This window comes from Arthrobacter gallicola, assembly GCF_014836775.1.
GTDB classification, from domain to species: domain Bacteria; phylum Actinomycetota; class Actinomycetes; order Actinomycetales; family Micrococcaceae; genus Arthrobacter_B; species Arthrobacter_B gallicola.
Map to the genome: position 1 here is coordinate 278,346 of NZ_JACSQD010000002.1, position 96,211 is coordinate 374,556.

At 64.6% G+C, this 96,211-nt stretch carries 82 protein-coding genes and 1 pseudogene (1 of these 83 running past the window's edge); 34 read left to right on the forward strand and 49 right to left on the reverse strand.

The genetic code is table 11. The features are described from left to right. On the reverse strand, window positions 1–843 hold the 5' portion of the coding sequence (locus tag H9639_RS05680) for a glycosyltransferase (RefSeq protein WP_318241994.1). The gene continues 168 nt to the left of window position 1, outside the view; the window shows 843 of its 1,011 coding nt (coding positions 1–843); it begins with the start codon at window positions 841–843; the stop codon falls past the left edge of the window. Window positions 844–1,033: 190 nt separating this feature from the next. On the opposite strand from H9639_RS05680, the gene H9639_RS05685 reads away from it, so the two are divergent. Then, window positions 1,034–1,915, forward strand: coding sequence for a manganese catalase family protein (locus H9639_RS05685; protein WP_191807421.1), 882 nt, complete (start codon window positions 1,034–1,036; stop codon window positions 1,913–1,915). A gap of 64 nt (window positions 1,916–1,979) precedes the next feature. Here the strand turns inward: H9639_RS05685 and acnA are convergent, their stop codons facing one another. Continuing rightward, complete coding sequence (gene acnA / locus H9639_RS05690) at window positions 1,980–4,640, reverse strand: aconitate hydratase AcnA (protein WP_225219247.1); 2,661 nt, start codon at window positions 4,638–4,640, stop codon at window positions 1,980–1,982. Window positions 4,641–4,891: 251 nt separating this feature from the next. Between acnA and H9639_RS05695 the strand changes: the two genes are divergently transcribed. The 6 genes from H9639_RS05695 to H9639_RS05720 all read left to right on the forward strand — a co-directional run bounded on the left by H9639_RS05695 (window position 4,892) and on the right by H9639_RS05720 (window position 10,881). Beyond that, complete coding sequence (locus tag H9639_RS05695) at window positions 4,892–5,854, forward strand: tripartite tricarboxylate transporter substrate binding protein (protein WP_191807156.1); 963 nt, start codon at window positions 4,892–4,894, stop codon at window positions 5,852–5,854. A gap of 24 nt (window positions 5,855–5,878) precedes the next feature. After that, on the forward strand, window positions 5,879–6,256 hold the full coding sequence (locus tag H9639_RS05700) for a universal stress protein (protein ID WP_191807157.1): 378 nt from the start codon (window positions 5,879–5,881) through the stop codon (window positions 6,254–6,256). Then, the gene (locus H9639_RS05705; protein ID WP_191807158.1) at window positions 6,246–6,794 is read left to right on the forward strand and encodes a tripartite tricarboxylate transporter TctB family protein; all 549 of its coding nucleotides are present in this window, start codon (window positions 6,246–6,248) and stop codon (window positions 6,792–6,794) included. Before H9639_RS05700 ends, H9639_RS05705 begins: the two co-directional genes overlap by 11 nt. Then, entirely contained in the window at window positions 6,794–8,299 is a 1,506-nt protein-coding gene (locus H9639_RS05710; protein WP_191807159.1) for a tripartite tricarboxylate transporter permease, read from the forward strand. Before H9639_RS05705 ends, H9639_RS05710 begins: the two co-directional genes overlap by 1 nt. Window positions 8,300–8,475: 176 nt before the next feature. Further along, a complete protein-coding gene (locus tag H9639_RS05715) occupies window positions 8,476–9,159 on the forward strand; it encodes a GntR family transcriptional regulator (RefSeq protein WP_191807160.1) in 684 nt (227 codons plus the stop codon). A gap of 108 nt (window positions 9,160–9,267) precedes the next feature. Further along, a complete protein-coding gene (locus tag H9639_RS05720) occupies window positions 9,268–10,881 on the forward strand; it encodes a long-chain-fatty-acid--CoA ligase (protein ID WP_191807161.1) in 1,614 nt (537 codons plus the stop codon). 23 nt (window positions 10,882–10,904) lie between these two features. Here H9639_RS05720 and H9639_RS05725 read toward each other — a convergent pair whose 3' ends face one another. Both H9639_RS05725 and H9639_RS05730 read right to left on the reverse strand, forming a co-directional pair. Further along, window positions 10,905–11,831: a cytochrome b/b6 domain-containing protein gene (locus H9639_RS05725; RefSeq protein WP_191807162.1), complete on the reverse strand. Its 927-nt coding sequence runs from the start codon at window positions 11,829–11,831 to the stop codon at window positions 10,905–10,907. 142 nt (window positions 11,832–11,973) lie between these two features. Further along, on the reverse strand, window positions 11,974–12,987 hold the full coding sequence (locus H9639_RS05730; protein ID WP_191807163.1) for an EamA family transporter: 1,014 nt from the start codon (window positions 12,985–12,987) through the stop codon (window positions 11,974–11,976). Between the two features lie 138 nt (window positions 12,988–13,125). On the opposite strand from H9639_RS05730, the gene H9639_RS05735 reads away from it, so the two are divergent. From H9639_RS05735 to H9639_RS05750, 4 genes are all read left to right on the forward strand, one after another. Then, window positions 13,126–13,683, forward strand: coding sequence for a CGNR zinc finger domain-containing protein (locus H9639_RS05735; RefSeq protein WP_191807164.1), 558 nt, complete (start codon window positions 13,126–13,128; stop codon window positions 13,681–13,683). Between the two features lie 165 nt (window positions 13,684–13,848). Beyond that, window positions 13,849–16,413 (forward strand): S1 family peptidase, encoded by a 2,565-nt coding sequence (locus tag H9639_RS05740; RefSeq protein WP_191807165.1) that lies wholly within the window; start codon window positions 13,849–13,851, stop codon window positions 16,411–16,413. Between the two features lie 134 nt (window positions 16,414–16,547). Next, window positions 16,548–17,249, forward strand: a complete 702-nt coding sequence (locus H9639_RS05745; RefSeq protein WP_191807166.1) for a hypothetical protein — start codon at window positions 16,548–16,550, stop codon at window positions 17,247–17,249. 98 nt (window positions 17,250–17,347) lie between these two features. Continuing rightward, complete coding sequence (locus H9639_RS05750) at window positions 17,348–17,737, forward strand: hypothetical protein (protein WP_191807167.1); 390 nt, start codon at window positions 17,348–17,350, stop codon at window positions 17,735–17,737. A gap of 60 nt (window positions 17,738–17,797) precedes the next feature. Here H9639_RS05750 and H9639_RS05755 read toward each other — a convergent pair whose 3' ends face one another. From H9639_RS05755 to H9639_RS05775, 5 genes are all read right to left on the reverse strand, one after another. Beyond that, window positions 17,798–18,145, reverse strand: a complete 348-nt coding sequence (locus H9639_RS05755; protein ID WP_191807168.1) for a hypothetical protein — start codon at window positions 18,143–18,145, stop codon at window positions 17,798–17,800. A 105-nt stretch (window positions 18,146–18,250) separates the two neighbouring features. Then, entirely contained in the window at window positions 18,251–18,841 is a 591-nt protein-coding gene (locus tag H9639_RS05760; RefSeq protein WP_191807169.1) for a hypothetical protein, read from the reverse strand. Window positions 18,842–18,893: 52 nt separating this feature from the next. Beyond that, window positions 18,894–20,252 carry an MATE family efflux transporter gene (locus tag H9639_RS05765; protein ID WP_318241995.1) on the reverse strand — a complete coding sequence of 453 codons (1,359 nt, stop codon included), beginning with the start codon at window positions 20,250–20,252 and terminating at the stop codon, window positions 18,894–18,896. A gap of 96 nt (window positions 20,253–20,348) precedes the next feature. Next, complete coding sequence (locus H9639_RS05770; RefSeq protein ID WP_191807170.1) at window positions 20,349–21,269, reverse strand: DUF4031 domain-containing protein; 921 nt, start codon at window positions 21,267–21,269, stop codon at window positions 20,349–20,351. A 215-nt stretch (window positions 21,270–21,484) separates the two neighbouring features. Further along, window positions 21,485–22,840: an NAD(P)-binding domain-containing protein gene (locus tag H9639_RS05775; protein WP_404799733.1), complete on the reverse strand. Its 1,356-nt coding sequence runs from the start codon at window positions 22,838–22,840 to the stop codon at window positions 21,485–21,487. Window positions 22,841–23,158: 318 nt separating this feature from the next. Here H9639_RS05775 and H9639_RS05780 point away from each other — a divergent pair, with 318 nt between their 5' ends. Further along, window positions 23,159–24,274 (forward strand): WD40/YVTN/BNR-like repeat-containing protein, encoded by a 1,116-nt coding sequence (locus H9639_RS05780; RefSeq protein ID WP_225219249.1) that lies wholly within the window; start codon window positions 23,159–23,161, stop codon window positions 24,272–24,274. Further along, the gene (locus H9639_RS05785) at window positions 24,271–24,564 is read left to right on the forward strand and encodes a MoaD/ThiS family protein (RefSeq protein WP_191807173.1); all 294 of its coding nucleotides are present in this window, start codon (window positions 24,271–24,273) and stop codon (window positions 24,562–24,564) included. Before H9639_RS05780 ends, H9639_RS05785 begins: the two co-directional genes overlap by 4 nt. 64 nt (window positions 24,565–24,628) lie before the next feature. Here H9639_RS05785 and H9639_RS05790 read toward each other — a convergent pair whose 3' ends face one another. Further along, a complete protein-coding gene (locus H9639_RS05790) occupies window positions 24,629–25,396 on the reverse strand; it encodes a transglycosylase family protein (protein ID WP_191807174.1) in 768 nt (255 codons plus the stop codon). A gap of 421 nt (window positions 25,397–25,817) precedes the next feature. On the opposite strand from H9639_RS05790, the gene H9639_RS05795 reads away from it, so the two are divergent. After that, window positions 25,818–27,794 carry an APC family permease gene (locus H9639_RS05795; RefSeq protein ID WP_191807175.1) on the forward strand — a complete coding sequence of 659 codons (1,977 nt, stop codon included), beginning with the start codon at window positions 25,818–25,820 and terminating at the stop codon, window positions 27,792–27,794. Here H9639_RS05795 and H9639_RS05800 read toward each other — a convergent pair. From H9639_RS05800 to H9639_RS05875, 16 genes are all read right to left on the reverse strand, one after another. Then, a complete protein-coding gene (locus H9639_RS05800) occupies window positions 27,791–29,506 on the reverse strand; it encodes an ABC-F family ATP-binding cassette domain-containing protein (RefSeq protein ID WP_191807176.1) in 1,716 nt (571 codons plus the stop codon). The two genes, H9639_RS05795 and H9639_RS05800, sit on opposite strands and share 4 nt — an antisense overlap. Window positions 29,507–29,691: 185 nt before the next feature. Next, on the reverse strand, window positions 29,692–30,315 hold the full coding sequence (locus H9639_RS05805) for a hypothetical protein (protein ID WP_191807177.1): 624 nt from the start codon (window positions 30,313–30,315) through the stop codon (window positions 29,692–29,694). Between the two features lie 69 nt (window positions 30,316–30,384). Beyond that, the gene (gene dnaB, locus H9639_RS05810; RefSeq protein WP_066300357.1) at window positions 30,385–31,767 is read right to left on the reverse strand and encodes a replicative DNA helicase; all 1,383 of its coding nucleotides are present in this window, start codon (window positions 31,765–31,767) and stop codon (window positions 30,385–30,387) included. Window positions 31,768–32,380: 613 nt separating this feature from the next. After that, complete coding sequence (gene rplI / locus H9639_RS05815) at window positions 32,381–32,830, reverse strand: 50S ribosomal protein L9 (RefSeq protein WP_066300360.1); 450 nt, start codon at window positions 32,828–32,830, stop codon at window positions 32,381–32,383. 18 nt (window positions 32,831–32,848) lie between these two features. Next, window positions 32,849–33,088, reverse strand: coding sequence for a 30S ribosomal protein S18 (gene rpsR / locus H9639_RS05820; protein WP_003800144.1), 240 nt, complete (start codon window positions 33,086–33,088; stop codon window positions 32,849–32,851). 104 nt (window positions 33,089–33,192) lie between these two features. Next, on the reverse strand, window positions 33,193–33,750 hold the full coding sequence (locus H9639_RS05825) for a single-stranded DNA-binding protein (RefSeq protein WP_191745394.1): 558 nt from the start codon (window positions 33,748–33,750) through the stop codon (window positions 33,193–33,195). 66 nt (window positions 33,751–33,816) lie between these two features. Then, window positions 33,817–34,122, reverse strand: coding sequence for a 30S ribosomal protein S6 (gene rpsF, locus H9639_RS05830; RefSeq protein ID WP_066300367.1), 306 nt, complete (start codon window positions 34,120–34,122; stop codon window positions 33,817–33,819). Between the two features lie 228 nt (window positions 34,123–34,350). Further along, the gene (locus H9639_RS05835; RefSeq protein WP_191807178.1) at window positions 34,351–35,634 is read right to left on the reverse strand and encodes a M18 family aminopeptidase; all 1,284 of its coding nucleotides are present in this window, start codon (window positions 35,632–35,634) and stop codon (window positions 34,351–34,353) included. A gap of 146 nt (window positions 35,635–35,780) precedes the next feature. Continuing rightward, a complete protein-coding gene (locus H9639_RS05840; protein WP_191807179.1) occupies window positions 35,781–36,656 on the reverse strand; it encodes an ABC transporter permease in 876 nt (291 codons plus the stop codon). Beyond that, window positions 36,653–37,609, reverse strand: a complete 957-nt coding sequence (locus H9639_RS05845) for an ABC transporter ATP-binding protein (protein WP_191807180.1) — start codon at window positions 37,607–37,609, stop codon at window positions 36,653–36,655. Before H9639_RS05845 ends, H9639_RS05840 begins: the two co-directional genes overlap by 4 nt. Window positions 37,610–37,782: 173 nt before the next feature. Next, window positions 37,783–38,637 carry an ABC transporter permease subunit gene (locus H9639_RS05850; protein ID WP_191807181.1) on the reverse strand — a complete coding sequence of 285 codons (855 nt, stop codon included), beginning with the start codon at window positions 38,635–38,637 and terminating at the stop codon, window positions 37,783–37,785. Beyond that, window positions 38,634–39,581, reverse strand: coding sequence for an ABC transporter ATP-binding protein (locus H9639_RS05855; protein ID WP_191745390.1), 948 nt, complete (start codon window positions 39,579–39,581; stop codon window positions 38,634–38,636). The genes H9639_RS05850 and H9639_RS05855 overlap by 4 nt, the downstream gene beginning before the upstream one ends. A gap of 31 nt (window positions 39,582–39,612) precedes the next feature. Continuing rightward, window positions 39,613–40,455: an ABC transporter permease gene (locus tag H9639_RS05860; RefSeq protein ID WP_191807182.1), complete on the reverse strand. Its 843-nt coding sequence runs from the start codon at window positions 40,453–40,455 to the stop codon at window positions 39,613–39,615. Continuing rightward, the gene (locus tag H9639_RS05865) at window positions 40,452–41,492 is read right to left on the reverse strand and encodes an ATP-binding cassette domain-containing protein (protein WP_191807183.1); all 1,041 of its coding nucleotides are present in this window, start codon (window positions 41,490–41,492) and stop codon (window positions 40,452–40,454) included. The genes H9639_RS05860 and H9639_RS05865 overlap by 4 nt, the downstream gene beginning before the upstream one ends. A 100-nt stretch (window positions 41,493–41,592) precedes the next feature. After that, a complete protein-coding gene (locus H9639_RS05870; RefSeq protein WP_318241996.1) occupies window positions 41,593–42,792 on the reverse strand; it encodes an MFS transporter in 1,200 nt (399 codons plus the stop codon). Between the two features lie 55 nt (window positions 42,793–42,847). Further along, window positions 42,848–44,530 (reverse strand): ABC-F family ATP-binding cassette domain-containing protein, encoded by a 1,683-nt coding sequence (locus tag H9639_RS05875; protein WP_191807185.1) that lies wholly within the window; start codon window positions 44,528–44,530, stop codon window positions 42,848–42,850. 99 nt (window positions 44,531–44,629) lie between these two features. On the opposite strand from H9639_RS05875, the gene H9639_RS05880 reads away from it, so the two are divergent. Then, complete coding sequence (locus H9639_RS05880) at window positions 44,630–44,950, forward strand: putative quinol monooxygenase (protein WP_191807186.1); 321 nt, start codon at window positions 44,630–44,632, stop codon at window positions 44,948–44,950. Window positions 44,951–45,017: 67 nt separating this feature from the next. Here H9639_RS05880 and H9639_RS05885 read toward each other — a convergent pair whose 3' ends face one another. From H9639_RS05885 to H9639_RS05910, 6 genes are all read right to left on the reverse strand, one after another. Then, complete coding sequence (locus H9639_RS05885; protein WP_191807187.1) at window positions 45,018–45,293, reverse strand: hypothetical protein; 276 nt, start codon at window positions 45,291–45,293, stop codon at window positions 45,018–45,020. Window positions 45,294–45,343: 50 nt separating this feature from the next. Beyond that, the gene (locus H9639_RS05890) at window positions 45,344–46,414 is read right to left on the reverse strand and encodes a zinc ribbon domain-containing protein (protein ID WP_191807188.1); all 1,071 of its coding nucleotides are present in this window, start codon (window positions 46,412–46,414) and stop codon (window positions 45,344–45,346) included. A 179-nt stretch (window positions 46,415–46,593) separates the two neighbouring features. Next, window positions 46,594–48,036 carry a phytoene desaturase family protein gene (locus H9639_RS05895; RefSeq protein ID WP_191807189.1) on the reverse strand — a complete coding sequence of 481 codons (1,443 nt, stop codon included), beginning with the start codon at window positions 48,034–48,036 and terminating at the stop codon, window positions 46,594–46,596. Further along, entirely contained in the window at window positions 48,029–49,108 is a 1,080-nt protein-coding gene (locus tag H9639_RS05900; protein WP_191807190.1) for a lipid II:glycine glycyltransferase FemX, read from the reverse strand. The genes H9639_RS05895 and H9639_RS05900 overlap by 8 nt, the downstream gene beginning before the upstream one ends. Further along, on the reverse strand, window positions 49,105–50,550 hold the full coding sequence (locus H9639_RS05905) for a glycosyltransferase family 87 protein (RefSeq protein WP_191807191.1): 1,446 nt from the start codon (window positions 50,548–50,550) through the stop codon (window positions 49,105–49,107). The genes H9639_RS05900 and H9639_RS05905 overlap by 4 nt, the downstream gene beginning before the upstream one ends. 25 nt (window positions 50,551–50,575) lie before the next feature. Next, window positions 50,576–50,995: an Lrp/AsnC family transcriptional regulator gene (locus H9639_RS05910; RefSeq protein ID WP_191807192.1), complete on the reverse strand. Its 420-nt coding sequence runs from the start codon at window positions 50,993–50,995 to the stop codon at window positions 50,576–50,578. Between the two features lie 68 nt (window positions 50,996–51,063). Between H9639_RS05910 and H9639_RS05915 the strand changes: the two genes are divergently transcribed. After that, a complete protein-coding gene (locus tag H9639_RS05915; protein WP_191807193.1) occupies window positions 51,064–51,762 on the forward strand; it encodes a LysE family transporter in 699 nt (232 codons plus the stop codon). Window positions 51,763–51,842: 80 nt separating this feature from the next. After that, window positions 51,843–52,928 (forward strand): inositol-3-phosphate synthase, encoded by a 1,086-nt coding sequence (locus H9639_RS05920; RefSeq protein WP_191807194.1) that lies wholly within the window; start codon window positions 51,843–51,845, stop codon window positions 52,926–52,928. A gap of 99 nt (window positions 52,929–53,027) precedes the next feature. Here H9639_RS05920 and H9639_RS05925 read toward each other — a convergent pair whose 3' ends face one another. From H9639_RS05925 to H9639_RS05940, 5 genes are all read right to left on the reverse strand, one after another. After that, on the reverse strand, window positions 53,028–54,695 hold the full coding sequence (locus H9639_RS05925; RefSeq protein ID WP_191807195.1) for a formate--tetrahydrofolate ligase: 1,668 nt from the start codon (window positions 54,693–54,695) through the stop codon (window positions 53,028–53,030). A 59-nt stretch (window positions 54,696–54,754) separates the two neighbouring features. Further along, a complete protein-coding gene (mshA, locus tag H9639_RS05930) occupies window positions 54,755–56,008 on the reverse strand; it encodes a D-inositol-3-phosphate glycosyltransferase (RefSeq protein ID WP_191807196.1) in 1,254 nt (417 codons plus the stop codon). Window positions 56,009–56,140: 132 nt separating this feature from the next. Beyond that, a complete protein-coding gene (locus H9639_RS17025) occupies window positions 56,141–56,263 on the reverse strand; it encodes a hypothetical protein (RefSeq protein ID WP_263598537.1) in 123 nt (40 codons plus the stop codon). A gap of 894 nt (window positions 56,264–57,157) precedes the next feature. Next, complete coding sequence (locus tag H9639_RS05935) at window positions 57,158–57,811, reverse strand: histidine phosphatase family protein (RefSeq protein ID WP_191807197.1); 654 nt, start codon at window positions 57,809–57,811, stop codon at window positions 57,158–57,160. Next, entirely contained in the window at window positions 57,808–59,286 is a 1,479-nt protein-coding gene (locus H9639_RS05940; protein WP_191807198.1) for a CCA tRNA nucleotidyltransferase, read from the reverse strand. The genes H9639_RS05935 and H9639_RS05940 overlap by 4 nt, the downstream gene beginning before the upstream one ends. Window positions 59,287–59,480: 194 nt before the next feature. Here H9639_RS05940 and H9639_RS05945 point away from each other — a divergent pair, with 194 nt between their 5' ends. The 6 genes from H9639_RS05945 to H9639_RS05970 all read left to right on the forward strand — a co-directional run bounded on the left by H9639_RS05945 (window position 59,481) and on the right by H9639_RS05970 (window position 66,179). After that, window positions 59,481–59,960 carry an NUDIX hydrolase gene (locus tag H9639_RS05945; protein WP_404799734.1) on the forward strand — a complete coding sequence of 160 codons (480 nt, stop codon included), beginning with the start codon at window positions 59,481–59,483 and terminating at the stop codon, window positions 59,958–59,960. Window positions 59,961–60,039: 79 nt separating this feature from the next. Beyond that, on the forward strand, window positions 60,040–61,707 hold the full coding sequence (gene murJ / locus H9639_RS05950; protein WP_191807200.1) for a murein biosynthesis integral membrane protein MurJ: 1,668 nt from the start codon (window positions 60,040–60,042) through the stop codon (window positions 61,705–61,707). A gap of 169 nt (window positions 61,708–61,876) precedes the next feature. Next, window positions 61,877–63,430, forward strand: a complete 1,554-nt coding sequence (locus H9639_RS05955) for an ABC transporter substrate-binding protein (protein ID WP_191807201.1) — start codon at window positions 61,877–61,879, stop codon at window positions 63,428–63,430. Between the two features lie 166 nt (window positions 63,431–63,596). Next, on the forward strand, window positions 63,597–64,631 hold the full coding sequence (gene trxB / locus H9639_RS05960) for a thioredoxin-disulfide reductase (protein ID WP_318241997.1): 1,035 nt from the start codon (window positions 63,597–63,599) through the stop codon (window positions 64,629–64,631). Between the two features lie 22 nt (window positions 64,632–64,653). Beyond that, window positions 64,654–64,980, forward strand: coding sequence for a thioredoxin (gene trxA / locus H9639_RS05965; protein ID WP_191807202.1), 327 nt, complete (start codon window positions 64,654–64,656; stop codon window positions 64,978–64,980). Window positions 64,981–64,985: 5 nt separating this feature from the next. Beyond that, window positions 64,986–66,179, forward strand: coding sequence for a peptidoglycan-binding protein (locus H9639_RS05970; RefSeq protein ID WP_191807203.1), 1,194 nt, complete (start codon window positions 64,986–64,988; stop codon window positions 66,177–66,179). A gap of 35 nt (window positions 66,180–66,214) precedes the next feature. Here the strand turns inward: H9639_RS05970 and H9639_RS05975 are convergent, their stop codons facing one another. The 4 genes from H9639_RS05975 to H9639_RS05990 are packed head-to-tail and all read right to left on the reverse strand — an operon-like array spanning window position 66,215 to window position 72,358. Further along, window positions 66,215–67,036 carry an SDR family NAD(P)-dependent oxidoreductase gene (locus tag H9639_RS05975; RefSeq protein WP_191807204.1) on the reverse strand — a complete coding sequence of 274 codons (822 nt, stop codon included), beginning with the start codon at window positions 67,034–67,036 and terminating at the stop codon, window positions 66,215–66,217. After that, the gene (locus H9639_RS05980; protein ID WP_191807205.1) at window positions 67,033–68,265 is read right to left on the reverse strand and encodes a glycoside hydrolase family 1 protein; all 1,233 of its coding nucleotides are present in this window, start codon (window positions 68,263–68,265) and stop codon (window positions 67,033–67,035) included. Before H9639_RS05980 ends, H9639_RS05975 begins: the two co-directional genes overlap by 4 nt. Before the next feature lie 39 nt (window positions 68,266–68,304). Further along, window positions 68,305–70,974, reverse strand: coding sequence for an alpha-L-rhamnosidase (locus H9639_RS05985; RefSeq protein WP_191807206.1), 2,670 nt, complete (start codon window positions 70,972–70,974; stop codon window positions 68,305–68,307). A 28-nt stretch (window positions 70,975–71,002) separates the two neighbouring features. Beyond that, window positions 71,003–72,358, reverse strand: coding sequence for an MFS transporter (locus tag H9639_RS05990; protein ID WP_318241998.1), 1,356 nt, complete (start codon window positions 72,356–72,358; stop codon window positions 71,003–71,005). A gap of 184 nt (window positions 72,359–72,542) precedes the next feature. Here H9639_RS05990 and H9639_RS05995 point away from each other — a divergent pair, with 184 nt between their 5' ends. The 3 genes and pseudogenes from H9639_RS05995 to H9639_RS06005 all read left to right on the forward strand — a co-directional run bounded on the left by H9639_RS05995 (window position 72,543) and on the right by H9639_RS06005 (window position 76,856). Beyond that, the gene (locus H9639_RS05995; protein ID WP_318241999.1) at window positions 72,543–73,169 is read left to right on the forward strand and encodes a TetR/AcrR family transcriptional regulator; all 627 of its coding nucleotides are present in this window, start codon (window positions 72,543–72,545) and stop codon (window positions 73,167–73,169) included. A 340-nt stretch (window positions 73,170–73,509) separates the two neighbouring features. After that, window positions 73,510–74,251, forward strand: a pseudogene (locus tag H9639_RS16810) (hypothetical protein). A 2,350-nt stretch (window positions 74,252–76,601) separates the two neighbouring features. Next, entirely contained in the window at window positions 76,602–76,856 is a 255-nt protein-coding gene (locus H9639_RS06005; RefSeq protein WP_191807209.1) for a hypothetical protein, read from the forward strand. Between the two features lie 1,419 nt (window positions 76,857–78,275). On the opposite strand, the gene H9639_RS06010 is transcribed toward H9639_RS06005, so the two are convergent. The 8 genes from H9639_RS06010 to rpmH all read right to left on the reverse strand — a co-directional run bounded on the left by H9639_RS06010 (window position 78,276) and on the right by rpmH (window position 84,139). Beyond that, window positions 78,276–79,646, reverse strand: coding sequence for a ParB/RepB/Spo0J family partition protein (locus tag H9639_RS06010; protein ID WP_191807210.1), 1,371 nt, complete (start codon window positions 79,644–79,646; stop codon window positions 78,276–78,278). Window positions 79,647–79,747: 101 nt separating this feature from the next. Beyond that, window positions 79,748–80,884: a ParA family protein gene (locus H9639_RS06015; RefSeq protein WP_318242000.1), complete on the reverse strand. Its 1,137-nt coding sequence runs from the start codon at window positions 80,882–80,884 to the stop codon at window positions 79,748–79,750. Window positions 80,885–80,991: 107 nt separating this feature from the next. Beyond that, window positions 80,992–81,621, reverse strand: a complete 630-nt coding sequence (gene rsmG, locus H9639_RS06020) for a 16S rRNA (guanine(527)-N(7))-methyltransferase RsmG (protein ID WP_191807211.1) — start codon at window positions 81,619–81,621, stop codon at window positions 80,992–80,994. A gap of 51 nt (window positions 81,622–81,672) precedes the next feature. Beyond that, the gene (locus tag H9639_RS06025; protein WP_191807212.1) at window positions 81,673–82,209 is read right to left on the reverse strand and encodes a Jag family protein; all 537 of its coding nucleotides are present in this window, start codon (window positions 82,207–82,209) and stop codon (window positions 81,673–81,675) included. Next, on the reverse strand, window positions 82,206–83,168 hold the full coding sequence (gene yidC / locus H9639_RS06030; RefSeq protein WP_191807213.1) for a membrane protein insertase YidC: 963 nt from the start codon (window positions 83,166–83,168) through the stop codon (window positions 82,206–82,208). The genes H9639_RS06025 and yidC overlap by 4 nt, the downstream gene beginning before the upstream one ends. Window positions 83,169–83,176: 8 nt before the next feature. Then, on the reverse strand, window positions 83,177–83,566 hold the full coding sequence (gene yidD / locus H9639_RS06035; RefSeq protein WP_191807214.1) for a membrane protein insertion efficiency factor YidD: 390 nt from the start codon (window positions 83,564–83,566) through the stop codon (window positions 83,177–83,179). A 26-nt stretch (window positions 83,567–83,592) separates the two neighbouring features. Beyond that, entirely contained in the window at window positions 83,593–83,940 is a 348-nt protein-coding gene (gene rnpA, locus H9639_RS06040; protein WP_191807215.1) for a ribonuclease P protein component, read from the reverse strand. Between the two features lie 61 nt (window positions 83,941–84,001). Beyond that, window positions 84,002–84,139: a 50S ribosomal protein L34 gene (gene rpmH, locus H9639_RS06045; protein WP_022892375.1), complete on the reverse strand. Its 138-nt coding sequence runs from the start codon at window positions 84,137–84,139 to the stop codon at window positions 84,002–84,004. Between the two features lie 461 nt (window positions 84,140–84,600). On the opposite strand from rpmH, the gene dnaA reads away from it, so the two are divergent. The 8 genes from dnaA to H9639_RS06085 all read left to right on the forward strand — a co-directional run bounded on the left by dnaA (window position 84,601) and on the right by H9639_RS06085 (window position 96,146). Further along, entirely contained in the window at window positions 84,601–86,019 is a 1,419-nt protein-coding gene (gene dnaA / locus H9639_RS06050) for a chromosomal replication initiator protein DnaA (protein WP_191807216.1), read from the forward strand. A gap of 565 nt (window positions 86,020–86,584) precedes the next feature. Further along, complete coding sequence (gene dnaN, locus H9639_RS06055) at window positions 86,585–87,709, forward strand: DNA polymerase III subunit beta (RefSeq protein WP_191745355.1); 1,125 nt, start codon at window positions 86,585–86,587, stop codon at window positions 87,707–87,709. 68 nt (window positions 87,710–87,777) lie between these two features. After that, window positions 87,778–88,737 (forward strand): phosphogluconate dehydrogenase (NAD(+)-dependent, decarboxylating), encoded by a 960-nt coding sequence (gene gnd / locus H9639_RS06060; protein ID WP_191807217.1) that lies wholly within the window; start codon window positions 87,778–87,780, stop codon window positions 88,735–88,737. A gap of 99 nt (window positions 88,738–88,836) precedes the next feature. Beyond that, the gene (recF, locus tag H9639_RS06065; protein ID WP_191807218.1) at window positions 88,837–90,021 is read left to right on the forward strand and encodes a DNA replication/repair protein RecF; all 1,185 of its coding nucleotides are present in this window, start codon (window positions 88,837–88,839) and stop codon (window positions 90,019–90,021) included. Then, the gene (locus H9639_RS06070) at window positions 90,008–90,562 is read left to right on the forward strand and encodes a DUF721 domain-containing protein (RefSeq protein WP_404799735.1); all 555 of its coding nucleotides are present in this window, start codon (window positions 90,008–90,010) and stop codon (window positions 90,560–90,562) included. Before recF ends, H9639_RS06070 begins: the two co-directional genes overlap by 14 nt. Window positions 90,563–90,848: 286 nt before the next feature. Further along, window positions 90,849–92,906 carry a DNA topoisomerase (ATP-hydrolyzing) subunit B gene (gene gyrB / locus H9639_RS06075; RefSeq protein WP_191807219.1) on the forward strand — a complete coding sequence of 686 codons (2,058 nt, stop codon included), beginning with the start codon at window positions 90,849–90,851 and terminating at the stop codon, window positions 92,904–92,906. Window positions 92,907–93,012: 106 nt separating this feature from the next. Then, window positions 93,013–95,646, forward strand: a complete 2,634-nt coding sequence (gene gyrA / locus H9639_RS06080) for a DNA gyrase subunit A (RefSeq protein WP_191807220.1) — start codon at window positions 93,013–93,015, stop codon at window positions 95,644–95,646. Further along, complete coding sequence (locus tag H9639_RS06085) at window positions 95,643–96,146, forward strand: DUF3566 domain-containing protein (RefSeq protein WP_191807221.1); 504 nt, start codon at window positions 95,643–95,645, stop codon at window positions 96,144–96,146. Before gyrA ends, H9639_RS06085 begins: the two co-directional genes overlap by 4 nt. Window positions 96,147–96,211 lie beyond the last annotated feature (65 nt).

The window sequence follows — 96,211 nt, forward strand, 5'->3', positions numbered from 1 at the left end:
GGCCACCCACGCGCTCACGGCCCGTTCCAGTACCCAGACCGGCGCCCACAGTGCTGACGACGGCGGAAAGACTGCCCTTCCGCCGCTGCGCCTCCGGCCCAGTTCCGCCAGCCCAATGGCCAGCAGGCCGGCAGCTGCCAGGAGCCGGCGCCGGAGGTGCCAGCCGAGCACGGCTGCGGGCAGCAACGCCAGCTCTGCGGCCAGCCGCCACGGCTGCGCGAACCCGTCGTAAGCCTGCCGGACACGCTGCCCAAGGAAATGCCTGGCGCTGCACGGCAGTCTGGCCACGAACAGCGAAGGTGCCGAAATTTCGGTTCCGCCGGCGGCCCGGACCGTGCGGATCAACTCCAGGTTTTCGAACAATACGTCTCCGTCGTAGCCTCCTGCGGCGAGCAGGGTGGACCGCCGCACTCCCAGGGTGCCGGGAAAGTACGCCCCGAGTGCCCGGTTCAGCAGGGTGCGTGCGGTATCCCAGCGGGCATGCCAGGGCAGGGGTGTGAAGTAGTTCTGGGGCCGCACCACGTCTGCCGTTTCCAACAGGCCCACCATCCGGCGGAAGGAAGCCGCGGTGTAGCGCACGTCGTCGTCGGCAATGACCAGCAGCTCGGTGTGTGCGGCAGCCAAACCGGTCATCACCCCCGCCGCCTTGCCGTTGAGGCAGGCATGCTGCGGCGGCCGGTGGTCCACCCCGGCGGGCCATAACCGGGCATGCTGCTCGAACACGGCGGGCGGGGAGCCGTCCACCACCATGACGGCGGCCCAGTCCAGCACCTCCCCGAGGTAGCGGGGCAGGTTATCGAGTTCCCCCGGCTGCCCGCGGTACAGGGGCAGAATGTAGGTCACAGCATGATTTCCGCAGCTTAACCGTTCCGGCTGGCCAGTCATGGAAAGTAGTGTAAACCAAGACCATAAGCCTGCTTAGCACTTCTCAGTCCGGTTGAACCCGGCTACGTTTTTGCGCAACGGTCCGCCACACCGGCTCGTACCGAGGGCCGGGGACCCTGTGCCGGGCCCCACCGTTGGAGAGTGCAGAATATTCTTTCACAAACAGGAATTGCAGTTCAAATCCACGCCCGATAAGCCGGACGCCGTGTACGCCCGCAAGCTCCAGGAAGTCCTGGGCGGGCAATACGGCGAAATCACCGTCGCCCTGCAGTACAGCTTCCAGGCCTGGAATTCCCATGTCCCCGGAAAGTACCGGGACATGCTCTTCGGTATCGGGTCCGAGGAGTTTGGCCACGTGGAAATGCTCGCAACCATGATTGCCCAGCTGCTGGAGAAGGCGCCGCTGGGGATTACCGACGACGCCGTCCAGTCGGACCCGGCGATCGCCGCCGTTATTGGCGGGACGGACATGCAGCAGGCCATCGTGGCCGGCGCCGGCGCGCGGGCGGTGGACAGCAACGGCAACCCCTGGCAGGGCAGCTGCATCACCGCCAGCGGCAACCTCCTGGCTGACTTCACCGCCAACGCGAACGCGGAAATGCAGGGCCGGGTCCAGGTGGCACGGCTTTATCACATGACCGATGACCACGGGGTGCGGGACCTGCTCTCCTTCCTGCTGGCCCGGGACACCATGCATCAGAACCAGTGGCTGGCCGCTGCCCGGGAACTCCAGGAAGAGGGCGCAGAGAACCTGCCCGTCCCGAGCAACTTCCCAATCAAGAAGGAGGAGCGCTCGGTGTCCTACCAGTACCTGAACTTCTCCGACGGCGCCACGGCCGCAGACGGCTCCTGGGCTTCCGGGCCCACTCCCGACGGCAAGGGCGAGTTCAGCTACCACGACGGCCCGACGACGTCGGCGCCCATGCCGCCGCCCACCCATCCGGATGCGCGGTTCTACGGCACCACCGAACTGCCGAACACCGTGGAAAAAGTCGCCGGATCCGTGCAGGACAAACTGCGGAAGGAATAACGCACGGCGGACCCCGAATGCCGGTGCGGGCCGGGCCGGCTCTCCCGGCCGGCCCCACCGGGCATCAGGGCATGGCCGCCATGGTCTGCCGCAGCAGCGACGGGATGACGCCGCCCGCACGCAGGAGACTCACATCCAGCCCGGTTTCCACGGCTGCCGTGGCGGTGAACTCTTCCCGGTGCCCGTCTGCGGAGTGGAGGATGACGGGGATTCCGGCACGCGGGGCAAGGTCGTCTGCGCCGGCTTGGATCTCCAGGGTGCCACCCGGGCGCAGGGCCCTGAGTTTGGCGCCTGCTTCCGCCGTGACGGTCAGGGGCAGGATGCCCATCCCAATGAGGTTGGAGCGGTGGATCCGCTCAAAACTGCCGGCCAGGACGGCCCGGACACCGAGTAGCCGCTGCGCCTTTGCCGCCCAGTCCCGGGAGGAACCGGTGCCAAAGCGTTCTCCGGCCACGACCACCACGGAGTGCCCGTCCAGGCGGTATTTCTCCGCTGCTTCGAAGAGCGGCAGGATTTCCCCGCTGGGGGCGTGCACGGTATGCCCCACCGGCAGCCCGTCCGGGATGTCCGCCGCCAGGTGGTTCACCACGGTTTTGTTATGGAACGCTCCACGGAGCATCACTTCCCAGTTGCCCCTCCGGGAGGCGAACACATTCAGGTCGTGCCGGTCCTCGCCCCGCTCGGCCAGGAAATCCGCCACGAACCCTGTGGCGGGAATGGCACTGGCCGGTGAGATGTGGTCCGTGGTGATGTCATCGCCCAGGACCAGCAGCGGATGGGCCGTGTATCTGCCCAGCTGACTGCCCTCCGAGACCGAGGCGAATGGCGGCCGGCGCAGGATGGTGGAGTCTTCCGCCCAGGGAAAGAGCGGTCCGTCCGGTGCCTCGAGGCGGGACCACATCGGGTTCCGGACGGCCAGGGAAAAGTCCCGGGCAAAGTCGGCGGGATCCTGTCCGCGTTCCCACACCGCATCGATTTCCGCCTGGTCAGGCAGCAGGTCAGCGAGCCTCACCGGAGCCGGCCCCGTCCCGGCCAGGAAGTCAAAGGAGGTGAGATCCACGTCCGCGCGGCCCGCCAATGCGTAGGCAACCACCAGGGGCGGGGACATAATGAAGCCCAGGTCAAGATCCGGATGCACCCGGCCGGGAAAGTTCCGGTTCCCCGAGAGGACCGCCACCGCTCGAACCCGCCCCGCATCGACGTTTGCCTTGACGGAGTCCTGGAGCGGGCCGGGGTTGCCGATGCAGGTGGTGCACCCGAAGCCGACGATGTCGAATCCGACGGCGCCCAGGTCCTCCAGCAGACCGGAACGCGAAAGGTAGCTCGCAGCGGCCGGTGATCCGGGGGCCAGGGAGGTTTTGACCCAGGGCGCGGGCCGCAGTCCCAGCTGCCGTGCTTTGCGTGCCACCAGGCCGGCAGCAATCAACAGCTTCGGGTCCGTGGTGTTGGTGCAGCTGGTAATCGCGGCAAGCGCGACGGGGAAGCGGGGCAGGTCCGACGCCGGTTCGCCCGTGAGCACTCCCTCAGCAGCCAGTGCATCCGGGATACCGCCCAGGGCCAGCAGGTCCTGGGGGCGGCGCGGCCCGGCGGCGCGCAGCTGGACGGTGCTGAGGTCCACGGTGGTGCTGCGGCTGTACTCGGGGCTGGCCCCGGGATCAAACCAGAAGCCGCATGCCTTGGCGTAGTGCTCCACGAGCGCACGCTGGGACTCGTTGCGCCCGGTCTGGCGCAGATAGTCCAGCACCTGCTGATCCACCGGAAAGAACCCCGTTGTCGCCCCGTACTCCGGGGCCATATTGGCCACCACCGCGCGCTGGCCGACGCTGAGGCCGGAGACTCCCGGTCCGCAGAACTCGATAAACTCCCCCGATACACCCATTGCGCGCAGCCGATGGGTCACCGTGAGTGCCAGGTCGGTCGCCGTCGCTCCGCGGGGCAGGGTGCCCGTCAGCCGGACGCCCACGACGTCGGGGATCCGCAGGGTGGTGGGCATCCCGAACATAACAGTCTGGGCCTCCAGTCCGCCCACACCCCAGCCGAGCACGCCCGCTCCGTTGATCATGGGGGTGTGGCTGTCCGTGCCGATCATCATGTCCGGCACGGCCCACACCGGCCCGCCGCCGCCGTCGTCGACCGTGGTGACCACGGTGGCCAGCTGTTCAAGATTGATCGTGTGCATGATGCCGGTGCCCGGCGGATTAATGCGGACCGTTTCCATGCCCTGCGCAGCCCATTTCAGGAAGCTGTAACGCTCGTTGTTCCGGCGGTACTCGTGGACCAGGTTCCGCCCGGCGGCATCGGGACGCCCGTACTCCTCCACGGCCAGGGAATGGTCAATCGATACATCCACCGGAACCACCGGGTTCAGCACAGAGGGGTCGAGCCCGGCCTCGGCCAGGGAGTTCCGCATTCCCGCGATGTCCACGAGTGCCGGTGTGCTGGTGGTGTCATGCATCAGGATGCGCCCGGGCCAGAATTCCAGCTCCTCCAGGGATGTCCGCGCCTGAAGCCAGCCCCGGAGGTTCTCCACCGTCCGCGCACTTTCCCCGGCGGAGGAATTGCGCAGGGTGTTTTCAGCGAGAAGGCGCAGGACTACCGGCAGGCGGTAAAAGTCCCCGCCCAGGGCCGCGCGGGCGTCAACGGCGCGGAAGTCCTCTCCGTTCACCCGGAATTCCGTGGTCCAGTCCTTCGCTGCGGCACCACTCGCCATTTCGCCCTCTTTCATCGGTTACAGGTTATAAGCTATACCGAATTCACCCAACACCGCCTTCGCCGTCGAAATATTTTCGGGGTGCACACGGACCTTGAACGGCCAGGCCACGTGGCGACACTTATAGTTCACACGTTATAGGGTATTTTTGTGGCCAGCGTCACAGTGTTTGAAATTCTGCTCATCGATAGTTCCACCGGAAGGAATCGGCCGTGAAGCCCAGCGTCGAGCCCACAGTGCGCCCACGCCTAGCCAGACGCACAGCAATGGCTGTTTTCGCCGTCCTCGGCGCTGCCGCCGTGGTTATGGCGTCGGTTGATGCCTCTGCCAGCGGAAGCGGTGACGATGCGCGCAGCCAGTTGACCATCATCGCTCCGGCCGGGGCCGGCGGCGGCTGGGACGGAGCAGCCCGTGAGGCGCAGCAGGCCATGCGCGCCCAAGGCATCGTCAACAACGCCCAGGTGGTGAATATCCCGGGAGCCGGAGGAACCATCGGGCTGACCAAGTTCGCCGGCATGGAGGGTGAGAACACCACCGTCATGATGATGGGCATCACCATGCTCGGAGCCATCAACATCAACGGCTCGGAAACCACACTGGAGGATGTCACCCCGCTGGCCCGCATCACCGAGGACTACGACGTCCTGGTGGTCCCGGCGGATTCCCCCTACAACTCCGTGGATGAACTGGTTTCCGACTGGCAGCAGAACCCCAAATCCTTCGCCTTCGGCGGCGGCTCGCTTGGCAGCGTGGACCAAATGATCATCACGCAGCTGGCGCAGGCCAGCGGGATCGACCCCACCGCGGTGAACTACATTGCCTACTCCGGCGGCGGTGAACTGGCCACCTCCCTCATGTCCGGCACCATCAAGGCATCGGTGAGCGGCTACGTGGACTTCGCGGACCAGATCGAGGCCGGGCGGCTGAAGGCCCTTGCGGTTTCAGCTCCGGAACCGGTCGGGTCCATCGACGTTCCCACTTTGAAGGAGCTGGGCTACGACATTGAGCTCACCAACTGGCGCGGAATTGTCGGACCACCAGGCATCAGCGACGAGCAGAAGCAGGAGCTTCAGGCCATCCTCGCCGAAGTGGTGGAAACGCCGCAGTGGCGCGATGCGATCGAGCGCAACCAGTGGACTGACAGGTTCCTGGCCGGCGAGGAGTTCGAACGTTTTATTGCCGAGGAGACATCGGCCGTCAATGACATCTGGAATGACCTGGGCTACTAAGAGCCCCCTAGCGCTGGAGACACCATGACAATCCTGGTTGGATACACGAACACCATTGAGGGAGAAGCTGCCCTCCGCCACGGCCTTGATGCGGCAGAGTCCACCGGTATGCCGGTGACCATCTTCCCGTTGACGGAGAATCCTCCGGCAGCAGGCAGTGACGCCGCCCTTGAGGAGGCACTGACCGCCGGCGCAAAACTCCTTGAACGCGATCCGCAGGGACGGCACGCGGCGGAGGAGCTGCTTGATACCTCCGCGGAAATCGCGGCGCACCTGATCATCATCGGCGTCCGGAACCGCTCCCGGGTCAGCAAAATCATCCTTGGCTCCGACGCCCAAACCATCATCCTGGGCTCCCAGGTTCCGGTGCTGACCGTGAAGGCAGCATCCGATGACGACTGAGGCACGGGACGGTACAGAAACAGCGGACCCCACACCGGAGGGCACCACCGCGGGCGGTTTCTGGACCGGTCGCAGCGGTTTAGTAGTGGCAGGCATCCTGGCTGCCATCGGCGTTTACCTGGTCGCCGGCATCATCACCATGGATGTGCCGGACGGCGCTAAATCACCGGGCCCCACCTTCTTCCCGATCCTGATTGCCACGGCGGTCTTCGTCCTGGCAGGTCTGTTGGCAATCCAGACATTGCGCAACCCCGATCCGATGCCGGCCGGGCCTGCGGAACACCGCTTCTACACGGACTGGAAGTCACTGGGACTCGTGTTCTTCTCCTTCCTGGCTTTCGCGCTCCTGCTGGTGCCCGTTGGCTGGCTGCTCTCCGCAGCGCTGCTGTTCTGGGGCGTGGCCCGGGCCTTGGGCAGTAAGCGCCCGCTATTCGACATCGGGCTCGCCCTGGTGTTTTCCTCCTGCATCCAGCTGGCCTTCGGCGCCGGACTGGGCCTCAACCTGCCTGGCGGCATCCTGGAAGGAATCTACGGCTGATGGAATCCCTATCCCTGCTTATGGAGGGCTTCTCCCAGGCGCTGACTCCCATGAACCTGCTCTGGGTTTTCGTGGGGGCGTTCCTCGGCACCGCCGTTGGCGTCCTGCCCGGCCTGGGTTCCTCGATGGCCGTTGCACTGCTGCTCCCGGTGACCTTCAGCCTGGATCCGGTCGGAGCCTTCATCATGTTCGCCGGTGTCTACTTCGGCGGCCTGTTCGGCGACTCCACCATGGGCATCCTGATGAATACGCCCGGCGGATCCACGGCAATTGCCACCACTTTCGAAGGCCACCGCATGGCCAAGCTGGGGCGGGCTCCGCAGGCGCTGGCCACCTCAGCCATTGGCGCCTTCATCGGCGGCCTGATCGCGACCACACTGGTGGTTTTCTTCGCACCGAAACTCGCGGACCTCGCCGTGATGTTTGGTCCTGCCGAGTATTTTGCCCTGGCCCTATTCGCGTTCATCGCGACGGCATCGGTCGTGTCCGATTCCGTTATCAAGGGACTGGCCGCTCTGGGCATCGGTTTGGCCCTCGCCGTCGTGGGCATCGACGGCATTTCCGGTGCCTCCCGGTTCACCGCGGATATGCCCCAGCTCTTTGACGGCATCAGCATCATCGTCATCACGGTCGGAGTCCTGGCCCTGGGTGAGGTCCTGCACGTTGCCTCCCGGATCCACCGGGATCCCGCACTGTCCGCGATCGCTGTTTCCGGCCGCCCCTACCTGTCCAAGCGCGAGTTCCGCGAGGCTCTGCCGGCTTGGCTCCGGGGAACCGCCTTCGGCGTTCCCTTCGGCGTCATCCCCGTGGGCGGCGCCGAAGTGCCGACCTTCATGGCGTACGGGACGGAACGGCGGCTGGACCGTAAACGCCGCAACCCGCAGTTCGGCAAGGGAGCCATCCGCGGCGTGGCCGCTCCGGAAGCCGCAGGCAACGCCACCTCCGGCACCGCGATGGGTGCCCTGCTGGCGCTGGGCCTGCCGACCTCCGCCACGGCTGCGATCATGCTGGCTGCTTTCCAGCAGTACGGCCTGCAGCCCGGGCCGCTGCTCTTCGAACGCAACCCGGACCTCGTCTGGGCACTCCTGGCCAGCCTCTTCGTGGGCCTGGTGATGCTGCTGGTCCTTAACCTGCCGTTCGCCCCGCTCTGGGCCAAGCTGCTGCTCATTCCCAAGCACTACCTGTTTGCCGGAATCACGGTCTTTTGCGGCCTGGGCGTCTACGCGACCAGCGCCGCGGTGTCTGACCTGCTGATTGTCCTGGCCATTGGCTTCCTGGGCTTCATTCTGCGCCGCTATGGTTTTCCGCTGGCCCCGATCATGATCGGCGTGGTGCTCGGCCCGCTGGCGGAAACCAGCCTGCGGAACGCAATGATGTCCAGCGGCGGCGAGGTTTCGGTTCTGGTCAGCAGCCCCATCACCTGGGCTCTCTACGGGGTCCTGGCCATCGTCATCATCTACACGCTCTGGCGGAGAATCACCACGCGCGCCCGGGCGGACGTCTAGGCCCTCTTCGGGGCGGACACCGCGTGGCTGCTGCTTAGGCCCCGCGGTGTCCGCCGCCGCAATTCCACCGGGTCCCGGAGCCCAGCGCGCCGGTAGGCTATAAGAAACAGACTATTTCGGCTGTCGTTCCTGCGTCGGTTCCGTAGGAGGGGCCCGCCAGGGACAAGGAGTCAGCCGTGCCAACCCCTCCTGTTGCACTGACCAAGAGTGCCTACGCCTACGAAGAGCTCCGGCGGCGCATCCTCACCGCGGAAATCCAGCACGGATCTGTGCTGAGCCAGGCTCAGATGGCCCACGATCTGGGCGTCAGCACCACCCCGCTCCGGGAAGCCCTGCGGCGGCTGGAAGCTGAGGGCCTGGTCCAGCTGGAATCCCACCGGGATGCACGGGTTGCCGCCCTCACGGCGGAGGAGGCCGGCAATCTCTACGTCATCCGCGAAAACCTCGATCCGCTGGCAGCCGGCCTGGCCGCAGAGAGCAGGAACCAGGCGGACATCAGCGCCATCAAGGAATCCCTCCGCCGGCTGGTCCCGCTGAGTGACGCCAATGACCTGGCGGCGATGACGGCGCACCGGGAGTTCCACCGCAGCATCTACACCGCGTCCCATAACCCGCTCCTCACCGGCATTCTGGAGGGCCTCTGGGACAAGGCGGACCGTTACCGGCAGATCGGGCTGCAGAGCCAAAAGGACTCCCGGACGGATCGGGCCAGGGTCCAGGCCGAGCACAAGGACATCGCGGCAGCTGTCATTGCCGGGGACGCCGAGGCAGCCCGCGCCGCGATGCACCGGCACGTTGTGGGAAGCCTGGGACGCCGTGCCATTGAGGTGCTGTCATCGACGAAACCTGACGCTTCGTAGCTGATGCCGCCCAGCCGGGGACCGCATAAGACGTTCCCAACGGCGGCGGGGCTGTGTAGCCTCGGGTGCACTGCGGCCGCAGCTGGCCCCGATCAAAGGAGATCGTCCATGCCCAACCTCGCCGGAATCCTGACCGAGACTGCCGCCCGTGCTCCCGGGAACACCGCCCTGCAGCTGGACGACACGGTGATCAGTTATCAGGTGCTGAACGCCATGAGCGCCAAGGTGGCCGGCCTGCTCCGCGCCCGCGGCGTGCAGCGCGGCGACCGCGTGGCACTGATGATGCCCAACATCCCTCCCATGGCGTCCGTCTATTACGGGGTTCTGCGCTACGGGGCCGTGGTGGTGCCGATGAATCCCCTGCTAAAGGCCCGCGAGGCCGCCTACACGCTGCAGGATTCCGGTGCCAGCCTGCTCTTCGCCTTCGAACTGATGCTTCCCGAAGCCGCTGCAGGTGCCGAGAAAGCCGGCGGCGTGGACGTGATCCCCGTCAACGCGGACAGCTTCCGGCAGCTGCTGGCCGACACCGAAGCGGACGACACCGTTGCGGAGGTCGACGGCGAGGACATCGCCGTCGTCCTCTACACCTCCGGCACCACCGGCCGGCCGAAGGGAGCCGCGCTGACCCATAACAATCTGCGCAGCAACGCCGAGGTTGCCAGGGACCTGCTGGGCATCACGGAAACGGACGTGATTTTCGGCGGGCTGCCCTTCTTCCACGTCTTCGGACAGACCGCCGCCCTCAATGCGGCCGTACTGGCGGGTGCCGCCATCAGCCTGCTCCCCCGGTTCGACGCCGGCCGGGCGCTGGAAATCATCGAGCGGGACGGGGTAACTCTCTTCGAGGGGGTGCCCACCATGTATATCGGCATGCTGCGCCACCCGGATGTGGCAACCCGGAACATCACTTCCCTGCGCGAGGCGATTACCGGCGGAGCAGCGATGCCGCTGGAAGTCCTGCGGGAGTTCGAAGAGGTGTTTGGCGCGGAGCTGCTGGAAGGCTACGGACTGTCTGAGACCTCCCCGATCGTGTCCTTCAACGTCCCCGGCGGGGAGCGCCGTCCCGGCTCCATCGGCAAACCCGTCTACGGGATGGAGGTGCGGATGCTCGACGACGCGGGCCACGACGTGCCGATCGGAGAGATCGGTGAACTGTCCGTCCGGGGCCTGGGCGTGATGAAGGAGTACTGGAATAATCCGGAGGCCACCGCGGCAGCCATCCCCGACGGCTGGTTCCGCACCGGGGACCTGGCCCGGTTCGATGAGGCCGGCAACATCTACATCGTGGACCGGAAAAAGGACATGATCCTGCGCGGCGGCTACAACGTGTATCCCCGCGAAGTGGAGGAAGTCCTGTACGAACACCCTGCCGTCGCGGAAGCCGCCGTCGTCGGAGTCTCCGATGAACTCAACGGCGAGGAAGTAGCTGCCGTGATCGGGCTCAAGTCCGGGTCCCTACCGGGCGGTGACGCCGCGCGCGAAGCGCTTGCCGCGGACATCCTGGCGTTCGCCAAGGACCGCCTGGCTGCTTATAAATACCCGCGCAGGATTATCTTCACCGATGAACTGCCCAAGGGTCCCACGGGCAAAATCCTCAAGCGCGAAATCCAGATCCAGCCGGTCCAGGGAGCCCAGCCGGTCCAGGGAGCCCAGCCGGTTCAGGGGGTCCAGCCGGTGCAGCCGACCGCCAGTGAAGCGCAGGCCGACCCGCTCGGAGCCTAGGACCGGGACCCGTTCAGCAGGACTCAGCGGCCCACCTTGCCCATGAGTCCTGCGACCGGACGCAGGAAGACCGGCCGGGCTGCCACCCATGCCACCACCATCACCACCAGCGAGGCAGCGAAGAACCAGAACCCGGTCCAACCGGTGCCATCCGTGGCCGCGTACATGTGGTTCAGGTTCCGCAGCGCGCCGGTGGTAAGCACCAGGGTGACGTGCACAATGATGAACAGGACGAAGAAGGCCATCACGGGAAAGTGCACTGCCCGTGCCGTTTCAATGCGGAGGAAACGGTTGATCCGCGCTTTCGCCGGCCAGGACGGGGACATCCGCAGGCCGGAGATGATTGCCAGCGGGGCGGCGATAAATACGACCGCGAAGTAGGAGAGCAGCTGCAGGCTGTTGTAGTTCACCCAGCCGTTTTCCAGGGGCCACTCCAGCGAGGCGTACTGCAGCGCCGTGGAAGCGGCGTTCGGGAAAACATCCCAGCTGGTGGGCACCAGCCGCATCCAGTGCCCGGTGGCGAAGATCAGCACATAGAAGATGAGACCGTTCAGGACCCAGAGCACATCCAGGCTGAGGTGGAACCACAGGTCCAGGCTGATTTTCTTCGGCTGGTTCCTGGTGCGGATCAGTCCCTTGTTGTTCCGGGTCCAGGAACCGATCGGCCGCTGCCGGGTCCGAATGAGCCAGCCGGACCGGATAATCAGCAGGATCAGCAGCGAGTTGAGGAAGTGCTGCCAGCCGACCCACGCCGGAATCCCGACCGGAGCGCCGTCGGGCAGTTCAGAGAACCCCGGGTACCGGGAAAGGAAATCCTGCAGCGCAGGGGTGTCCCGGAGCCAGCGGGCAGCCAGCACAACACCGGCGAGGATCAGCAGCGCCGCGGGCACCATCCAGGCCAGTTTCAGCCAGCGGGACCGTGGCGAGGTTCTGGCGGGGCTGGGACTCATATGGTGCCTGCTGTCGTCTGCACCCCGTTGCCGGAACCGGCGAATTCCGTCCGGACCTCCGGCAGCGCGCAAGGATCAGTCTTCACGGTTTCCCCCGTTGGTCGAGCCGCTTCATTGCCGGTGAGCCTACCGGAGATAGGCACTAGGAGCGCCGTTGTCCGGTTATTTGATCCGCGGCAGGCGCCTCGGCTTCCGCTCCGGTGTCAGGCAGGTCAGTGTGCTTGTCAGACCGGACCAGGACCAGTCCCGTAACGATCAGAACTCCACCCACCAGCTGGATGGTGCGCGGGAGTTCGGAGAGCAGCAGCCAGGCCCACAGCACGGCGAAGAGCACTTCGGTGAGGGAGACGAACGAGGCAATCCGGGGCCCGAGGGCACGTGCGGCGATGATGCCGGTGACGTAGGCCAGCACGGTGGAGAGCAGCACCAGGCCGATCAGCGGAACCCACCAGCGCGTGACCCAGCCGGCAAGTTCAACGTCGGCGGTGCTGAACCCGGTGGGCAGCAGCCCGGTCAGCCCAAGCAGCACCATGGTTCCGGCGCCCACCAGCAGTCCGCCGGTGGTCAGCACAAGCGGCGGCAGCGTGTCGTTTTGCTTGGCGGTGATGAAGAAGTACATCGCCAGGCAGACGGCGGCTGCCAGGCCCCAGGCGATGCCCAGCGGATCAACCCGCAGGTCACCCCCCAAGTCCAAGACCAGGACCAGGCCGACGACGGCGGCCGCGGCACCGAAGATGGTGGCGGTCCCGGGGCGGCGGCGGCTGCGGAACCAGATCCACAGCACCATCAGCACCGGCGCCAGGAATTCCAGCAGGAGGGCCACGCCGACGGAAAGGCGCTCCACGGCATTGAAGTAGAAGAACTGGCATCCAGCCACTCCCACCAGGCCGAAGAGCAGGATGGTTTTCCAGTTCTGCCGGACCTGGTACCAGCGGCCGTGAAGGGCTATGAGCGCCGGGACCAGCAGCACGGCGGCGGCACCGCCCATGCGGAAGCCGACGGCGGTCGCAGGCGTCCAGCCTGCCTCCATCAGCGACTTGGCGAATGATCCGGAGAGCCCGAAAACTGCGGAGGAGAGGAGCGCAATCAAAATGCCGGAGGCTCCCGCTGCCGCAGCGGGCGGCAGCGGGGAACCGGCGGACCTGGATTTTTCCATGACGGACCTTTCGCAGAAGAAAGGCCCGCCCCCATGGACAATCTCACGAGCCAGATGTCACGGGTAAAAACCCGGACTGGTAACGAGCTAAATGGGCCTATGCTAGTGACAGTAAGGTGGTCAATGTCAGGAGTCAAGATGGTATTCACTTATGACACCGAGGTGGCGCTGGCCAGTGCCGCGGCCCTAGTGAACACCGCCTCCGAGGAGCCGGATCCACTCGCCGGCGACGACGGGCTCACGCGCTTTCTGGACCAGGAGGGCTTCTCCGGTTCCCGGACCCATACGTCCGCCGAGCGGAAGGCAGTACTCCGGCTCCGCGGAACCCTGCGGGAGCTCTGGGCATCCGGTGAGGAAGAACTGGTTGAAGGCATCAACAGGCTTCTGCGGAACTCCAGGGCGCTGCCGCAGCTGGTCCGGCACGACGGATGGGACTGGCACCTGCACTGCACTCCCCCAGAGGCGGCCCTCGCGGACCGGATGGCGACGGAGGCAGCCATGGCCCTTGCCGACGTCGTACGTTCGCGGGAACTGGAGCGGCTGCGTGTCTGCGCGGCTTCTGACTGCAGTGATGTCCTCGTTGACCTCTCCCGCAACCGTTCGCGCAGATACTGCGGAACCGGAAACTGCGGCAACCGGGAAAACGTGCGCGCCTACCGCCGCCGGCGCTCTGTGTCCCCGACAGGCCCGCAGTAGCCTTACGAATTGCCAGACGGGAGTTTACCCGCTAGGCTCCGGGGCAGTTCCGGGACACCACTATGTCACCGGAATGCCAATTAAGTCTCGGATTCCCGGTGCGCGTTCTTTCCTGCGAAATGCCCGGGCAGCATGAGCGTGGCTCACGTCTGATGGGGGTATTCAATGAGGAGAACGTCACTAGTCCGGTCCGGCGCAGCGCGCGCCGTGGCCGTTACCGCGGCCCTGGTGGTCGGCGGCGCCTTGATCGGCGTGCCGGCCCAGGCCGCGCCGGGCGCCGGTGAGCCCAAGGAGCCGGCTGCGTCCCAGCCGGCTACGGCGGCCGGAGGAACCGGGGATCTGGCCGGCGCGCTCCCGCCCGGCCTGGCCGAGGCACTGCAGCGCGATCTAGGCATCACCGAGGAAGAGTTCCGGGCAGCCGGCGAGCTGGGCCAGCGCGCCGCCGCCGCCCTGCCGCGCCTCCAGGCCACGGAAGGCTTCGCCGGCCTGGCACTGGAAGACGCCGAAATCGTGATTTACGGATCGGGCACCGCCCTGGAAGCCCTGGCCGAAGAGCTGGACGCCCGGCTCGAGGCACCGGCGGCCAACGACAAGGCAACCGAAGCCGCCGATGACGAGTCATCTGACGACAAGACGGCGACGGACGCCGGCAGCACTCCTGCCGCTCCCGCTCCCTCCGAGACGGCGGCACCTGTTCCTTCGTCCGAGCCCGCAGCCGAAGAGTCCGCCGCAGAAGGAACCCAGGCAGACGCGGCAGCGACCCGCACCGCGACCGACCTCACTTCCCTGGCACGCGACTACATCGCTAACGTGGGCGTCGAGGGACTCCAGTCCATCAGCCTCGGCTCTGACGGCTTCACGATCAATGTCCAGAACCCGGAAGCTCCCGTCACCGCCTCAGCGCGGACGCTGCAGGATTCAGCTGCACCGACCACACCGAAGGAATTCGCCGACGAGTACACCAACGTCAAGGCTGAATCTTCCGGAAGCGGAGCCGGCGTCCCCCTGGAGGACGTCTATGGAGGCCAGGGATATGCCATAGACACCGGACAGGGCTTCTTTGCCTGCTCAGTCGGCTTCAACGGCTGGAACCCGGAGGGTGATCCGGCCGTGATTACGGCAGGACACTGCACCGGCGATGGTTCCCTCAAGGACACCTACCTGGCCCCGACGGATGGCACCAACGTTGTCACAACGGAACTGGGCACCTTCGGCACCTCGGTCTTCGGCGGACCGGGCAACACGCCCTCGAGCGTGGAAAATCCTAACATCGGCACCGACGTTGCCGTGATCGACGGCATCAACAAGGACCTGGACCTGCTGGCGGAAGTTACCCAGTGGGCACCCGGAGGACTGTCAGAGACCACCACGCGGATCACCGGCGTCGGCTCAGCCGTCGCCGGGCTGCCGGTCTGCCGTTCCGGGCTGACCACCGGCTGGAAGTGCGGGACGGTCGACAAGCTGGCGGTGTTCCTTGTCGGCGGTCACAAGATGGCTACCGATCCCAAGGATGTTCGTGCTGTCCTGGGCTTCGAATCCACTTTGAAGGCAATGGAGGGCGACTCCGGCGGACCGGTCATCTCCGGCAATACCGCTCTGGGGCTGGTCAGCAGCGGCATGGGCGCCCCGGATGGCGACGGCTTCTACAACACCGTAGGCGCCGCTGATCTGACATCAGCCCTCTCCGTGACCGGCGGCTACACCGTAGCCCTGCATGTCGAGGCACCGGCACTCAACGTCAAGAACGGCGACACGGTGGAAACCGATCAGGTGCTGACCGGCACCGCTCCGGCCGGCTCCACCGTGAAACTCACGGTCAACGGTGGCACGGCTGAAATCCCCGTAGCCGAAAACGGAACCTGGTCCATGAAGGTTCCGCGCACCGTCGCCGACGGCGCCACTGCCAAGATCACGGCCACAGCCGTCATCGGCTTCAACGAGTCGAAGACCACCACCTACAGCGTCACGGTAAAGCATTCCCCGCTGGCCGCTCCGGTCCTGACCAACCCCGCAGACGGTGCTTCAGTGGTGAACGAGCTCCGGACCCTTGAAGGAACTGCGGATCCCGAGGCGACCGTAACCCTGAAGGTCGCACCCGTGAGCGGAACAGAGGAAGCCGGCGAAGCACAGTCCCTGGCAGCAACCGATCCGCAGGTTGTGACCGCCGAGGTTAACGAGAACGGCACCTTCTCCGTCGAACTGGACGAGGCACTGTCCTTCGGGGCTTACACGGTGTCGGCCAGCCAGGAGGGAACTCCCGGTAAGGCTGCCTCCCCGGTGGCCACCACTTCCTTCAGCGTGATCTACCCGGCGCCGGCCATCACGTCGCTGCGCGACGGCGAGGTCTTCACCGAGGCCACGGCACCGGAGACCATCTCCGGAACCGGCGTCCCCGGAGCAACGCTGACGCTCACCGTCGGTGACGCTGACCCCGTCACCGAGGTGGATGAAGACGGCAACTGGACCGTGGAGCTGGGTACCTGGGCCGCCGGTGAATACCTTGTCACCGCCACCCAGGAACTCAACGGCGTCGGATCCGCAGCGGCAACCGCCACGATCCAGGTCACGGAACTTCAGGTGGCTGGCGTAGCCAACCCGAAGCCGTCCGGCAAGCTTCCCAGCACGGGAGTGAGCGGCACCACCGCACTGCTCTCAGCCGCAGGCATCCTGCTTCTGGGCGGCGCAGCGGGCGTAGGCATCAGCCGCCGCCGCCGCAGCAGCACCCGCTAGCCCGCTAGCGGGCTGACGGAACGGTCCGGGATCCGCCTTAGCGCGGAACCCGGACCGTTTTGGTCTGGCATGATCCCCCGCGGAGACCAATACTGGGAAGGCCCTCCGGGTCAGGACTGAAAGGATGAGGTTCGATGCAGTCAGTACGGTTCGATTCCATAGTCGGTTCACAGTCCACAGCCGGTTCGCAGTCTGCGGTCCGTCCGAATTCCGCAGTCCGCCCACTGTCCACAACGGCACCCCTGGCGCGGGCACTGGCCATGGGCGCCCTCCTGCTGCTGCCGCTGGCCGGCTGCGGTCCTGCACCGGAGCCGGTCTCCACTGAGGCAGGAGCTGACGCCACGTCTTCAGCGCAACCTGCAGCTGTCGGCGAGTCGACCGCCCCGGAACCCGAAACACCTTCCGGCGGGGCACCAGAATCACATACGGAGAACGGCATGCCTGACCTGGCAGAAACCATCACGGCCCTCAGACAGTCCCTCGGCCCGGCTTATACCGATGCCTGGGTCGTAGACGGCACGCTGCACGTGGCGGTCACGGATCCGTCCTTCTTTGAGGCTATCCGAGCCGCCGGAGCCGTCCCGGTGCAGGCAGCATTTTCCGCAGCGGAGCTGCAGGAAGCGGTTCGCCTTGTCCACGACACCGGAGCTGCGGCAGGGACGGAGTTCCACAGCCTGAGTTTTAGCGGTCAAACCGGCATCACCGCCCACGTACCCGCAGATCAGGTGGAGCACCTGCGCGCTGCCCTCGCAGCCGCAGCACTTCCCGGCAATGTGCCGGTAGCGGTAGCGGTGTCCTCCGGAGTGGCAACGCCGCTGGACTCAAACGGCTCCTGACCGCCCGGTTTCATCCGTACCGGGGCGCACCGTGGCACCTGCGCTCCTAGACTGATTGGGTCAAGCAGTCCGGCATCCGCCTGTCTCCAGGAGCTCGTATGGAGCAGAAACTGCGTTCCACCCTGTCCCCACGCACCGCCTGGATCCTGATCGGTGTCTGCGTCATCTTCTGGATCATCTCAGCGTTCGGGCTGCTGCAGCTGCCCACATCTGCTCCGTCGCTGCTGACATTCTTCTGGCTGTACCTGAACGCGCTGGCGGCCCTGACCAGTGCCGTGGCCGTGGCGGCCGCGGTGGCTGCGCTGGTGCTGCACCGCCGGGCAGCGCTGGCCCTGGAACCGGAGCGGCCCGGTGGCGGGCCCTCGTCCGCCCCGGACGACGGCGGGGAAACTGACGGGGAGGAAACTGACCTGTTCCGGCTCCTGGACGAAAACCCGGAACCGGAAAAGACCACCCGGCCAGCGCGAAAAAAGCGCAAGCGGGGCTAGCTGCGCCAGGATTTGGGCCCCGGGAAAGCGGGCCGCTCCAGGCCTGGAAGCGCTGTGAGCCTAGGCCTTGCCGGCTGGGCCTTCGGTGGAATCGGATGCTGCAGGCGGTGCCGCCCGAGTGTTTTCGGGAGCCTTTTTGGCACCGGGCGCTCCGACGCTTCCGGCACCGCCGGGGATTTTTGCGGAGGCGCGGTGGACGCCGGAACCTTCACCGATATGGTCCGGGTTGGGCTTCTCAGTCATCAGCAGCAACGAGGAGATCAGCAGCGAGGCGATAAACGCGATGCCCGCTGCGGTGAGGCCCAGATCGACCCGCAGCTCCTTGGTTGCTCCGCCGGTGGCGAAGATCATGGTGGCGATGCCGGCAATAACGGCCAGAACTGCGGAGAAAACCAGCGGGGCTTTCACGGAATTCCGTTTCTGCGGCCCACCGGGCTGGCTCTTCGCCACTATCTGTCCTCCTGCGTTGTCGATTGGGCGGTCTTCTACCTCAGGTAGAAGCCGCGGTCAGTTCTAGTTTACGGCCTTCGAGGCTTCCATGCTGTCCCGGCTCAGACTCGCGTCATGACGCAGCCCCAGACCGGAGATCGCGAGGATCACTGCGGTAATGACGGCGGCTCCCCCACTGACACCGAGCAGGGCCTGGGCATGGCTGCCATCCGGCAGGGCAAGGAATACCGGCAGCAGCACGCCGGCACCAATGCCAACCACTCCGGTAATCAGCCAGTCACGGGCCGGAACGAACAGCTTCCGGGCGCGGAACCAGAGCACAAGCTCAACGACTCCTCCGAAGACCAGCGCCGCGCCGGCTGCATACGCAAAGACCTGCACCGACTGAACAACAGCCACAAGAACGCCAACCACTGCGTAGACAGCGGCCGCGGCAAGCAGGGCGGCCGGAACCAGTGCAACTCCACACGTCTTCGCCAGGGCGGACATCCGCCAGACGCTGACTCCGGTGAGCACCAGGTAGATTCCGCCTGCAACAGCCAAAACCGCCACGGTGGGTTCCTGCCAGAAAATGGTCACCGCGCCGTAGACCGCCGCTATGGCGGAACGCAGCAGAATAGGGACCCAAGGTGCCTTGGGGTGGGATACGCCCACGGTTGGCCTCCGCTTTCAGGTTGCTTGGCGGCCGGTCTGGCCGATCCTTAGCTTAGTCCTTCCGCTTCCCCGGTGCCGCACCGGTGCGCATCCAGGCGTCACCGCGGGCCCGCCAGGCGAGGGTTATGGCCCGCGCTGACATGTAGCCGAGCCCAAAAGCGGCCCACAGCCAGGCGATTCCTGTCCCGCCTTCGAGTCCGGAAACGTGGACCCACCACAGCAGCGGCAGATAGGCCAGCAGGTTCACGACGCCGGTGAGGGCCAGATATTTCGCGTCCCCGGCCCCGATCAGCACTCCGTCCAGCACAAAGACCAGACCGCAGACCGGCTGTGCAGCGGCCAGGACCCACAACCCGGCCGTGAGCGCCTGCTGCACACCGGCGTCAGGAGTGAAGATCCAGCCCACAAACGGTGCCGCCACGGCCAGCAGCGCTCCGGTGATCACACCGAAGCCAATGCCCCACCGGGACATGGTCCGGGTCAGTTCGCGGACCGTCCGCCGGTTCCCGGCGCCCAGTTCCTTGCCAATCATCGCCTGCGCGGCGATCGCGAGCGCATCCAGCGCGAACGCCAGGAAGGTAAAGAAGGTCATGACCAGCTGATGAGCGGCCAGGGACACCGGGCCCTGGGACGTGGCGACGAAAACGGCGGCAAGCACCGCGATCCGCAGGCTCAGGGTGCGCAGCATCAACCAGGACCCGACGTGCAGACTGGCGAGGATGCCGGAGGCAGCCGGACGCAGCGGCACCCCTTCCCGCCGTGCCATCCGCGCAACCATGATCAGGTAGACCGCCGCCATGCCCCACTGGCTCAGACTGGTTCCCAGCGCCGCGCCGGCGACCGAAAGGTCCAGTCCGTACACCAGGGCGAAGTTCAGGCCAATGTTGACGCTGAAACCTGCCACCGCGACAACCAGCGGCGTCCTGGTGTCCTGGAGTCCGCGCAGCACGCCGGTGGCGGCCAGCACCACCAGCATCGCGGTCAGCCCCGGTGCCGACCAGCGCAGGTAGTCCACGGCGTAACGCTGCACTTCCCCTTCCGCGCCCATCACGCCGGTCAGCCAGGGGGCCAGGAGGATGGCTGCAGCGGAGAGCACGATGCCCAGCAGGACTGCCAGGGCGATGCCGTCGCGGCCGGCTGCCACTGCCTCGCGGTGCCGGTTTCCGCCCAGGTAGCGGGCCACGGTGCCGGTGGTGGAATAGGCCAGGAACACCATCAGCCCGACGGCGGTCTGCAGGACCGTGGAGGCCAGGCCCACACCGGCGAGCTGGTCAACGCCCAGGTGCCCCACGATCGCAGCATCGGCAAGCAGGAACAGCGGTTCGGCGATCAGCGCCCCGAGGGCAGGCAGGGCCAGGGCAAGGATCTGCCGGCCGAGGCCGCGGTTCGCCGCGGGAGTCCTGGTTTTCACTCCTCTAGCGTACGGCGGGTCGGACACGGGCTGCCGGCACACACCGCCGGCCGGTACGGCCGCCTACGTGGGTCAGGAAAGCGTTCCTGACCTCATTTACCTGCCGGCCCCGGCTCCCCGCCCCGAATCCCGGCTCGCCGGATCCACAGAGCCGGCGAGCACAGCGAGTTCGCGCCGCAGGTTTGCCCGCGCCGCTGTTCCCCACAACTCCTCGCCCCGGTCGGTGAAAAACAGCCGGCTGCGGCCCAGCAGTGTGTCGAGGACCGCGCTGCGGCCGGCGCGGAAGGTCTCATCGTCCAGGTGCCGGTATTCCAGCCGCACGTCCGCGGCATACCTGTCATACCCCAGGGCGTCCCGGCCCAGTACGGCCAGGTCCGCGTCGACGAGCAGTGCGCCGCTGATATCCCCGGGCTCCGGGTTGTGCCCGGCCGTCAACCGGACCAGCCGGGCAGCTTCGGCTGTCTCCGCCCGGCCGACGCCGGCAGCCGGCAGCAGCTCCTCCGAGAGGACCGCGGAGGCCTCCTCATCCGCCCCGGGGACGCCGTCGTACACCGCGTCATGGAACCAGGCCGCCAGCAGCACCGTCCGGTCCCCGCAGCCCAGGCGGTGCAGGGCTTCCAGGGCCTGGAGCAGGTGGCGGCGGTCGTGATAGTGGCGGTGCGGCTCGCCCCAGCGGTTCAACAGCTCCGCGCCCAGCTCCGGGGCTCCCGGCAGCGCCGTCTCCCAGCGGCCGCGCAGCGGGTGCACGAGCGACGCTGCGCGCTCACGTGCCGGAATCCGGAGTCCGCCGCGGATCAGGGCCCGGACCAGCGTCCCGCCGTCAACCGCCGCAGCTCCGGCCTGGACCAGGTCCCTGTACCGGTGCGCCGGAACGTCATAGTGGTCCTGGTCAAAAGCCCGGCGGGGAATTCCGGCAGTTTCGGCGAAGGAGTGCAGTTCTTCCAGCGAGGTGTCGGACACCAGGTGGGAAAAATGGGTGTTGTGGGCTGGCCACAGGGGCGGGTCGATGAAGATCACGCGGACTCGGAGGGCCGGGGTGCAGGTGCAGGAACCATTCCTCCATCCTTAGCCCACCCGGTCCGCAATTTCCATCCGGCCGGCTGCCTTCGGGCAATCGTCCGCGGCTCCATTGGGACAAATTCTCCTGCCGAAGGCACCACCCGCAGGAGAATTCCTCCGCGGGACGGGCAGCCCATCCCGCGGAGTGTTCCACTGTCCCTCCCTCTGTCCGGCTAGTGTCCGGCGGACTCCGTTGACGCGCCCCCGTGGACAATCCGCGCGGTCTCATCCTCCGCCGGTTCGGACAGATAGCGCTCGAGTGAGTCGTCAAGCTCGCTCAGCCACGGCGTGTGGTGGACCACGGATTCGGTGCCGGTCATCACCGAGGTGTGGACGCCGTCGCGGTAGGTGAGGATGTTTTCCTTCTTGTCCTGCTTCCAGGCGAGGAACACGTCAACAACACGGTCCAGATCGAACTCCGGATAGTCGGTCGCTCCCACCAGGTCTCTGATGTAGTCCGCCTGGAACCGCACCTCGTCTGCGGAGCTGCCGATGGCCCGGAACCGGGCCTGCCATTCACCCTGGTGCTGCAGGCGCTCCGCCGCGGACGGCAGCTCAGCAGCACCGAGGATGAGGTCCCGGACGTACCAGGCCTGCGCATCGAACATATTAAAGGTGAACCACTGGTCCTGGGCGCCGAGGTAGTAAAGATGCGGGTTCTGCTCCCACACCACACCCCGGTACAGGCGTTCGGGATAGACGTTGTTCGGGGAGTCCAACGCAAGGTCGGCGGGCAGGAACGGATACTTGTGCAGGTAGCCGGTGCACAGGATCACGGCATCGAAGCGGCGCGTCTGGCCGTTGGAGAACCGCACGGTTTCGCCCTCGAAACGCTCCAGCAGCGGCAGTTCCTCCATACCGTCCGGCCAGTCCAAACCCATTGGAGCCGTCCGGTAACTCATCGTGACTGACTTCGCGCCCATCTTGAACGCCTGCACACCGATGTCCTCGGCGGAGTAACTGGCGCCAACCAACAAGACGTCCTTGCCTGCGAGCGCCTCCGCGCCGCGGAAATCGTGGGCGTGGCGCAGCGATCCGGGGAAGGTTTCGATGCCGTCAAAGTCGGGCACGTTCGGGACGGAGAAGTGCCCGGTGGCCACGACAACGCGGTCGAAGCGCTCCGTCGTCGTCGTTTTGGCCCGAAGATCCTCGACCGTGACTTCGAAGCCGCCGTCAACTTCCTTCACCCAGCGCACGGCGTGTGCGAAGCGCACCCACTTGCGGACGTCCGTTTTGCTGACCCGGCCGTTGATGTAGTCCCAGAGGACCGCCCGCGGCGGGTAGGACGAGATGGGGCGGCCGAAGTGCTCGTCAAAGGTGTAATCGGCGAATTCGAGAGCTTCCTTCGGACCGTTGGACCACAGGTTGCGGTACATGCTGGAGTGGACGGGTTCACCGTAGCCATCCATCCCCGTGCGCCAGCTGTAGTTCCACTGGCCTCCCCAGTCATCCTGCTTTTCAAAGCAGACAATTTCGGGTATTTCCAGGCCCCCGCGGGCCGCCGACTCAAATGCTCTGAGCTGGGCCATGCCGCTGGGGCCGGCTCCGATAATGGCAATTCGTGCAGTCAAGGCTGCCTTTCCGGCCTTCCGGCCTCGTGTCACACGGCGCGGAGGCGTCCCGTGGGCCGCCTCAACATGCCGCTTCGTATAACCGGGAGCACCCGCCGCGTGGCAGGTGCTCCCGGGGGCGCCAAAGGGGGCGCCCATCCGGGTCATCTTATCTGTTGGGCTCTTCCGGCCCCCGGGCCAGGACGGATCCTGTACCGTCTGCGGCGCCCCACCGGCACCCTCCGGGCGGTTCCGCTGCCGCCTACCCCTTGTCCGCCAGCCAAGCTGAATGGTCCAATGATGGCCATGACGCAGACAGAGGACACTGTCCTGGCCATCGGAACGCGCAAAGGCCTCTGGCTGGCGCGCAGCACCGACCGTGCGGACTGGACGCTCAGCGGACCGCATTTCCTGATGAACGAGGTTGCCAGCGTTGCCCTGGACACCCGTTCCTCACCGCCGCGGATCCTGGCCGGCCTGCTCTCCTCCCATTGGGGACCCACGGTGGTGATCTCCGATGACCTTGGCGCGAGCTGGTCAGAGCCGGAAGAGGGAGCCATCGCCTTTCCTGCCGCCGCCGGGGAGTCGCTGGGGCGGATTTGGCAGCTGCAGCCGGACTCTGCGGACCGGCCGGGAGTCGTCTGGGCCGGGTGCGAACCGATTTCAGTGTGGAAATCGACCGACGGCGGAAGCCGTTTCGAGCTGAACCAGGGCTTGTGGGACCACCCACACCGTGCGGAGTGGGGCGCGGGCTACGGTGGAGCGGCTGCGCATACGGTGCTGCCGAGTCCCGTGGATGACACGGTGCATGTGGCCATCAGCTCCGGCGGTGTCTACCGGTCCGACGACGGCGGCCAGAGCTGGCAGGCGCGCAACCAGGGCATTTCCGCGTATTTCCTGCCGGATCCGAACCCGGAGTTTGGCCAGTGCGTGCACAAGGTGGCGCGCGACGCCGAACTGCCGGACCGGCTTTACGCGCAGAACCATCACGGCGTATACCGCTCGGATGACTCAGGCGAGACCTGGACCTCGATCGCCGACGGGCTGCCTGCCGACTTCGGGTTCGTGATGCTCTCGCATCCGCGCAGCGGCGGAACCATCTGGACTATTCCGCTGGTGGCAGACGGTGAACGGATACCTCCGGACGGGCGTCTGGCGGTCTACCGCAGCACAGATGCCGGGGACTCCTGGACCCGTCAGGACGCCGGGTTGCCGGAGGCGGAGTACAACGCCATCCTCCGTGATGCAGCGGCCGTGGACACGGGCGACCCGGTGGGTGTCTATTTCGGTACCCGGGCAGGTGACGTCTACGCCAGCTCGGACGAAGGCGGCAGCTTCACCCTGGTGGCCTCCAATCTTCCCGATGTCCTGTGTGTCCGTGCGGCTTCCGTTCCCGGGTCAATGGGCCCATGACTGCGGGTGAAGTCAGGGTCCTGCTGCCGGAGATCCTGGCAGCCACGGCGGACGGCCAGCGCGAGCTCACCCTCCCCGGGTCGGAGGGATTGACCGTTCGATCACTGCTCACCGCCATCGGGGCCCGGTATCCCGTGCTGGAACGGCGGATCCGGGACGAGACCGGGACAGTCCGGCGGTATGTGAATATCTACATCGACGGACAGGACATCCGCGGCCTAAACCGGCAGGACAGCGTGGTTGGCGCCGGTGCCGAGGTGATGGTCCTGCAGTCCATTGCGGGCGGATAGGGGCGTTTAACGCAGGAATGGCTGGACTCCCGAAGGAGTCCAGCCATTCTCAGACAGCGCCGCCTTAGGCGGGGAGCTGCAGGACCTCGCCGGTGAAGATGAGGTCGGGGTGGACGATCGTGCCGGCGTTGGCAGCATAGAGAGCCTGCCAGCCGCCTGCGATGCCGAGCTTCTCGGCAATGGAGGACAGGGTGTCGCCAGCCTGAATGGTGTAGGTTTCACCGCTGACTGCCGGGGCCTGGACGGGTGCTGCCGGAGCCAGTGAGGATGCGGGAACCTCGACAGGTGCTGCAGCAACCGGGGCCGGCTCAGTGTAGACCGGGGCGGGAGCAACTTCCTGCACCGGGGTCTCCGGGACGTAGGTCTCCACCGGAGCGTAGGTCTCTACCGGAGCGTAGGTCTCTACCGGAGCGGTCTCAACGTACTGTTCCTGCGGTGCGACGGTGGTGCTCTGGGTGGTTACCTCGGGGGCGGTCACGCCGGTGGCGCCGCCGGAGAGGCCCAGCTTGGCAGAGCATGCGGGCCATGCACCCCAGCCCTGACCTGCCAGGACGCGCTCAGCAACAGCGATCTGCTGCTCACGGCTTGCGTTTTCGGGGCTGCCGGTTCCACCGTAGGCTGCCCAAGTGGAAGGCGTGAACTGCAGGCCACCGGAGAAACCGTTGCCGGTGTTGATGTTCCAGTTGCCGCCGCTCTCGCACTGTGCCAGGGCGTCCCAAGTACTCGCATCGGCCGCCTGGGCACCGGGCCCAGCAAAGGTGAGGCCTGCGCCGGCCACTACGGCAGCAGCAAGTCCACGGCGAACGTAACGGGTAATCTTAGAGTTCTTCATCAGCTGTATCTGCTCCTGAGGGCCCACCTGCGTTCCGTCCGTCCCCGGACTTCACAACACCGTCGCCGACCCCGCCAATTAGAGGTCTGGTTCAAGTGCTCCCACCGCGGCGACTTATGGTGGCGTGGGGCACCTTGCATTCATTCACGGCCGCACCATCTCGTGTGGGGTGCTGGCCGGCCGGATCAGCCTCAGCGGACTCTCTTGGATCCGACGTCGTCCCGTATCGGGTACATATCCAAGCTAAGGCGAGTTCGAATCGATACCAAATCGAGACCTTCGGAAATGAACCGTTACCATCCCGGTCTTCCGCTTATTCATGCCGATCGAGGCCCCAATTGTGTACTTTGCCACAGGGCGGTTTTAACGCTATTTAGAGCTGTCTGGACTTGGTTCTGTAACCGGTCTAGGGTTTGTCCTCGTGCTCACATTCTTCAATGCGCTCAAGCGCATTCTGGTGGGGCGTCCGTACGGGAATGAACGGCTTTCGCACACACTGCTGCGTAAGCGTGTCGCCCTGCCCGTATATGCCTCGGACGCGCTTTCGTCTGCAGCGTACGCGCCGGACGAAATCCTCCTCACCCTGGCCCTTGCCGGGGTCGCCGCCGTCACCCTCTCCCCCTGGGTGGGCCTGGCTGTCATCGTCGTCCTGCTGACCGTGGTGGCATCCTACCGGCAGAACGTTCACGCCTATCCCTCCGGGGGCGGGGACTATGAGATTGCCAGCGAGAACCTGGGCCGGCGTGCCGGGCTGACCGTCGGGTCCGCCCTGCTGGTGGATTATGTCCTCACCGTTGCCGTCTCCATGTCCTCCGCCTCGCAATACCTGGTAACCGTTGTTCCAGCGCTTCACGGCCGGCAGGGACTGCTCGCCGCGGCCGGGGTCGTCATCCTGATGCTGGTGAACCTGCGCGGTGTGAAGGAAGCCGGCAAGGTCTTCGCCATCCCCACCTATGTGTTCCTTGCTTCCGTCCTGGGCATGTGCGCCGCGGGCCTTTTCCAGGCCGCCACCGGCACCCTCGCCCAGGCGCCGTCGGCCGCCTTTGACCTGGTTCCCGAAGCGGGACTCGACGCCGGTTTGACCGGGCTGGCGGGCGCGTTCCTGCTGCTGCGGGCGTTTTCCTCCGGGGCGGCGGCCCTGACCGGGGTGGAGGCCATCAGCAATGGCGTACCCACCTTCCGGAAACCGAAGAGCACCAACGCCGCTACCACGCTGCTTCTTCTCGGCGGGCTCGCGGCTTTGATGCTGGCCGGGATCCTGACTCTCGCCTCCCTGACCAAAGTCCACTTCGTGCAGAATCCCGCCACGCAGCTGCTCCTCAACGGTGCTCCCGTGCAGGACTACCTTCAGCACCCGGTGATCAGCCAGCTGGCCGAGACCGTTTTTGGTGACGGCTCTCTGCTCTTCTACCTTGTGGTGGTCGCCACCGGACTGATCCTGGTGTTTGCTTCCAACACCGCCTTCAACGGGTTCCCGATTCTGGCTTCGGTGCTGGCCCGCGACGGTTACCTGCCCCGGCAGATGCGCACCCGCGGCGACCGGCTGGCCTTCAGCAACGGCATTATTGCCCTCGGCCTGGCTGCCCTGGTGCTGATCCTGGCGTTTAATGCCGATGTCACCCGCCTGATCCAGCTCTACATCGTGGGGGTTTTCGTCTCCTTTACGGCCAGCCAGCTGGGCATGATCCGGCACTGGACCAGGAAGCTGCGGACCGAACGAAACAAGGAGGCACGACGGCGGATGATGCGTTCGCGGGTCATCAACGCCTGTGGTTTCGGTATGACATCCGTGGTGCTGGTAATTGTGGTCATCACCAAGTTCGAGCACGGAGCCTGGATCGCACTGTTGGCCATGGCATTCCTCTATGTCGTGATGAACAGCATCCGTATCCATTACCAGTCCGTGGCGGAGGAGCTCCGCGTGGAGGACGACCCGGAGGTGCTGGCCCTCCCCAGCCGGGTCAACGCCGTCATCCTGGTGTCCAAGGTCCATAAGCCGGTGCTCCGCGCGCTTGCCTACGCCCGGGCTTCCCGCCCGTCCAGCCTGAACGCCATCATCGTGGATCTGGATCCCGAGGAAACGCAGAAGACGGTGGATGACTGGGAGCGGCTGCGCATTCCGGTGCCGCTGACCATCCTCTCCTCCCCCTACCGCGAAACTGTGTCCCCGGTTCTGGCTTACCTGCGTGAGGCACGCCGCAGTTCACCGCGGGAACTTTTTGTGGTGTACATCCCCGAGTACGTGGTGGGCCGCTGGTGGGAACAGCTGGTGCACAACCAGACGGCGCTGCGGATCAAGACCCGGCTGCACTTCGAGCCGGGAATCATGGTGGCGAGTGTCCCCTGGCAGCTGGCCTCCAGCCGGGATAAGTCCGGTGCGTCCGGCCCCGGCGATTAACCTGCCTGGGAATCCGGCGCCGCAAGGCTGAGCCGGGAGCCGGTCCAGCGCCGCCGCAGCCAGTGGTCATGGCTGGCCAGCACCACGGTGCCCGGATAATCGGCGAGGGCTTGCTCCAGTTCCCCGGCGAGGGCCAGGGAGAGATGATTGGTCGGCTCATCCAGCAGCAGCAGCTGCGGTGGCTCTGCCAGGAGCACCGCCAGCGCCACCCTCCGGCGCTGCCCCGGCGAAAGCTCACCCAGCCGCTGCTCCTCCTCGCCCGGATGCAGCAGGCCCAGCTCCGCCAACGACGGCGCCGGGCCGGGTTCCGCCAGCCGTGACCGGTAGGCTTCCCCGGCGGTGACCGCCAGATCCGGCCAGCGGTCTTCCTGGTGCAGCATGCCCACCGTCAGTCCGGCGGTGCGGACCACCTCTCCGGAGTCCGGGGCCACGGTTCCGGCGAGCAGCCCCAGCAGGGTCGATTTGCCCGCGCCGTTGGCGCCTTCCACCAGCAGGCGCCCGCCGGTCCGGAGCACCAGGGTCTGCGGAGACAGCCGTCCGGACACCCGGGTCTCAGCCAGGCAGAGAATTTCCTCCGGCTCCGAAGACAGGGCACTGCCGGGCCTTCCGTCAAAGGCCGGTATCCCGGCAAAGCGCAGCGGCGGCGGCGGGGCTGGAACCGCGGAGCGCTCCAGCTCGGCCAGGCCACGCCGTGCGGACTGGACCCGGCCGCCCACGGTTTTGGCAGCCTTGTCGCTGTAAAACTTCCGGGCCCCGCGGACTTCGGTTTTCGGCGCCGTGGTGTGGAAGACAGTGCGCCCGTCCACGTCTGCTATCCGCTGCAGCCGCTGCCGCTCCGCCTCCTGTGCCCGCCAGGCCTCATTCCAGCGGCTGCGCGCTCCCGCCCTGGCCCGCAGGTACTCCGAATAGCCGCCCGAATAATGGATGCCCTGAACGGACGGCCCGCTGTAGCTTTCGGGTCCGGAGCCGGAATCCAGGTCCACCAGGCCGGTGGCGGCGGCATCCAGGAACCACCTGTCATGGCTGGTCATCAACACCGGCCCCGGCCACGTGGAAAGTTCGGCGACCAGGAAGCCCACAGCGCCGTCGTCGAGGTGGTTGGTGGGTTCATCCAGAAGGAGGGCGAAGGGGCGTTCGAGCAGCACTGCGGCAAGTGAGAGCCGCCGCCGCTGGCCCCCGGAAAGAGCGCTCACAGGACGGCTTCGCGGCACTGTTCCCAGCCCCAGCCCGTCCATAACGACGGCGATCCGGGCATCCAGTGACCACAGTCCGGAGTGCTCCGCCTCCTGCAGCACCTGGTCATACGCCTCGGCGGCGGTGGAATCGTCCGGCGCGGTGCCCAGCCGCTCCGCCAGGGCGGCCAGGTCCGCTTCGAGTGAGCGGACGGGTGCGACAGCGGCCTCGAGCACCCGGTCCACGGACAGTCCGGGGGCGGATGCCATTTCCTGCTGCAGGAATCCGACGGATTCCGGACGGTATACGGAGCCGCTGTCCGGAGTAAGCCGTCCTGCGGCTATACGCAGGAGGGTGGACTTGCCCGCTCCGTTTTCACCGATCAGACCGGTGCGCTGTCCCGGAGAGACGGTGAGGGACACATCGCTCAGCAGCCGGCGTCCCGGATAGCGAAGGGTCACGGCTGCCAACCGGAGGTAACGGAGATGTCCGGCGGTTACTGACCGGGGATGCGCTGCGGGAAGGTGCTGTTCAGCCAATGAAGGGTCCTGACGTCCATTAGGAGGCCCCGCCGGGCATAATCCACACGGTGTCCGCCGCCGCTATCCGCTCAGTGCGGGTTACAACGGGCGTAACAGTGGAGCCTCGGGCGCGGGGATGGGGTGTCAGGACAAGAGCATGCACCGATCCTAGGTCCGGACCGGGCCGGGTGCAACTGCAGTGCCTAGGGCTGGCGGGCTCCGCGGCCCGCCAGGACCGACTGGTAGGCGTAGTCCGTGAGGCGGCCTTCGCGGGCAGCCTGAACCACAGCCTCGAAGGACCGGGGTCCGTCGTCGGCGCTGTAGGGGAAGTGGATCAGCTCGGCAATGAGTTCCCATTCCTCGGCGATGGTGTCGATCAGTTCTCCGGGGGTTTCGTCCGGGCCTGGACCGCCGCCCAGAACCGTCCAGTCCCCTTCCGGAACCCGGTAGGACTCCAGCCGTTCCAGGTCCGCTGCCAGCTCATCCAGTGAGGCGTATTCCCGCTGCGCCTCAGGCGGGACCGAGCCGTCCGGGGTGGCGAGCTGGCTGACAAAGCCGGTCTGGGTTGGGAACACGGAGGTGGGTACCGGCTCGCCCTCTTCGAGGTAGGCGGGCAGCTGGGACGGCATCCAGTACCAGGCGTCCCCCTGGTCCGGCCCGCCCGGCTGGTTACGCTCGCTGATCCAGCCGCGGGAGGTCAGCAGTTCCTCACCCTCATCGCTGCTGAACGCTTCCGTATCGCCAAGAATCCGATTGGTCTCGTGGGCGCTGCGGCGTGCCTGGGTTTTCTTGGCGGCTGCCTTCTTGCGCGGTTTGGACTTGGGCACTGCGGGCTCCTGGAAGGACGGCGGCGGGTGGGGAAAGGAAAGGAAAGGGGGTGCGAAAGCGGCTCCCGGCTAGAAGCCGGATCCGCCTTCGACCGCCATATTGGAGAATCTGGAGTAGTGGCCCTGGAAGCCCACCACAATGGTTTTTGTGGGGCCGTTTCGGTGCTTGGCGACGATCACGTCGGCTTCACCGGCGCGCGGAGACTCCTTGTCATAAATGTCCTCGCGGTGCAGCAGGATGACCATATCGGCGTCCTGCTCGATCGAGCCCGATTCACGGAGGTCGGAGACCATGGGCTTTTTGTCCGTGCGCTGTTCGGAGCCACGGTTCAGCTGTGAGAGCGCGATAACCGGAACGTCGAGTTCCTTGGCCAGCAGCTTCAGGGCACGGGAGAACTCGGAGACTTCCTGCTGGCGCGATTCAACCTTTTTACCGGAGGACATCAGCTGCAGGTAGTCCAGAACCACCAGTTTGAGGTCGTGCCGCTGCTTGAGCCGGCGGCATTTGGCCCGGATTTCCATCAGGGACATGTTCGGGCTGTCATCGATGAACAGCGGGGCATCGTTCATCCTGCCCATGGTGGTGGCGATCTTGCCCCACTGTTCGTCCTTGATCGTTCCCTTGCGCAGGTCCTGCAGGCCGATGGTCGCCTCGGCCGACAGCAGGCGCATGGCGATCTCGTTGCGGCCCATTTCCAGGGAGAAGAACACAGTGGTCATGTTGTTCTTGATCGCTGCGGACCGGGCAAAGTCCAGCGCGAACGTGGACTTACCCACGGCCGGACGGGCTGCGATAACGATCATCTGGCCCCCGTGCAGGCCCTGGGTAAGTTCGTCTAGTTCGTAGAAACCGGTCGGCACGCCGATCATGCCTTCGCCCCGATGGCCGGCGGACTCGATCTCATCGACGGTGCCTTCGATGATGTCCTTCAGCGGAACATAATCCTCGGCCGTGCGGCGTTCAGCGACGGCGTACACCTCGGCCTGCGCCGCGTTGACGATGTCGTCGACTTCCATCCCGTCGCTGGAGTAGCCCAGCTGGACAATCTTGGTTCCCGCGTCCACCAGCCGGCGGAGGACGGCACGTTCCCGGACGATTTCCGCGTAGAACCCGGCGTTAGCCGCCGTCGGAACGGACTGGATGAGGGTGTGGAGGTAGGCGGGGCCGCCGATCCGGCCGATTTCACCGCGCTTGGTCAGCTCATCCGAGATGGTCACCGCGTCAGCCGGTTCGCCGCGGCCGTAGAGGTCGATGATGGCCTCATAGATGGATTCATGGGCGGGGCGGTAGAAGTCCACACCGCGCAGCACCTCAACGCAGTCGGCGATAGCGTCCTTGGAGAGCATCATGCCGCCAAGAACTGACTGCTCAGCGACCAGGTCCTGCGGCGGGGTGCGGCCGAAATCCGAATTGCGGGTTGATTCCGCGGCATCCGCATGTGCAAGCGACACGATGGCCACCCTTTCCAAAAAACGTTAGATCCATGGCCCCGTCGGGCGGACGGCATGAGGCTGTTGCTGGATATCTGTCTACCCGACGGCACTGACACCGCCGGAGCTGCCGGCAGCGCCGCGCCGCTCCCCGCGCTGGTGCGCCGATGAAGGAGTCCACCGCAACCGTAGTCCCGTAAGGCCCCCTCAACAAACGAGTTATCCACAGGTGCTGTGGATACGCTGTTCATAACTGGGCGTGTCTTGTGCACAGGCTGGGCATAAGGCTGTGGATAACAAATTAGTTTTGCCGCTAATATGCCTCTGACTAGGGCAAACACTCGTCCACACCTGTGCACAGAGATGTAGTTTCCCGAACATTCACCCTCTACCTTCGGGTTGACAGATCGGCGTGAGGCGCGTAGGTCCGGCATTATCCACAGTTGATATCCACATACCTGTGGGCTGCGGAAGACTACTTGGATTTGGCGGCCCGTACGGCCTCCCTCACCGGCAATGGAGGTGCTTGACGCCACGGAAACGGGCGCGGAAGACCCGGGCAGCCGGCACGCAAAAGCGCCCCCCGCCGTGAGGCGGAGGACGCTTTTAGTCACGCAGTGCGCAACGGGCGGTACTAGCTGGCTACGACCTCGAGGTCGATAACAGCAGCAACGTCGTCGTGCAGGCGGACGTTGGCCTGGAAGGAACCAACCGACTTGATGTGAGTCGGCAGTTCAACCTTGCGCTTGTCGATGCTGCCGAGGCCGGCAGCTTCAACGGCAGCGGCAACGTCAGCGGGCTTGACCGTGCCGAAGAGGCGTCCGGACTCGCCGGCCTTGACGGTCAGCTTGACCGGCTTGGCGGAGAGAGCAGCAGCCTGCTTCTGGGCATCTTCCAGCGAAGCGTGCTCGCGGGCAGCGCGGGCAGCCTTGATGGACTCAACCTGCTTCTCGCCACCCTTGGTCCAGGTCAGGGCGAAGCCGCGGGGGATCAGGTAGTTACGTGCGTAACCATCCTTTACCTCAACAACGTCGCCTGCAGCACCGAGACCGGTCACTTCGTGGGTCAGAATGAGCTTTGCCATGAGTTAGGTTCCTTTCCTTTAGCCGCGGCCAGCGCCGGAGTAAGGCAGGAGAGCAACTTCACGGGCGTTCTTGATTGCCTGTGCGATCTTGCGCTGTTCCTGCACGGTTACGCCAGTTACGCGGCGAGCGCGGATCTTTCCGCGGTCGGAAATGAACTTGCGCAGCAATGCTACGTCCTTGTAGTCGATGACAGTGATGTCAGCGGCCTTCAAGGGATTGGACTTTGGTTTGGGCTTGCGAAGTTCAGCCTTAGCCATCGTGGAGCTCCTTATGTCTAGTGGAGCCCGTGGATTGATTCCACGGGATGGGCTCGACGGCGGTTGCCGTCAGAGGTTGTGCCTTGCGGCACAGAGGTGTTGCTTTAGAAGGGCGGATCGTTGGAATCCGGACCGGCTCCCCAGCCGCCTGAGTTGCCGCCCGCAGGCGCTCCCCAGGGGTCGTCCGCAGGTGCGGACTGCTGCTGCTGCTGGCCGCCCCAACCGGAGTTGGAGTTGCCGCCGAAGCCGCCGGAGTTTCCAGCATTGCCGCCAAAGCCGCCGCCACCACCGCCGGAGCGCTGGGTGCGGGTGACCTTTGCGGATGCGTACCGCAGCGAGGGGCCGATTTCGTCGACCTCAAGCTCCATGACGGTGCGCTTTTCGCCTTCTTTGGTCTCGTACGAACGCGACTTCAGTCGGCCCTGGCAGACGACGCGGGTTCCCTTGGTGAGGGATTCGGCGACGTTCTCCGCAGCTTCGCGCCAGACCGATGCACGGAGGAACAGCGTTTCGCCGTCCTTCCACTCATTGGACTGCCGGTCGAAGGTACGCGGCGTCGAGGCAATGGTGAAGTTCGCCACTGCCGAACCGGACGGAGTGAACCGGAGTTCCGGATCGTTCGTCAGGTTGCCGACCACGGTGATCGTTGTCTCGCCTGCCATTTATGCCTCCTGGTGTCTCGGCCCGGGATACGGGCCTTTCATTGACGAGTAAAGGTTGGGCCGAAATTACTCGGCGACGACCTTCTGGTCTTCGGGGCGGATGATCTTGGTGCGCAGGATGGTCTCGTTGAGACCAAGCTGGCGGTCAAGTTCAGCAGCCGCTGCAGGGCTGGCGGTGAAGTTAACCACCGCGTAGATGCCTTCGGCCTTCTTTTTGATTTCGTAGGCCAGGCGGCGACGGCCCCAGATGTCCACCTTGTCGACGGTTCCACCATCGTTGCGGACAACGTTGAGGAACTTGTCGAGCGAAGGCTCCACGGTACGCTCTTCGACCTCGGGGTCGATGATTACCATCAGTTCATAAGCACGCATTTGTGAACCCACCTCCTTTGGGCTATACGGTCACGGTATTTCCGTAACAGGAGGTTCTTTAGCGTTGTCTTTGCTCCGGGTGCGCAGCGGATAGTTCCGCCGCATGCCAAGAGCCTGCCAGCCAAAGGCCGACAGCACAGACTCCACTATCCTATCGGACTTTCACCCCCGGCTTTGACGCCGCGGGGCACCTGTGGACAACTGGGAGGAACCGGACGGCACCCGGGGTCAGCGGTTGAAGAACAGCTCCGCCGCCCGCGAGAGGGAGAAGGGATCCTGCACACCGGCCATTTCGCGGGCGGAATGCATGGACAACAGCGGAATTCCGACGTCGACGGTCCGGATCCCCAGCCGGGTCGCGGTGAGGGGGCCGATCGTGGAGCCGCAGGGAATCGAATTGTTGGAAACGAACTCCTGATAGGGCACTTCAGCCTCGCGGCACAGTCCCGCCCAGTAGGCTGCTCCCGGCGCGTCGGTGGTGTACCGCTGGTTGGCGTTGATTTTCAGCAGCGGCCCGCCGTTGAGGACCGGCTTGTTAGCGGGGTCGTGCCGCTCTGCATAGTTCGGGTGCACGGCATGTCCGGCGTCCGCGGAAATGCAGAACGACGCCGCGGACGCCCGCTGGGCTTCCACGGCACCGGCGCCCAGGCCGGCACTGATCCGGGCCAGCACGTCCTCGAGGAACGGGCCCGCCGCACCGGAGCGGCTGCCGCTGCCGACCTCTTCATGGTCAAAGGCGGCGAGGACCGCGATGGATCCCCCGGACTTGGCAGGAGCTGCGGCGATGAGTGCCTGCAGCCCGGCGTGCACCGAGGACAGATTGTCCAGCCGGCCGGAGGCGAAAAACTCACCCTCCGCACCGAAGACCTGTGCCGGCTGGGTGTCGGCGGCAACGACGTCGTACCCTCCGATCTCCGCCCGGTCCAGGCCAGCCTTGGCGGCGAGCAGTCCCAGCAGGTCCGCGGCGGACGGGTCCCCGAGCCCCCAGACCGGATTCAGGTGCTGCTGCTTGTCCAGCTTGAGGCCTTCGTTGACGGCCCGGTCCAGGTGGATCGCCAGCTGCGGAAAACGCAGCAGCGGCCCGGTCGCAACGAGGTGTTCTTTTCCATCCAGGGTGACCAGCCGGCCGGCCAGTTCCAGTTCGCGGTCCAGCCAGGAGTTCAGCAGCGGCCCGCCGTACACCTCCACGCCGGCCTGCAGCCACCCGAACCGGCCGGTTGTGGGTGAGGGCTTGAGCTTGAACGTGGGTGAGTCCGTGTGGGTGCCGAAGATGTTGAATCCGGTGGCCGGCCCCGCGTCTTCCGGAACGATCCAGGCGATAAACGCTCCGTCGCGGACCACCACGTAGCGCCCGGGCACTGCCGGCCACTCCTGCGCCTCGAACAGCTCGGTGAATCCGGCGGCGGCCAGCCGGTCCGCCGCGGTGCGCGCGGCGTGGAAGCTCGAAGGTGAGGCGCTGACGTATGCGCCGAGGTCGTGGATGTGCCCGTGCGGCTGCCTGGTGGGAGTCATGATCCGATCTAACCAGAAACCGGACACCACCGGACATAGACGCTGCCGGACATAACAGTGGAGGGGAACACGGCCGTTCTTCCGCGTTCCCCTCCACCGGGTTTGTGCAGCCCGGCATGTGGCACCGCGGGCGGGTCTATGGGGGCTTAGACGTCCCGGATCTTGTTCACGACCAGCGCCGCGATCAGCAGCGCCACCGCCCACCCGCCCAAAACAAGCCCGCCCTCGAGCTGGTTCAGCGCACCGTCAGAAATGCTGGTAGCCACAAGCTGGGCACCGGCACTGCTGGGCAGGAAGCGGGCGGCATCGGGAATCCAGTCCGCCAGCCCGGAGATCAACTGAACAATCACCGGCAGGACAAACAGGGCACCAATGATGGTGACGACGCCGCCGGCCGTGCTGCGCAGCAGGGCACCGATGGCAACGCCCATCACCGCGATGGCGGCCAGAAACGTTCCGGTGTTGATAATGCTGGGCAGCACCCAGGGGGCATCCAGCGTGAAGTCCAGGTTCTCCGTCGCCAGCAGGGGCTGGCTGATCAGGAAGCTGGCAAACGCCCCAGCGACCCCGATGACGAAGGCAACCACCGCAGTGATGATGGCCTTGGCGAACAGAGCCGGCGTACGGGTGGGAACGGCCACCATGGTGGAGCGGATCATTCCGGTGCTGTATTCGGACGCAACCAGGACCACGGCAAGGGCAGCGATCAGCAGCTGGCCGAACAGGACGCCCGAAGCGGGGGTGTCATAGACCATGGCCTGCAGGTCCATGCCGGATCCAACACCCATGGCCGGGGCCATTGCGGGATCTTCGGCGAGCAGTTCAGCGGTGGTCGCCCAGCTCCAGGCAACAAGTGCCGCGATTCCCACCATCACCACCAGGGTGGTGGCCAGCAGGATCACTGTGGACGGGACCGTGGTCACCTTGATCCACTCAGAGCGCAGGATCCGGGCGAAGTTCACGCCGCTGCCGTCGGTGCGGGACGTCCGGCGGGACGGCGCTGGTGCGGTAGTGGTGCTCATGCTCGGGTTCCTTCCACAACAGGCTCGGCTGCTGCCGGTTCCTGGCTAAATCCGTGGGACTTGTACTCGACGTCGTCCCGGGTGAGTTCCATGTAGGCGTCTTCGAGCGAAACCTGCAGTGGAGTCAGTTCCGTGAGCAGGATCCGGCGGTCCAGTGCAATTTCCGCGATAGCGCGCGAATCGGTGCCGCTGACTTCGAAGAGGCCTTCCTCGAGGCGGTTGATCTCCGCGCCCTGCCCTTCAAGGACCGGCAGGAGATCAGCAGCATTGTCCGTCCGCACCCGGGTCCGCTGGCGGCCGCCGCCGTCGATAATGTCCTGGATGGGCGCGTCGGCGATGATGCGTCCGCGGCCGATCACAATCAGATGGTCCGCGGTGACGGCCATTTCACTCATCAGGTGGGAGGACAGGAAGACCGTGCGGCCTTCGGCTGCCAGGCCGCGGGCCAGGTTGCGGACCCAGAGCACGCCTTCAGGATCAAGGCCGTTGACAGGCTCATCCAGGATCAGGGTGCTGGGATCCCCCAGCATGGCGACGGCGATGCCGAGCCGCTGGCCCATGCCCAGGGAGAACCCGCCTACGCGCTTTTTCGCCACGGGCTCCAGCCCGGTCAGCTCAATGACTTCGTTGACGCGCTTGTTGGAAATGCCGTGGGTCGCGGCCATGGCGCGCAGGTGGTTGTACGCGGAGCGGCGGGTGTGGACTGCCTTGGCGTCCAGCAGGGCTCCGACTTCATGCAGCGGTGCCTTGTGCCGGGCGTACGGTGCTCCGTTGACGGTGACGGTGCCGGCGCTGGGCCGGTCCAGGCCCACGATCATCCGCATAGTCGTGGATTTGCCGGCGCCGTTCGGGCCCAGGAAGCCGGTGACCTTGCCTGGCTGAACAGTGAAGGAAACATTGTCGACGGCGGTTTTGGCGCCGTAGCGTTTCGAGAGGCCGTGTGCCTCGATCATGGTGATCCTCATGTTGGAACGGACAGATTCTTTGGGGGCTGCCCCCACCCTATGCGAGTGCAGGCGCCGCCGGACCGTTCCAAGGGATGAATCAGGTGTATTCAGGAGTCACCCTTAGGGATGACTCAGGGTCCGCCCTGACGGGTGTTCGGGCATCCGCGGCGCCTTTGAACCTAGACGTCCCGCTTCTTCAGGACAACGACGGCGGCCGCCAGCAGCACCACGGCCCACCCGGCGAGGATCAAGCCGCCCTCCACCTGGTTGAACTGATCCGGCGCGATGCTCGTGGCCACGAGCTGGGAGGCCGCACTGCTGGGCAGGAACCGGGCGGCATCTTCGACCCAGTCAGCCAGTCCCGTGAGCAGGCCCGCAATGATGGGCAGGACAAACAGCGCCCCGACCAGGGTGACCACTCCCCCTGCGGTGCTGCGCAGCAGGGCACCGATGGCCACACCCATAACGGCGATCAGCGCCAGGACAGTGCCGGTGTTGATGATGGCGGGCAGCACCCCTTCTGCGTCCAGCCCGAAATCCAGGTTGGAACCGGCGAGGATCGGCTGGGCCAGCAGGTAGGTGGCGAGGGCGGCGACAACGCCGAGCAGGAAGGAGATGACGGCGATCACCAACGTCTTGGCCAGCAGGGCCGGCGTGCGGGTGGGCACCGCCACCATGGTGCTCCGGATCATGCCGGTGGTGTATTCGGAGCCGATCAGCACCACCGCCAGTGACGCTATCAGCAGCTGGCCGAACGGCAGCCCGGCGGCCGGAATGTCGTACGCCACGTTCTGCAGGGGCTCACCGATTCCCTCCGGAGGTCCCGCCGCGGGGTCACTGGCCAGCTGCACGGTACCCCACGCAACCAGCGCACCCAGGCCCACCATCACCGCGAAACTCACTGCCAGGAGAATAACCGTGGAGGGCACCGTGGCAGTCTTGATCCATTCCGAGCGCAGCACGCGCCCGAACGTCACCGGACGGCCGGCCCAGCTGCGCGGTGACCGGGACACGGGAGCTGCTGCCGTGCTCATGCGCCCTGTCCTTCGCCTGCCGGGAGCGCCTGCTCACCGGGCTGCCCGGACCGGTACTCCACCTCGCCGCCGGTCAGTTCCATGTAGGCGTCCTCCAGCGAAACCTGCTGCGGTATGAGCCCGGTGATCAGGATTCCCCGGGCGAAGGCCGCTTCGGCGATGCTGCGGGCAGGCAGTCCAAGGATTTCGAGTTCGTCCGCCGCCGTCCTGCGCACCTCCACGCCCGGCGACCCGACGGCGGCACCCAGGGCACCGGCGTCGTCCGTGCGCACCAGGACGCGGTCGCGCTTGCCGCCGGTCAGGACGGTTTCGATGGGAGCGTCGGCCAGGATCCGGCCCCGGCCGATCACTATGAGATGGTCCGCGGTCAGCGCCATTTCACTCATCAGGTGGGAGGAGATGAAGATGGTGCGGCCTTCCGCCGCCAGACCCTTGACCAGGAACCGCACCCATTTCACGCCTTCGGGGTCCAACCCGTTCACCGGTTCATCCAGGATCAGGGTCTGCGGATCCCCCAGCAGGGCCGCGGCAATGCCCAGGCGCTGACCCATGCCCAGAGAAAAGCCGCCCACCCGTTTCCTGGCTGCCGGTCCCAGCCCGGTGAGTTCAATAACCTCCCGGACCCGGGAGGCCGGGATGCTTTCGGTTGCGGCCATCGCGCGCAGGTGGTTGTACGCGGTGCGTTTCGGATGGACGGCCTTGGCCTCGAGCAGTGCACCGACCTCATGCAGCGGCATCCGGTGCCGGTCGTAGGGTTTCCCGTTCACGCTCACGTTCCCGGCGGTGGGATGGTCCAGTCCGACGATAAGCCGCATGGTGGTCGATTTCCCGGCGCCGTTGGGCCCGAGGAATCCAGTCACCTTGCCCGGCTGGACCGAAAAGGTGATGCCGTCGACGGCGGTCTTGCCGCCGAAGCGCTTGGTGAGTGCGTGTGCCTCGATCATGGTGGGTCCTTACGTTCGGGAAGAGCGGGACCTAACGGGAACTCACCGCCTCGAACTTGCGCACTGCCAGCGGCACGAACACCACGAGCATGAAGGCCGAGCCGATCAGGACAGTGGCGATCGGATTCTGCATGGGCCAAGTATCCGGCACCGGCGTTGTCCCGAGGTTGCCGAAGAGCTGCCGCACTGCCTGGACCAGAGCCGAGACGGGGTTCCAGTCGGCGATGGTCCGCAGCGGTTCCGGCAGGGTGGAACTCTGCACGAAGGCGTTTGAGATAAAGGTGATGGGAAACAGGATGATGAAGGACGCGTTATTGATCGCTTCCGGGGACCGCACGGACATTCCCAGCAGGGCCATCACCCAGCTGAAGGAATAGGAGAACAGCAACAGCAGTCCAACGCCGCCGAGGAAGCTCCAGAAGTCGGTGTTGACGCGCCAGCCGACCAGCAGTCCGGTCCCCATCATGATCACTATCGAGATGCTGTTCAGCACCAGGTCGGAGTTTGTCCGGCCAATCAGCACGGCTGAGGGACTCATGGGCAGGGTGCGGAAGCGGTCGATAATCCCTTCCTTCAGATCCTGCGCCATGGCCGACCCTGAGAAGGTGGAGCCGAACACCACCGTCTGCGCGAAGATTCCGGCCATCAGGTACTGCGTGTAGTTGGTGCCGGCCACCTGGATGGATCCGCCGTAGACCTGGCTGAACAGCAGCACGAACATGATCGGCTGCAGCACGGCGAACACCACCATGTCCGGTGTCCGGCGGATCTTGATCAGGTTTCGCTTGGTGACGGTCCAGCCGTCGGAGGCCCAGCTGCCGGCGGTTGTGCCCGAACCGGGCCGGAAATCAAGTGTCTGTGTGGCGGTGCTCATCGCGCGGCCTTCGCTTTCCCGGCGTCGTCCTTCTCCTCTTCTGCAGCGTGCCCGGTGAGCTTGAGGAAAACGTCGTCCAAGGTGGGGCGGCGGATCCCGGCGTCGTGCAGCTCGATCCCGGAGGATTCAAGATCGCGCAGCACCTGCTGCAGCGCCGCGGGTCCCTCGGTGACCGCAACCTCGAGAGTCCGTCCGTCACTGGCGGTCTGGACCTCGCCTTCGCCGTACCGGGCCAGCACTTCCCGGGCGGTACCGGCGTCGAATGCGTCCACCAGCGCCACAGCCACCCGGTGCCCGCCGATCCGGGCCTTGAGCTGGTCGGAGGTGCCTTCTGCGATGACCTTGCCGCCGTCGATTACGGCCACGGTGTCCGCAAGCTGGTCTGCTTCCTCCAGATACTGGGTGGTGAGCAGGAGGGTGGTCCCGCCGGCGACCAGGGACTTGATGACCTCCCAGAGCGCCAGCCGGCTGCGGGGATCCAGACCGGTTGTTGGTTCGTCCAAAAACAGGACCCGGGGCTCGTTCACCAGCGCTCCGGCCAGGTCCAGCCGGCGGCGCATACCGCCGGAATACCCCTTGACGGGGCGGTTGCCGGCATCTGAAAGCTCAAACTGGTCAATGAGTTCCGCTGCCCTGGCCCGCGCCTTCTGGGCCGGGAGGTGGTAGAGCTTGCCGACCATCCGCAGGTTCTCAATGCCGGTCAGGTTCTCGTCCACGGCAGCGTACTGGCCGGAGACACCGATGATCCGGCGTACCTCCTTGGGCCGCGCTGCCACGTCGATTCCGTCGATGGAAGCGGTTCCGGCGTTGGGTTTGATCAGCGTGGTCAGGACCTTGACCGCAGTGGTCTTGCCAGCCCCGTTGGGGCCGAGGAGGGCGGTGACGGTGCCTTGGGGAACTCCGATATCGAGTCCGTCGAGGGCATGCACCGGCCCCGATTTTGATCGGTAGATCTTGGTCAGCCCGTGGGCCTGGATCAGGGGATCCCGCCGGCCCACCGGGCGTTCCGGACGTGGGGGATTTTGGGGAAAAGACATGCGAACAGGGTAGGACTGCGCCGCCGCAGCCGAAAGGCCCTTTCCGGACAGCTTTGGTCCGCAAGTCCCAATACCGCGGAAAGTTGTCCGGATTTGGCGGTTAAGCGGCAGGATCCTTCGCTGGGTGCGGGTGCTTTCGGCGCTCGGCTGCCGCGGGCGCGAAGATAATCGAGAGCAGAATCGCGGCACCGACCATCAGCAGGGCATTGCGCAGGCCCCAGAGTTCACCGAGGAAGCCGAGCACCGGCGGTCCGACGAAGAATGCGGTGTAGCCCAGGGTGGAGACCACGGAGACCCGCCCGGCCGCGAGCGCCGGATCGTCCCCGGCAGCCGACATACCCATCGGGAAGCCCAGCGCGGCGCCAATTCCCCAGAGGATGACGCCGATGCCGGCCAGCCACAGTGACGGCGCGGTCACAAACAGGACGAGTCCCACCAGGGAGGCGCTCATGCACAGGCGCAGCGCCCGGACCCGCCCGAGCCGGTCAATCAGCCGGGCGCCAAACCAGCGGGTGGCGGTCATCGCCGCCACGAAAACACCGAACATCACCGCACCGGCTGTTTCCGAGCTGGAAAGCCCGTCCACTGTCGCCTTGGCCACCCAGTCGTTGGCGGCTCCTTCGGTTAAGGCGGCGCCCAGGACGACAACGCCGATCAGCAGGGTGCGCCCTTCCTTCCATGCCGCAAAGCTGGACGGCTTGGCCGCTGCTTCCCCGTGGTCCGGCGCCGGGGTGTCCGGCAGGAACGCCCGGGGAATCAGGAGCACCAGGACAACGGCGATCACGATGATGCCGATCAGGTGCAGCGGCAGGCTCACACCGACGGCGGAGAGCACGGCACCGATCATGGCGCCCACGAAGGCTCCGCCGCTGAACGCCGCATGGAACTGGGGCATGACCGTCCGGTTCAGCCTGTGCTCTACCTCGGTCCCCTCCAGGTTCATGGCTACGTCCCACAAACCGATGCCGGCGCCGAACACCAGCAGGCCGCCGGCAGTCAGCGGAATGGAGGTCCAGGCCAGGCCTGCGGCAATCACCAGGGCGGCGAAAGACGCCAGCAGCCCACCCAGCCGGACGGCGTTGGCCGTGCCGACCCGCTGGGCCACGGCACCGGCCAGCGGCAGGGACGCCACTGATCCGACGGCGGAGAACAGCAGGAGCACGCCGACACCGGCGGATCCTATCCCCAGTGCCTCGGCAGCCGCGGGGATCCGGGCTGCCCAGCTGGCGAAGATCATGCCGTTCAGCCCGAAGATGGCGAAAACCGCCAGTAGTGCCCGATCCAGTGATGTGGTTTGCACGTGCTCATTCTGTGGCACGGGTGCCGTCCAGGGGAAATTCCCCGGCCGGTGAGGCTTAGCGGACCCGCTGCACCCGCTTCTCATCCCAGACGGGTTCCTCGGATTCGTAAACCTTCCCGTCGGAGCCGAAGACCAGGAACCGGTCGAAACTGCGGGCGAACCAGCGGTCGTGCGTTACGGCCAGGACCGTTCCCTCGAAGGCCTCGATGGCTTTCTCGAGTGCCTCGGCCGAGTGCAGGTCCAGGTTGTCGGTGGGCTCATCCAGCAGCAGCAGCGTGGCGCCGGAAAGCTCCAGCAGCAGGATCTGCAGCCGCGCCTGCTGGCCTCCGGACAGCGAGTCGTACTTCTGCTCCCCCTGGGAGGCCAGCCCGTAGCGGTCCAGGGCCCCGGCCGCGGCTTCCCGCCCCAGACCGGAGCGGTGCTCGTCACCGCGGTGCAGGATGTCCAGCAGCGTTTTGCCCAACAGGTCCTGCCGCATCATGGTCTGGGCGAAGAATCCGGGACGGATCCGGGCGCCGAGCTTCACCGACCCAGCGTGGGGAACGGGCGCGATTTCCACTTCGGAAACGGGCTCGTGTTCCTTGTCCGGGTCGCTGCCGCCCAGGGCCAGCAGGCGCAGGAAGTGGGACTTGCCGGAACCATTGGAGCCCAGGACACCTACCCGGTCACCGAACCAGATCTCCGTGCTGAACGGTTTCATCAGCCCGGTGAGTTCCAGCTTCTCTGCCACAACGGCCCGCTTGGCCGTGCGCCCGCCGCGGAGCCGCATCTGCACATTCTGTTCAATCGGCAGGGCTTCGGGCGGACCTGCCTCGAGGAACTTCGCCAGCCGGGTCTGGGCTGCGTGGTACCGGTTGGCCATGTCTGAGCGGAAGGCCGCCTTGTTCTTGTACATGTTGACGAGTTCCTTGAGCTTGAGGTGCTCCTCGTCCCAGCGCCGCCGCAGCTCCTCGAACCGGGCGTTGCGGTCTTCACGGGCCTGGACGTAGCTTTCAAACCCGCCGCCGTGGATCCAGGCGGAGGCTCCGTTGATGCCCGGTTCCAGGGTGACGATCCGGGTGGCGGCGTTGGCCAGCAGTTCCCGGTCGTGGCTGACGAACAGCACCGATTTGTTCGATTCGGCCAGTTTCGCTTCAAGCCAGCGCTTGCCCGGAACATCCAGGTAGTTGTCCGGCTCATCCAGCAGCAGCAGCTGATCCGGACCGGAGAACAGCGCCTCCAGCACCAGGCGTTTCTGCTCTCCGCCGGAGAGCGTGCTGGCCTTGCGGTACTGCGCCCGGTCGAACGGCATCCCCAGGGAGGCCATGGTCACCTCGTCCCAGACGGTCTCCTGCTCGTACCCGCCGACGTCGCCCCAGTCCGCGATTGCCTGGGCGTAGCGCATCTGGGTGGGCTCGTCGTCGTTCTCCATCATGGCCAGTTCCGCGTCATCCACCGCCCGGGCGGCGGCAGCGAGCACCGGCGGAGCGGCGGAAACAAGCAGGTCCCGCACCGTGCTTCCGTCGCGGACCTGGCCGACGAACTGGCGCATGATGCCCATGTTCCCGGAGCGGGAGACAGTGCCCTCATCGGGTTTGATCTCGTCCGAAATGATCCGCAGCAGAGTCGTTTTACCGGTGCCGTTCGGGCCGATCAGGGCTGTCTTGTGACCATCACCGACCTTGAAGCTGACACCGCTGAGCAGCTGCCGTCCGTCGGAGAGGAAGTAATCGATATTGGATACGTCGAGGTGAGCCACGCTTCCATCCTCCCATTACCGGCCGGCAGTGCCCGGCGTGACGGCGACGCCCGGCGAAGCATAGGATTGCTGTCCCGTTCCCTACCGAAAGCAGGAGAGATGATCTTCATTGTCGTTAAGTTCAAGGTCAAGCCGGAGTGGACTGACCGGTGGCCGGAACTCACCGCCAATTTCACTGCCGCCACCCGTTCCGAGCCCGGAAATCTGTGGTTCGACTGGTCCCGCAGCCTGGAAGATCCCAACGAATACGTGCTGGTGGAGGCGTTTAAGGACGACGCCGCTGCGGCTCACGTGAACAGCGACCACTTCCAGCAGGCCATGAAGGACATGGTCCAGGCGCTGGTGGAAACCCCGCGCATCATCAACACCGTCATTGACGGTGAGGACTGGTCCCGGATGGGTGAACTGACCGTCGAGTAGGCCGCCGCGCCTGGACGCTGCCGGTTCCCGGGCAGCGGCCAGATCGGGCGGGAGGCACCCGGAACGTTCAGTTCTCCGGCGTGTATCCTGCCCGCTCCAGCATTTCCCGCAGATCGACCACAGTCTGTTCGTCGATGTCCTTGCCCTTCGGCGGGGTGAGGACATCGGTGCGGCCCGCGAGCGTGACCTCGTATTTGCCGTTATGTTCCCGGGTGGTGTCTGCGACCGCCTCAAGCAGCGAACGCACCCGCTTCCACTCGATGTTGTGGGATACGGGATGGCGCATGATCTGGTTCAGCGTGTCCCGGTGATGGTTGTTCAGGTGCTCAGGTGTCTCCGTCATGGCAACCTCCTTCATCAAGTTCGCCATGCACCGGGCGGCAGTGCAAGAGGCTAGGGCCGGAAGTTGAGCTTCAACGTGTTCCCGGCCAGCTCCAGCTCCGAGGTGAACGGAATATTCACCAGATCGGACCGGGTCTCCCAGCGTCCGTCACCGCCAGCATCCTCCTGGTAGGTGACGCGGGCCTTGCCGCCGGTGGCATAAACAGTCAGGCCGGTGTCCGGGGTGCCGGTGATCCGGTAGACGGGTGCTCTTTCCTCGGTCCACTGAACCGCCCGGTGGCCTGCGGTATCCCCGTCGGAGGTGTACGCCGCGTTCGGACAGGCCACCGGAGCGGTCTCCTCCCGGTCCAGGCAGTCCCGGAGGTAGGCCTCTCCCTGAGCCTGCACCTCGGCAGCCAGTTCTTCCGTCACGGACGCAGCCAGGCGGACGGGATCCGGGTCTCCGGCCATTCCCGGCTCCACCAGGACCGTGTGCGGGCTGCCGAAGGTGAGGTAACGGGTGTCCGGGCCTTCGAGCCGGTACCGGCCCGGGAGCAGCCGCACCTCGACCGTTCCTGCACCGGCAGACGGCAGCTGGAGATCCCGTCCGTTGATCCGGAGAGTCCCGGTGCCGGAGGGAACCGTCACCGCCACCGTGCGCGCGGCCGTGTGCTGGAGCTGCCAGCCGGTGAAGAAAAGCAGCCGCTGCCCGTCGGCCTGGAGTTCGAACTCCACGGTGGAGCGTCCACCGTTCTGTTCCAGCTCAGCACGGACAACGGCTTCGCTGCCGGTGATTTCTTCGCCCAGCACCCTGAAGCCGGTGATCCGGTCCTCCGCCGCGGCGTAAATGCCCGCGTCCTCCGGGGTTATCGCTTCTGAGTGTGGCAGCAGCGCCACCGCCGCGCTTTGATCCCCCGAGGCCAGGGCAGCCAGATATGCGTCCACCTGAGCCTGCGGACCATAAACCTCGTGGCTGAGGAAACGGAACCCGATAATCCCGGCGGTGATGAGCAGCAGCGCCCCTGCAGCGGCCAGTCCGACGGCGGTTCTCTTCCCGCGCCGGGTCCGGCGGCGGGAAGCGCGTGGCCGGAGCTCCGTTGCCGGCCGCGGGATGTCATCAGCGGCGCGGGTGCGGGGGGCCACTGGTGGCGAAACGGTCATCTGATCCCCCGGCTAAACTCTGGCGGCCGCTCTCAGCAGCGGCGGCTTCTCTTCAAGATACAGGCCGCGGACGCAGGTTCCGCGGCACGGCGCGGCCGTTGCCGGGCGGGGCACCATGGCGACGGCGGTTGCCGGGGTGCGGGGGCCGTTTGCCGGCGCCGTCATCCGGTGGGCGCGAGATCCGGGACGGGAAGGTCAAAAACCTGCCGCAGCGCGAGCGAAGCAGCGTGGTAACCGCCCATGCCGTGGACACCCGGTCCCGGCGGCGTGGACGCGGAACACAGATAGACGCCCGGCAGCGGTGTCGCCCAGGGCGTTGGGGAGGCCACGGGGCGGCGGATCATCTGGGCCAGGGTCACCGCCCCGGCACCAAAGTCCCCGCCCACATAGTTCTCGTTGTACGCGGCCAGTCCTGCCGCCGTCGTCGCCTGCGATTGAACAATCAGGTCCCGGAAGCCGGGAGCGAACCGTTCGATCTGAGCCGTCACGGCTTCGGTCATGTCCCGCTCTGAGCCGGCCGGCACGTGGCAGTAGGACCAGAGAATATGCCGGCCCGCGGGCGCACGGGAGGGGTCAAACCCGCTGGGCTGGGAGACCAGGACATACGGGCGTTCGGGGTGCCGGCCGGAGGCGACCTCCGCCTCCGCTGCCGCGGTTTCCGCCCGGGTTCCGCCCAGATGAACCGTTCCCGCGGCAGCGACTTCCGGATTGGTCCAGGGCACCGGACCGGACAGGATGAAGTCCACCTTGCAGGCAGCGTTGCCGTAGCGGAACTTCTCCAGGCGATGCGCGTACCGGCCTGGCAGCCGGTTCCCGGCCAGGCGCAGCAGCCCGGTGGGTGAGGTATCCAGGATCACTGCCCGCGAGGATATTTCCGCCAGCGAATCCACCCGCTGCCCGGTTTCCAGCTCTCCCCCGTGCTGGCGCAGGTCCGCTGCCAGGGCATCGGCGATGGACCGGGACCCGCCTTCGGGAACGGGCCAGCCCACGGTGTGGGCCAGCACGGCCAGGAGCAGCCCGGCCCCGGCCGAGGGCAGGGAGGGCAGCCGGCCCACCGGATGCGCCATCACCCCGGTCAGCAGGGCCGGGGCCGCGTCCCCGGAGAACCGGCGGTTCCAGGCGGGGGTTCCCTGTTCCAGTGCGGCCAGGCCGAACCGCAGGGCGGCGGCGGGATTCCGCGGCAGGCGCAGCAGCGGGTTCATCAGCATGGCGGTGATGGCTTCGGAATGCTGAACCAGCGGACGCATCAGCGCACCGAATGCCTGCCCGTCCGCGCCAAGGCCCAGGATGGTGCGCTCCAGGCTGCGGTAGGCGACGGCAGCACGGCCGCCGTCGAGGGGCTGGGCGTAGGACGCCTCCGGTACGGTGAACCGGATCCGTTCGGCCAAGCCGAAGCGGCGGAAAAACGGTGCTGCCAGCGCCATCGGATGGACAGCCGAACAAACGTCATGAAGGTGCCCGGGCTGCATCAGTTCCCGGGTGCGGGATCCCCCGCCCGCAGTGGGGGCAGCTTCCAGGACACGCACCGAAAGTCCGGCGCGTGCCATGGTCACGGCTGCAGCCAGCCCGTTGGGCCCGGCTCCCACCACGGTTACATCAGTCACGGCGTCCCTTCACGGCGGCGGGCAGGTTCTTGAGCCGGCCCAGGATGCCCGCCACAGCGGACGGGGCTTCGCGGCGGACCCGCAGTGCGCTGGCCAAGACCCGGTAGCGGACCGGCCGCAGCGGAATGTCGTAGGTGGTCGGCACGGTGACGATGGTCTTGGAGAAGTTCCGTTTGAACGTGGTGACGTTCGCCAGCGAGGGATAGTTCTCGCTCTCGATTCCGGTCAGGCCGCAGCCGGTGTTTCCTGCGTCCTTGAGTACCTTGAAGGCCTCCCAGAGGAGCAGGTACGGCGCGTTGGTCTTGCGGGCGTCCCGGGAACTGGCCGCAAAATAGTAGACCGAATAGCCGCGGTACTCGGTGGTGATCAGCCAGGAGACGGGCTTGCCGTCCATGTAGGCGACCATCAGGCGCAGGTAGTCCCCGAGCTCGTCCAGCAGGGTTTCGTAGAACGCCGAGTCAAAACTGGAGAACCCGTCGCGGGCCGCGGTTTCCTGCATGATGGGGAAAAGTTCGGTGCGGAACACCGTGGTCCACTGCGCGCGTTCGATCGTCCGTACTTCAACCCCCAGTTTCTCCGCCTTGCGGATCAGGTTGCGGGCGTTGGGCCGGAAGCCGGCGAAGATCTTTTCGGTGTCCGGGGTCAGGTCTACGACGATCTCACGTTCGTACCAGCCGTGTTCCAGCGGACCGGTGACCGGGGGCTGGGGATGTTCCACCTGCATACGGACGTACAGCGGATCCACGGCGGGGTCGGCGCGGAACTGTTCCTGGATGGTCTGCACCAGCCGGGCTTCGGCCGCAGGTGTGCGCTCGGCGAACCAGGTGGGACCGTTGACGGCCACCAGGGAGGGCCTGAAACGGCGGGAGGAGCGCAGAAAGCTGGCGGTGGCGATCAGCTTCCCGCCGTCGTAGTAGGCCCAGATACCGTAGGGGTCACGGCCCAGGCGGGTTTCGAAATCCGCCCAGTACGGGGTCTGTTCAAGCGGAATCACGACGTCGGCATGCCTGGCGGCAAGAGCCTCGAAGTCCTCGCGGGACAACTGCTGGAAACGGTAGGGAGCGGGTGTCACAATGCTTCTTTCGCTGGGGCTTCGTCCGTTTCCAAGGGTACCTGAGCGCGGCGGCCGGGCCTGAGCCGCCACCGGTCAGGGGCATGGTCGAAGGGCCCGCCCTGCGGATCGTCGATGTCCAGCCGGCGGATCGGATCCGTCCGCGGGTTCAAAATGTCCCCCACCACACGGCCCATCAGGTACAGGGTGGCTCCCATGTGTCCGATGACGGAGGCGACGAACCATCCCGAGTCCAGGTTGTTCTCCGGCGGACCGCCGCCAACCACGGCAGCCAGGTACAGCCAAATGGCCCACCAGTGCATCACCTCGAAGAACTGCCAGATGAGGAAGTCCCGCCAGCGCGGCCGGGCCAGGGCCAGCAGGGGAACCAGCCACAGGACAAACTGCGGGGAATAGACCTTGTTGGTGAGGATGAACGCGGCGACGATCAGGAACGCCAGCTGGGCCAGCCGGGGCCTGCGGGGAGCCGCGAGCGCAAGCAGGGCGATGCCCGCACATGCCAGGGCGAAGAGGAAGTAGGCCCAGAACGTGATGAATGCGGGACTGACCGCCAGCGTGGGAAAGGTAATGTCCCAGGCCTGCCAGACGCTGGAGTTCCCGGACCCGCGGTCCCTGGAGAACTCGTAGAAGTGCCTCCAGCCCGGGTAGTCCCGAAGCATAAAGGGCACGTTGACCACCAGCCAGGTCCCCGCGGTCGCCGCGAAGGCCAGCAGGGCGGCCCGGAACTTCAGGGTCCGCAGCGCCAGCACCAGCACGGCACCGAGGATCAGCACCGGATACAGCTTCAACGCTGTACCCAGTCCCAGGAAGATCCCCGCAGCAACCGGTTTGTTCCGCGCGAATGCCAGCATGCCCAGCGCCGCGAGCATCACGGCCCAGATATCCCAGTTGATATAGATGGACAGGATCACGGCCGGGGCCACGGCAACCATGGCTGCGTCCCAGGGGCGCCGGTTAGCCATCCGCATGGTTGCCACCACGGTCACGATCCAGGCAATCGTGGCAAGAACGGCGTTCAGGTCGAAGTACACCAGTCCGCGGGATTCGGCGCCGGCCGGGACCAGCCAGGCTACAAACCCGGCCAGCAGACCGAGCAGCACGGGGTACTCGAACTCGGAGCCCGCGCTGATAAACGGATAAACCCCGTCCCCCAGACCGCGTGCGCTGAAGAGCGCCGGCCAGTCCGAATAGCAGGCCATGTAGAACTGGTTGGACCAGCCGGTGAGCCGGCAGGGGGTTTTGGCCAGCAGCGCGGTCAGGGCCGCTCCCGTGGTCATGAGAATGAGCACACGCTCCACGGTGAAGAAGCCCGGGGACACGACTCCCGGGGCGGTGAACCGCCCCAACGGCCCGCCAATACCTTCGGTAAAGCGGCGCAGCAGCCGGTCATTTCGGCTGGGGACGACGATGCGCAGCGGCCGCCGGCGGGGCTTGTGATCCATGCCTACCAGTATGCAGGCGCGTGGTTCAGCGCAGAGCCAGCCTGGTCTGGGTCTGGATCGCCCCGGAGTCCGTCTTCAGCCGGTGAAGCAGCTCATCCAGGGCCTTCATGGAGGGCACGCTGACGCGCAGGAGGTAGTCATAGGGACCTGTCACGTGTACGGCGTCCTGCACGGCAGGGTCCGTGCGGGACCATTCCAGGAAGGAACGTGACTCTGTCTCCGGTTTGAGCCGCACATCGATAAACGCCTGCAGCCCGGGGCCCGCCGCTGGGGTCTCCGAGCCGAGGACCGCCCGATACCCCAGGATGACGCCGCTGGTTTCCAGGCGGCGGATGCGCGCTGCGGCGGCGTTGGTGCTTAGGCCGATCCGGCGCCCCAGCTCGGCGTAGCTGATCCGCGCATCGTTGCGCAGAATGCCGAGAATTGCGCTGTCTAAAGCGTCCATGCCGTGATTCTAACCAGCAAACGGCGTAAATCTCAGTCTGCGCCGCCGTCGGGCCGCACAGTGCTGGAATGGACGTACTTACCTCATTGGGCGCCGGGATCCTCGCCGGGCTCGGCGTCGCCGCACCGCTGGGCGCCATCGGGATCCTGCTGCTGCGCGAAGGGCTGACGGCGGGATTCCGGGCGGGGGCACCAGCCGCGTTCGCCGTCGCCGTTGTTGATGCTGCCTACTGCGCGCTGGCCGTCCTGGCTGGCGCCGCTGCCGGACCGCTGCTTGCCGCCTGGGGCGCACTGCCTGCCTTGGCCGGTGGGACGGCGCTGCTGCTTCTGGGTTTGACGGGAGTCTGGCGGACCTGGCGGGCCGCTGCCCGCCCGGTGCCCGGCGGCACCGCTGCACCGCCGTCGTCCAACCGCCGGCGCTTTCTGCTCTTTCTGACCTTGACCGCGGTCAATCCGATGACGCTGCTCTACTTTGCCGCGCTGGCGGCCGGCCTGCGGGATCTTCTTGCCCTGCCTGCCGGGCCGGCGGCATTCACGGCCGGGGTGGCCCTGGGTTCAGCGGGCTGGCAACTGGGACTTGTCTTCGCAGGAGCGTTCCTGCGGGGTCGGATGACCGCCTCGGTCCAGCGCGCCGTCTCCCTGGCAGGACACGCGGCGGTCGCGGTCCTGGGTGCGGCGGCCCTCTCACCTCGGTCACATTCGCTTAATCCACACAGTGATTCCGCTACTGGCGGCAGTCTGCCGGGAGTCTCTCCAGCTTGGACCTGATGTGACCGATTTAACAAAGTAGACTGATGCAGTTGCCTGCGCCGTGTGCGGCGGCACATGAATGTCTTCAAAGGAGAACAGTGGCAAAGAATCCCATCCGGGTGGCAATCGTTGGTGTTGGAAACTGCGCTGCATCGCTGGTGCAGGGCGTCCGTTACTACCGCGATGCTGATCCGACAACAACCGTCCCCGGCCTGATGCACGTCCAGTTCGGCGACTACCACGTCAACGACGTGCACTTCGCGGCCGCTTTCGACGTCGACGCGAAGAAGGTCGGACTGGACCTGGCAGACGCCATCGGTGCCAGCGAAAACAACACGATCAAGATCTGCGACGTTCCGGAGACGGGCGTCAAGGTCCAGCGCGGCCACACCCTCGACGGCCTGGGCAAGTACTACCGGGAAACCATCACCGAGTCCGATGAGGATCCGGTGGATGTTGTGGCGGAACTGAAGGCTGCCGACGTCGACGTGATGGTCTGCTACCTGCCCGTCGGTTCCGAGGAAGCGGCGAAGTTCTACGCCCAGTGCGCCATCGATGCCGGTGTGGCGTTCGTGAACGCACTGCCCGTCTTCATCGCCGGGACCAAGGAATGGGCGGATAAGTTCACCGCCGCCGGCGTGCCGATCGTCGGTGATGACATCAAGAGCCAGATCGGCGCCACCATCACCCACCGCGTTATGGCCAAGCTCTTCGAGGACCGCGGCGTCACCCTGGACCGCACCTACCAGCTCAACGTCGGCGGCAACATGGACTTCAAGAACATGCTGGAGCGTGAGCGGCTGGAGTCCAAGAAGATCTCCAAGACCCAGGCCGTTACGTCCAACGTGGCAGCCGAGCTGTCCGCCAATGACGTGCACATCGGCCCGTCCGACTTCGTGGCCTGGCTCGATGACCGCAAGTGGGCCTTTGTCCGCCTGGAAGGCCGCAACTTCGGTGATGCTCCCGTTTCCCTGGAGTACAAGCTGGAAGTCTGGGACTCCCCCAACTCTGCCGGTGTCATCATCGACGCCGTCCGCGCGGCGAAGATTGCCCTGGACCGCGGTGTGGGCGGTCCGATCCTCTCGGCGTCGAGCTACTTCATGAAGTCCCCGCCGGAGCAGTACAACGACGATGTTGCCCGCGAAAAGGTGGAGCAGTTCATCCGCGGTGAGGTGGAGCGCTAGGCTCCGCTCCGCCTGAACGGCAAGGGCCGCCCTCCCACCGGAAGGGCGGCCTTTGCCGTTCGCTGTTCCGGGAATTCCCCGGCTGTACGCCGTGCGGGGCTAGAAGAGGCCGGAGGGTGTCCCGTCCGGCGCCACACCCATACGCAGTGCCGCCGGCGACTTCGGCAGGCCGGGCATGGTCATCACCGCCCCGGTCAGCGCCACGATGAACCCCGCACCGGTTTTGGGCACCAGGTCCCGGACGTGCACCTTGAAGCCTTCCGGCGCGCCCAGCTTCGAGGCGTCGTCCGAGAAGGAGTACTGGGTTTTGGCCATGCAGACCGGGAAATTCTCCCAGCCGTTGGCTTTGATCTCCTCCAGGCGGCGCAGTGCGGGGACGGAAAACTCGACGTCGTCCGCGCCGTAGATTTCCCGGACCACCGTGCGGATCTTCTCCTCAACGCTCATCTGCAGCGGATAGAGCGGAGCGAAACTGGACGGCTTTTCCAAGGCTCCCAAAACCTTGGCAGCAAGTTCGTCGCCGCCCGGCCCGCCGCCTCCGCCGGCCCAGACATCTGTGACGGCCGCTTCGGCTCCTGCCTCCGAGCACCACTGCAGCAGCCAGTCGAGTTCCTCCGCGGTGTCTGAGGTGAACCGGTTGATCGCCACCACGGGATTCAGTCCGAACTTGGCTATGTTGCGCAGGTGCCGGCGCAGGTTCGCTGTCCCGGCTGCCAAGCCTGCCGGGTTGGATTCATCAAGCCGGTCCCGCGGTACGCCTCCGTGCAGCTTCAGTGCCCGGATGGTGGCCACTACAACAACGGCGTCGGGTGACACCTCCGCTACCCGCGAGGTGATGTCCATGTACTTCTCCGCGCCGAGATCGGCTCCGAAGCCGGCTTCGGTCACCACGACGTCGGCAAGATCCCGTGCCAGCGACGTGGCGATCACCGAGTTGCAGCCATGCGCAATGTTCGCGAACGGTCCGCCGTGCACCAGCGCCGGGGTCCCGGCAATGGTTTGCACCAGGTTAGGTTTCAGCGCGTCCTTCAGCAGCAGCGTCAGGGCGCCCTGCACCCCCAGATCCGCGACGGTGACTGGCCGGCGGTCATAGGTGTAGCCGATCGTGATCCGGGCGAGCCGGGCGGTGAGGTCCTCAATTCCGGTGGCAAGGCAGAAAACGGCCATCACCTCGGACGCCACGGTGATGTCGAACCCGTCCTCGCGCGGCGTTCCCTGGCCGGGCCCGCCGAGCCCGATCACCACGTTGCGCAGCGCGCGGTCATTCATGTCCAGGACGCGGCGGAACGTGATCCGGCGCGGATCGATGCCAAGCTCGTTGCCCTGGAAAATGTGGTTGTCCACCAGAGCGGCCAGTGCGTTGTTGGCGCTGGTGATGGCGTGGAAGTCGCCGGTGAAGTGAAGGTTGATTTCCTCCATCGGAATGACCTGGGAATATCCTCCGCCCGTGGCGCCGCCCTTCATCCCCAGAACCGGACCCAGCGACGGTTCACGCAGTGCGATGACGGTCCTGCGGCCGGCCCGCGCCAGTGCGTCGCCCAGACCGACCGTTACGGTGGATTTCCCTTCCCCGGCCGGGGTCGGGCTCATGGCGGTGACCAGGACAACTTTGCCTTTTTCCGCCCGGGCCGGAACCCGGTGCGGGTCTACCTTGGCCTTGTACCGGCCGTAGAGTTCAAGCGCCTCATCGGGAATACCGGCGGCGGCGGCGATGGAGGTGATGGGCTGCATGGTTGCGGCGCGGGAGATGTCGAGGTCGTTGGCCATAGGTCAACGCTCGCACCAGCCCTGTTATGCGTCAATCCACGCGGTGGCGCGTCGGAGCGTCAGTTCCGCACGGCGTGCGCGGAGGACTGTTCGGCAGCCCGCCGGTAACCCTGGGTGGTGAGCATCGCCGTGCGCTGCCAGCCGAAGGACCGGGCGTGCACGGCGGCGCTCCGGCCCAGTTCGGCACGCCAGGACGCATGGTCATAAAGCGTTTCGAGTTCCGCCGCCCAGCGCGCCGGATCATGCCCCTGGACCAGGATTCCGGTCCGGCCGGAGCTGACGGCCTTGGGCAGGCCACCAACATCAGCCGCGATGACCGGTGTGCCGCAGGCCTGGGCCTCGAGCGCCACCAGCCCAAACGATTCACTGTAGGACGGCACAGCAACGACGTCGGCAGAACGGAACCAGCCCGCAAGTCCACCCGCCGCAACCGGCGGATGCAGCACCACCGTCCCCTCCAGCCCCAGGGAAGCGACGGCGGCCTCCAGGTCCAGGACCTCTGATCCGCTCGGGGCACCGAGGATGCTGATCCGCAGCGGGATGTCCGGGCGCGCAGCCCGAAGCCTGGCAGCCGCTTCAACCAGCACCTGCGGCCCCTTCATCCGCTGGATGCGTCCGGCGAACACCACATGAAACTCATCCCGGCGGATACCGTGCAGCGGTTTGGCCAGCGCGCGCCCCGCCGGGGAGAACACCTCGAGATCAACTCCGGGTGCCACCACGTCGATGGTGGATTCATCAGCCCCGTACCAGGTGGCCAGCTCTGATGCTTCGGTAGTGGTGTTGGCGATCAGGCGTGCCGCGGAGTCCACGATGTCCTGCTCCCCCTGGATGCGGACCTGCGGTTCGGCACGCTCACCAGGCTGCAGCTGGACGTTCTTCACCCGGGCCATGGTGTGCATGGTGTGGACCAGCGGGACGTCCCATTGGCGCGCCAGCGCCAGGCCGGCAATTCCGGAAACCCAGTAGTGGGAATGGAGGACGTCGTAGCGTCCGTGCCCGTTCAGGCCGCGTGCTGCGGCGCTGATGCCTTCCACCAGCTCGTCAGCCAGCCCTGGCAGCGATTCCTTGGGCAGGCGGCGCCGGGGTCCGGCGGTGATATGCCGAACCGTTGCTCCGGGAGCTATCTCCACGGCCGGCGGCTGCTCGGGGGCCGATGCGCGGGTGAAAATGTCCACCTGCACGCCCATTCTCGCCATCTGAACTGCCACGGAACGGACGTAGACGTTCATTCCGCCCGCGTCTCCGGAACCAGGCTGTTCGAGTGGAGAGGTATGCAGCGAGAGCATGGCCACCCGGTTAACCTGGGGCACAGCACTCCCTTCGTCGCTGGCCTGTGTTCCCTACCTATCGACCATACAACGCGAAGGGGTCCCGCTTTGTTTCCTAACCCGGCGGCCGCTATCGGATGACAGCGGCCGCCGCGGCGGAACCGTCAGCCTCTGTCACTGCCTGCTGCGGCTGTTGACGTAGTGGGTGAGGAGGTTGAACTGGCGCTCTTCCTGTTCCCGAAGCGAGTTGTGGCTGGCGCCCAGATGCACAGCCAGGCGGCGCCGGAGGGCACGCACCAGCCTCCGCACCGGCGCGGCCGGCCACACAACGCCTGCGCGCTTTCCGGCTGCAGTCCGGACTTCCTCCTTTCCAGAAGGAGGCGCCGGCGCATTGTGGATCTGTTTCCCGGCATTTAAACCCAAAAAGGGCAGGTTGTGATAAGGCATGGCAATACTCCGAAGAATGGCGCGCTAAAGGCGCGGAAAAGTTCAAAGATAATAAAGAGAGGTCAACGGCCCGTTTTATAACCCAGGTATTGGCGGAAAGCTCCGCGTGCTAATTTGTGCCCGCATTACGCGGACAGGCAGCGGAGCCGAATGCCAATCAGGGACGGCCAGGCAGATGACCCGGCGGCCGGTCAGGGAAGCCGAGGGCCAGTCAGGGCCTTCGAACCGAAACCGTGCGGAAACCCGGAACCCAGGGGGTGAGCTGCTGGAAAGCCGCTGAACCGCAGACCGGTACCCAGCGGGACGCTGGCAGTCTACGCGGCAGTCCGGCGGCGCATGGCCGCTGCGGGAACCAGTCCGGAACCAACCAGCCCGAAACCACCGGGCCGCCTGCCTGTGGCAGGCAGCTGGCTGCGAAACTGCACTCCAACCGGCAGGCCGGACATGGCAGCAGGGAGCTGGGACCGCCGGGATGTGCCCGTAAAATTCTTATCCATTCTCCACCTCCATTGTTTGTCCGGGGCCTCTTCTGAGCTTCGGGACACCGTTTGCCCGGAATGCTGAGAGGCCGCTGCACTGGTTGTTGCATGCCTTGTTGCGTACTTCTGCAGACTCATGCCTGGCATGTACTTCTACAGGTACTTGCTGCGGGTATTACTGCGGCCGGAACCGGCCGCTGAAAAAAATATAGCCGACTTATGCGGGGCTGCCAAGCCCAAAACAAACTTTCTTTAAAAAGTCTTTCTACATATTCCATTTCAGCAGAGCCGGAGTGTGTTTATCCCAGCCAAGAACGCACACGGCAGCAGTCCCCAGCACCAGGTGCCGGCCCTGATCGGGAGCCAGTCCCAGCCAGCGGGCGGCAAGAATGCGCAGGAAGTGTCCATGGGCCACCAACAGGGCCCGCTGCAGCGGAACGGCATCCGGGTCCTGGTCCATCGGCGTTCCGCAGCCGGCCTGCACGGTGGAGATGATCCGGTCGGCGCGGGCTGCCACGGAGTCCAGTGATTCGCCGCCCGGAACGCCGTCGTTCCAGATGATGTAGCCCGGATTCTCTGCCCGCACTTCCGTGCTCTTCCGGCCTTCGTTCTGTCCGTAGTCCCATTCGTGGGCGTGGGGCAGGATCTCCGCGTCAGGGTAACCCAGGAGTTCGGCAGTGCGCCGGGCCCGGACCAGCGGGGAGGTGAAGACCCGGTCGAAGCTGAAGCCGCTGATCTTCTCAGCCGCGGCCGAAGCCTGTGCTTCCCCTTCCGCGGTGAGGGGGATATCCGTCAGACCGGTGTAGTTTCCGTCCCGGGACCATTCCGTCTCCCCATGCCGGACCAGCCAGAGGATGGGCAGCGGAGTTCCGGCGGGTGTCAGGTCCGGAACCGCCGGTCCAAGGTTCTGCACTGTCATGAGTTTTCCTCCGTTTTGTTAAGCTCGGCTTCCCCGGTCTCCTGCCGGCTTTCCGGTTGTTCCTGCCACCAGGCGCGCAGTTTCGCCTCCGCTTCCCCGGGGCTCGCGGGACCGTTTTCCATCCGTTCCTCCAGCAGGTAGCGGTAGGCGCGGCCCACCACGGGTCCCGGCCGGATGCCAAGCAGCTCCATGATCTGGCTGCCGTCCAGGTCCGGCCGGATCGAGGCCAGTTCCTCCTGCTCGGCCAGCTTCGCGATCCGCTCTTCCAGGTCGTCGTACGCGAAGGCCAGCCGTTCGGCCTTGCGCCGGTTCCGGGTGGTGACGTCGGAGCGGGTCAGGCGGTGCAGACGCTCCAGCAGCGGGCCGGCGTCCGTGACGTACCGGCGGACCGCGGAGTCGCTCCAGCCCGCGTCGCCGTAGCCGTAGAAACGCATGTGCAGTTCCACCAGCCGGGACACGGCCTTGATCGTGTCATTATCAAAACGCAGTGCCTTCATCCGTTTTGCCGTGAGCTTGGCGCCAACGACGTCGTGGTGCAGGAAGCTGACCGACCCGGCGGGTTCGAAGCGGCGGGTGGCAGGCTTTCCGACGTCGTGCATCAGTGCGGCGAAGCGCAGAATGAAGTCGGGTCCCGGCACCGGCCCGTCAGGCCCGGTTTCCTGTTCGCAGGCCTGCCGCAGCACGGTCAGTGAATGCTGGTACACGTCCTTGTGCCGGTGGTGCTCGTCCATTTCCAGTTTCAGGGCCGCGACCTCGGGCAGCACATAGCCGGCCAGTCCGCTCTCCACCAGCAGGTCCATGCCCGCGGCCGGTGACCTGCCGTTGATCAGCTTCACCAGTTCGTCACGGACGCGCTCCGCCGAAATGATCTCAATCCGCCCGGCCATATCCTTCATAGCGTCGAAAACCTCCGGCGCCACGGTGACATCGAGCTGGGAGGCAAACCGTGCCGCCCGCATCATGCGCAGCGGGTCATCGGAGAAGGACGACGACGGCGCACCGGGCGTGCGGACCACACCGGCATGCAGGTCACGGACCCCGCCGAAGGGGTCCACCAGCTCGAGCTGCGGCAGGCGCAGTGCCATCGAGTTCATGGTGAAATCCCGGCGGTACAGGTCGTCTTCGAGTTTCTCGCCGAAGGCGACCACCGGCTTGCGCGATTCCGGATCGTAGGCTTCGGCACGGTAGGTGGTGATTTCTATCTGGAAGCCGTCCTTGCGCATTCCGATCGTGCCAAACTCCCGGCCTATCTCCCAGTACGCGTCACACCAGCCGCGGACTACGGAAAGGATGTCGTCCGGGCGGGCGTCCGTGGTGAAATCCAGGTCCGGGGAAACCCGGCCCAGGAACAGGTCCCGCACCGGTCCGCCGACCAGGGAGAGTTCAAACCCTGCTGCCTGGAACATCTCTCCCAGCTGCGGGATTACGCCAGGAAGCGGGGGATGCGGGACAGAGCCGTCAAAAAGGTGCGCCATAGTGCTTTAAGCGTGCCAGATAAACCGGGCGGAGCGGACAACAGAGCCTGCCTGTGACCCGGACACGCCGGGGTTGCCGCGGCCCGGCGGGGGTGGGCTGGGAACAGTCATCATCGCTGGGGAAAGGTAGTTACAGTGGGGGTATGGCCCATCCTGTCCCGAGTGCGCCCAAGCGGACCCCATTGACTGCGTCAATGGGCTCCTCCGGCGCGCATCCGGCGCATGCGGCCCTGCCCACCGTGGAAGAGGTCTCCGCCGGTGGAATTGTGGTGGATACCAGTGATGCCCAGCTGCCGGTGGCCATCATTGCCCGCCTCAACCGCGGCGGACGGCTGGAGTGGTGCCTACCCAAGGGCCATCCGGAGAACGATGAGGACAATCAGCAGGCGGCCATCCGTGAGATCGCCGAGGAGACCGGCATCAGCGGCCGCATCCTGAGTCCGCTGGGCAGTATCGATTACTGGTTCACCGTCAGCGGCCACCGGGTGCATAAAACCGTGCACCACTATCTGCTGGTTGCCGTCGGCGGAGAGCTCACGATCGAAAATGATCCTGACCACGAGGCGGTCGACGTCGCCTGGGTACCGCTTTCGGTCCTGAGCCGGCGCCTGTCCTTCCCCAATGAACGGCGTATTGCGGACCTTGCCCGCGAGATCCTGCCCAAACACCTGTGACCGGCTGCGGTTGCCGGCGGGCCTCCCCACCCCCTGGTTTTGCGTGATTCTCCCGCGAAGGTGAGAGCATAAGGACATCATGGCCGCACAGAAAACCGCTCCCAGCACTGCCCGCTCCAGCGCCGTTATGGCAGCGGGAACCATGGTTTCCCGCGTACTCGGATTGGTCCGGACCGCTTTGCTGGCCGTGGCCATTGGCAATACCGGGCTGGTCACGGACATCTTCAGCTCCGCGAACGTCCTCCCCAACTTCATCTACCTGCTGGTGGCGGGCGGCGTTTTCAACGCCGTGTTGGTCCCGCAGATCATCAAGGCCAGCAAACGCGAGGACCGCGGGGCGGATTACGTTTCACGGATCCTGACCCTGAGTCTGGTCTTCCTCGCCGTCATCGCGGCCCTGGCCACCATCGCCGCGCCGCTGATCCTGCCCCTGGTGACAGCGCTCAACCCGGACCAGCTTCCGCTGGCCACGGTTTTTGCCTACTGGCTCTTCCCCCAGATTTTCTTCTACGGCGCCTACGCCGTGATTGGCCAGATCCTGAACGCGAACGGGCGGTTCGGTGCGTATATGTGGGCGCCGGTGGTCAACAACCTGGTGGCCATCGCGGGCCTGATCGTCTTCATCACCTTCGTGGGCCGGCAGGAGACCGAGCAGTTCTCGCCGGAAACCTGGACCTCCACGGCAACCCTGATCCTTGCCGGCAGCACCACCCTCGGAATCGTGCTGCAGGCCGTGGTCCTGCTGTTCCCTTTGAAGAAGCTGGAACTCGGACTGCGCCCGTCCTTCGGGCTGCGCGGGGTCGGTCTGGGACAGACCGGCAAGGTGGCCAAATGGACCGTCCTCACCATGCTCGTCGGCAACGGCGCGTACCTTGTGTACACCAAGGTTGCGACCATCGCCTCCGCCGCGCGGCCGGAGTACCAGGCCATGACCCCGCCCCAGGAGATCGCCGGTCACCTCAACCTGGAAACCGCCGCGATGCTTTACATCATCCCGCACTCGGTCATCACACTCTCGCTCGCGACCGTCCTCTTTAACCGCATGTCCCACGCGTACGTGGAGAAAGACCTGGACGGGGTCCGGGAGACCATTTCCCGCGGGCTGCGGGCCATTGGGGTGGCAACTGTGTTCTGCGCGGCTGTCCTGGTGGTGCTGGCCGGTCCCATCAGCATGTGGTTCAGCGGCGGATCCAACGCCTCGGCCGTGATTCAGGCGCAGGTGCTGGTCCTGCTGGCGGCCAGTGCCCCGTTCCTCAGTGCAACCTTCCTCATGAACCGTGCCTTTTACGCCAATGAAGACGCCAAAACGCCGCTGATTATGCAGGTGATCCTCTCCATCCTCGGCGTGTCCCTGGCGATTGCTGCGGCCGCGCTTCCAGCGGACCGGATCGTTTTTGGCCTGGCCGTGGCCTACTCGATCGGCAACATCGCGGCTGTGGTGCTCAGCCACATTTTCCTGAACCGCAAACTTGGCCACTACGGTGCGGGCCGCGTGTTCGATCTGCATGTGCGGTTGACCGTCGCAGCCCTCGGGGCTTCCGTCGTGGGAGCCGCAGCTTTGGCGATGCTGGGCGGCTACACCGCGGACGGGTACGCCTGGAGCTCCCTCGCCAGCGCCGTCGTCGTCCTGGTGGTCTGCGGCACCTTGATGGCCCTGTCCTACGCCGCGATGCTGCGGGGCCTGAAGGTCAAGGAACTGGACGAGTTCCTGACACCCCTCCTCGCCCGCCTCAAGCGCAGGGCCTAAAGACACCAAACTCAGGTTTGACCGCCGCCACAGGTAGCATGGAATAAGGCGGTCAGTACGGGAAAGTCCTTCGTGGCGTGCGCGTACTGTGTTAACCGCACCGGCAGCCTTTACGCCCGCCGGTGGCAACATCTCGCAGAAGTTACAGCCGTTTCCACGGGAGGAACACGTGCCACAACCGGTAAACGTTGGTTCAGTGCTGGGCGGCCGATACAAGGTCACCGCTCAGGTTCTGGCCTCGGCAGAGAATGACCTCGTCCTCGATGGCATGGACCAGGTACTGAACCGTGCCGTAAGCATCCTCGTTGCCGCACCGCAGAACGCCAGCCAGGTGAGTGCCAGTGCGCGGGAAATCGCCATTGGGGAACGGCATTCCACCGTCCAGATCCTGGACCTCGGCGTCAGCGACGGCTGCACCTACCTCGTCACCTCCACCGGCAACGCTGCGGACCTTCTGGACCTCGTCATTGAACGTGATGCCCCCTACGTGGAGCCGTTTTTCACCGACACGCTCGGCTCCGAGATCTTTGGCATGCCCCGCTCGCGTGAACCCGAGACGGTCGAAGAAGACCGCTATGTGGAGGAAGCACCGGACCGGGACCGCAAACCGCTGCTTTCCGGCCTCTCCAAGCCCCACCTCCCCCGGTTCGGCCGCGGGGCTGGTGCCGCCGACACAGCCGCAGCCTCCGGCACAGCCGGTGCGGCTGGTGCCGCAGGCGCCGCAGGGGCTGCCGCTGCCGCCAACGCCGAACGCGACCTTGAGTTCGGCGGGTCCCAGGAAGCCCCGGCCGAAGCAGCCACCGGCGCCGGAGCCGTTCCTCCTCCGCCCCGCCAGAGCCCGCGCACAGCCGCCTACTCTGCGGTCCCGCCGGAGACGGCTCCCGTTGCCACCCCCAAGGTGAGCCGCTGGGAAGCTGAAGATGACTTCCCCGCGGAAGGCTACGCTCCCGCCGGCGGAACTGACCGCCCCGCCTCCAGCTTCCCCCGCACAGCCGTGGGCGCCGGTTATGACTCCGGTGCTTATGACGACTACGAGCCGGAGGACGAGGAAGAGCCCCGCCCGTCCGGTGACCGCAGGTACGGCCGCGTGCTGGTCGGAGGTTTCCTCAGCCTGGTACTGATCGTGGCCGTGGTTCTCGCCTTTACGAACCTGGACAAGGTCGGGAATATGTTCGCTTCCGAGGAAGTCACGGCCTCCCCCGAAGCCTCCGCCCCGGCGCCGGAAGAGGGCCCCGCCGAAGAAACCGGTGTCTCTCTGCCTGCCCCGGTGACCGCCGGTGTCTCACGGCTGGTTCCCGGCAACCAGTCCCTGGACTCGGTGAATGACGGCGCGCTCCCGCAGATCATCGACGGCAATACGGCCAGCTACTGGTCCAGCTATGTGTACGCTTCGGAGACCTTCGGCGGACTGGCCCCCAGCCTGGCCCTGGTGGTCGAACTCGAAGAGGAATCAGCCGTCAGCAAGATCGACATCACGCAGCTGAACGGCAGCGGCGGCAGCTTCTCGGTCATGCTCAATGACCAGCCGTCCCTGGAAGGTGCCACCACCGTCGCCCAGAGCGGCTTCACCGGACCAACCACCAGCATCACGGTGCCCAAGGCGGACGGGGAACCGGCGTCGGCCAGCTATGTGATCATCAACTTCACCCAGCTGCCCCGCCTGAGCGGTGTACAGGCCGAATACCCCTGGGGACTGCGCATCGCAGAAATCGCAGTGTCCTGAGTTAAGCCATTTGAGCCGCCGGGAACCGGCCCGGCGGCCCGGCATGTGACGCAGCTGCCATTCGGAATAAGCTGTTCCCTGTCAGTGTTGTGCCGGGTGGTTAGAGTCCCCGAGCGTTTCCATCACCGGATCACGCCCGTTCTCCAAAGAAAGAGGTTCACAGCACGTGAGCAACGAAAATCTCTCCGACGCCACAGCTTCCGCACCCGAAATCCGGGACGTCATCATCGTTGGCTCCGGCCCCTCCGGCTACACCGCCGCCGTCTACACCGCGCGTGCCAACCTGAAGCCGCTGCTGATCGCCAGCTCCGTCACCGCCGGCGGTGAGCTAATGAACACCACTGACGTGGAGAACTTCCCGGGCTTCCCCGAGGGGATTATGGGCCCGGACCTCATGGCGAACCTCGAGAAGCAGGCTGCCCGCTTCGGCACGGAGATCCTCTTCGAGGATGTCACCGACGTGGACCTTGCCGGCGACATCAAGAAGGTCACCATCGGCACCGGGGAAACCTTCCTGGCCCGCGCCGTGATCATCTCCACCGGCTCCGCCTACCGTGAACTGGGCCTGGAGGATGAGAAGCGGCTTTCCGGCCGCGGTGTCAGCTGGTGCGCCACCTGCGACGGTTTCTTCTTCAAGGGTCAGAACATTGCCGTCATCGGCGGCGGAGACTCCGCCCTGGAAGAGGCACTGTTCCTCACCAAGTTCGCCGATTCGGTCACCGTGGTACACCGCCGCAGCACCCTGCGTGCCTCGAAGATCATGCAGGACCGTGCGCTGGCGAATGAGAAGATCCGCTTCGTCTGGGACTCTGAGGTTGTGGGAATCCACGGTGCGGAGAAGGCCACCGGGCTGCGGCTACGCAACACCGTCGACGGCTCTGAGTCGGATCTCGAGGTCACCGGCATCTTCGTGGCGATCGGCAACGATCCGCGCGTTGATCTGGTCCGCGGCCAGCTGGAACTGACCGAAGCCGGCACCATCGCCGTCCAGGGACGCACCTCCAAGACGTCCCTCCCCGGCGTTTTCGCCGCCGGCGACGTCATCGACCCGACCTACCGCCAGGCCATCACAGCGGCGGGATCAGGCTGTGCGGCAGCGCTCGACGTCGAGCACTACCTGGCAGACCTGGGTTCCGCTGCCACTGCGGCCACCGTTCCCACCCCGGCGTCGGAAACTGTTTCCGAAAACGCCGCCGTCTAGAGATCCACAAGGAGTAAAAACCATGAGCAATGCCAAAGACGTATCGGATTCCACGTTCAGCACCGATGTGCTGGCCGCAGACAAGCCGGTCATTGTGGATTTCTGGGCCGAATGGTGCGGTCCGTGCCGGATGCTTTCCCCGATCCTGGACGACATCGCCGCCGAGTACGCGGAGAAGGTTGACGTGGTCAAGGTCAACGTTGACGACAACCCTGCTATCGCCGCCAAGTACGGCATCACCTCCATTCCTGCTGTTTACGTTTTCAAGGGCGGTGAGGTTGCTGCCACGTCTATCGGGGCGAAGCCGAAGCAGGTCCTCGAGCAGGAATTCGCGGCCTTCCTGAAGTAGGTTTTATGACCATGCACTCGGCAGATGAAAGTCTGCGGAGACTGGACTCCAGCCGGCGCGTAGTAACGCTTCGCGAAGCATTGCTGCGCGCCGGCATTTCCATGTCCTATCTCGCCCCGGACGCCGTTAATAATCCCGCCGTCTTCGACGATCACGTCGATGCCGCCGTTCGAGCCTTCCAGCAGAGCCGGGGGCTGATTGTCGACGGCGTCGCCGGACCCGATACCCAGCGCGCCCTGGCAGAGGCCCAGTTCCGTTTCGGCGACCGTACGCTTGCCTATACCGAGGACCAGCGCACTGTGCGCGGGGATGACGTTGCGGAGCTGCAGCGCCACCTGTCCCACCTGGGTTTCTATTACGGGCACATCGACGGCGAGTTCGGGGTCCGCACGCGTTATGCCGTTGCCGAACTGCAGCAGAATCTGGGAATTCCCGGAACCGGCGTGTGTGACATGGAGACCATGACGGCCATGCTGCGCGTGAACCGCGCCCTGTCCCCAAGCCAGGCCTTCGCGCTGCGCGACTACGAGCGGCTGGACCGTTCCACGGCAGCCCTGCGCGGCCGGACCATCACCTTGAACATTGGCCGTTCCGAAACCCCTTCGGCTCACGTCACGGAACGCCTGACCGGCCAGCCCCTCACCGAGCTGCTCGTTGCCTCCGACGTCAGCGCCCGGGTGGAACGCATACTCCACGAATTCGGTGCCGAGGTGGTCCCCTACGATTCCGAAGCCAGCGGCCACGATCCCGTGGACCGGCTGCCGAGCCTGAACGTCAACATTCACTGTGACTGGCTGGACCAGCCGGCCGCCTCCGGCGTCGCCGCCTACTACTGGGGCCTTCCCTCCTCCGGCGAGCCCCGCTCCCCCATCGGACAGCGCGCGGCCATCCTGATGATCAAGGAACTGGCGGCCCGGACGGACATGAACAACCTCGGAACCCATGCCCGCACCTGGGACACGTTGAAGCTGCCCGGTATCCCGTCGGTGGGAATCGATTTGGGCTATCTCAGCAACTTCCACGACGCTCACCGGCTTGCGGATCCGGTGTTCCGGCAGACCGTCGCCGATTCCATTGTCATCGCCATCCAGCGCCTGTACCTGCTGGAAGAAGAAGACCAGCCAACCGGCACTCTGGCCCTCGACGACGTCAGCCGTTTCAATCCGGCAGAGGAACAGCGCCGGGTGTCCGGGCTTTAGGCTGTTTAGCCCCATTGAGGCCGCAGCCTTAGTTATCAGATGGTTTGTCCTGCATCGGCGAGCAGTGTGCTGCCTGTCATGATGGTGGACAGGTCGCTTGCGCAGAAGAGGACGACGCGGGCGATATCGTCCGGGGTGCCCATTCGGCCAATGAGGCTGTTGGTCATTACCGCCATAGCTGCGCCTGAGTCTTCGCGCGGCGTGTGGGCTGCTGCTGCGGCCATATTGCCCTCGGTGGGAACGAAGGTTGGGGCGACGCCAAGGACGCGGATTCCGAGGGGCGCGAATTCGAGGGCCATCTGCTTCGTCATTCCGCGGACAGCGTGTTTAGATCCAACGTAGGCGGAGAGCCCGGGAGCCGTCCCGGTGAATCCCGCAGTGGAGACGATGTTGATGATCACCCCGCCACGGTCGTCACCGGCCATGTGCCGTGCTGCTTCACGGGACCCGTTGAAGACTCCTCGGGCATTCACTGCGAAGACCTGCTCCCAAGTCTCATCCGGTGTTTCCAGGACCGGAAGGCTGGGGAAAATTCCGGCGTTATTCACCCAGATATCGATGTAATCAAACTCTTCGGAAGCTGTTTTAGCAGCGGCGCCGACCGATTGTGAGTCGGTAACGTCCATGGCTGCCCCGAGTGAGCGCACTGGGAAGCGGGCAGCGATATCGGCGGCAGCTGTCCTGGCCCTATCAGCGTTGACGTCGCCAATGAGGATGTTGGCACCCGCCTCTGCAAGCCGGAGCGCGATCGCTTTACCGAGCCCTTGCGCCCCACCGGTGACTACGGCGTTCCGTCCGGCCAACGAAATAAGTTGTGCGAGTGGTGTCGAGGACGCGTCCGCGAAGGCAGTTGTCATGAGCGAACCTCTGCGTCCAGTTTGTTGTGCCGGGCGACTCTGCCGAGCCAGGCGAGGCTTGGCTTGGGGGTGCGGGCGAAAGTAGCCCGGTCGACGGTGATCAGGCCAAAGGTGGGCTCCCAATGTCCCCACTCGAAGTTGTCCAGGAGTGACCAGTGGAGGTAGCCCCTCACATCGATTCCCTCAGCCATGGTTTCTTGAAGGCCGACGAGCGCTTCGGTGGTGTAGCGGATTCGTTGTCCGTCATCGGCGGTCGCGATCCCGTTCTCCGTAACGAGGACAGGAACTCCTTCGGTGATGTCCCAGGCGTGGCGGACAGCCATACTGAGTGCGTCTGGGCGGTATGCCGTGCCGACGAGGGTGTTGTCCGGGTGGGGCGGATGCGGGACGAGGCCGTTGGCGTCAACTTCCTGGCTGGAGTAGGCCTGGACGCCAACGAAATCATCACCGCGGCTGCCTTCCCAGTAAACATCCTCTTTGCCGTATCGGATTTCAAGGAGCTTTTCTTCGCCGCCGGGGGCTGGGGTGAGGGCTCCGGAAGCGATGGTCCATCCTACTTTGGCGTTGGTACGTGCCCGCACGATGTCCCGCGCAGCGTGATGGATGGCGGTGAACGTGCGTCCGATTTCGGGATCCGCGTAAGTGAGGAAGTCGCTGTGTGTCTGCTTCTTCTCCCCTTCACCTTCAACGGTGGGGCTTTGCCACTGGCCGCCCTGGGTCTGCTGCATACGCCGCATGGCCGTCATGATGGCCGCCTGCATGTTGGGTTCGTTCATGGTGACCACCCAATCCACCCCCTCCAGGATGTCCGTGGCCGCCATGACGTAGCGCTGGAACTTTTCGGATGCGTCCTCAGCCAGCCAGGCGCCGTCGTTCGCGAACCACTGCGGAGTAGTGAAGTGCTGCAGAGTGACCACGGGTGTCACATTCCGTTCGAAGCAGTACTCGATCATGCGGCGGTAGTGGGCAAGCTCGGCCCGGGAAAAGTGTCCCTGGACCGGTTCGATCCGGGCCCACTCAAGGCTGAACCGGTAGGCCGTCAGGCCTGCGTCGGCCAGGAGGTCAATGTCCTGCCGGTAGCGGTGGTAACTGTCGCAGGCGTCACCGGAGAGTTCCATACCGGGCATGGTCAGCTCGCGGGCCCACCAGTCGCTGTTGACATTGTTGCCTTCTATCTGGTGGCCAGCAGTTGCGGCGCCCCACAGGAAGCCGTCGGGGAAAGTACTCATGTCATCCTCTGTGTTTTGAATGGTTGGTGGCGCAGGCAATTAGCTGGTGGTGCCGGCGTAGGTCGGGTGGTTGCCGGTGGAAGAAATGGATCGTGCGGCCAGATACCTGCCCGGGCCGGCAGTGTATTCAGTCCCGTCGGGGAAGACGACCCGGGCGGTGGTTTCAGCCGGGATGTCGGCGTCGATCCGCAGTTTCTCACCCTCGAGCTGCCAGTGCACCCTGATTGTCCCGTTGGGAGTCTGGTGCGAACCTTGCGCCCAAGTAAGCCCGTGACCGGGGGTCGGCGCGATGACGATGGACCGCCACGCCACCGATCCGGAATCCTGCCTCAGGCCAAGAGTGTATTCATGAAGGAACCGGAGCACAGTGCCCTTGCTGTAATGGTTCAGGGACTCATGGGCGTTACCCTCGTCGTCGATTCCCTCCCAGGATTCCCAGATAGTGGTGGCACCCTTGTCCACCATGTACAGCCAAGACGGCGAGCTGCGCTGCAGGAGCAGCTCGTACGCGACGTCCTCCCGGCCAGCCTCAACTAGAACCGGCAGGAGGTCTCCCGTGGAGAGGAACCCCGTGCCAAGATGCACGTCCTCGGATCGGATCAGCTCGACGAGCCGGTCGGCGGCAGGTCCGCGTGCTTCGTCGGGCAGGAGACCGAATGAGAGCGCCCGGACATAACTGGCCTGACTGTCCATGGCAGTGTTTCCATCCGCGCGAAGATAGGTGCCCTGCCACGCCTGTCTGACAGACTCCGCGATGTCTGCATACCTTGCGGCGTCTTCCGTCCGGCCCAGGACCTGCGCGGTCCGGGAAAGTGTTGCCGCCGAGCGATAGAGATATGCCGTGCCCACCTCTCCCTTGTCTTCCATGAACCAGGCCATCGGATTGTCCTGGACAGGGTCGATCAGGTTACCGTCGGCGTCGCGTTTTTTAGGTTCAGTCCATTCGCCCCAGTGGAAAGTGCCGTCCCAGAGGAATTCCTCGAAGGGTTCCGGCTCGGGAGCGAGCTGTGCGCGGGCGTGGTGGCGGGTGGTGCGGGCCTTCTCGAGGGCCCATCGGACCCATCGGTCCATGGCCTCCCAGTTCTCGGCCAGAACCGCTTTATCTCCGTACGCTTCGTAGAGCGCCCACGGAACTGCGGCAATCGCGTCGCCCCAGCCTGCGGACCCGGTCATCATCGCGAACTGGTCATCCAAGTTGTTCTTGATGCGGCGGCCGTCGGGGGAAAAGTTAGCTATCCGTCCGTCTTCCAGCTGGTCGTCCCGGACGGACCGCAGCCACTTTCGGCTGAAGCCGAGGACATCCCGCAGCCTGGTGGCTGTGGAGATGAACACCTGGTAATCGCCTGTCCAGGCCAACCGTTCGCGCGTAGGGCAGTCGGTAGGCACGTCCACGGCGTTTCCGAGGAAGCTCCACTCGCCTGCGCTGTGCAGGCGGTTAAGATCCTCGTTGCTGCACGAGAACTCACCGGTCCTGCGAAGGTCACTGTGGACTACCTGCATCGACAGCGCTGAGGGGTCCAGAGCGCCACCTTCACGGCTGATACGCACGTACTGGAAACCGTGGACCGTGTGGCGCGGCTCGAACACTGCGGGAACAGGTCCCGCTGTCACTTCATCACGCTGGGAGAAAATCCTTGCCGGCTCTCCCGGCCGGTGGGAATCGAGGTGGGAGGTTGAGAGGTCCCCGTCCGGGCCAAGGTGTTCGCCGTACTCGATCACCGTGCGGGTTCCCTCGCTTCCGAGGTCCTCGAGCCGGATCCATCCGGACGCGTTCTGGCCGAAATCGACCACCCATACACCCGGTCTGATTTCGTGGGTGTGCTCCGGCAGACGGGAGTCGATAACACGCACGGGCGGAGCCGGAGACCAATCGATCGGCGGTGCGTCGACCACTCCAACAAGGGCTTGCACGGGATGGACTTCGGGCAACGAGAAGTCAACCGTTTGCCCATCCATGAGGTCTGCCCGGACAGTGCACGACGGCGCACTGGTCCAGGTGCCGTCCGTACCGATGACCCGGCGGGTTCCGTCCCTAAGTTCGATGTGCAGTTCGGCACGCGCTCCCAGCGTGGTGCCCCAGCCGGCCGGCAGACGGAAGGCGCCCACCTGGCCCCGGTACCAACCGTCGGACAACTCAAGGTCCAAACGATTACGGCCCGGTATGAGTGATGAGGTCACGTCGAAGGCCTGCGCATAGAGCGTGTGGTCGTAGGACGTCGACCCCGGGGACAGTTCTGCGGTGCCCGCCCGTTCTCCGTTGAGTGCTGCCGTGTAGACGCCGAGTGCCGTGGCGTAGAGCCGTGCAGACTCCACGGCACCTGGCAGGTCGAAGGTAGTGCTGAGAAGGTAGGCGGGCCGTCGGCCGTAGCCCGGGTCCTCCGGCTCAACCGGCGAAATCCAGGCGCCCGTCCAGTCCGGCTCCAGCAGCCCGGTTTCAAAACCGGACCAGCCAGACCAGTCGCCCGAGGCCGCAGCCCGAACCCGCCACTGGATTCGCTGGCGGCTGCGGAGCGTCCGCCACGGCCAGGGCACATACAGGCGCATCTCCGTGGTCGCGGCTGGCTGCAGTACCCCGTCGATGGTCGCTTCGAGTTCATAGCCGGCGGGACTATCTTCAGGAGTCTTCCACGACAGTCTGGGTGCGGACCCGGTAACGGGGAATTGGTCTCCACCGCTGTCCACGGCAAGATCGTAGGGCGTTCCGCCCATGGTGGTCCTTCTTCCTTCGGAGAACGTTCTAACGGACTGCTTTGACCTTGAGTGCGATCACTGCGCCGCCCAGCAGGGCCAGGACCGCGCCGGCGAGGTATAGGAGCGTGTAATTCTTCTGCGCTCCGGTGGCGCCGATCGTAATGACCAACGAGGCGATGAGCGGTGCCACGGCGCTCGGGATCTTCTGCGCGAAGGCCACCACTGCCATATAGCGCCCGGTTTCGTTGCGGTTCGGAAGGATGGCGAAAATGATTGCCTGGTCGACTGTTGCGAAGACGGCGATCGCGCTCTGCATGAGCACGGCACCGATGATCAGCTGGGGCAGGGACCACGCAGATGCCTCCACCAGCGCGCCGCCCGCAAAAAGCAACGCTGCGATCATCACGAACAGGCGGCGCCGCTTCAGTTTGTCTGACAGGAATCCACCCAGAAGGGCGCCTGCTGCAGCTGCGACGACTCCGAGCATGCCGATGGTGGCGACCACCCCGGCCACTTCACGCACTGGAAGGTCGAGCCGTTGTGCATAGAAGAACGTGCCGAACGTGGTGTTGAAGTACAGTCCGATGAAGAACACGAACCGACCCAGCCAGTTCCAGGCGAAGTCCGGGTACTTGCGGATGTTGAAGCCGTAGCTGGCAACCACCGATTTTGCTGTTACCCGTGAAGTAAGGGCTATGTCCTTGGAACTGCCCTCAGGCTTAATGATCGGGAGCAAAGCAAGGAGCACGGCTCCGATCAGACCGGGGACGACGAAGACCAGCAGGGTGTTGGAGGAGACCGCGTAAGCCACCCCGATCCCCAGCACGGGTGCGATCTGGGTCATGAGTGAAGTCAACGCTGAAACCCGGCCACGCTGCTGGTCCGGAAGCTTGTCGGCCATCAGGTTTTGGATGGCCGCGCCGGAAATCGACCAGCCAGCCATGCCCAGGACCCAGCCAGCGCCCACGATCAGAAGATCGGGGGCCAGCCCCATCACCACCAGCCCAGCCAGGCCGATACCCGTCCCGAGGAAGATGAACGGGGTGCGTCTGCCCAAGCCCGAGCGCATGCGGTCGCTCCAGATACCCACCATCGGACTGATCAGCAGGTAAATCAGCTGAGCCGTGCCTGTGATGTAACCAAGCACCTCTTCATGGCCGGGGGCCAGTTCACTAATCCGCACAGCGATGCCATACGACAGCGGCACCATCATGGCGATGGATGCCCCAAAGCTGGCAAGCATCAACCAAAGAATGTAACTCCGGCTGACGGGTGACTGAGGTTCTTCGGGGACCGTCAAGACACCATCGGTAGCCTCGCCGGGATTCTGGTTGCCTGGCACCGGCTGGGCTGCCGCAATGCCGCTGCCGACACCAGAAGCCTCTTGTTCGTTCGTAGTCACCTTTGACTCCTTATTCGGATGGCTGCTGGTGTCCGCAGCACCGCTGACGCCAGGCGACAGCCAAGTTGAAAACCAGCTGAATAGTAACCACTGTGGTTACTCTTCGAAAAGAGTAGCCACAGTGGTTACTATTGGCAATAGCTCCAGAGAAGCAACATCAGCTGATTTAAGGGAGAAGATTTCCGTGACCACTGCTGCCGAGCCAGAAACCGGGAAAAATGCCGGCCCGCGGCGGCGCGGTCCCTACGCGACGACTCCTGCCCGGCGGGCTGAGATCGTCAGGGCAGCGTCAGCAAGCTTCGCCGAACATGGCTATGAACGCGCCTCCCTCAGGGATATCGCTTCCCGGGCGAATGTCACCCACGCAGCTTTGCGCCGTCACTTCCCCACCAAGGATGACCTGCTACTCGCCGCACTCGCCCAGCGCGATGCCGATGACTCGGAACTGGCCCGCCGCATCATCGAGTCGAAGGTCCCCAGGGAACAGGTGCTATCCGCCATCCTGCAGGACGAGTTTGCTCATCCTGACCAGCAGCGGCACTGGCTCGCCATCACCATCGCGGCAACAAATCCAAGCCACCCTGCGCATAACTTTTTCATTGCACGCCGTGAGAAGATGCGGGACCACTTCACCAGCACGCGTCTTGCCACTGCGCAGGACAGTGAAGAACTCAGCGCGGACGACAAAGTGACCATGGTTATGGCAATGATGGACGGTCTTCGGATCCAATCTCTCCTGGACCCCGGACGGAAAACACTCCACCTCATGGAGACATTGATGAAGTTCCTCGCCCCTGATGAGGGCAGATAGCGCTATCCCAAAGACTTCCGAGCAATGACGAGACCTCGTGAGAAATTCGCGCGGAAGGTAAACGCCGCAACCAAGCGATCATTGCTCTTGCCCGGCGTCGCTCCGATGTCCTCATCGTCATGCTTCGCGACGAAACCCTCTACTCAGACCCCGCACCAAAGAACCTGCCCTTAGCGACCAAAACCGTAGAGGCACCCCAATCCTTCACCCATGCCCGGGAACTCCGCGAACCGGAAGGGCAATAACACCTACAACTACCCCTATGCCGACGTGACTCAGAATGAGCTGGCATCCCAGACGACACCGTTGGGCGCCAGTAACCCCACCTACGGCCGAGCCGATGCCCCCGGACTGCCTGTTATGCCACCGCGCCGCGGGCCTGAACCGGGCCGAAAAAAGCTCTACGACCAAGGCCCTGCCGCAGGACGAAACGAAGATGCGGGCCAGCATCGCCAAGCTCACCGACCTCGGGAACGTCCTGGTCATCGTGGACCAGGACGCGACCATCGGAGCGCTGCCTGTCGCAATCGCCCGCGCCGCCCGTTCCATTCCGCATACGCTGCGGTCGGTCGAATCGACTATGAAACCCTGGCCGAATTCGCTGTGCGCTGCGCGTTCGACGATGACGTCACCGGACAAATCACAGCCCTCTAACGAGATCCGCGGGCTGTTTACCCACGTCCATCCCGCGTTGGAACAGGCACTGGGCCCGCACCTGGACCACCCTGCTGTCGCGGACCTGCGCACCGGTGCAGCTGGGATCGTGCTGCCGAAACTCGCTGAGTAGCTACTGGCGTTTCGATGGCAGAGGGACGAGATCATTGCCCAAGTCGGTGCCCTTGTGGAGGCCGAGCCGGCGGAGTAGCAAGCAGCTCAGACGTGCCCTGTTCCTCTCGTCCTTTGCCACCCTGCATCACCCGGCCTCGAGGGCGTATTGCGACCCGAAACGTGCCGAGGGTAAACGGCATAACCAAGCGATCATTGCTCTTGCCCGGCTTCGTTCTGATGTGCTGTTCACGATGCTCCGAGGCGGGTCCCTCGGGGAAGACCCTGGTCCCAGGCAGCTGCCCTCAGCGACTTGACGAAAGCCTGTGAGTCTTTATGCGGCTGGTCCGGGACCGGCTGGCAGAGTACGCTCCCCTGAACTAGCCAGGGTGCTTGGATGGAGGGACGCCTGTACCGTCGGTTGATGATTCAAACGACTCCTTCCTGTGCCGCTTACAAGCGTTGACCTGGTCAGTGGGCCCCCTCGGCTTATACGTGGGTCGTTCGAACTAGCGGTCCTGACGTTCGCTGGTTTCGTTTATGGGCCTGTGTCGATGTCCTCGACTGCGTCATTGATTGGTGGTGAGCAAAGTTACTGGTGAAAGGCTGCTGAATCGCAGGCATACAGTGCGTCAGTGCGACGTGAGCGCCGGGGTGCTCGCGTTCGCGGCGCTTGGAATCGCGTTAGCACCTGGTCCACTTCCCTTCGGGGGCAGGGGCCCAATATTCCTGGGCGCTCTGTCGGTGCTGGGCATGATCATGAATGGGCGCAGAGCCACGCGGAACAAAGAGATAATCAGGGTTGTACGAAGAGCCAAGGTACAGGTGACTCTGAGCACCGCGATACTCTTCGTCGGGGCTGTCGTTTGCGCTGTTACGATGGTCGCCATATCCGATTTCTGGGGCCCATTCGGGCTATTCCTTATGCTGGCCGGACTAGTGTTCCAGTTGCTGGTTAAGTGGGAATCGCCCAACAGATCCCCCACCCAGAACAAAGACTAGCGATGGAGAGAGCCGGACGCGATTCATGCCTGCGGACATGTCAAGAATGATGCACACGCAAGCTCGGGAGGACTTCCACAGACCAACCAACCCGTATACGGGTGTAACGTCCGGCCTGCGTCGGCTCATATAGTCCTGAACTATTCCTAAACACCGACAACAGGATTTCTCCCAGGGTTGGGTGCCAGCGATGCTCCGGCACGGTCTGCTGGGCCGAGTTTGACAGGCCGTTTATGACTTCAAGCGTTCCCCACAAACCACAGGGAGAAGCGCTGCCGGCAAGCAGACATGAAGTCCGATAATCCGCTGCACCACAGATTGAAACGGGTTGGGCCACGGTCCACAGGTCTTTAGTTGAAACGGTGACCTGAACAGGCCGTAAAGGGTGAAGGCGGGAGTCGCATCACGCTGCTCCCGCATTCCTTACTGCTCGCCACAACCAACGATGGAAATCCATTCTGCTTGCGTCCCTCTTATTTGAGTTTTCGTCGACGGGGACGCAGGGCGCCAGCTTTTCACCGGTGTCCGCACCAGCGAAGTGCAGGGTACGGGTGCTGGTTTCTCGCCTCGTAGACCGTTGCGCCCTCCCGAAGTGACTGTCCGAAGGCAGGCTATCCACTCCCGCTCGACGCCCCCACTGCCAAGACCTCCCCGGTAGACCCTCTAAACCGCATGGCCATGGACTGCTTCGCAGACTCCGCAGAGAATGCACCCCGTCATTCGCTTCTTCCGCATAACAACACAACCAGAAAGTTCTGCAGTCACACGGGAATGCATGGCAGTGAACACCCTATGGAAAGATGCACTTGGGACGACTACTTTGTCGACAACCCCGCAACGGATCACCCAGGTTGCGAAAGCAAGCCGCAACCTACCTGTCCACGGCCGGCGAAGCATCCATCAGTTGATGATCGGGCAAGGTTTCACGACGTGCAGCGATAGCGATGGGTAAGTACTTGCAGGACAAGCCTTTGGTGCACCTTTGAGAACACGAACACTTGTCCCTGCTGGGGCACTCACCCCGGCGCTTTGCATAAGAGCTTCCATCAGACTTAGAACCGGCGGGCGCATATCACCGTGAAAATCATGAGCCTGCTAGCTCGTTTCACGTGAAACGTCTCCGCGCAGCACCGTGACTCAACACGACAGCTGCAATGGAGAACCGCTGAGACAGACGAGGGAGTCACGTAGTTCCCGATGAGAGACCCTTGACCGCTAGTGCCGCGAGTCCGGCGCCGCTCTATAGAACACCACGTTAGAGGAGCATATCGGGCATATCGGGGTGGAGAGCTCAGATAGGACTCGCCCGCGACAAGCGTTGTTCCCCCAAATAACATGTCTTCTCGGTAGCCATGATGGCGAACGTATCAACAGACGAGGTTCAATAGCCCGCCTTCGTTTCGAGTAGGGAGCTGTCTCGGGAGATGCTGTGGGGCACCTAACGGACGATGTGTTTCACGTGAAACGCGGACCTGAAGGATCGGTCATGTGCATGCCTCCGCATCAGACAGTACCGCGAGCACCTCGTAATCACCGGACCACTCACCCGCAGCGCACCCACGCGGTCAGGTGAACGCCCGCTCAACTGGGGATGGGGAGGGCGCCGGTGACCGAAGCTTGTCGGCACCTTACCTGACATGGACAAGTGGACAGTAAGTTGTACGTATGCAGACGGCACGCTGCACACTGGCAGACCCCAGCCGCTACGCGCCGCATGGCCCCAAGATAGGCCGGACACCCACGATGAGCACGGCGTGCCTGTCGGCCTCGTCGCTGCTTGCTTTCAGGGCACTGAGCGCTGGGCCCTGGGGACCGGCACTGGCACTGGCACTGGCACTGGCACCGGCACTGGCACTGGCACTGGCACTGGCAAAGGGTACCAGGCACCGGGCAACGGGCTCTCCTGACAGGCGTCGCTAGCAATATTGTGTACCCGCAGCGAAATCAGGTCTCACATGTGTGGCGTTGTCCCAGACCGACAACATTCGATGCTCTTCGTACTCACCATGACGACACTGCCCCGCCGCTAGGTGTGTTTCACGTGAAACGGACCCGCCGAACACACGGAACTGTTTCACGTGAAACAAGCGACAAGAACACCGGACCGAAAGCTCGGGCCTGAAATGGACAGAAGCAGGCAGCAACGTAGGCCCCTGCCCAGGAGCTCTACGTGCTGACAGGGCGCTCGTGGGTCAATGCGACGTAGGATCGAGTCTTCGATTCCCAAGTCGAATCCCTTCAACTCGCCCTTGAACCCACCTGCCAAAAGGTGACATGCATCGCTCGTCAGCAGGTGCGGGGTGTAAACCCCCTCACCTGCTGGGACATTGCGCTTAGCACACAGCCGTGAGGGACAAGCCGATCCGCCCGGGTGATGGCAAGTCGGTCAAAGTAAACACACCGGAGCAAGACTCAAAGAGGTACGGATGGCGGCGAATCCATGCTCCAGTACGTTCGTTTCACGTGAAACATGTTCCCTCAGCGGCCGCTCAGAGCACTTTTAGCTTCTGTATGCCAGAACACCTCGTATACGTGAAACACACCAGGGGGTCAGTGACATCAGCCTCAAAGACGGCGAACACGTAAAACAAGCAGACCGTAAACCGAACAGTCTACAGACCTGAAAGGTTGGCCTCCCCAACCATGTACCCGGAACTTCGGTCTGAAGGACCGAACCAGCCGCCCAGCGTACCGACACCAAACCAGTGCCGGCCTAGGACCAACGAGCTGTATAACGACTATTCTGCACTTCAAGACCGATACGCGCGAGTAGTCCAAGAACAGCGCGTGTGGCAGAAGGCCATAAGAAGAATCAACTGATAAGAGCTGTGGCTACAGACAGTAGGAGCAGCTAGCGTACAAGACAGAGTTCGGGCGCGATTGTTCGGGATCCACCCCGACAAGGCATCCAAGAGGACAAGGCATCCAAGAGCTGAACTCTCGGTCCCTGACCAGACGTGTGGTCGTGCTTCGCCGGCCAAACCTTGGATCCGGTGCTGGGCCTCTTGACCTCAGGTGGTCATGTTTCACGTGGAACATGACCATACAGGCCATGGCCGCGATGCCAATGCTTCGCATACAGCGGGCGGAATCCCGCTCAACCCGCCTGCATGAATAACTCTAGGTGGGCCAGCGCCATTCCTGGTTGCAAATCAGATACTCTCGCCTCTGGCCACAACGACCGCGGGTAGGAAAACGTGATCCCGAGCGCCGCATTCGACGGACTGAGAGAACGTCCCAGCATCCCGCGGTACCTCTAGCACTACCAGCAGTCGAAGAGTGTTTAAATGCGAAAGGGCCGTCCGTTTCACGTGAAACAGACCGCCCTTTCGTAGCGGACTATTCGGAAGGGGTGGGTGCAAGGACTCCCATGATCCGGTTCAGATCCTCAACACTGGCAAACTCGATGCTGACCTTGCCCTTCCGGGCACCCAGAGTGATCTTTACGCTGGTGTCCAGACGGTCGGACAGCGAGGTTGCGAAGTAATCCAGGCGCTCATGCCGGGCACCCACCTTCGGCTTCGATTCCTTGGCGGGACGCCGCAGGCCGTCGGACAGGGAGACTACTTCTTCGGTCGCACGGACTGACATCCCCTCAGCTACGATTTTCTGCGCAAGTTTCTCCATTTCCGCAGGGTCATTGAGACCCAGGAGCGCGCGGGCATGGCCGGCAGACAGTACACCGGCGGCCAAGCGCCGCTGCACCAATGGGGGGAGCTTCATCAACCGAAGTGTGTTGGAAATCTGCGGCCGCGACCGCCCGATCCGCTCGGCCAGTTCCTCGTGAGAACACTCAAAGTCGTCCAGAAGCTGCTGATAGGCGGCTGCCTCTTCAAGTGGATTAAGTTGGCTGCGGTGCAGGTTCTCGAGGAGCGCGTCTCGGAGCAGGTCCACATCCTGGGTGGAGCGGACAATTGCCGGAACGAAATCAAGGCCGGCCTCGCGGCTGGCACGCCAACGCCGCTCACCCATAACGAGTTCATAGGGGTGCTCAGGATCGCCCTCGGCAGACGGACGGACCACGATGGGCTGCAGAACGCCGATTTCACGGATGGAGTGCACCAGCTCGGACATGTCTTCTTCATCGAAGACGCTGCGAGGCTGTTTACGGTTGGGGTGAATTGAGTCGATCGGAAGTTCCGCGAAACGTGCGCCGGGAACTTCCATGAGCGTTTCACGTGAAACGTCGTCCACCGGGGCGACAGCCGGCTCTGTCACCTCAACCGGTGCAGGCTCAGTTACTTCCGCGGCGGCTGCTGCTTCCGTGGGGGCCTCCGAGGGAGCCACTGGGCTCTCCGTACCGGCTGACGCCTTAGACTCCGGTGCAGAGCCCCTGCCCGGCTTCGTGGAGGGCTTACGCGTGCCCTTAGCCGGGGTGGAAACCTGAGAGGTCTGGCCCGCCGGAGGCGCATCACTTTCTGCAACCTCGGGAACAGACTCTTCTGCCTTGGCACGGGTACCGGCTGAGCGGGAGGCTGCGGTACGGGGTGCGGTCTTTTTCGGTGCAGGGGCACGGAGGGCGTCTTTGTTGATTCCCGCGCCACGGCGGCCTCCGGCGCGTCCGGGCGCAACCTCGTCACTCGCTGCAGCGAAGAACAGGTCGACGGGCCTCCCCGCCCGCGTACCCTGCGAGGTTTCAGTTGTCTCAGAAGCCGTACTGGGAATCAGCGCACCCAGACCCCGGCCCAAACCCCGACGCTTCTCGGTCATGGGTAAGTCCTTCCCTTATGCACACAGCAAGCGGCATGGATTGATTGTGAGAGTATTCTACGGTTTTACGACAGGAACAACCGGCATCCCCGTGGGGGTGTCTAAGAGCGCTGCGCGATCTCTGCCGCAGCCTCCAGATACGAGAGCGCACCGGTGGAGGACGGATCATAGGTCATCACCGTCTGCTGGTAGCTGGGGGCCTCAGAGATGCGCACCGACCTCGGCACAACAGCCCCAAGGACCTGCTGCGGGAAATGTTCCCGGACCTCAGCAGCCACCTGTGCGGCCAGGTTGGTGCGGCCGTCATACATCGTGAGCAGAATGGTGGAAACAACCAAATCGGCGTTCAGGTGCTTCTGGATCATCTCGATGTTCTTCAGCAGCTGGCTGAGGCCCTCAAGCGCGTAGTACTCACACTGGATGGGAATCAGCACCTCTTTCGCAGCCACAAAGGCGTTGACGGTCAGCAGGCCAAGGCTCGGCGGGCAGTCGATGAAGATGTAGTCCAGCCGCTCTTCGCCGGCCTTCTTGCGTTCAGCGGCATACACGTCGATAGCCCTGCGGAGGCGCTGCTCCCTGGCGACCAGGGAAACAAGCTCGATCTCAGCCCCGGCAAGATGGATGGTCGCCGGCGCGCAGATCAGGTTCTGAATGTCAGGGCACTGGGCAACCACCCGACCCAACGGAAGATCATCAATCAGTACGTCGTAGATGCTCTCAACTTCGGCCCGGTGATCGATGCCCAGTGCGGTCGAGGCATTGCCCTGCGGGTCGATGTCGATGACGAGCACGTTCAGTCCGGCCGAAGCCAGCGCGGCGGCCAGGTTGACGGTGGTGGTGGTCTTCCCCACACCGCCCTTTTGGTTGCTCACCGTCATGATGCGTGTTTCGGCCGGGCGCGGAAGTACACGGCCGCGGAGCCGTTCACGCCGCCTGTTCTCGCTGGCGAGCTCTCGGGCTAGTGGGGTGCTCTCATCCATCAGGTCCATAACGTCTACCGGTTCGGACGGAACAACCGCCTGGCCGGCTACACCACCTTCGCTGGTCTCGGAAACAGGCACATGGGATGCGCCGGCAGACAATGTTGCAACAGCATGTCCTGTTTCACGTGAAACAGGCAAGGGACGCTGTGGTTTTGCAACTTCTTCGGGTTGATTCCTTGAAAATGCGGATGAGAAGGCAGAACCCAGCGCAGCAAAGGGGGGAATTCGTTTTGCGGCAGAATCGCGCACACTCACCTGGACATGCTCACTTTCACAACATAGGCATTACTCTGCCACCAGCCTATCGGCTGCCCCGCCAAAACCCCGGACCGTCCGGGGCATGTACACAACGCGTTTACGTCCTAGACCACGATCCGGACGACCGTGGTGTGCTCTTCGAGTACATCCTCGCCTGCCGTAACCACCGAAGTTTGTCTGCCACCCAGTTTGCGGATCTGCTTAGCTGCCTTCTCGATCTCCTCTGCAGCGCTGCGGCCCTTGATGGCAAGCACTTCGCCCTGACCGTGCAGCAGAGGAATGGTTAGTCCGGCCAGCCCGGACAAAGCAGAGACGGCACGGGCGGTGACAACGTCGACGTCGACCCTGTCCACCACCTGTTCGGCGCGGCCGCGGATTACCTGCACGTTCTCCAAGGCAAGGTCCGCAACTACCTCATTGAGCCAGGTAACCCGGCGTTCCAGCGGTTCGATGAGGGTCATCTGAAGGTCGGGACGCGCAATCGCCAGGCACAGCCCCGGCAGGCCAGCTCCGGACCCGACGTCGGCGACTTTGCTCCCCTCAGGGATCAGGTCGGCGACGACGGCGCAGTTCAGAACGTGCCTGCTCCACAGACGCGGAACTTCACGGGGACCGAGGAGGCCGCGTTCCATCCCGGATGTGGCCAGGTGCTCCACGTAGCGTTCGGCCAGCGGCAGCTGGGAACCGAACACCTTGACCGCCGCCGCGTGCTCGGCAGGCGTAATTTCAACCACGTAAACAGATCCTTGTCTTGGCGAGTCTAGAACGAAAAGCGGCCCGCAAGCCTAGGAGTCGAGGGACACCACAATGTGGCGGGAAGGCCCTTCACCCTCGGACTCGCTGATGAGTCCGAGTTCAGCCACGGCATCATGAACGATCTTCCGTTCGTAGGCACTCATCGGCGCCAGGGCGATGTCCTTGCCGGACGTCTTGGCCCGGGAGACCGCGTCTTCGGCGATCCGGTGCAGTTCCTCGCTGCGTTCCTTGCGGTACCCGGAGATGTCCAGCACGAGCCGGGAACGGTTGTCCGTGGCTGTCAGCACGGAGAGCCGGGTGAGTTCCTGGAGAGCTTCCAGGACCTCTCCGTCCTGGCCCACCAGGGCCTGCAAACCGGAGTCGTCTCCCTCCTCGGAGACCACGGAAATGTAGGTCCGCCCGCTGCGTACTTCGATGTCGATATCGCCATCGATGTCGGCGATGTCCAGCAGTTCCTCCAGGTAGTCGGCGGCTACGTCGCCTTCCTCCTCCAAGCGTCCCGCCGAGCCGCTCTCAGTACGCTCCGGCAGTTCTTCAACGGACTCTTCGACGTGCTCAGTGCTCATCTTTTCTTCCTGTTCTTACGCTGCGGCTGCTGGCGCTGGGCCTTGGCTGGGACGGGGATTTCTTCGACCGGTTCAGACTTCTTTTCGCCCAGCAGCGGAACCATCGGCAGGCCCTTCCGGGCACGCCGCTCGGCCAGGGCCTTGGCTGCGGGGGAACCCGGTGTGGGCATCCGGCGGATCACAAAGAACTGCTGCGCCATGGTCCACAGGTTAGTGGTGGTCCAGTAGATCAGGACACCGATGGGGAAGTTGATGCCGCCGATGCCAAAGACCAGGGGCAGTACGTAGAGCATCATCTTCTGCTGGCGCATGAACGGGCTCTGCAGCGCCTCTTCAGACATGTTCTTGGACATGATCTGCTTCTGCGTAATGAACTGCGAAGCCGTCATGGCAATGATCATGATGATCGAGAGGACGATGACAGCGGTGTGCCCTTCGGTGCCGAAGCCGTGCAGCAGCGAAGAGGACAACGGGGCGCCAAGGATGGTGGCCTCGTCGAACTGGCGGATGGCATCAGGGGTCAGGGCACCAATGCCCTCACCGCCCGCGCTGGCGTTCGATACACCGTTGAGCACCTGGAACAGTGCGAAGAAGAACGGCATCTGGATCAGCATCGGCAGGCAGGCCGCGAACGGGTTGGTCCCGTGCTTCTTGTAGAGCGCCATCTGTTCCTGCGTCATTGCCTGACGCGAGAGCTGATCGGTCTTGCCCTTGTACTTCTGCTGCAGCTTCCGCAGGTCCGGCTGCAGTGACTGCATGCCGCGCTGAGCCTTGATCTGCTTGACGAAGACAGGAATCAGGGCGGCCCGGATAACGATCACCAAGCCGATGATGGACAGCGTCCAGGTCCAACCCGATGCGGCATCCATCCCGAGGAAAACGAATCCCTCGTGGAAGATCCACATGATCCATGACACCACCCACTTGAAGGGGAACAGTATCGTGTCGAAGAAACCCATTTACTCTCCTAAGCCGCCGAGCGGCTGTCTTCGTCTGCCGGAATCACGGGATGATTCAGAACAATAATCCGGGGGACCGATTCCTGCGGCCACGGCCTGCGGCCTTCGGGCACGTGGTCTACTCCGCCGTCATTCCAAGGATGGCAGCGGATGAGCCGTCGCGCGGCGAGCCACGTTCCTCTGACGGCACCGTGAACGGTGACGGCTTCGAGGGCATACGCCGAACATGATGGAAAAAACCGGCACACAGGGCCGTAGAGCGGGGACACCACCTTGCGGTAGCCCATCAGAAGCCCGATCAGGACATTCCGGGGAAGGCGCCACAAAAAAAGCAGGATCGGCAGGAAAAAGGCAGCGGGAAGGGAAGCCTTCGCCGGTTTACTACCGGTTCGGCCCATCTTCAGCCCCTCCCTCACCTGTGTGGTCACTGCCGCGAAAGCTTGCCAATGCATGCAGAGAGGGCACCAGCATAGTCGGCGCTTAACTGCGCCCACGAGGCCGTTGCCGCCGGCGGCAACGCCCTGACGACTATGTCCAGCCCGGTGGGATGATCGGCCAGGCTCTGCGCTGCTGCTTCTCTCAGTCTTCTCTTAACGAGGTTACGTGTCACGGCGTTCCCGACTGCCTTCGACACAATGAACCCGACGCGCGTGGGCGCGGCCGGGTTAGGCACTGCGTATAAGACTACGTTCCGGCGCCCGCAACGGGCACCGGAACGTACGGTATGGGAAAAATCCGCCGCCGAACGCACCCGGTTCCTCGCGGCCAGCATTCAGAACGCCAGGATCGGGGGGCATAGCTGCTGAGGCAGCATCGGCAAACCTAAGTCTGTTTTAGGCCGACAGTTCGGTGCGGCCCTTGCCACGGCGTGCGGAAAGAATGGCACGGCCGGCGCGGGTACGCATGCGAAGGCGGAAGCCGTGCTTCTTGGCACGACGGCGGTTATTCGGCTGAAAAGTCCGCTTGCTCACGGTGGTTACTCCAAGACAATCTGCGCTGGCGCTTGCTGCATCAAGGGGAAAGCACAAGCGGCGCTCTTTTCATGTGACTGACTACACTCAACCCGGACCTGGACCCTGATTCCCAGAACCCTGATGGGCATGAATGAGTGCAGATAGCAGACACAAAGGACTACTCAACGTTAGGTGAGACCCCGTTGGCAGTCAAACCGGGGGATACGGGGGCTGTTCATACAGAATCTTCCACACCTGTGGACAAGTGCCGGGTACCGCGGTCCGCGGCCGAATGTGAGTCCCGCCGCATGTCACGCAGGAGCGCCGGATTCCAGCTACCGACAGCCGAAATGATGCTCTAGGCTTGGCGCTGGGTGTTTTATCCACGACTGTGCATAAGTCTGTGGATGAACCTTCGGGATCCAGGCCTGGATTCCGGTTTCTTAGACCGCCCCTGACGGGCGTCACGAGAGGTTTTTGTGGGTACGGACGAAATCAACGATGTCGGCAGTTCCTGGCGCAAGGTCATCAGGACGCTGGAGACCGATGACAGGGTCTCCCCCCGGCAGCGCGGATTTGTGGTTCTGGCCCAGGCACAGGGGCTGATCGGCACCACTCTCCTGGTGGCTGTTCCCAACGAACTGACGCGCGAAGTCCTGCAGACCCAGCTGAAGAACATCCTGGATGAGGTCCTCAAGACTGTTTTCCAGGCGGATATCCAGTGCGCCTTCGTGATTGACGCAGATCTCACTCCGGTTGTCCAGGCCGAACCGGAGCCGGAGCCCGAAGAAACCGCGCCGTCACCCGTGCCGACTGGCGAGAGTGCTCCCTCTCCGACGCCGCCGAGCACGTCCCAGGAGTTCGGCCGGCTGAACCCCAAGTACGTTTTTGAGACTTTTGTCATCGGGTCCTCGAACCGGTTTGCCCACGCCGCCGCCGTTGCTGTGGCCGAAGCTCCGGCCAAGGCCTACAACCCGCTGTTTATTTACGGTGACTCCGGACTGGGTAAAACCCATCTGCTGCATGCGATCGGGCACTATGCCCGGCACCTCTATACGGGGATCCGCGTGCGGTATGTGAACTCCGAGGAGTTCACCAACGATTTCATCAACTCCATCCGTTATGACGAGGGCGCCAGCTTCAAGCAGCTCTACCGGAACGTCGACATCCTGCTCATCGACGACATCCAGTTCCTGGCGAACAAGGATGCGACGCAGGAGGAGTTCTTCCACACCTTCAATGCGCTGCATAACCACAACAAGCAGGTGGTTATCACCTCCGACCTGCCGCCCAAGCAGCTCTCCGGGTTCGAGGAACGCATGCGCTCACGTTTTGAATGGGGCCTGCTGACCGATGTGCAGCCGCCGGAACTGGAAACCCGGATTGCCATTCTGCGTAAGAAGGCGATCGGCGATTCCCTCAGCGCCCCCGACGATGTTCTGGAGTACATCGCTTCGAAGATCTCCACCAACATCCGCGAACTGGAAGGCGCCCTGATCCGGGTGACCGCCTTCGCCAGCCTGAACCGCCAGCAGGTGGATGTTGGCCTGGCCGAGATTGTCCTCAAGGACCTGATTACCGACGACGGCGCCCAGGAAATTACTGCCGCATCGATCCTGGGGCAGACTGCTGCCTATTTCCAGATCAGCCTGGAAGAGCTGTGCAGCAAGTCGCGGACCCGGACGTTGGTCACTGCGCGCCAGATCGCCATGTATCTCTGCCGTGAGCTGACGGATATGTCACTGCCGAAGATCGGTCAGGAGCTTGGCGGGCGTGATCACACCACCGTTATTCACGCAGACCGCAAGATCCGGGAACTTATGGCTGAGCGCCGCGCCATCTACAACCAAGTGACCGAGCTGACGAACCGCATCAAGCAGCAGCAGCGTGAGGCCTGAGATCCGCGTCAGCACGCGGATGTAAGGGCCCCGAAGGGGCTCGAAATTAACACGTGTGGACAAGGGTGTGGATAACTCAGTGGATAACACGTTCTTACGGGTATTGGCCTGTGGATACGCGGAACTGCAAAATAGTTCCCAACAGCCACCTGCTGCACGTAGGCTAAGCGTCCACAGGTTATCAACAGGCTTAAAACGCCGGGACGCCCCGCAGGACCGAGTTATCCACAGTATCCACAGCACTTATTAACACTACGAATCTTAAGAAATTGGGTTCCACCAAATAACATCCGACCTTCCCGGACAAACATCCGATGTTCCATCTGCCTGCTTCGCAGGTCCCAGACCTGTCTCGGTGGACGCTTTGGGCGATAGCACAACGACATCGGTGGACCGGTGCCGCACCGGCCGGTAAATGACAACCTCCCGGCGGTAAGCTGGCACAGGGTATTGTTGTGATTCCCAGCGGGCAGACCGGGCGTCCTGGCAACCCGAAATGCTCCCTCACGTGTTCATGAAAGCTCAGTAGTACTGATAAGTACGTTGTGAAAGGCGGCACCCTGCAGTGAAGTTCAGAGTTGAGCGGGATGTCCTGGCCGAGGCGGTTACGTGGACAGCACGGTCCCTCTCACCCCGCCCGCCGGTCCCCGTACTTTCCGGGCTGTTGATCAAGGCCGAATCCGGCTCATTGAGCATCGCCAGCTTCGACTACGAGATCTCGGCCCGCCTGCAGATCCCGGCGGACATTTCCGATGAAGGCACCATCCTCGTTTCCGGACGCCTGCTGGCAGAGATCTGCCGCAGCCTTCCGTCAGCGCCGGTTGAAGTCGAGACTGACGGTTCCAAGGTGACTCTCACCTGCCGGAACAGCCGGTTCAACCTGGCTACCATGCCCGTTTCTGAATACCCGGAGCTTCCTGCCCTTCCCGATGTCAGCGGCGTCGTGGACGGTGACGCCTTTGCCCAGGCTGTCTCGCAGGTGATCATCGCGGCCAGCCGTGACGACACCCTGCCGATCCTGACCGGTGTCCGGATGGAAATTGAAGACGACCTCATCACCTTCCTGGCCACCGACCGTTACCGCCTTGCCCTCCGTGAGCTCTCCTGGAAGCCGGCGACACCGGGCATCTCCACCAGCGCCCTCGTCAAGGCCAAAACCCTGAACGAGGTTGCCAAGACTCTCGGTGGCGGCGGAGACCTGAACATCGCACTCTCCGGCGACAGCGAACTGATCGGTTTCGAAAGCGGCGGCCGCCGCACCACCTCCCTGCTGGTCGACGGTGACTACCCCAAGATCCGGTCCCTTTTCCCGGAAAACACGCCTATCCACGCAACGGTGGAAACCCACGCACTGGTCGAAGCCGTCCGCCGTGTTTCTTTGGTTGCCGAGCGCAATACCCCGGTCCGCCTGGCATTCACCGACGGACAGGTCACCCTGGATGCCGGCACCGGCGAAGACGCTCAGGCCTCCGAAGCCCTTGAAGCCTCCCTTGTCGGTGATGAGATCACGGTTGCCTTCAACCCGCACTATCTCAGCGAAGGCCTGGGGGCTTTCGCCAGCAAGTACGTCCGTTTTTCCTTCACTACCCCGCCGAAGCCTGCGGTAATTTCCGCGCAGGAAGAACTCACCGGAGATGACCAGGAAGATTACCGTTACCTGCTGATGCCGGTGCGGCTTCCGAACCAGTAAGGCTTTCACCAGGCATTTCGAGAGCCTTTTGCAGTCCGCTGGCGTGGACTGCCGAGAGAGGAACCGACATGCATATTGGCCTTATCGGACTTGGCAAAATGGGTTTCAGCATGCGCGAGCGGCTGAGGCGGAACGGAATCCAGGTCACGGGTTTTGACCGGAACCCCGTAGTCAGCGACGTCGGGTCGCTGCCGGACCTGGTTGCTGAACTGCCGCCGCCGCGCATCGTGTGGATTATGGTTCCCAGCGGCGAAACCACGGCCGCGGTTGTCAGTGAACTCGCCGGGCTGCTTGACTCCGGGGATCTGGTCATCGAGGGCGGCAACTCGCACTACACCGAGGACAGCCGGCACGCCGGCATGCTGGCAGCCAACGGAATCCGCTACCTGGACTGCGGGGTTTCCGGCGGGATCTGGGGCAAGGACAACGGTTACGGGCTCATGGTCGGGGGTGATCCCGCCGATGTGGCGGCAGCGATGCCGCTCTTTGACGCACTGCGGCCAGCCGGAACACGGGCTGACAGCTTCGTCCACGCAGGTGCCACCGGGGCCGGACACTACGCCAAGATGGTGCACAACGGAATCGAGTATGGCCTGATGCAGGCCTACGCAGAAGGTTATGAGCTGCTCGAATCCCAGGACATTGTCCAGGACGTTCCCGGGATCCTCCGGGCCTGGCAGGACGGAACCGTCATCCGCTCGTGGCTCCTGGAACTGGCAGTCCGGGCCTTGGAGGAAGATCCCGGACTGGCCCGGATCACCGGTTATGTGGAGGATTCCGGGGAGGGCCGCTGGACTGTCGAGGAAGCGCTGTCTGCCGGAGTGCCGGCGCCGGCAATTACCTCCGCGGTCTTTGCCCGGTTTAGCTCCAGGCAGGAAGATTCCCCGGCCATGAAACTCGTTGCGGCGCTGCGCGGGCAGTTTGGCGGCCACCCGGTCAGGTCCGCGGACCCCGCCGGATCTGAGGCATCCGGAGGCCACCGGAGTGCTGCCGAGCAGTCAATCGAGGACGCAGGCGCCCCGGAATAGCGGGCGGTAGGCTGGTGACGGACCCGGACGGGCAAACCGCGTGCCAGGCAGGAGAGGACTTGAGGAAACGGACAGGACGGAAACACCGGGTGGAGCAGCGTGTACGTTGATTACCTTTCGCTGACGGGGTTCCGCAGCTATACGCAGCTTGATCTGAGCCTTGAACCCGGGGTGAGCATCTTCGTCGGACCCAACGGGACGGGCAAGACCAACATTGTCGAGTCCATTGGGTACCTGTCATCACTGTCCTCCCACCGGGTTAGTTCGGATGCGCCGCTGGTGGCCTTCGACGCCGAACAGGCCGTGGTCCGCGCCCGCCTGGTCCGGGGATCCCAGGCCACAGCCCTGGAGGTGGAAATCAACCCGGGACGGGCGAACCGGGCCAGAATCAACCGCGCCAATCCGGTCCGGGCCCGGGACATCCTGGGGATCTGCCGCACAGTGCTTTTCGCCCCGGAGGACTTGGCCCTGGTTAAGGGCGATCCTTCCGCCCGCCGCCGGTTTCTGGATGACCTGATCGTCTCTCTGGTTCCCCGCCATGCAGCTACCCGGGCCGACTATGACCGCGTTCTGAAACAGCGCAATGCGCTGCTGAAATCGGCACGTGCCAGTGGACGGTTTACCTCGGCACACGAGGCGACGCTTGAGGTCTGGGACCATCACATGGCGGTAGCCGGGGCACAGCTGGTGGCCGCCCGGCTGCAGGCCGTGGACCAGCTCCGACCGCATCTGGAGGGGGCCTACAAGGACCTGACCGACGGGTCAAAAACGGCGCGGGGCATCTACCGGTCTACACTGCTGGGCCAGGTTGACGACGACGGCGCCGCCGAAGGACCGGCGGATTCCGCCGATCTGCTGGGCCTGGGACAGGAAGAGCTGCAGGAACGCTTCCTGCAGGCTTTTGCCGCGAACCGGAAACGGGAGATCGAGCGCGGCATGTCCCTGGTTGGTCCCCACCGGGACGAGATGGAACTGGTTCTGGGCAAGGCCCCGGCGAAGGGTTTTGCTTCTCACGGAGAAACCTGGTCGCTGGCGCTGGCTATGCGACTGGCCTCCTACTACCTCCTGCGGGATGACGACGACACCCCGGGAACGGCACCCATCCTGATCCTGGATGATGTTTTCGCGGAGCTGGACACCAGCCGCCGGGAACGTCTGGCCGCCATAGTTGCCGGGGCCGAACAGGTCCTGGTGACGGCAGCTGTGGCGCAGGACATCCCTGCCGCCCTCTCCGGTCAGCAGATACCCGTTATTCCAGGAGGCGTCAGTGTTGCCGGCCGGTGAGGACCCGCAGCCGGAAGGGCCCGGGAGCGGCGCCTTTCCCGGGGATGACCGGCCGGATGCCGCCAGGGAACAGCTGAACCGCATGCGGCAGGCAGCCCAGGCACGGGGAAACCAGCGGGTTCCCGCCAGCCGCCGCAAACAGGGCCAGCGCCGGCAGACTCCCTTCGTTCCCGGCGAGTACACCGGGCGGGATCCGCAGGGCCTCGGCAAAGTCTTCAACCGGTTTGTCAACGAGCGGGGCTGGAACTCGCCGGTTGCCGTCGGGTCCGTCATTTCCCGGTGGGATGAGCTGGTTGGCCCCGATGTCAGCGCCCACTGCAAACCGGAGTCCTTCTCCGACACCACCGTGCAGGTGCGCTGCGATTCGACTGCCTGGGCCACGCAGCTGCGGCTGCTGCGTTCAGCCCTGATTGCACGTTTCGATGCGGAACTTGGTCCCGGCGTCGTCACGCGCATTGAAGTGATCGGACCCGCAGCGCCGAACTGGCGCAAGGGCCTGCGCAGCGTCAAAGGCAGGGGTCCGCGGGACACCTACGGATAAACGCCCGCCCGCTGGGGACAGTGTGAAAAAAGTTGTTGATATATAGCCGCAGATGTGCTCCCAGACACAAACGCTGCACGGTGTTTAGCGGGCAGGAAAACCCTCCGGACGTATCGGGCCTCATCGGATGGCAGGAAAATCGCTCAAAACCGGCTTTGGTGGCCGCTGGCGGGGTGTTTTGGCGCGCAAAGGTACCCTTATCGCGGTAGAATTGGTAGCAGAGGCACCCTCTCCCGCTGGACAGGGTGCCAAATTCTGACCGACACAAGAGGAGTCGACAGCACCTGTGGCTAACGACAATGAGCTAGACAACACGGAGCCCGCACCCCAGGAACGCAGCGACCAGCCTGCCCCGCACGAATACGGCGCCAACGAGATCACTGTGCTGGAAGGCCTGGAGGCAGTCCGTAAGCGTCCGGGTATGTACATCGGCTCCACCGGTCCCCGCGGCCTGCACCACCTGGTCTATGAAGTGGTCGACAACTCGGTGGACGAGGCGCTGGCCGGATTCTGTGACCGGATCGATGTAACGCTCCAGGCCGACGGCGGTGTGCGGGTCTCCGATAACGGCCGCGGCATTCCGGTGGATCTTCACCCCACCGAGAACATTCCCACCGTCCAGGTTGTGATGACCATCCTGCACGCCGGCGGTAAGTTCGGCGGCGGCGGCTACGCCGTGTCCGGCGGCCTGCACGGTGTGGGCATCTCCGTTGTCAACGCCCTCTCCTCGCGCGTGGAAACGGAGATTAAACGCCAGGGATTCGTCTGGCGGCAGTCCTTCGAAAACGGCGGGCATCCCGTGGGCGGGCTCCGCCAGGGGGACCCCACCGAGGAAACCGGGACCACCCAGACGTTCTACCCGGACCCGGAAATTTTCGAATCCACCGAGTTCGACTTCGAGACGCTGCGTGCACGGTTCCAGCAGATGGCTTTCCTGAACAAGGGCCTGCGCATTGTGCTCACCGATGAGCGTGCCCTGGATGAGACCGCCACGGAGATCGCCGAGGAAGATGCCGAGTCCGCCGAGGCCGCGCCGAAGCACCGCACCGTGGACTACATGTACGCCAACGGCCTCCTGGATTACGTTCAGCACCTGAACAGTTCCAAGAAAGTCGATGTCATCCACGACGACATCATTGCCTTCGAAACCGAAGACAATGACAAGAAGATGGCCGTGGAAATGGCACTGCAGTGGACCACGGCCTACTCGGAGAGCGTCCACACCTACGCGAACACGATCAACACCCATGAGGGCGGCACGCACGAAGAAGGCTTTCGTGCAGCCATGACCTCGCTGATCAACCGCTACGCGCGTGAGAAAAACATCATCAAGGAAAAGGATGACAACCTCACCGGCGACGACATCCGTGAGGGCCTCACCGCCGTCATCTCCGTGAAGATTGCCGAACCGCAGTTCGAAGGCCAGACCAAGACCAAGCTCGGTAACTCCGAGGTCAAGGGCTTCGTCCAGCGCGTTGTCACCGACCAGCTGGGCGACTGGCTGGAGCGCAACCCGGGCCCGGCACGCGACGTGATCCGCAAGTCCATTCAGGCATCCCAGGCCCGGCTGGCGGCCCGTAAGGCCCGCGAGTCCACCCGCCGCAAGGGGCTGCTGGAATCCGGCGGCATGCCCGGCAAGCTCAAGGACTGTTCCTCCAAGGACCCGTCGAAGTCCGAAATCTACATCGTGGAGGGTGACTCGGCAGGCGGTTCCGCAGTCCGCGGCCGCAACCCCGAAACCCAGGCCATCCTTCCGCTGCGCGGCAAGATCCTCAATGTGGAACGCGCCCGTTTGGACCGCGCCCTGGGCAACGCCGAAGTCCAGTCCATGATTACGGCGTTCGGCGCCGGTATTGGCGAGGACTTCGACGTCGAGAAGGCCCGCTACCACAAGATCGTGCTGATGGCCGATGCAGACGTGGACGGCCAGCACATCACCACCCTGCTGCTGACGCTGCTGTTCCGCTACATGCGGCCGTTGATCGAGCAGGGCTACGTGTACCTGGCACAGCCGCCGCTGTACCGGATCAAGTGGTCCAACCACCCGCACGACTACGTGTACAGCGACCGGGAACGTGACGAGACCGTGGCACGCGGCCTGGCGAACAACCAGCGCCTGCCGAAGGAAAACGGCATCCAGCGCTACAAGGGCCTGGGCGAAATGGACTACACGGAGCTCTGGGACACCACCATGGACCCGGATCACCGCACCCTCCTCCAGGTCACCATGGACGACGCCGCCTCCGCGGACCAGATCTTCTCGGTGCTTATGGGTGAGGACGTCGAATCCCGCCGAAACTTCATCCAGCAGAATGCCAAGGACGTGCGCTTCCTCGATATCTGATGCGTTCCGAGCCGCTCCGGCGGCCTGGAACGCAGCGGCAGCCGGAGCGACTTGCCCGGCGAGCAGCGAACGCACATGGACTTGAACTTAGAACGGAACAGAACCAATGAGTGATGAGACCCCGGAAGTTCCCGGCGGCGAACTCGAACCCGTCAGCGGGAACGTCCTCTCCGACCGGGTCGAGCAAATCGACCTGCAGACCGAAATGCAGCGCTCCTACCTGGACTACGCCATGGCGGTCATCGTGGGACGTGCGCTTCCGGATGTGCGCGACGGCCTGAAGCCGGTGCACCGCCGCGTGCTCTACGCGATGTACGACGGCGGCTACCGGCCCGACCGTGCCTTCAACAAGTGCGCCCGCGTGGTCGGCGAAGTCATGGGCCAGTACCACCCACACGGCGACTCGGCCATCTACGATGCGCTCGTGCGCCTCATCCAGGACTGGGTCATGCGGGCACCGCTGGCGCTGGGCCAGGGTAACTTCGGTTCCCCCGGCAACGACGGCGCGGCCGCCCCGCGTTACACCGAAACCAAAATGGCTCCCCTGGCCATGGAAATGGTCCGTGACATCGACGAGGAAACCGTCGACTTCATGGACAACTACGACGGCCGCAACCAGGAACCGACGATTCTGCCGGCCCGCTTCCCCAACCTGCTGGTCAACGGTTCCTCCGGCATCGCCGTCGGTATGGCCACCAACATCCCGCCGCACAACCTGCGCGAAGTCGCCGACGGTGTGCAGTGGTACCTGCAGAACCCCGAAGCCTCCAACGAGGAACTGCTTGAAGAGCTGATCAAGCGGATCAAGGGTCCGGACTTCCCCACCGGCGCCACCATCCTGGGCCACAAGGGCATCGAGGACGCCTACCGCACCGGCCGCGGCTCGATCACCATGCGTGCCGTGGTCAGCGTCGAGGAACTCCAGGGCCGTACGTGCCTGGTGGTCACCGAACTGCCCTACATGGCCAACCCGGACAACCTGGCCATCAAGATCGCTGAACTGGTCAAGGACGGGAAGATCACCGGCATCGCCGACATGCGCGATGAAACGTCCGGCCGCACCGGCCAGCGCCTGGTCATCGTACTCAAGCGCGACGCCGTCGCGAAGGTTGTGCTGAACAACCTGTACAAGCACACCCAGCTGCAGGAAAACTTCGGCGCCAACATGCTGGCGATTGTCGACGGCGTGCCGCGCACGCTCAGCCTGGACGCGTTCATCCGCCACTGGGTCACCCACCAGCTCGAAGTCATTGTCCGCCGCACCCGGTACCGGCTGCGCAAGGCCGAGGAAGTCGCGCACATCCTGCGCGGCCTGCTCAAGGCACTGGATGCCCTGGATGAGGTCATCGCCCTGATCCGGCGGTCCTCCACCGTGGAGGAAGCCCGCAACGGCCTGATCCAGCTGCTGGACATCGACGAACTGCAGTCCCAGGCCATCCTGGACATGCAGCTGCGCCGGCTCGCCGCCCTGGAACGGCAGAAGATCCAGGACCAGCACGCCAAGCTCGAACTGGAAATCGCCGAGTACAACTCGATCCTCGCCTCCGAGGAACGCCAGCGGCAGATTGTCAGCGAAGAACTCGCCGAGATCGCCGAGAAGCACGGTGATGACCGCCGCAGCAAGATCCTCATGGGCTATGACGGCGACATGAGCATGGAAGACCTCATTCCCGAAGAGGAAATGGTTGTCACCATCACCCGCGGCGGCTACGTCAAGCGGACCCGCAGCGACAACTACCGTGCCCAGCACCGCGGAGGCAAGGGAATCCGCGGCGCCCAGCTGCGCGGGGACGACGTCGTCGACCACTTCTTCGTCACCACCACGCACCACTGGCTGCTGTTCTTCACGAACCTGGGCCGCGTCTACCGTGCCAAGGCCTATGAACTGGCCGAAGCCGGGCGCGATGCCAAGGGCCAGCACGTCGCGAACCTGCTTGCCTTCCAGCCGGGCGAGCATATTGCCCAGGTGCTGGACCTGCCCGACTACGAGGCCGCTCCGTACCTGGTGCTTGCGACCAAGCGCGGACTGGTCAAGAAGACCCAGCTGCAGGACTATGACACGAACCGGTCCGCAGGCGTCATCGCGATCAACCTGCGCGAAGGCGACGAAGTTGTGTCCGCCCAGCTCGTGAGCGAAACCGATGACCTGATGCTGGTTTCCCGCAAGGGTCAGTCACTGCGCTTCACCGCCACGGATGAGGCCCTTCGGCCGATGGGCCGGGCAACCTCCGGCGTTACCGGGATGAAGTTCCGCGAGGACGACGAGCTCCTGGCAGCGGACGTGATTACCGAGAACTCCTACGTGTTTATCGTCACGGAGGGCGGTTACGCCAAGCGCACCAGCGTGGACGAATACCGGGTGCAGGGCCGAGGCGGCCTGGGCATCAAGGTCGGCAAGTACAACGAAGAACGCGGCCACCTGGTTGGCGCGATGGTCGTCCAGGAAGAGGACGAAGTCCTGGTGGTTATGCAGGGCGGAAAGGTTGTCCGCTCCGCTGTCTCGGGTGTGCCGGCCAAGGGCCGCGACACCATGGGCGTTATCTTCGCCAAGCCGGACAAGAACGACCGCATCATCGCGGTGGCCCGGAACTCCGAACGGGACCTGGCGGTAGAGGCAGCCGAAGACGACGGCGGCTCTGACAGCGGGTCTGTGGAGGCACCTGTGGATGAAGTACCGTTGTCAACAGAGGAAATGGCTGGGCCCGACGCGCAGTCAGCAGACGATGGAGGTAGCGAGTGAGCTCGACCAACTCAAATGCCAGGCCCGGCGGCGGCCCGCGGGTGAAGACCCCGGCGCGGCCCGCACAGCGGCCTGGAACGGGTCAGAGCGCGCCCGGCAACCGGCAGCCCCTGGTAAAGCCTGCTCCTAAGGCCAAGGCCCGGAAGGCCCGCCTGCTGGTCAGCAAAATTGATCCGTGGTCGGTGCTGAAAATGTCCTTCCTGCTGTCCGTAGCCCTCGGCGTGGTGACCGTTGTCGCTGCGATCGTGCTGTGGACCGTCCTGGACCTCACCGGGATCTTCGACCGGGTCAATGACCTGCTCGGTGAAATTGCCGGTTCCGAGTCCGGCGGATTCGATCTGCGGGAGTTCGCGTCCCTCGGCCAGGTGGTCTCCTTTGCGACCATCATCGCCGTCGTCAACGTCCTGCTGCTGACAGCCCTCTCGATGCTCTCAGCGGTGCTGTACAACATCGCTTCGACCCTGGTCGGCGGCATCGGTGTGACCCTCACCGACGACTAAGAACGGTCTATTTCCGGCGCGGGGGGGCCCCCCCCGCCGGCGCCCGCCCTGGCCAGCCCCAACCC

Coding starts and splice junctions, on each gene's coding strand:
- acnA (WP_225219247.1), bottom strand. CDS start 4,640: ATGAAAGAGGGCGAAATGGCGAGTGGTGCCGCAGCGAAGGACTGGACC.
- H9639_RS05695 (WP_191807156.1), top strand. CDS start 4,892: ATGGCTGTTTTCGCCGTCCTCGGCGCTGCCGCCGTGGTTATGGCGTCG.
- H9639_RS05700 (WP_191807157.1), top strand. CDS start 5,879: ATGACAATCCTGGTTGGATACACGAACACCATTGAGGGAGAAGCTGCC.
- H9639_RS05705 (WP_191807158.1), top strand. CDS start 6,246: ATGACGACTGAGGCACGGGACGGTACAGAAACAGCGGACCCCACACCG.
- H9639_RS05710 (WP_191807159.1), top strand. CDS start 6,794: ATGGAATCCCTATCCCTGCTTATGGAGGGCTTCTCCCAGGCGCTGACT.
- H9639_RS05720 (WP_191807161.1), top strand. CDS start 9,268: ATGCCCAACCTCGCCGGAATCCTGACCGAGACTGCCGCCCGTGCTCCC.
- H9639_RS05725 (WP_191807162.1), bottom strand. CDS start 11,831: ATGAGTCCCAGCCCCGCCAGAACCTCGCCACGGTCCCGCTGGCTGAAA.
- H9639_RS05730 (WP_191807163.1), bottom strand. CDS start 12,987: ATGGAAAAATCCAGGTCCGCCGGTTCCCCGCTGCCGCCCGCTGCGGCA.
- H9639_RS05735 (WP_191807164.1), top strand. CDS start 13,126: ATGGTATTCACTTATGACACCGAGGTGGCGCTGGCCAGTGCCGCGGCC.
- H9639_RS05740 (WP_191807165.1), top strand. CDS start 13,849: ATGAGGAGAACGTCACTAGTCCGGTCCGGCGCAGCGCGCGCCGTGGCC.
- H9639_RS05745 (WP_191807166.1), top strand. CDS start 16,548: ATGCAGTCAGTACGGTTCGATTCCATAGTCGGTTCACAGTCCACAGCC.
- H9639_RS05750 (WP_191807167.1), top strand. CDS start 17,348: ATGGAGCAGAAACTGCGTTCCACCCTGTCCCCACGCACCGCCTGGATC.
- H9639_RS05775 (WP_404799733.1), bottom strand. CDS start 22,840: ATGGCCCAGCTCAGAGCATTTGAGTCGGCGGCCCGCGGGGGCCTGGAA.
- H9639_RS05780 (WP_225219249.1), top strand. CDS start 23,159: ATGATGGCCATGACGCAGACAGAGGACACTGTCCTGGCCATCGGAACG.
- H9639_RS05785 (WP_191807173.1), top strand. CDS start 24,271: ATGACTGCGGGTGAAGTCAGGGTCCTGCTGCCGGAGATCCTGGCAGCC.
- H9639_RS05790 (WP_191807174.1), bottom strand. CDS start 25,396: ATGAAGAACTCTAAGATTACCCGTTACGTTCGCCGTGGACTTGCTGCT.
- rplI (WP_066300360.1), bottom strand. CDS start 32,830: ATGGCAAAGCTCATTCTGACCCACGAAGTGACCGGTCTCGGTGCTGCA.
- rpsR (WP_003800144.1), bottom strand. CDS start 33,088: ATGGCTAAGGCTGAACTTCGCAAGCCCAAACCAAAGTCCAATCCCTTG.
- H9639_RS05825 (WP_191745394.1), bottom strand. CDS start 33,750: ATGGCAGGCGAGACAACGATCACCGTGGTCGGCAACCTGACGAACGAT.
- rpsF (WP_066300367.1), bottom strand. CDS start 34,122: ATGCGTGCTTATGAACTGATGGTAATCATCGACCCCGAGGTCGAAGAG.
- H9639_RS05835 (WP_191807178.1), bottom strand. CDS start 35,634: ATGACTCCCACCAGGCAGCCGCACGGGCACATCCACGACCTCGGCGCA.
- H9639_RS05840 (WP_191807179.1), bottom strand. CDS start 36,656: ATGAGCACCACTACCGCACCAGCGCCGTCCCGCCGGACGTCCCGCACC.
- H9639_RS05845 (WP_191807180.1), bottom strand. CDS start 37,609: ATGATCGAGGCACACGGCCTCTCGAAACGCTACGGCGCCAAAACCGCC.
- H9639_RS05850 (WP_191807181.1), bottom strand. CDS start 38,637: ATGAGCACGGCAGCAGCTCCCGTGTCCCGGTCACCGCGCAGCTGGGCC.
- H9639_RS05855 (WP_191745390.1), bottom strand. CDS start 39,581: ATGATCGAGGCACACGCACTCACCAAGCGCTTCGGCGGCAAGACCGCC.
- H9639_RS05860 (WP_191807182.1), bottom strand. CDS start 40,455: ATGAGCACCGCCACACAGACACTTGATTTCCGGCCCGGTTCGGGCACA.
- H9639_RS05865 (WP_191807183.1), bottom strand. CDS start 41,492: ATGTCTTTTCCCCAAAATCCCCCACGTCCGGAACGCCCGGTGGGCCGG.
- H9639_RS05880 (WP_191807186.1), top strand. CDS start 44,630: ATGATCTTCATTGTCGTTAAGTTCAAGGTCAAGCCGGAGTGGACTGAC.
- H9639_RS05885 (WP_191807187.1), bottom strand. CDS start 45,293: ATGACGGAGACACCTGAGCACCTGAACAACCATCACCGGGACACGCTG.
- H9639_RS05905 (WP_191807191.1), bottom strand. CDS start 50,550: ATGGATCACAAGCCCCGCCGGCGGCCGCTGCGCATCGTCGTCCCCAGC.
- H9639_RS05910 (WP_191807192.1), bottom strand. CDS start 50,995: ATGGACGCTTTAGACAGCGCAATTCTCGGCATTCTGCGCAACGATGCG.
- H9639_RS05915 (WP_191807193.1), top strand. CDS start 51,064: ATGGACGTACTTACCTCATTGGGCGCCGGGATCCTCGCCGGGCTCGGC.
- H9639_RS05925 (WP_191807195.1), bottom strand. CDS start 54,695: ATGGCCAACGACCTCGACATCTCCCGCGCCGCAACCATGCAGCCCATC.
- H9639_RS05935 (WP_191807197.1), bottom strand. CDS start 57,811: ATGACAGTGCAGAACCTTGGACCGGCGGTTCCGGACCTGACACCCGCC.
- H9639_RS05940 (WP_191807198.1), bottom strand. CDS start 59,286: ATGGCGCACCTTTTTGACGGCTCTGTCCCGCATCCCCCGCTTCCTGGC.
- H9639_RS05945 (WP_404799734.1), top strand. CDS start 59,481: ATGGGCTCCTCCGGCGCGCATCCGGCGCATGCGGCCCTGCCCACCGTG.
- murJ (WP_191807200.1), top strand. CDS start 60,040: ATGGCCGCACAGAAAACCGCTCCCAGCACTGCCCGCTCCAGCGCCGTT.
- trxA (WP_191807202.1), top strand. CDS start 64,654: ATGAGCAATGCCAAAGACGTATCGGATTCCACGTTCAGCACCGATGTG.
- H9639_RS05970 (WP_191807203.1), top strand. CDS start 64,986: ATGACCATGCACTCGGCAGATGAAAGTCTGCGGAGACTGGACTCCAGC.
- H9639_RS05975 (WP_191807204.1), bottom strand. CDS start 67,036: ATGACAACTGCCTTCGCGGACGCGTCCTCGACACCACTCGCACAACTT.
- H9639_RS05980 (WP_191807205.1), bottom strand. CDS start 68,265: ATGAGTACTTTCCCCGACGGCTTCCTGTGGGGCGCCGCAACTGCTGGC.
- H9639_RS05985 (WP_191807206.1), bottom strand. CDS start 70,974: ATGGGCGGAACGCCCTACGATCTTGCCGTGGACAGCGGTGGAGACCAA.
- H9639_RS06005 (WP_191807209.1), top strand. CDS start 76,602: ATGCAGACGGCACGCTGCACACTGGCAGACCCCAGCCGCTACGCGCCG.
- H9639_RS06010 (WP_191807210.1), bottom strand. CDS start 79,646: ATGACCGAGAAGCGTCGGGGTTTGGGCCGGGGTCTGGGTGCGCTGATT.
- H9639_RS06025 (WP_191807212.1), bottom strand. CDS start 82,209: ATGAGCACTGAGCACGTCGAAGAGTCCGTTGAAGAACTGCCGGAGCGT.
- yidC (WP_191807213.1), bottom strand. CDS start 83,168: ATGGGTTTCTTCGACACGATACTGTTCCCCTTCAAGTGGGTGGTGTCA.
- yidD (WP_191807214.1), bottom strand. CDS start 83,566: ATGGGCCGAACCGGTAGTAAACCGGCGAAGGCTTCCCTTCCCGCTGCC.
- rnpA (WP_191807215.1), bottom strand. CDS start 83,940: ATGCTGGCCGCGAGGAACCGGGTGCGTTCGGCGGCGGATTTTTCCCAT.
- gnd (WP_191807217.1), top strand. CDS start 87,778: ATGCATATTGGCCTTATCGGACTTGGCAAAATGGGTTTCAGCATGCGC.
- gyrA (WP_191807220.1), top strand. CDS start 93,013: ATGAGTGATGAGACCCCGGAAGTTCCCGGCGGCGAACTCGAACCCGTC.